Source organism: Mycobacterium sp. NPDC004974 (genome assembly GCF_053600815.1).
Genome location: NZ_JBSGAQ010000014.1, coordinates 57672 through 171137, shown reverse-complemented (window position 1 = coordinate 171137; position 113466 = coordinate 57672). Strand labels below are relative to the sequence as shown.

The window sequence follows — 113466 nt, the reverse complement described above, 5'->3', positions numbered from 1 at the left end:
GCGCCGCCGCCGCTGATGGTCAGCCCGCGGTAGCAGGCCACCAGCCCGGCGATCAACCCGAACAGCGCGGCCTTGACACACGAGATGATCACCTCGGGCACCCCGGTCAACAGCGTGATGCCGGCCGCGAAGGCACCGGGGTTCACGTCCTGGATGAACACCGAGAACACGTAGCCGCCCAGGATGCCGATGATCACCACCAGACTGTTCAGCAGCAACGCCACCAAACCCGACGCCAGCATTCGCGGAGTCACCAGGCGCTGGATCGGGTTGATGCCCAGCACCTCCATCGCGTCGATCTCCTCACGGATCGTGCGCGAACCCAGATCCGCACACATCGCCGTCGCCCCGGCCCCGGCCACGATCAGCACCGTCACCATCGGCCCCAGCTGGGTCACCGCACCGAACGCCGCACCCGCCCCCGACAGATCAGCCGCACCCAGCTCGCGAAGGAGGATGTTGAGGGTGAAGCTCACCAGAACGGTGAACGGGATCGCCACCAACAACGTCGGCGCCATCGACACCCGCGCCACGAACCAGCACTGCTCCAGAAACTCCCGGCCTTGAAACGGCCGCTTGAAGATGAACCGGAAGGCGTCCAACGACATCGCGAACAACGCACCGACAGCCTGCATCGGACCCGAGAGATTACGTAGCGATACGCCCGTCGACCATTTATCCGCCATGCGTACTCCTGTCCCGGCTGATGGCTGCGGACACCGCAGTCGGTGCGCCGATGTTAGGTGCTGCACCGCGCCGGTGCCCGATTAGCTCTACTACGTACGGTGCGGCCTGCGGCCCCAGCGGGGTCATGCCGCAACCTCGGACCCGGCGCATGCCAACCGGCCGGTCGGGAGCCTGGTCTTAATCGAATCCGCCTGAGGAACAAAGCCTTTCATGCGCGGATCCATGCACGAGCCGTCCGGCTCGACATTGGCCGGCAAATGCGCGGTGCGCTCGTACATTTGACGCACCTCCTGGTTCCCGCGGATCTTGTTGACTTCACCGGACCTACCGGTGAAGCCGGACAGATCCGTCCCCACGACCGCTCCCCGAGTGCCTGATGCTATCGGACCCGTTATCTGCCGCGAGGGCAAATAACGTAGAACTTGCTCCGGTAGTTGACAATTGGGGCGGTGGTCGACGAGCGGTTGCACAACACGGCCGTCGTTGTCGTGGGCCGCTATGGCGGCCGCCCACGACAGACGGATTGCGATGGTGGCGATCAAGGGCATTCCGACAGCGGCCTAGGTAACGGCGCCGGCGGTCTTGAGTTCGATGATGCGATCCCAGTCCAGACCGAGTTCGCCCAGGATGTCATCGGTCTGTTCGGCGAATCCCGGCGCCGGCCCGGTGCTCGGCGCCGTGACGTCGAATTGCACTGGGTTGGCCACCAACTCGAGCTCGCCCGCCTGCACGAGGTACTCGTTGGCCCGGATCTGGGCGTCCTTGGCGGCCTGCAGGGTGTCCTGCACGGGAGCCCACGGACCGGCCAGCGTGGCGAATCGCTCGCTCCACTCTGGCAAAGTCCGCTTCTTCATCGCCTCGGTGAGGATCTCGACCGCGTCGGGCGTGTTCTCCGCGAACGATTCGGCAGTGGCGAACCTCGGGTCGTCGATGTAGCCCTCCAGGTCCATGTGCCGGCAGACGTCGGCCCAGAACTTGGTCGGCTGCATCATCACGAACGAGATGTAACGGTCGTCCGCTGTGCCGTACAGCCCGACGAGTGGGTTGATGGGCGACCCGTGCACGCCCGGTGGCGGCGTCACCATCAGTTGGTTCAAGTGCTGGGTGAGCGCCACGGTGTGGCCCATCGACCACAGTCCGCTGCCCAGGAGCGATACGTCCACTACTGACGGCTCACCGGTGCGCTCCCGCTTGAACAACGCTGCGGCGATGCCGCCGGCCAGGTTGGTGCCCGAGATGGTGTCACCGTAGGCAGGCCCGGGTGGCGCGATCATGCCCGCCATCCCGGCCGGCGTGATCGTGGCGGCGGTGCCGGCCCGGCACCAGAACGCGGTCATGTCGTAGCCGCCCTTGACCGCCTCCTCGCCGCGAGGGCCGAGAGCGCTACCTCGGGCGTAGATGATCTTCGGGTTGACCGCACGGATGTCGTCGACGTCGATGCCGAACTTCTGCCGGTGCCCGGGCAGGAAGCTGGTGAGGAACACATCGGCCCTCTTCGCCAGCTCGAGCAGAATCTCGCGCCCTTCCGGCACCGACATGTCCAGCCCGATGCTGCGCTTGCCGCGGTTGGCGTGCTCGATGTTCGGGTTGGGGTCGCCCTCGACGCGCAGCGGCCCGGTCTGACGCAGACCGCGCTGCGGGTCGCCGGTGACGGCGTGCTCGACCTTGATGACGTCGGCACCCCACTCCCCCAGCACAGCGCCGGCTGAGGGGACGAAGCCGTACATCGCGACCTCGAGAACCCGGACTCCCTGCAGGGGCCCGCTCATGACAGCACCCGGGCGAACGTCTTGGCTTCCATGAACTCCTCGAGGCCTGCGGTCCCCATCTCCCGGCCGATGCCCGACTGCTTGTACCCGCCGAACGGGCTGTCGGGACTGAAGTAGTTGCCGCCGTTGATGGAGAAGGTGCCGGTGCGGATCCGCCGGGCCACGCCGAGCGCGCGGTCCTCGCTGCCGAACACGGCTCCGGACAGCCCGTAGATCGAGTTGTTGGCGATGCGCACCGCGTCGTCGTCATCTTCGTAGGCGATGACGGCCAGCACCGGCCCGAACACCTCCTCCTGGGCGATCTCGCTGTCCGGGTCGACATCGGCCAGCAGCGTGGGCGTGTAGAAGAAGCCGGGGTCTACCTTCTCGCCGCCGGTGACCAGGGTTGCGCCGGCCTCGACGGCCCGCTTGACCATGCCGTCGACCTTGTCGCGCTGCTTCTCGCTGATCAGCGGACCCATGTAGGTCTTGGGGTCGGCCGGATCTCCGTAGCGCACCAGGCCGAAGTTGTTCTTGATCAGTTCGACGATCTCGTCCTTGTGCTTGGCCGGCACCAGCAGCCGCGAGGTCAGCGCGCAACCCTGACCGGCGTGGGTGACCATACTGAACGCCGAGAACAGTGCGGCGGTGTTGAAGTCGGCATCGTCGAGGACGATCGCGGCGGACTTGCCGCCGAGTTCGAGGAACACCTTCTTCAAGGTCTCACTGGCCGCGGCCATGATGCGCCGGCCGGTGGGCGTGGAACCCGTGAAGGTGACCATGTCGACGTCGGGGCTCGTGGTGAGCACGGCGCCCACCTCGGGGTCCGCGCCTGACAGGACGTTGACGACGCCGGCCGGGATGTCGGTGTGGTTGGCGATCAGCTCGCCGAGCGCCAGCGTGATCAGCGGGGTGTCCGGGGCCGACTTGAGCACCACGGTGCAGCCCGCGGCCAGCGCGGGTGCGAGCTTGGCCAGGGCCAGCTGGTTCGGGTAGTTGTAGGCGATGATCGCGGCGACGACACCGCCCGCTTCCTTCTCTACCCACCGGTGGTGCTGCATGCCGCGGCTCTCGATGTTTCCGAGATCTTCGGTCAGCGGGTAGGTCTTGAGCAGCTCGCCGTAGTACCGCACGATGTCGATCGGCTGGTCGAGCTGCGCACCGGCGCACAGCGCCGCAGTGGCGCCCACCTCGGTGGTGGTCAGTGCGGCCAGCTCGTCACGATGGTCGGTCAGGGCCTGGTGCAATTGTTCCAGACAACGGATCCGCAGTTCGGTGTTGGTGGACCAGTCGGTGTTGTCGAATGCCTGCCTGGCAGCGGCGACCGCAGCCTCGGCATCGGCGACCGTGGCGTCGGGCGCGTAGCCGAACACCTCGCCGGTAGCTGGATTGACCGAAGGAAACGTCCGCGGCGTCTCGCGCAGCTCTCCGCCGATCAACAACTTCCGGTCAGCCCGCTGTTCTTGCGCGACGGTCGGCGCTTCCTGCTGCATCATCCTCCTCAGGCGATTCCCTACTGTGATGGAAACTGCATTCTCATCACCGGCGAATCATACATTCGCTCGATGAGAACTCAAGTGAAAGCTAGATCAGCTAGTCATGCCCTATTCGCTGCCGATCCGCCATCCGCGCAGGCGGCGCGCGGGTTCCGCTCAGATCTTGCGGTGCACACTGCTCCGAGAGTACGGTTCTCATAATCGGAAGGATGATTCTTGACCCCTGAGAAAGCCCGGCTTCGCCCGGCGGCCGGAGAACTGTCATGAAGAATGCCGTTGTCACCGGAGGAGGTTCGGGCATCGGGGCGGCCATCGTCGCCCGGTTGCGCGCCGACGGCCTCAACGTCGCGATACTCGACCTACAGCCATCGGACGACGATTTCGCGCATGTCGCGGACGTGACCGACCGCGCCGCCGTCGACACCGCACTCAATGCGGTTCGCGCCCAACTCGGCCCGATCTCGGTGCTGGTCAACGCCGCCGGCCTGGACTGCTTCAAGCGCTTCAGCGATGTCTCGTTCGAGAAGTGGCAGCAGATCATCGACGTCAACCTGAACGGCGTATTCCACTGCATCCAGGCAGTACTGCCCGACATGCTCGAGGCCGGCTGGGGTCGCATCGTCAACATCTCGTCGTCGAGCACGCATTCGGGCCAGCCCTTCATGTCGCCCTATGTCGCGGCGAAGTCCGCGGTGAACGGCCTGACCAAGAGCTTGGCGCTGGAACTCGGCCCGAACGGCATCACGGTCAATGCCGTGCCGCCGGGATTCATCGACACTCCCATGCTGCGCAAGGCCGAAGGCAAGGGCTTCCTCGGGGACACCGACAAGCAGATCGAGCAGACCCCGGTGCGGCGAATGGGCAAGCCGGAAGACATCGCCGCCGCCTGCGCCTTCTTCGTCTCCGAAGAGGCGAGCTACATCACCGGCCAGATCCTCGGCGTCAACGGCGGCCGCAACACCTGACGCGCATGTCGCGCACCCGAAACATCATCAGCGAAAGGACAATTGTGGGAAACAGCGCAGAAGGCAGGGTTGCCGGGAAAGTCGCATTCATCACCGGCGCGGCACGCGGCCAGGGCCGCAGCCACGCGATCCGGCTCGCCGAAGAGGGCGCCGACATCATCGCGGTCGACATCTGTAAGAACTACGACACCGTCGGCTATGCGATGGCCACGCCAGAGGACCTCGAAGAGACCAAGAACTACGTCGAGAAGACCGGGCGCCGCATCGTCACCGCTCAGGCCGATGTCCGCAACGAAGCCGAGTTGCGGGGCGCGCTGGAAGCGGGGCTCGCGGAGTTCGGCAGGCTCGACATCGTCGTGGCGCAGGCCGGCATCGCCGCGATGAAGGGCGAGCCCGCGATGCAAGCCTGGACCGATGGCATCAACACCAACTTCGTGGGCACGATAAACGCCATCCAGGTCGCGCTGCCGCACCTCACCCAGGGCGCTTCGATCATCGCGACCGCATCGGCCGCCGCTCTGATGGACGCCCACAGCAAGCCCAACCCGGGCGCCGATCCGGGCGGCATGGGCTACATGATCTCCAAGCGGCTCATCTCCGAATACGTACACGCGCTGGCCACCGAACTGGCGGTGCGCGGCATCCGCGCCAACGTCATCCACCCCACCAACTGCAATACCAACATGCTGCAGAGCGAGCCGATGTACCGCTCGTTCCGACCGGATCTGGAGAACCCGACCCGTGCCGACGCCGAGCCCGTGTTCGGTGTGCAGCAGGCCATGAAGGTCAACTTCATCGAGCCCGAGGACATCAGCAACGCGGTGCTGTGGCTGGCCTCCGACGAATCACGCTTCGTCACCGGCATGCAGCTTCGGGTCGACGCCGGTGGCTACCTCAAGTGGTACGACTACCACGTGTGATTCAGCATCCACAGATTCGAAAGGAATTGGCGTAGTGAAAGTTTCGGTCGATGCCAGTCGCTGCCAGGGCCACACCCTGTGCGCGATGATCGCACCCGACTCGTTCGTCCTCGACGACGTCGACGGCCACTCGTCACCGGTTTCCGATGTGGTGCCCGCTGATCAGGAGGACGCGGTCCGCGAGGCCGCACACTCCTGCCCCGAGCAAGCCATTGTCATCGAAGATTGATGTCGACCCGAATACCAAGGGAGCCAACGCCGTGAGCACCGATGAGCAGCTTGCTCGAAGAGCATCCAGCACTGACGATGTTGCGACTGACGACGACCGCAAGCAGAACAACTATCACTTCGACCGGCACACACCGGAATACCGGTTGCAGTTCGAGAAGATCACCGAGGAGATGCAGTCCCGCTGCCCGATGGCGTGGACCGACGTCTACAACGGGCACTGGGTGGCCGCGGGCAGCAAGGAGGTCTTCGAGCTGGCCCGCTGCCCCGTGGTGTCCAACCACCACGATCTGAGCGGTGAGACGCCGTATCAAGGCATCACCATCCCCAAGGCGCAGCGAGCCACCGTCGTTCGCGGCGGCATCCTGGAGATGGACGAACCGGAGCACAGCCTCTACCGCGGGGCGCTGAATCCGTACCTGTCCCCCGCCGCGATCAAACGCTGGAAACCGTTCGTCGACGAGATCGTCCGGGCCGCCCTCGACGAGAAGATCGAAAGCGGTCGTATCGATTTCGTCGATGACCTGGCCAACATCGTGCCGGCCGTGCTGACCCTGGCGATGATGGGCATCAAGCTCGACAAATGGATGATCTACAGCGAGCCGGCCCACCTGTCGGTATCCACGCCGGAACACTCACCCGACGCCGCACGCGTCGCGGAGATGAACCGGCAGATGGGCATCGACATGATCAACACGATGATGGAGGTCCGGGAGAACCCGCGGCCGGGTCTGGTCAACGCCCTGCTGCAGCTGCGGATCGACGGTGAACCCGCTCCGGATCTGGAGATCCTGGGCAATCTCGGGTTGATCATCGGCGGCGGCTTCGACACCACCACGGCCCTCACCGCGCACTCACTGGAATGGCTCTCGCAGAACCCGGCGGAGCGCGAACGCCTCAGCACGGAGCGCGATGCCCTGCTCGACGCTGCCACCGAGGAATTCCTGCGCTTCTACACGCCGGCACCCGGTGACGGACGCACCTTCTCCGGCGACACCGAGTTCGAGGGCACCCAGTTCAAGGAGGGCGAGCGGCTCTGGATCTCCTGGGCAATGGCCAATCGCGATCCGTCGGTGTTCGAGCAGCCCAACGAGCTCATCATGGACCGCAAGGGCAATCGGCACTTCAGCTTCGGCATCGGCGTCCACCGGTGCGTGGGCTCCAACGTGGCACGAACGGTTTTCAAGTCGATGCTCACCGCTGTGCTGGACCGGATGCCGGACTACCGCTGTGACCCCGAGGGCACTGAACACTACGAGACCATCGGTGTCATCCAGGGTATGAAGCATTTACCTGCAACGTTCACCCCGGGCAAGAGACTGGGACCGGGTCTGGACGAGACCCTGGAGAAGCTGCAACGCATCTGCGACGAACAGCTTCCGGCCCGGCCGATCACCGAGCATAAGGACGCCGTCGTCATCGACTAGCGCAACCGGCACCGCATTTCCGAGGACGCCTTGTACGTCTGCCGCCTGTTAACCTCGAATGAGGCCGGGTCCGGCAAACGTGCAAGGCGTCGCCTTTTTGGGCGAACAACATGGGGGTTCCAACAGGTGATCAAGTCTTCTTTCAAGTACATCGCGGCCGCTCTCGGCGGACTGGCGCTGTCCGTTCCGCTGTCAGCGGGGCTGGCGTCCGCCCAACCCGATTTCAGCGGCGTCGTCAACACGACATGTAGCTACGAGCAGGTGATGGCGGCGCTCAACGCTCAGCGTCCCGACCTCGCCCAGCAGTTCAACGCTTCTCCGTTCGCCCAGGGTGCGTTGCGTAACTTCCTGGCCTCGGGACCGGTCGAGCGCCAGCAGACAGTGGCCCAACTGCAGGGCAGCCCGGCAGCCGCGCAGTACTTCGGGCCGATCAACTCGATCGCGGGCAGCTGCAACAACTACTGACCTGCCCCGCTGATCGTTCATGCATTGTCACGCTGGAGTGGCTCCGAATCGCTACCGCCACTCCGGCGTGACGACTGCACGCCGGGACGGGCCGGCTATTTCGGCTGATTCGGCACCCCGGGGAACAACTGCTCGGTCGGTCCCACGGTCACCCACCCACCCAGTTTGGTGACCAGGTGCGGCGCGAAGACCGAGGCGTAGACCGCGTGCCCGACCACGATGACGGCGATCACCGACAGCACCGCTGACTGCAGCCGCGTCGTGGAGACCTTGTCGGCCCACATCTCGATGACGTTGCGGCCCTCGGCATCGGTTCGGCCGAGCAGGTAGGTGAACACCATCATCTGGACACCCATCGCGATGGCGTCGTAGATCGGGTACTGGTGTTTGGTCCCCTCCCAGAGGCCCAGTCCCTCGATCACGTAGCCGTAGTAGAACAGGCCGAGCCGCGCGCCGATGATCGCGTTGAAGAACAAGGCCCAGCAGAACCCGACCGCGAAGCCCACCAGCAACAGCGTCTGCGGCCGACGCCAGTTCCACTTCCCGGCCGCCCAACGCCCCAGCGCCGCACCGATGATGGCCGGCAACACGAAGTACCCCATGTAGCCGACGGGTACCGCCGAGGGAAGCCCGCCCCAGGTCATGTTGAGCGGCCACCACGACGGCATCCGCGGCAGCGCTGGCGGAAACTGCGCGTACATCGCCCAGTCGTAGGGCGCCTCGATCCAAGAGAACGACAGCGCCGAGATACAGAGCAACAGCAACGGATGCAGGCGCCCGCGCCGGTAACTCAGGTAGATCCCGACGGCCAGGAAACCCAGACCGGTGATGTACGCGAATGCCACCCCGGCCTTGATCAGGAAGTCGACGCTCACGGCTCGACCTCCCGATCGGGGCGGCGCCGCGCCTCAGGGTCGAAGTACAGCACCAGGCCGACGATGAGGGCAATCAGGACGAACAGGCTGCCGAGCATGATGAGGGCGCCCACTACCACCTCCTTCTGATGCGATGCCCGGTGTTAACGGCCAGGTCCGTTGGGCCACTTGAGCAATGAGCCGCCATCGACGCGGATCTGCTGTCCGGTGATGTAGCGGCTGTCGTCGCTGGCCAGGAACACACCGAGGTTGGCCATGTCCTCGGGTTCGATGTACGGGATCGGCATCGCCTGGAAGATCGTGAACAACGGCTCGGCATCCTCACGGGTGGCCTTCTTGCCCTCGGCGGTCAGATCGGGCCGGAACATCGAGTACATGCCGTCGTTCTGCAGCAGGTGGGTATTGCAGTTGGTGGGGTGAATGGCGTTGACCCGGATCATCTTCGGAGCCAGGTGCAGACTCATCTCCTCGACGTACTCGATGACGACGCGCTTGCTCCATCCGTAGCCCGCCCCGCCGGGGCCCATGTTGGGGTTGTCAGTGGTGCCCCGGATCATGCCGGCGGTCGATCCGGTGACGATGATCGACGAACCGTCGGGCAGGTGCGGGACGGTGACCGCGACGGTGTTCATCACCCCGACCAGGTCGACGTCGGAGGCGTCGACGAACTGCATGGGATCCGGCCTGCCCATCGCCATCGGAAGAATGCCGGCGTTGGCGACCACGATGTCGATCCTCCCGAGATCGGCGATTCCGGCCTCCACCGCGTCGCGCAGCTCGTGGCGCTCTCGGACGTCAGCGACGCGGGCGACGACGCGCCGGCCGAGTTCCTTGACGGCCCTTTCGGTTTCGGCGAGGTCATCGGGCGTGGCCAACGGATAGGGATTGGACGGGATGTCGCGGCAGATGTCGACCGCGATGATGTCGGCACCTTCGGCGGCCATCGCGATCGCATGTGCCCGCCCTTGTCCGCGGGCCGCACCGGTGATGAAAGCGACCTTGCCATCGAGCTTTCCGGTCATCTGGGCTCCTATGTGTGTTGGCCGGTCAGGCGGCCGGTTTGAATTCGATGTGAAGCTCGCTGAGCCCTCGCATGATGAACGTCGGCTCGTAGGTGTATCGGCGGTCCTCGGCGGGGCCATGGTGCTCGGTGGAGATCGTGATGTCGGACATCCGGTCCAGGATCCGGTTCAGCGATATCCGGCCTTCCGCGCGCGCCAGTGGCGCGCCCGGGCAGGAGTGCACTCCCCGGATGAACGCGATCTGTTCGCGCACGTTCGCACGATCCGGCTGGAAGGTGTTGGGATCGGCGAATTTACGTTCGTCACGGTTGCACGCCCCCGGCAGCACCATGACGGTGGTTCCGGCGGGCACCTCGATGTCACCGATACTGGTGGTCTTGCTGGCCATCCGGAAGTGAGATTTGACCGGGCTCTCCAGCCGCAGCGTCTCTTCGAGGAACGACGGGATCCTGGCCCGGTCGTCGCGCAGCATCGTCTCGAATCCCGGGTTGTCCGCGATGAACCGGACCGCCGAGCTGACCAGCTTGGTCGTGGTCTCGGTACCCGCCGCGAACAGGAACGTCGACAGGTTCATGACGTCCTCGATGTCGGGCGTCGATCCGTCCTCGTACTTGGCCTGTGCCAGCCCGGTCAGCACGTCCTCGCGCGGTGCACGCCTGCGGTCCTCGATGTAGGCGTAGAACTTGTCGTTGAGCCACTGCAGGGGGTTGTGCGTTGTCGGCGCCTCCTTACCGAGCTCACCTACCGTCTCCAGCGCGAACGCCGCCTTGAACTCCTCGTGGTCCTCGCCGGGGACGCCCAGGAGATCGGCAATGACCAAGAGCGAGAACGGCTTGGCGTAGTCGGCCAGGAACTCTGCCGATCCACGGTCGACGAATGTGTCGAGTTGCTGATCGGCCAGCCGCCACATGAAGTCCTCGTTCTCCTTGAGGCGCTTGGGAGTGATCAGCTTGTTCATCAGACCGCGGGTCCGGGTGTGCAGCGGGGGATCCTGCGAGGTGATGTGCTCGCCCATCGGCACCGCGAGCCGGTGCTGCTCGATCAACTCCGAGACGTCGTCGCTCTCCCCCGGCCCGAACGGCAGACCGGAGAACGGCCCCGCCACCGACACGCACGACGAGAACGCCGGATCCTTGTAGACGGCCAGCGCCTCGTCATAGCCGGTGACGGCCAGCACGTCGAACGGAGTCGCATGGGCGACAGGACACTTGGACCGCAGGTGGTCGAAGTAGGGGTAAGGATCCGGTACCAGTGATGCGTCGGTGAAGAAATCCACTTCTTCGAATTCGGAACGGATTTCGGTCATTGTTTCGCCTCCTGTACGGGTCGGCCGGCAACTACTTCCAAGACCTGACTGGTGCTGAGATCCATGATCTTGCTGAGGTTTTCCGCGATGTCCTCCGCCGTCAACGGGGTCTGGTTGATGCCCTGCGAGGCCACCACGGCGATCCTGGCGACTCCTCCGAGCCCGACCCGCAGGATCTCCCCGGACAGCCGGCAGGAGTCGTGTGCCAGGAATGCCGCAGCGGGTGCGCACAGGTCAGGCGGCATCGCGGCGTTGATCTGATCCATGAGTTCTGTCGAGATGCCGTGGTTGGCGGCGATCTTGTCGGATTGCGCAGCCGACATCCTGGTGAACGCGCGCGGCGCGATCGCGTTCACCAGGATTCCGTGTTCCAGGCCCTCGCCGGCCAGGGTGCGGGTCAACCCGAAGACCGCGCCCTTGGCGCCGCCGTAGCTGGTGTGTTCGGGTATCCCGCCCAGCATGGCCTCGGACACGGTGTTCACGACCCTGCCGTAGCCGGCTTGAACCAGATGTGGCCAGGCGGCCCTGGTCACGAAAAGTGTTCCGAAATAATGGACGTCGAGCATCGAACGGAACTGATCGGTGCTGAGGTCGAGTAGTTTGCCCGCGACGTGGATACCCGCGTTGTTGATCACGGCGTCGAGGCGTCCGTAGGTCCGCAGGGCGGTGTCGACGATCGCGGCGGCACCGGCCTCGTCGGCCACCGACGCGACGCAGGGCACCGCCTCGCCGCCTGCCGCCTTGATCTCCGCGACCACTTCGGTGGCCGGTTCGGCTGAACAGCCGTCACCGTCGATGCCCACGCCGTAGTCGGCGACGACGACGCGCGCGCCCTTCGAGGCGAGCAGCAGGGCGTGACTACGTCCGACGCCCCTGCCCCCGCCTGTCACGATCGCCACCCGATCGTCGTAACGAAGTTCGGTCATCGGGCGCCGGCCGCGTCGAAGAGAACCGGCAGGGATGTCGGCGACCGGAAGACCTGACCACGGATATGGGGGTCGTCTCCGTCCGGGTCCAGCCGCAGGTCGGGCAGTCGGTCCAGCAGAAGGTTGATGGCAGTGCGCATTTCGAGCCGGGCAAGGTGCATGCCCAGACACACATGGACCCCGTGCCCCCAGCCGAGATTTCCCTTGGGCGTACGGAAGATGTCGAACTCGTCCGGGTCGGCCCACCGATCTTCCTGCCGATTCGCCGAACCGAGCATCGGCATCACCGAACACCCTTCCGGAATGTGAACCCCTCCGAGTTCGGTGTCACAGGTTGTGGTGCGCGTGATGGTCAGCAGCGGCGGGTTCCAGCGCACCGCTTCCTCGATGGCCTGCGGCAGCAACGACCGGTCGGCACGGACTGCATCCAGCTGCGTTGTGTCCGAGAGCAACCCGAACAGCAGGTTGCCCAGTGACCGATAGGTGGTCTCCACGCCTGCGGGCAGCAGCAGTCGCAGGAACGAGAAGATCTCTTCGTCGGTGAGCTTCTCGCCGTCGATCTCGGCCTCGGCGAGAAGACTGATCATGTCTTCCTTCGGCGCGGTGCGACGGGCCTGCAGGATCGGGGCGAAGTACTCGCACAGCGCGGCCGACGCCGCCAGCCCGCGCTCCGGGTTCATGATCCAACTCAGTAGTGAGATGGACCAACGCTGGAATTGCGGATAGTCCTCTTCCGGCAGTCCCAACAAACCCGCGATGATCCGGCTCGGGTAGTCGAACGTGAATGCCTTCACCAGGTCGACCTTGCCGTCGGCCGCGAACTTGTCGATGAGCTCGTTCGCGACCCGACCGACCAGCTCGTCTTCCCAACGCGCCAAGGCCTTTTGCGAGAACGCCTTCGACACCAGCGAGCGCAGCCGACCGTGCACCGGTTCGTCCATACCCAGCATCACGCGCTCACCGAGAACCGGGCCGAACGCTGCGATGACGCCGGACGACGAGAACGTCAGATTGTCGCGCAGCATCTGCTGGGCATCCTCGTAGCGGTACACGATGAAGACAGGCTTGCCCTGCTCCCCCGGCATCGCGGACATGTCGATCCGCTGGATCGGTTCCTCGCGCCGTAGCCTGGCAAGCTCCGGGTAGGGGTCGCGAACGTCACCCGAGACGGCATCGTCGAAGGAGCCGAAGTCCTCGAGGTCGTCAAAAAGCTGTTCCACTACTACTCCTTCAGGCTGCCAGCGCTATTGAGCCGGGTAGGCGACGGACTTGATCTCGGTGTACTGCTCGAATCCGGCTATGCCGTTCTGGCGCCCGACGCCGCTGTTCTTGTAGCCGCCGAACGGTGTGTCCGCGCCATAACCCGCGGTCCCGTTGAGGCCGATGAACCCGGCGCGCAGCCGGCGCGCGACGGCAAGTGAACGATCCAGAGAGCTCGACATGACGTTGCCGGCGAGTCCGTACGGGCTGTCGTTTGCTATCCGGACGGCGTCGTCTTCGTCCTCGTAGGGAATGACGACGAGAACCGGTCCGAAGATCTCTTCCTGGGCGATGGTCATCGAGTTGTCCACGTCGGTGAACAGTGTTGGGCTGACCCAGAATCCCCTGTCGAACTGATTCGGTGGCTCGGCGCTGCCGACGAGCATGGTGGCGCCTTCGTCGACGCCTTTGCGGATGTAGCCGAGGATGCGCGACTGCTGCTTGGCCGAGATGACCGGCCCGCAGAGGGTTGCGGGGTCCTGTGGGTCACCGGGGACGACGTTTTCGTAGATGGCTTTCAGGATCGCAACGCCCTCGTCGTAGCGGGAACGCGGCAACAGCATCCGGGTGGGAGCGGCGCAGCCCTGCCCGGCATGCAACAAGGGACCGATGCCGATCAGGCAGGCGGTGTTGAAATCGGCATCTTCCAAGACGATCGTGGCCGATTTGCCGCCGAGTTCGAGAAAGAGCCGCTTCATCGTCGCGGCCCCTTTTTCCATGATCCGCTTGCCCACGGCCGTAGAGCCGGTGAACGAGATCATGTCGACCTTGGGCGACAGGGTCAGTTCTTCGCCGACGAGATGGTCCGATGCCGTCACGACATTGACCACGCCCGCGGGAATGTCGGTGTGCTCGGCGACGAGCCGGCCGAGCCGTGTGGCGTTGAACGGCGTGTCCGGGGCCGGCTTGAGCACCATGGTGTTGCCCGCGGCCAGCGCCTGGCCCAGCTTATTGATGGCGACCTCGAACGGAAAGTTCCACGGCACGATGGCGCCGACCACTCCGACCGGTTCATGCCACACCTTGCGCGTGGTGTTCACGCCGGTGACCGATACCACGGTGTCGCCGAGATCGGTTTCCCACGGGAAGGTTTCGATGAGCCTGGCCGGGTACCTGAGTCCATCGGCGAGCGGGGCATCGAGCTGCGGTCCGTGTGTCACGGCTCGCGGAGCACCGACCTCCGAGATGAGTTCTTCGCGCAACTCCTCCAACTCGCCCTCGATCGCCTCGTGCAGCTGTTCGAGACATCGCTTGCGGAGTTGGTGGTTGGTCGACCAGTCGGTCTCGTCGAATGATCGGCGGGCCGCGTCGATGGCCCGGTTCATGTCGGCCTTCGAGGCGTCCGAGACCTCTCCGAGTATCTCTTCATTTGCCGGGTTGACGTTGGTGAACGTGCCTGCCTCACCGTCGACGAGCTTGCCGTCGATCAGCATCCTCGATTCGAAGGTCACTTTCGAGCGCTCAGCCATGGCGGGAGCCTTCCCCTCGGAGTGCGCCGAACCGCGGGATGCCCATCATCAGCCGGGTCATCTGGTGCAATCCCGCCGCGGGGATCAAACGGTTGGCGATCAACAACATTCGTGCATCTGGACCGACCGCGGTCCTGACGAACGGCTTCGAGCTGTCGAGCGCTTTCGCCAGGCCTTCGGCGAACTTCTCGGGTGATCTGGCCGCGCGCTTCATCATGGCCCGCCCGCGTTTGTCCATCGTGCGGTGATGGCGAGCGTAGGGTCCGTCCAGATCGCGGTCGTCCGTGGTCCCCGCGTCGGTGATGATCTCGGTGTCGTAGGTCCCGGTAACCAGGATCGTGACGCCGATCCCGAACGGTGCGACCTCCCCGGCCATCGATTCACCCCACCGCTCCAGCGCACCCTTGACCGCCGAATACGGTGCGGTTGCGGGCATCCCACGCACGCCCGCAGCGCTCGAGATCAGCACGATGCGGCCGCGGCCGGCTTCTCGCATGGTCGGTAGAAGCGCCCTGGTGAGCGCCACCGGGCCGAAGATGTTCGTCGCGAACATGCGCTCCCACAGATCGGGTGATGTCTCCTCGACCATCCCCGCTGCCGAGATACCGGCGTTGTGCACCAACGCATACGGTGCGCCGACCGCTTCGGTGATGCTCTTGGCTGCGGCCGCAATCGACGCTCCGTCCGTGAGGTCGAGCTGAATACCGATCAGCCTGTCGTCGTCGTCCTCGCCGGCTCCCGTCGCCTCACGCAGCGCAGCCATCCCCTTCTCCGGGCTGCGCATCGCAGCCACCACGCGCCACCCCTCGCGATAAAGGCGCGTGGCCGATGCGAAGCCGAGTCCCCGGGACGCCCCGGTGATGACGACAGTCCGACCTTCAGCCATCCTGGCCGCCCGTCGCGCAACGGTTGCTCTTCGACCCCAACTCGACGTCGGGGTTGCGGGCCGGCCCCTGCTGCCAGGTGGACCACTTGCCTACCGAGTACGGCCCCTCGGCTCCGTTCGCCCGGTAAAACCCCTGCGGGTCATAAATCTTGGCCTCGGGGAAGGGCCACGGGCAGGCGACGGAGGTCGCCGCGCCGCTGGCCTTGATGACCCAGAACCAGCCACCGTAGGCGAAGTACGACACGTTGATGATCGCGAACATCACCAGGAACGTGCCGAGTACGGGCTTGCTCGGGAAGAGCTTCGCCTTCGCGGCGAGCTTCTCCGCCACCGACTTTCCGGTGTCGTCGCGGTAGACCAGGATCGCCGCCGGGACCATCACGAAGGTCACCGAGAGCGATTCCCAGATCAACGGGAACTGGAAGGTGCTGCCCGGGAACAACGTGCCGAACGGAATGGCCTGCGAGTAGATGTACAGCCCGGTGCGGACCAGGCTGACCTCCAGGATGGCATCGAAGATGAAGCCGATGACCAAAACCAATGCGCCCAAACTGATCAGGGGGTGTCGGGTGACGAACGCCTCGGGACCGCGCTTGGCCTGCAGCTTGCGCAGGATCCAGATCCCCGGGAAGTACGGGCCGAAGTAGAACAGTACGTAACCGAACACGATGAACGGTTCCACCGTCGGCGACATCATGATCAGGTACCAGTTCTCCGGCCAGTGCAGCAGCATCGGGTTGTACACCGCATACGGCGACCAGTTCATGATCGGGTCCTGCCAGACGATCAACGTCGTCACCAGGACCATGAGCAGCACCGGGCTGCCGGGGTTCTTCCGCCAGCCGACGATGAACAGGACGGTGAACACCACGACGATGATCACGGCGCCCACCTGCGGGATGATCTGCCAGTGATCGAACGCGGTCAGGAACGCGACGGGACGGGGCCGGCCCTCGACGTTCGGGTTGGCCACCCGCGGGTCGACGTCCGTGCGACCGACCGCGGCGAACAGGCCGAGAAAGCCGAGCCAAGCGAGCAGGGCGATCACGCGACCCCAGTTCGGACCCTTGCGCGGCGGCGGTTTGACCTGGGTATCAGGCGGTAGGGATTCTCTGGTAGTCATGTCATTCCTCCCCGAACCGGTCGACCAGGTGCGAGTTGATACCGTCCGCATCGAGGGTGCGGGCGACCAGATAGCCCGACCCCATCCACGCGCGTCGTGTCCACTTCCCCAGGGACACCCGGGTTCCGGGTGCGCCGGAAGCCGCGGGCATCATCTTCACGCGCTCGAGCGCCTCTTTGACGCCGCGCGGGCTCAACGGATGTGCATCGGTGAAGGCGCGCACCAGCGTGGCGGCCACGTCGTGGTTGACCACCGAGACGCAGTACTCGGGACGACTTCCGTTGTACCGATTGGCATATCTGTCGAGCCAGGCCTGCCCGACCGTGTTCCCCTCGTCGTACTGATCAACCCCGATCCAGCCAAGAAACGCGTTCCACATGATCGGGTTGACCCAGGCGTTCTGGAATGCGGTGGTCGTGAAGCGCGGAGGATCCCAGTTGACGGCCTCGAGCGCCGGGTTGATGAAGACGATGCCGAAACCGAACCCGAGATGGACGATCGCCTCGGCCTTCGCTTCGTGCAGCGTGCTCACGGCGGCATTGATGTCCTGCGCCGTTTGCGCGATCACAGCTTCGGCGACAATCCGAATACCCTTGCGGGCGCACGCCGTTCGCAGATTCTTCAGATAGCTGTCACCGATGAGGTTCTGCTCGACCAGTACGCCGATCTCCGTCAGTCCCCGCTTCGCCACCAGGTCCGCCAGAAAGATGGGTTCGTCCGTCATCGATCCCTGGGGAAAGGCGAACGTCCACTCGCCGAGCCAGTCGTCGGTTCCCGTGACGCTGATGGCCGGCACTTTGAAGCGCTCCTCGATCGCTTCCCGTAGCGGCACACAGTTGTCCGTGATGTTCGGCCCGAACACCACCAGACAGCCCTCGTCCACGAGTTCGCCGTACGCGTCGATGACCGCTTTCACCGAACCCTTGGGCAGCCCTTCCACCTCGCGGTAGATCATCCGCACCGGCCGATCCATCAGCCCTTGCTCGACGGCCTCTTCGAACACCAGGTCAAAAGTCTGGGTGAACGAAGCCAGCAGTTCGTCCGGGAACCCCGGCGGCAAGGTGAAGTCCATCAGGTAGCCGACCTTGATGGGCTCCGCGGTGCTCTCGTATGACATCTGACCTCCATGGTGCGGGCGTTCGTCGCAGGAACACCGGGGTCGACCTAATATTTGTTCTGAACGTAACGGGGGCAGTGCACCGCGTCAATCACCAGATCCCGATCCGCCCAGGTAGACGTCGATCAACTCGTGCAGACCACGACTTACCGCGACGTCGTCGGTCAACGGTCCCGCGACCGCCACCCTGGCCGCCACGGCCATGGGCAGCCCCTCGGCGACCAAGCGCCCGGCCGCGATCAGCACGCGGGTCGACGCGACTTCGCGCAGACCACCGGTCTCCAGGCGCCGGATGGCCTGCCCGAAGCGCACCAACTCGGCAGCGGTGGGGCGATCTACTCCCGCCTCGTGGGCGATGATGCCCTCTTCGACCTCAGGGTCCGGAAATCCGAACTCGATGGCCACCATCCGCTGACGCGTCGAGTCCTTGAGGTCTTTGAGAACGCTTTGGTAGCCGGGGTTATAGGACATCACCAGACCGAATCCCGGCGCCGCGTCCAGCGTGATGCCGAGGCGCTCGATCGGCAGCTGACGGCGGTAGTCAGCGAGGGGGTGCAACACCACGGTGGTGTCCTGCCGGGCTTCGACCACCTCGTCCAGGTAACAGATCGCGCCCTCGCGCACCGCGCGGGTCAGCGGGCCGTCCACCCAGACCGTCTCATCGCCCCGCAACAGGTACCGGCCGACAAGATCCGCGGTGGTGAGGTCGTCGTGGCAGGCGACGGTGAGCAGCGGCCGGCCGAGGTCGTGAGCCATCGCCTCGACGAAGCGCGTCTTGCCGCACCCGGTCGGACCCTTCAGAACCAGTGAAAGACCCTGGCGGTAGGCCGCCTTGAACACCGTCTCCTCGTTGCCGACCGGCCGGTAATAGGGACGCGTGCTCAGGGTCTGCGAATTGGCACCGTTCTGATGAGCGAGTCCTGACTCGTTGGCCATCAACACACCTTTCGTCGTATCCGCGACACTGCGGTACAGAAGCGAGCCTAACGCGGAACAGATGTTTGTTTCAAGCACTGGTTGCTTGCCGATGCACGGGCGTCGATGATTCCAATGACATTCTGGGACTTGGCATCACCGCAACAGGTGTACCTTCAGGACACCCTGCGACGAACCTCGCCGGAGCGAATCGCCGAGCGGAACAGCGGCCCGATGACACCCGCGAGCTGGTCGGGACCGGCGATGGTGGCGTGTGCGGTGCTACCGAACACCCGGCGCAGAGACTCCACGTCGGTACTGGCACCGATGGTCAGACACACGGCACCGGTACCCCGGCGCCGGGCCTCGGCCAAGGCACGTCTGGCGTCAGCGGCACCGTAGGCCCGCTCATAGCCGTGGTCGTAGGCCAGTCCATCGGACAGGACGACAAGCAGTCGCCGCGACGTGCCGCCGCGCTTCTCGAGGACCGAGGACCCATGCCGGATCGCCGCTCCGAGTCGCGAATACGCGCCGGGCTCAAGGCTGTTCAGCCTTCGGATCACCTGCGCGTCCAGGTGATCGTTGAACCGTTTCACCGGGACCATGGTCACCGCCGACCGCCCCTGGGAGTAATAGGCGTACAGCGACACCCGGTCGCCCAGGTCATGGAGCGCGACCATCAGATGCGCTACCGCCGTGCGCTGCTGCTGGTGCACGGTGCGCCCGACGGTGCCCGGCTCCGCCGTCGAGCCGGACACATCCAACAGCAACAGCACCGACAAGTCCCGCCGCCTTCGCAGACTGTCGAGATAGACGGCCTCGTCGGGTACCGACCCGGCCCGGACCTCCACGCGCGCCTCGAGCGCGGCATCGATGTCGATGTCGTCGCCCTGGGGCTGGCGGTGACGCCGATGCAAACCCATCCCGAGGCGCGCCAGCGGGCGCCGCACGCTGATCGCATCCTCGATCCGCTGGGTGGCATGCGCCTTGATCTGCGGGTCAGCCTCGCGGACCGTGCACCAGTCAGGCCGATAGACCCCGCGTTCGGCGTTCCATTCCGGGTACTTCACGCCCTCGGTCTTGATGTCGACGACTTCCTCCGACGACACCGTCGCCAGCGACGTGACCGCATGCACCCCGCGTTTCGTCGAGTTGGTGCGATGTGTCGGTGAGTCGGCACCGGGCGGTCCCCCACCGTTGCCACCCGTCTTGCGCGACGAGGACAGCAGTTTCTTGAGCCATTTTCCGATGGCCCCGCCCCCGCCGACCGGGCTGGAGAACAGATCGGGATCATCAGAATCATCGACGTCACCTTCATCGAGTTCCTCAAGCTCCCGTTTGCCCTGCCGCCGCGGCACATGTCCCACCGACTGTTCGTCGGCCGGCTTGACCGTCGCACACGCGGCCAGGACCTTCTTGACCTGAATCACCCCGAATCCCGCAGGCGGGTCGTCGAGCGCATCCCGCCCCCGCGCGATCGCCAGGGACGATGCCGCCGACTCACTGCGCTCGCCGATACTTCGATCCGCCAAGGAGCCAAGGGAATTCGGCAGGAGTGCGTGATTGGCCAACAGCGCTCGGTGCCCCTCGACGGCCAGATAACGCCTGGCCAACCGCCGATGACGGACCAGGGCACCGACCACATCAGGGTCGAGGCTGCCTGCCGCGATGAGCGACGCCTGAACGGCCACCGATTCGAGCTGCCTGCGCGCGGGCGCCGACGGGTCGACGAACACGGTCTTGCCGTCGGTCCACGGTCCGCTTCCCGGGTCGGCTGCCGCCACCGCGACCGGACGAGCTGCCAGCGCGGATGCCAGCATGCCCAGCCCGGAGAATCGGGCGCCGTCACCACCACCGTCAGACAACCGATACCTCCGCACTGCACCGTCGCGTTGACCAAATATCTGTTCCACCGTAGAGTTCGGCACCACCCGGAGTCAATGGACCGAGCCGGAACATCAACTAGCAAGGGCTACAAAGTGATCGACTTCAACGACCAGGTCGCTGTGGTGACCGGAGCCGGCCGCGGCCTGGGCCGGGTGTACGCGCTCGAACTGGCCCGGCGTGGGGCCGCTGTCGTGGTCAACGACCTCGGCGGCACGATGGCGGGCCAGGGCTCGGACGCCGCGGTCGCCGATCAGGTCGTCGAGGAGATCACGGCTGCCGGTGGCACCGCGGTGGCCTCCTACGACTCGGTCGACAGCCCCGAGGGCGGTGCGGCGATCGTGCGCACGGCGGTCGAATGCTTCGGCCGGCTCGACGCCGTTGTCAGCAACGCCGGCATCTTCAACAGCATCCCTTTCGATGAGCTGTCCCCCGAGGACTGGCGGCGCATGTTGAGCGTCCACCTCGACGGCGGCTTCTATCTCGCCCAGCCCGCCTACCGGGTGATGAAGAGTCAGGGTTACGGCCGGTTCGTCTTCATCGCATCGTCGGCGGGGATGTTCGGTCAGCATCTGGAAGCGCACTACGCCGCAGCCAAGGCCGGGCTGGTCGGGTTGACCAACGTGATCGCGCTCGAGGGAGCACCGCACGGGATCCTTGCCAACACCGTCCTTCCGTTCGGTATCTCACGAATGGTCACCGAGACCCTGGGCGACCCGAAAGTCCTTGAAGACAACGGCTTCTTCAAAGCGATCCGGCCGGAACTCGTCGCACCGTTGGTGGTGTACCTGGCCAGCCGCGACTGCGGGATGAGCCACCAGAACTTCTCGGCCTGCGCGGGGCGTTTCGCCCGCGTGTTCGTCGGTTTAGGCGAGGGCTGGATGGCGCCGCCGGACAGTAACCCCAGCGCTGACGACATCGGCGCGCACCTTTCGGAAGTCGCTGCGACAGAGCCGTTCACGATTCCGGGATCGATCTACGACGAAGTGTTCGGGGTGACCGAACGGCTCGGCGTCACCGCGTGAACCGGGCCGCGACGTTGCGGGCGGCGCGTCCGGCGCAACCTCCCGGAGCCCGGGCGCGGGTGATCTACCGGCGCCTTCGGCTGCACGGGATCCCCAGCGCACCAGCACTGTTCTGGTAGCCTCTAACCAAATATTGGGTCAGCCACCCAAATCGTATGACGGGAGCCAGCAATCATCGTGGAGCCGCTGTGGGCCGTCCCCAGGTAACGCCTGGGGAGCGCAAGACGCTCAAGCGCACCCCAGGTCGCGCAACCGACGCCGGCTCCGCAGCTGAGGATCGCACGCGCCGGACCGAGATTCTCGAGACCGCTGCCACGTTGATCGCCACGTCGGGCCTTCGCACGTCGCTGCAGGAGATCGCGGATGCGGCCGGCATTCTGCCGGGCAGCCTGTACCACCATTTCGAATCCAAGGAAGCGATCCTCGTCGAGCTGCTCGAGCGGTATCACGAGGACCTCGACCGCATCGCCGAGCACGCCCAGAGCCGGTTGGACGGTCCCGATCCGGCGTCGCCGTTCGACCGTATCGCCGCACTCGGCTCGGATATCGCGCGGTGCGCCGTCGCGCACCGGGCCGCGCTCCAGATGTCGTTCTACGAGAGCCCGAGCTCCAACCCCGACCTCGTCGCCCTGGCCCAGCGCCGCCCGACGGCCACGCTGGACGCCATGCAGCAGACCCTGCGGGCCGCGCGATGGGCCGGCTACCTGCGGTCGGACGTCGACCTGGCCGTACTGGCCGACCGGATCTGCCAGTCCATGCTGCAGGTCGGACTCGACGTCATGCGCCACAATGCCGCACCGGAGAAGGTCGCCACCCTGCTGTGCCGCATTCTCCTGGAAGGCTTGTCCACCGGCCAGCCCACCGACGCCGAACTCGACAAGTCCGTCCCGTTCATCGCGGCCGACGACGTGGTCCGGAGCTGGATCGAGGAGGCCGAGTCCGAGGCCGATGACAAGACCACCCATATCCGGGCGGTGGCGCGGGCCGAGTTCGGTCGGCGCGGCTACGAGGGTACGACCGTGCGCGATATCGCCTCGGCGGCAGGCATGGGCACCGGCACGGTGTACCGGCTCATCGGGTCGAAGGACGAACTGCTGGCTGCGATCATGCAGTCCTTCGGTGAGAAGATCGCGGTGGGCTGGACGGAGGTCCTCGGGTCCGAGGGCACGACGATCGAAAAGCTCGACGCGCTGAGCTGGATCCACACCAACGCGCTGGATCAGTTCGGAGATGAGTTCCGGATCCAGCTGGCGTGGATGCGCCAGTCGCCGCCGGACACCCCCAACCCCGGCTGGTTGTTCATGCAGCGCGTCAAGCAGGTCAAGGCGCTTCTCGCCGCAGGGATCAAGGCGGGTGAGATCAGTATCGACAGCCCCTCGAACGAGATTCTGGCCCGGTCGGTCATCGGCGTGGGGTGGATCCCGGAGAACATCCTCCGGCAGTTGGGCACCCGCGCATCGCAGATCCACGTCCGGGACACCAGCCTGCGCGGTGTGATCGTCCGCTGATCGTGGACTGGCCGAAAACGTTCCGTGGCAACGTGTTCACCCGACGATACCCGGCGTTCCGCGGTCCTCGCCCCATCGATCTCTGGCGCTAGAAGGCATAGTGGAGCACTACGTTTCCCCTCCGGGACACCGCAGTGCTCGGCGCGGTTAGTCGGTTCATCAGGCGAAGGCCCACCGGGAACCTGGCGACCTCGGGCTCTCGGGTGCAGAGAATCTCTTTGACCAACTTCAATTTGGGGTGCCAGCGTTCGGGGTATCGGGGATCGTCGAAGCCGGGAAATCTGGTGACAGCCTTGATGGATTCGGCACCGGCAAAACGCTTCTGGGCCCAGACGGCGAACTTGCTGTAGCCGTTGAATGCGATTTCCCCGCTGGGGAAATGGTCGATGATGCGGCATACCATCGTCCGCATTTCGTCTTCGGAGAGAAACGCGATCAGCCCGTCGGCCACAATCACGGCAGGCCGGTCGGTGGGCACGGTGTCGAGCCACGTCGAGTCGGTGAGGTCAACGCCTATGGGGTGCGGGTTGGCGTCGTGAGGCAATAATTGCGGCCGGGCGCCAACGACCTCCGGGAAGTCGACGTCGTACCAGTCGACGGTGGACGGCGGGGCGATCCGCAGCGCCCGGCTGTCAAGGCCGGCGCCGAGGTCCAGGCCAACCGCGTTGGGGTGACGGGCGATGAACTGCTGGGCGATCTCGTCAAGCTTCTTGGCCCGATGCGCGATGTAAACCGCACTGCTCGTGGGGATGTGGAGCTTTTTGTAATCGAAGTCGACCTTCCGCACGACCTCGTCGGCCATGTTGTCTCCCAGAATCGGCCGCGACAATCGGTTGTCGAGCGCTCTGCCACAGAGCGTCAGCCACAGGCTCGCCTGCACCGCGTTGAAGGTCGGAACGGTCATAGCCATCGGGTCATCCCCTTCTCATAACGCCCTGGAACTCATCTGCCGTGCGGAAGTTCGCCGAACACCGCGTCGCGGGCTGAGCGGCCGGCGGCCGCACCGACTGAACGCATGTTCAGTACATTAAACGCTCGTTCAGTGCGGGTCAAGAGTTTGCCTCCAACTAGTCGCCTTCATGGCACGCCCGGTCGTGTCCAAGCCCGCAGCACGCCGAACCGCACAACCTGACGGCGCCTGCATAGCAAAGTCGGGTTGTAGCGGCTGGTTCTCGAATGCGCTTGCGGGGGAATTTGATCTGCCGCACACCGCGCGTCCGAATAGCCACAATTCAAACCCGTTGGCCCCCTTCATCCAGGAGGGGGCCAACTGCCGTCCGGACAGGTGCCGTGAGCTGGGACCGCACTGCACTGATCAGTCGAAGGCGTACCGCGGCAACGTATTCGGGATGTCCAGCGAGCTCAACAAGCCAGCGGGCGCGTCGACGACGTAGGGAATCGCGTTGACCACCCGCATCGCGGTGGCAGCCATCGCCGCCTGTCCGGCACCGTACCCCTCGGACTCCCCCAGGTTCATCGCGCAGTGGATGTCGGGATCACCCTCGATGTCCACCCGGTAGGTGGCGTCGAATTCCGACGCGGGCCACTCTGGTGCGACGTCGCGTGACATCCGGATGATGTGCTCGACGACGATGGCCTCACGTCCGTTCACCACACCGGCCGCGCGTGTGCACACCGCACCACAGGTACCGGCAGCGATGGTCCCGAACGCCACTGTGATGTCGCGGTCGGTGATCCTGCGATCGAGAGAACCCCGGATCTCGGACACTTCGACCCCGAGCGCATCGGCGATCATGTGAATCGGTGCTTTCCAAGCCATCTCGATGAACCCCGGGGCCTCGATCATCGGCTCGAAATCCAGCGGGCGCCCGAAACCCATCCCGTCCATCATCACGTCGGCCACCGGATAGTGGTCGTTGAGGGAAACCTCGGTGACCGTGAGGCGGTCGATCTTCTTGGACTGTGTTGCCAGCATCAGCGCCAGTTGATCCGAGCCGAATCCGGGAAAGACCCCCGACGCGTAGAACGAACAATTGCCGACCTTGGCTGCCGCCTCCAGCTGGTCGCGCCATTCCGCCGAATAGTAGGCCGGCGGGTACACCAGGCCGGTCGATGTCGTCGACACCACGTTGATTCCGGCGTTCAGCAGTCGCAGGTAGTCCGGCACCGCGCCGGCGTCGCGGTCTGGTCCACTCGCCGCGTACACCACGCAGTCGGGGACCAACGCGATCAGCGCATCGGCGTCGTCGGTGGCCGACACACTGAGCGGCGCACGCCCGGCCAGCACACCCGCATCGTGCCCGACCTTCGCCGGCGAATGGACCCACACGCCGGCCAGTTCGAGGTCCGGGCGCCGGGCGATCGCGTCGATCGCGATCGATCCGACACCACCCGTCGACCAGACGACAGTCCGCAGGGGTCGCAAAGGTCTTGTCACGCTTGACTCCTCATTCAATACTCCGGTCATGCGCGTTCGGACGCCATGACGGCCTGTTCGAGGTAGAACCACGCGATGTCGGGCGACAACCCTCCGCACAGCGGTAGCAAGGGCAACGGCCTGCCCGCACGGATGTAGCCGACGGCCTCGTCGACGGTCACGATCCGATAGGGGCCGCCGGCCTGTCGCAGTTCCGCCACGGTGTGGGCGAGCGAGATGCTGGCGACTGCGTTGTCACCGTGGCGGTACGCAGCAGCAGTGAGGGCATCGTGAAGAAGGAAGGGGCCCAACTCATGCCATGCCCGGTCCACGTCGCCGGCCACGAACACAGCGGTAGGTGTGTGCGGTGCGGGGAACTGCACCACGCCGGGCTCGTGGCCGTTGGCCCGGCATTCGGCTTCGTAGAACTCCTTGAGTCCCGGCGTCGCGGTCTGCGAGATGAACCCGAGGCCGTGGCGGGCGGCACGTCGCGCGGCGGCCCGGCTACCACCCGCGATGAGCAGAGACGGTCCCGACGGACTCGCGCATCCGGGTGTCACCGTGATCCGCCGGCCGTCGTGGTCGACGGTCTCCCCCGCCAACAGACGAAGCAACAGCGCCACCTTCGCGTCGGCGAGCTTGCCGCGCGCGCTCATCTCCACACCGAAGTGGTCGTACTCCTCGGCGCGATGCCCGATGCCGAAGGCATACGAGACCCGGCCTCGGCTGATGATGTCCAGTGCACAGATCTCCTCGGCGAGGCGGACCGGATCCCAGAACGGAATCGGCACTGCGGCAAGCAGAATCGCCAACCGGTTGGTCCGGGCAGCAATCGCCGAGGCCAGGATGGTCGGCGCGGCGAGGTGACCGTCAACGGTGCCGTGGTGCTCTGACAACACCGCCATCACGGCTCCGCGCGTCTCGGCCCATGCGCACATGTCGATGGCGGCGCCGTAGAGCTCGGCCGTCGGGGTATGCGGCGCACGCATGTCGAATCGCAGCGTGAACATCACGCCGACAGTAACCTAAGTTTTGTTCCGCGTCACCACCTAGCGCGAGCAGACGCGTATGTACCCGAAATCCCGCGTTCCTGGGTGCATTTGCGTCTGCTCGCCGAGAGAAACTCGCCGGGAGAAGGTCAGCGGCGGGGCAACCCCAGCACCTGGGTGGCGATGATGTTGCGCTGGATCTCGGAGGTGCCACCGGCGATGGTGCCACCGAAGCTTCGCGCATAGCGCTCGAACCAGCTCGCGAAGTAGTGGTCGAGGTTCATGTGCTCGTAAGGCCCCGAGGTGGTCGGGTGGATCAACCCGTCGGGACCGGCCGCGGTCAGCGCGTTCTCGAATGCGTTGCGCTCGGCTTCGGATCCGAACAGCTTGAGCACCGACACCGACGCGGTGTCCGCTTCGCCGCGTGAGGCCTTGGCCAGCGCCGCGGATCCCATGGCGCGCAAGGCCTGGTAATCCATGATCGTGGTGGCGTACTGATCGCGCTCCAGCTCGGTCTTGGGTTGGAAGTCGGCCAGCATGTTGTCGATCCGGTCGGCGAAGCCGAGCCACATCATCGTGCGCTCGTGACCGAGTGATCCGTTGGCCACACCCCAGCCCCCGTTGAGCGGACCGACCAGGTTCTCGGCGGGCACCCGGGCATCGGTGAAGAACACCTCGTTGAAGTCGAGGTTCTCCTCGCCGGTCATGTCGGCGAACGGCCGGCACACCACGCCCGGGGTGTCGGTCGGGATGATCAGCACGCTGATTCCCTTGTGCTTCGGCGCATCCGGGTCGGTGCGGACGAAGGTCAGCAGAAAGTCGGCGTCATGGGCGCCCGAGGTCCACACCTTCTGGCCGTTGACGACGAAATGGTCTCCGTCCAGTACTGCGCGGGTGCGCAGGGACGCGAGGTCCGAGCCCGCGCTCGGCTCGCTCATACCCAGTGAGGCGGTCTTTTCACCGCGCAGCACCGGTACCGCCCAGCGATGCTTCTGTTCCTCGGATCCGAACGTAAGCAGCGACGCCGCAATGATATTGACGCCCTGCGGGTTGAAGCTGTGATAGATCCGGCGGCGGCACAGTTCGTCGAGGTGGACAAAGGTCTGCACCACCGACGCGTTGCGTCCGCCGAACTCGGGCGGTTGAGCCGGAAGCAGCCAGCCGTTGTCGAACAGCAGTCGCTGCCAGTCGCGGGCCCACTGCGGCATGTGCGACACCGACCGGGGCCGCTCCAGCGTCTGCGTCTCCGAGGGCAGGTTGGCATCGAGGAATGCGGAGAACTCGGCGCGGAACTCCTCGACATCGGAATCGAATGTCAGCTGCATTTACAGGCCCCTGTAGGTCGTGCGGTACTCGGCGGCGATCAACGCGCGGTGCTCGGCGGCGCCGCCCAACAGCAGCTCCCCCGCCTTGGCTCGCTTGAGCGCGAACTGCACGTCGTTCTCCCAGGTGAAGCCCATCGCCCCGAACAGCTGCAGGCCATGACGGAACACCACCGCCTGACACTCTCCGGCGGCAGCCTTGGCCATCGCCGACGCCAGCCGCCGGCGCGGGTCATCGGCGGCGATGGTCAGCGCGGCGAAGTACGAGAGTGCCCGTGCTCTTTCGATGGCGACGTGCATGTCGACGGCCTTGTGCTGCACGGCCTGAAACGACCCGATCGGCACACCGAACTGCTGCCGTTGCTTGACGTGTTCGAGGGCCAGATCGAGAACCCGCTGACAGGCACCGACCATCGTGATGGCCATGCCGGTCAGGGCCAGGTGACGCGCCTTCTCGGTGTCCACGTGAATGCGGTCGGTGTCATCGACGTGCACGTTGTCGAACGACACCTCGGCAACGTGCAGCACCGGATCGAAGACCGCGCTGCGCTTGACGGAAACCTCGGCCGCGCCGACCAGGAACACACCACCGTCGGTCACCACGGCAAGGTTCTGCGCGCGGTCACCGTCCAGGACGTGGCGGGCGGTTCCGGTCAGCACCCAACCGGTCGCGTCCCGGTTGGCCGTCACACCGCTGTACACCGCGGTACCGGCCTTGGCCGCATCGAACCGGTCCCCCGCCAGCGGCGCATATTGCGTCATGGTCGCCAGGTAGGGCGTCAGGTCGGTGGCCCGGCCGAGCTCCTCCAGGACGATGGCCAGTTCCACCGCGTTCTCCGAGTCGGTGAGCTCGGTCCAGCCCTGGTCGATATAGCTCTGCCACAGCGGTGTCGGATCGACACCCTGCTCAGCCACTTCACGGACCAGCGTGGCCGGGCACTGCTTGGTCACCGCGTCGCGCACGGTTTCCTGCCATAGCCGCTGATCGGCATCGAATTCGAGTAGCAACCGCCGCCTCCTGCCGCACTGTCACGTTCGAATGGAGAATAGCATTCTCTTTCTATGGTGTGACCTTCTCCTCTAGCAAGTGCCGGTTCTCCCCTGTAGTCCGCTGTGCGGGTGACCAGCACCAGTGATTACCTGCGACAAAGCGTCGCGACGCTCTGAGAACTATGTTCTTGCCATAGAAGAATATGGATCTAGACTGGCTGTAAGATCCGGCGCGAGAGGCACGTCGTCAACAGCGCGTGCGCAGCTCGTTTCCGGAGGGACATCGGAGGACAGTCTTGGCAATTGAGCAAGCTGACGGGACGCGAGTGCCCGTCATTGACGCGAGCGTGCACGTCTTCTTCGGTTCGAACAAAGACTTGCGGCAGAACTTCCTGAAGGAACCGTTCGCCAGCCGCGGCTTCCCCGATTACGAGATGAACTGGTACGGCGCGCCCGGTGGCGAGTACGCGAAGGGCACCAAGGGCCCCGATCGGCAGTACCCCGGCTCCGATCCCGACATCGCCGCGCAGCATCTGTTCACCGACCGCGGCGTCGACATCGCGATCCTGCACCCGATGACCCGCGGGATCATGCCGGACCGTCACCTCGGAACCGCCCTGGCCGCCGCGCACAACGAAATGATGGTGACCCGCTGGCTCGAACATTACGAGCACGGTGAGCGATTCCGCGGCACCATCCGGGTCAACCCGGACGACATCGCCGGCGCTCTTCGCGAGATCGCCAAGTACAAGGACCACCCGCGCGTGGTGCAGATCGGCATCCCGATGCAATCGCGCGAACTTTATGGCAAACCGCAGTTCTGGCCGTTGTGGGATGCGGCTGCCGAGGCGGGCCTGCCGGTGGCCGTACACATCGAGGGTGGGGCCGGGATCCAGTTCGCACCGACGCCGTCCGGTAAAGCCCGGACCTACGAGCAGTACCTCGGGTTCATGGCGCTGAACTACATCTATCACCTGATGAACATGATCGCCGAGGGAGTGTTCGAGCGGACCCCGACACTCAAGTTCGTCTGGGCCGACGGCGCCGCGGATCTGTTGACCCCGTTCATCTGGCGAATGGACTGCTTCGGCCGCCCGCACCTGGAACAGACTCCGTGGGCACCGAAGATGCCCAGCGACTACCTGCCCGGCCACGTGTACTTCGTACAGGGCGCGCTCGACGGCCCCGGCGATACCGAATTCGCCGGCGAGTGGTTGAGCTTCACCGGCAAGGAAGACATGGTGATGTTCGGTTCAAGCTACCCGCACTGGCAGCTGAACGAACCGGCGATTCCCAGCGCGTTCAGCACTGAACAACGCGACAAGCTGTTGTGGCGCAATGCCGCCAAGCTGTACGGGCTGGAAAACGAGTTCGCAAATCGGAGTTCATCGTCCGCGGTTGCGGCACAGTAGGCATCTGAGGGAGACCTTCATGTCCATCACGACAAACCCACGGGTTCCGGCCGCCGAGCGGATTGCGGTTCGGTGCGTCGACTCCGACGTCCACCCCATGCCCAAGCGCGGTCAGTTACTGGAATACATCCCGGAGCCGTGGCGCAGCAAGTTCTTCATGAGCCATCCGGTCGGCGACCAGATCTACTACGACGCACCCGATTACGCGCACTCCTACGCGATGCGGGTCGATGCCTTCCCGCCAGATGGCGAGTTCGCCTGCAGTGACCCCGATATGGCGCTGCGCCAGCTCATCATGGAAGCCGGCTCGGACATCGCGATCCTGGAGCCGACGCACGGCGAGAGCCGGTTGGGTGAGGCCACCGCGGCCTACTGCACCGCCACCAACTCCTGGCTCGCCGACAACTGGCTGGACCCGCACAACAACTGGCATGAGCGCTGGCGCGGCTCGATCTGCGTGGCGATCGAGGAACCGCAACTGGCGGTGGCCGAGATCGAGAAGTGGGCCGAGCACCCCTACATGGCGCAGGTTCTGATCAAGGCCGAGCCGCGCCCGTCCTGGGGCGACCCGAAGTACGACCCGGTGTGGGCCGCGGCCACCAAGCACGACATCACCGTGAGCTGCCACCTGTCCCGCGGCGAGTTCGAGAACCTGCCCCTGCCCCCGGTGGGTCTGCCCAGCTACAACCACGACTTCATGGTCAGTTACTCCCTTTTGGCCGCGAACCAGGTGATGAGCCTGATCTTCGACGGGGTCTTCGACCGCTTCCCGACGCTGCGCATCGTGTTCATCGAGCACGCGTTCACCTGGATCCTGCCGCTGATGTGGCGCATGGACGCGATCTACGAAGCGCGCAAATCCTGGATGGACATCAAGCGCAAACCGTCCGAATACGTCAAGGACCACATCAAGTTCTCGACTCAGCCGCTGGACTACCCCGAGGACAAGACCGAGCTGTCCCGGGCCTTCGAGTGGATGGAGTGCGACAAGATCCTGCTGTACTCCAGCGACTATCCGCACTGGACCTTTGATGATCCCCGTTGGCTGGTCAAGCACCTGCCCGAGCACGCGCGTGAGGCCATCATGTTCCGCAACGGCATCGAGACCTACAAGCTGCCCGAGACCGTCCCCGTCCTCGAGGGACAGGTCCGGGTGTTCTGAGATGAGCGAACCGGACAAGCGCCCCCGGCTCGCGCAGGGTCGCGAGCACGTCGTCGCCACCGTGGAGGAGATCCCGCCCGGCACACACAAACTGGTGCCGATCGGCCGCCACGGTGTCGGTGTGTACAACGTCAACGGCACGTTCTACGCCATCGCCAACTACTGCCCGCACGAGGGAGGTCCGCTGTGCTCGGGCCGTGCCCGGGGGCGCACGGTGGTCGACGACGAGGTGCCGGGCGACGCGGTGATGGTGCGCGACAAGGAGTTCATCTACTGCCCCTGGCACCAATGGGGTTTCGAGCTGGCAACCGGCACCACCGCGGTGAAGCCGGAATGGAGTATCCGTACCTACCCGGTCCGTGTGGTTGGAGATGATGTGTTGGTGATGGCATGAGCGAGCTTGCGAGCGAATCATCGATGTCGAGCGAGATTCAGGTACCCCTCGGAACCCCGGAGCTCAAGCGGGGCGAGAAGACCATCGAGATCAACGGCGGCAACGTCGTCTACGAGATCCTCGGCAAAGAAGGCGATTTCATCGCATTGACGCCCGGCGGTCGGTTCAGCAAGGACATTCCGGGACTGCGCCCGCTGGCCCAGGCCCTGGTCAAGGGCGGTTACCGGGTGCTGCTGTGGGACCGGCCCAATTGTGGCCGCTCGGACATCCAGTTCTACGGTCAGAGCGAATCGCACATGCGCGCCGAGACACTCGCGGCGCTGATCACCAAGCTGGGTATCGGTCCGTGCATCCTGGCCGGCGGTTCCGGCGGGGCCCGCGATTCGATGCTGACCGCGATGCTCTACCCCGAGGTCGTCACCAAACTCGTGGTCTGGAACATCGTCGGCGGCGTGTACGGGTCGTTCGTCCTCGGCTCCTATTACATCGTGCCGAGCATCCTGGCCGTGCGCGGAGCGGGAATGAAAGCCGTTGCCGCCATTGATGAGTGGAAGGAACGCGCCGGCGAAAATCCGGCGAATCGCGATCGCATCCTGGCCCAGGACCCCGATGAGTTCCTCAAGCTGATGCTGCGCTGGCTCAACGCGTTCGTGCCGAAGCCCGGTCAGACCATTCCCGGTGTCGAGGACGAGATGTTCGACAACATCACCGTGCCGACGCTCATCATCCGTGGCGGCGAGAACGATCTGGACCACCCCAAGCGCACGTCCCTTGAGGTCAGCTGCCTGATCAAGGGTTCCAAGCTGATCGACCCACCCTGGCCCGAGGACGCCTGGGAACGCGCCGGGGAGGACCGGGCCTCAGGGAAGGTCAAGCGGTTCAACATGTTCGACACCTGGGTGCAGGCCGCCCCGGCGATCATCGAGTTTCTGGGGTCTACCTCCTCGGAGCCCAGGTGAGCGCAGTGCCGTCGCCCTCACACCGCCCGGATGTGCACCTCGCAGTTCAGCGAAGCCTCCAGGGCGGTGTGGACGCGGCTTTCCGGGATACGGGTCAGGTCGGCCTTGTCCAGGGTCACCGTCACCACATCCCAGCCTTCGTCATTGACGGATCGAACGATGTCACCCGACAGACCGAACCCGGCCAGCACACCGCGGGCGTCCTCGTCAGTACCGCGGCTGACGAAGGTGACCACCCCAGCCGTGGGCTCCGTACCAAACGCCTTGGCACACAGTTCCATCGCGATGGTCTGCAGCTCTCGTGCGTCGTCGCCGGCGATCAGCACCTCGACCTCGCGGCGATGCGCGGGCAGTCCGGCGAGCTGGTTGTCCAGCACTTCGGCCCCACGTTCGCCCAGCAACCCACGAAGCGTTGCCATGCCGTCGGATAGCTCCCGCGCCCCGAGCTCACCGGCCGGGTCGACGCCGACGCGCACCACCGCAGTTCTCATGCCGGTAAGCCTAACCGGGGACGGGATGTGACCATGACAGTCGAACTGACAGTCGCGGCATGGCCGGGCATCACCCCGCGCCTGCTGCGCGACGGGCCCGAAAGCCTGACCGACTATCAACAGGCCGGGGGCTATGGCGCCCTTACCGATCCGGACCAGTTACTGGACGAGGTGCAGGCCAGTGGATTGCTCGGCCGGGGCGGCGCGGCCTTCCCGATGGCGGTGAAGCTGCGCACGGTGCGCGACAACGGGCAGCAGGGCGCCCGCGCCGGGATCGGCACCGTGGTAATCGCCAACGGCGAAGAGGGCGAGCCGGCCTCGATCAAGGACCGCTGGTTGCTGCGCAACCGCCCGCATGCGGTGCTGGACGGCCTGCGACTGGCCGCCGGGATCGTCGGTGCCGACCGCACCGTGGTGTACGTGTCGGATCCATCGGCCGCCGAGAGCGTCGAGCGTGCACTCGCCGAGCTCCCTGGCGAGCTTACTGGTGTGGCGATCGAATTACTCACCGTCGCTCCGGGTTACGTCGCGGGCGAGGAGACCGCCGCCGTGCACGTCGTCAATGGCGGGCCGGCCAAGCCGACCGACAAGCCTCCGCGCCCGTTCGAGGAGGGGGTGGCCGGCAAACCGACGCTGATCAGCAATGTCGAGACGCTGGCCCACCTGGCCTACCTACACCAGCGCGGTGCGCAGGCGTTCCGCGAGCTGGGTACCGAGTCCTCCCCCGGCACCTTCCTGGCCACGATCACCGGGGCCGGGCGCGCCCCCGCGCTGTACGAACTTCCACACGGCATCGCCTTCGCCGACCTGCTGACCCTGCACGGGGTGTCCGCCGACAACGTCCGAGGGGTGCTGATGGGTGGCTACTTCGCCGGACTGGTCAACCACGACATCGTCGGGGCAACAATGGATCACGAGTCCGTACGAGCTCTGGGTAGCGGTTTGGGCTGCGGTGCGATCGGCATCCTCACCGATGACTGCCCGGTGGCAGTCGCGGCGTCGGTGCTGGCGTACTTCGACCGCGAGAACGCCGGCCAGTGCGGTTCGTGCTTCAACGGAACGGCCGCGATGGCGGCCGTGGCCACGGGCCTGCGCGACGGACTGGCCACGCAGGAAGACCTGGACCGCCTCAAGCGGTGGTCGGTGGTGTTACGCGGCCGCGGTGCCTGCGCCACGCTCGACGGCGCGGCCAATGTCGCGGCGAGCCTGCTGTCGCAGTTCCCCGACCTGGTGCAGCGCCACCTCGAAACAGGCTGTCAGACATGCCGTTCCGGTGCATTCACTGCCGATCGGCCGTATGAGGTGGAGTCCGTGGAAGCGGTGGTGGCGGTATGAAGGTCAAGCTCGATCGCACGTTGTGCGATGGCTTCGGGTTGTGCGCCAAGCACGCGCCGGAGTACTTCCCGCTCGACGACTGGGGGTACGCCTCGCTTCAGGGTGACGGCAATATCCCCGAGGCCGACGAGGACGCGGTCCGACGTGCACTGTTGGACTGTCCCGTGCACGCGATCATCGAGTTGACGGACACCCGCGCGCAGCGGGATGCCGGCTGAATGAAGACGGCTGGATCACCGATCCCGGAAACTGGTAACGTGATTCTCCACACAGAATAACCCGCTTACCACCGGAGTCGAGTTGTCACAGATACCGGGGCGTCCGCTCCCGACGGTCACCGCGCTCAACGAGTACTTCTGGACCGCGGGCGCCGACGGGGTGCTGCGAATCCAGGAGTGCCAGGACTGCAGCGCCCTCATCCATCCGCCACAGCCGGTCTGTCGCTACTGCCGCAGCCGCAACATGGGTGTGCGCGACGTGTCCGGCCGTGCCTCGCTGGCGGGGTTCACGGTCAATCACCGGTTCGGTTTCCCCGATCTGCCCCCGCCGTACGTGGTGGCCGAGGTGGCCATCGCCGAGGACCCCCGAGTCCGGCTGACGACCAACATCGTCGAGTGCGATTTCGACGACCTCAAGCTCGGGATGCCGGTGGAGGTCGACTTCCAGCACATCGAGGATGTCTGGCTGCCGGTGTTCAAGCCGTCGGCCGACACCACCGCAACCCCGCCGGTCGCCGAACCCGTCGCGCCCCAGGACGTCGCCAAATACGTCCGGCCGATGCTGACCAAGGAGAAGTTCGAGGACCACTCGGCCATCACCGGGATCGGGATGTCCAAGATCGGTCGTCGCCAGATGGTGCCGCCGCTGTCACTGACCATCGATGCCGCCGAAAAAGCGGTCGCCGATGCCGGATTGACGTTCGACGACATCGACGGCCTGTCGACTTACCCGGGGTTGGCAATCGCGGGCATGGGCGAAGGCGGCGTGACCGCGCTGGAGGGCGCACTCGGGCTCCGGCCGACCTGGATCAACGGCGGCATGGATACCTTCGGCCCCGGCGGCTCGGTGATCGCGGCCATGATGGCGGTCGCCACCGGAATGGCCAAGCACGTCTTGTGCTTCCGCACGCTGTGGGAGGCCACCTTCGGTCAGCTGGTCAAGGAGGGCAAGATGTCCCCTCCGATGGGTGGCCGCAGCGACAATTGGCAGCATCCGTTCGGGTCGACCTCGGCCGCACACACCTTGGCGCAGAACGCCGGTCGTCACTTCGACCGGTACGGCACGACGCGGGAGACCCTCGGCTGGATCGCACTCAACCAGCGCGCCAACGCCGCACTGAACCCGACCGCCATCTACCGCGATCCCCTGACCATGGACGACTACCTGTCGGCCCGCATGATCACCACGCCGTTCGGCCTCTACGACTGCGACGTACCGTGCGACGGCGCAGTGGCGGTGATCGTCTCGGCCGTCGATGCCGCGCGCGATCTGGCCAAGCCGCCGATCCTGTTCGAGGCGGTGGGCACCCAGATCATCGAGCGGCTCGACTGGGACCAGACCACGCTGACCCACGAACCGCAGGTACTCGGCCAGAGCGCGCACATGTGGTCGCGAACCTCGTTGCGCCCCAGCGATGTCGATGTCGCCGAGCTCTATGACGGATTCAGCTTCAACTGTCTTTCCTGGCTGGAAGGGCTGGGCTTCTGCGGCATCGGAGAGGCCAAGGACTTCCTCGACGGCGGCCACAATATCGCCCGCGACGGCCTCATCCCACTCAACACCCACGGCGGGCAGCTCTCGCACGGCCGCACCCACGGGATGGGCCTGATCCACGAGGCCGTCACCCAACTGCGCGGCGAGGCGGGCGAGCGTCAGGTCGCCGATGCCCGTGTCGCGGTGGCCAGCAGCGGCGGCCTGACCCCGAGTGGTGTGCTGCTGATGCGCAGGGACGACTAGGCCGTGACACCGACGGCGAGCAAGGCCGATCCGCACCCCCGGGTGGTGATGGTCGACGGCGTCCCGATGTCAGCTCTGGTCGCCGAGTCCCCCGACCCGCGCGCCGTCGTCGTCGCATTGCACGGCGGGGCCACCACGTCGGCCTACTTCGACTGCCCCGGGCATCCGGAGCTGTCGCTGGTGCGCATCGCTGTCGACCGGGGCTACACGGTCATCGCCCTGGACCGCCCGGGCTATGGCGCATCGGCGGCCTATCCCGACGCCATGGCGCGGCCTGAACAGCGGGTCGCGCTGGCGTTCGGCGCAATCCAGCGCATCGCCGGTGCGGCGGGCCTGTTCGTACTGGGCCATTCGATGGGCTGCGAGCTGGCCCTGTACCTCGCGGTGCAACGGCCCGAGGTGCTCGGAGTGTCACTGGCCGGCACCGGCCGCCGGTATCACCCGGGTGCACAAGAGCTGCTGAAGGACGCCTCACCAGTGAACCGGCCGCGCGGTCTGCGTGAGCTGCTGTGGGAGCCGGCCCGGCTCTACCCGTCGAACGTGATCGGCGCCGGGTTGTCCGCGGGCGGCACCGCGTACGAGGGTGATGTCATCAAAAGCTGGGCGCGGCAGGACTTTCCGGCGCTGGCCGGACAGACGACAGTGCCGGTGCAGTTCCTTGCCGGCGAGTACGAGAACGTGTGGGAGTCCGATGCCGAGGCACTGGCCGGGATCGGTGCGATGTTCACCGCCTCGCCCCGGGTCCAGACCGGTGAGCTCGCCGACAGCGGGCACAACCTCAGTGTGGGGCTGACCGCCGCGAGTTATCACGGCAAGGTGTTGTCGTTCGCCGATGAGTGCGTCGCCGACAGCGCGCGCACCGAAGTGGAAGTGGAGGCAGGTTGATGCGAGTCGGATTTATCGGGCTGGGCAGCCAGGGCGCGCCGATGGCCCGGCGGATCGTCGAAGGCGGCTTCGAGACCACCCTGTGGGCCCGGCGCCCGGCGTCCCTCGAACCGTTCGCCGACACCGGGGCCAAGACCGCGGGCTCCCCCGCCGAACTGGCCGCCGCCAGCGATCTGGTCTGCCTGTGTGTGGTCGGCGACGACGACGTCCGCCAGGTACTAGACGGCGAGAACGGTGTGCTGGCCGGACTGGCTTCGGGCGGCGTTATCGCCATCCACTCCACGGTGCACCCCGACACCTGCCGCGAGATCGCAGAAAAGGCTGCCGCCCAGGGCATTTCCGTCGTCGACGCCCCGGTGAGCGGCGGCGAGCCCGCCGCCTCGGCCGGCACCCTGCTGGTGATGGTCGGCGGCGACGAGGAGGTTGTCGAGCGAGTGCGGCCGGTGTTCGCCACCTATGCCGACCCGATCGTGCACCTCGGCGGGATCGGTGCCGGCCAGGTCGCCAAGATCCTGAACAACCTGCTGTTCAGCGCCAACCTGGGTGCCGCCATGAGTGCGCTGGAACTCGGTGAGGCGCTGGGGGTTCCGCGCCAGGCGTTGTGCGAGGTGATCTCGCGCGGCTCGGCCACCAGTAAGGCGCTCAACAGCATCGCCATGTTCGGCGGGACGCTGGACAACCTGGCGCCGATCGCCGGGGCGCTGCTGCAGAAGGACTGCAGGCACGCCGCCAGCCTGGCCGACGATGCCTCGGCCCCGCAGGGGGCAGTCTTCGACGCGGCGGACAATGCCCTCGCCATCATGAACCATCCCCGCTGATGCGCGTCGGTTTCATCGGCGCCGGCCGGATGGGCGCTCCGATGGTGCGCCGCCTGACCGACGCCGGACACCGCGTGCGGGCCTTGGGCCGCGACGACGAAAAGCGCGCTGCGGTAGCCGAACTCGGCGCCGAGCCGGCGGCCACGCCGAACGAGGCGGTCGCCGACGCCGACGTCACGATCGTCTGTGTGTTCACCGATGAACAGGTCCGGCAACTCTGCCCGGATCTGATCGACGAGATGCCGCCAGGTTCGGTGCTCGTGCTGCACACCACCGGCAGCCCCCGCACTGCCGAGATCCTCGCGGAGCGCGGGGCCGCCCGCGGCATCGCTGTCGTCGACGCCCCGGTCAGCGGCGGACCGCACGACATCGCGGCCGGGACTGTCACGGTGTTCGCCGGCGGTGACGAGGAGGCAGTGGCGCGGGCCCGCGAGGTGCTGACGTCCTACGCCGATCCGGTACTGCACGTCGGCCCGGTCGGCGCCGGACAGCGGGTGAAGCTGGTGAACAACGCGTTGTTCGCCGCGCAGATCGGCGCCGTGGCCGAGGGCGTGCGCCTGGGCGATCGCCTGGGCATCGACGAGGCGACACTGCTGACCGCGCTCACCCACGGCAGCGCGGCAAGCCGCGCGCTGGGCGGTATCGCCGCCACCGGCTCGGCGGACGCCTTCATCGCGCGGGTCGGCGAGTTCATCGGCAAAGACGTGGCCGTGGTGCGCAAAACCGCGTCTGAACTGGACAGCGACCTGGGCCGGCTCGAGGGCCTGCTCGACGCCGCACTCAAGTGACCCCAGCCTGCCGTCACGACCTGATCAGCAGCCATTTTGCGCTTTTCAAACACCACCAAAAGGATTACTGTTAGCGTTACAGTTCAACAGTTTCCCGTAACGTTTCACGACACTTCCGGCCCAGCCCGCCGCGAAGGAGGAGCCAGCCAATGACCAAGGCCCAGGTGATCTTCGATCCGTTCTCCGAGGAGTTCTTCAACAACCCGTTCGACATGTACCGGCGGATGCGCCAGGACGCGCCGCTGTACTACAACGAGGACTCCGACTTCTATGCCCTGACCCGGCATGAGGACGTGTCGGCGGCATTGAAGGATCACGAGGCGTTCTCCTCCTCGCGTGGCTGCGATCTGGCCATGGTGCAAAGCGACGAGCCGCCGCAGAAATCGATCATCTTCATGGATCCGCCCGATCACCGGCACATGCGCAGCCTGCTGAACAAGGCATTCACCCCACGCATGATCCAGTCCCAGCGCGACACGGTGGTGGAACAGATCGACTACCACCTCGGATTGATCGATTCCGACGAATTCGATGTGGTCCAGGATTTCTCGGGTCCGTTCCCGGTCGAGGTCATCACCCGGATGGCCGGCGTCGACCCGGAGTACCGCCAGCAGGTCCGGCACTGGATCGACACCAGTCTGTCCCGCGAACCCGGCCAGATCGGTTACTCGGAGGCCGGCATGCAGGCCAACATCGACACCGGCATCTACTACTACGGGCTGGTGCAGAAGCGCCGCGAGGACCCGCAGGACGACATGATCAGCCGGCTGATCGCCGCGGAGATCCCCGGCGAGGACGGTCAGATGCGCCGCCTCGACGACATCGAGATCACCGGGTTCGCCACCCTTCTCGGTGGTGCCGGCGCTGAGACCGTCACCAAGCTCGTCGGTACCGCGATGGTGCTGTTCGCCCGCAACCCCGAGCAGTGGCAGAAACTGCTCGACGACCGCGAGAAGGTCCCGGCGGCGGTCGAGGAGTTGCTCCGCTACGAGGGTCCTGTGCAGTACAACGTCCGCTACACCCTCAAGGAAGCCCACGTGCCCAGCGGCACCATCCCGGCGGGCAAGGCGGTGTTCCTGATCAGTGCCGCGGCCAACCGCGATCCCGACGCGTTCACCGATGCCGACACCTTCGACATCGAGCGCGACCGCACCGAGGCCCAGAACTTGGGGCTGGGCTACGGCATCCACAGCTGTCTGGGGGCCGCGCTGGCCCGCATGGAGAGCGCCGTCGCGCTGGAGAAGCTGCTCGACTTCATGCCCCGCTACGAAGTGAAATGGGATCAGCTGCAGCGGGTTCACATGCAGAATGTGGCGGGCTACTCGCATGTGCCGGTCAAGGTTCTGCGATGACCAAGAAAGTTCACGTCGACTTCGAGATCTGCGAGAGCAACGCAGTCTGCATGGGGATCATCCCCGAAGTGTTCGAGCTCGACGATCAGGACTACCTCCACATCCTTCAGGAGGATGTAACGCCCGAGAACGAGGCGCTGATCCGCGAAGCGGTACGGCAGTGTCCCCGACAGGCCATCTCGATCAAGGACGAGTAGGCGTGCGGTTCGTCTTCGTACACGGCGGTTTTCATGCGGCCTGGTGCTGGGAGCGGACCGTCGCCGAGTTGCAGAGCCTGGGACACGACGGCGTCGCGGTGGACCTGCCCGGCCACGGCGCCCGGGTAGCCGAGGAATCAACCCTGGCCAACCGCCGCGCCGCGATCGTCGAGGTGATGCAGCCCGGGGATGTGCTGGTCGGACATTCCGGCGGCGGGTTCGACGCCACCCTGGCCGCCGATGCGGCCCCGGAACTGGTGGGCCACATCGTGTATCTGGCCGCGGCACTGCCCAGAGAGGGCCGGACGTATCCCGAGGCCATGGCCATGCGTTCGGCTGAGGACGAATTGGGTGGCGAGTTCGACGGTGATGTCGGCGAGATGCTGGGTTACCTGCATTTCGACGAGGAAGGCGCGATGCACTTCGCCGACTTCGACGGGGCGTGGCGTTACTTCTACCACGACTGCGACGAGGCAACGGCCCGTTGGGCTTTCGATCGCCTCGGGCCCGAGCGATTCGGTGACACCACGGTCACGCCGGTGTCGGTGCCGCAGTTCTGGGCGGCCGATCTGCCTCGCAGCTTCATCCGTTGCCTGCAGGACCGCTCGATGCCGCAATGGCTGGCCGACACCGTCACCCAACGTCTCGGTGTCGAACAGCTGACCATCGACGCATCGCACTCGCCGTTCTTGAGCCGTCCGCGCGAGCTGGCCGAGCTGCTGGTGCACGCCACGACGACCACGCCGATCGCCGCGCTGACACCGGCCTGATTCGCCGGCCTGATTCCCTGCCTCACCGCGCCGTTTTCGACGCCCGGGTCGTTTCGAACGATGAAGCACGACCCGGGTGTGGAAATCGGTGGCGCAGGCTAAGCGGCGATAACCGTCTTCCCGAATTTCTCGGCGGCCTCCAGCGCATGCGCCAGACTGTCACCGGGCAGGGTGACGTGCAGCCAGGTCACCCCCAGTGCGGCGAGCTTGTCCACGCCGGCCAGGTAGACCTCGGCGTCGAAGTCGTCATCGCCGGGGCTTCCGCCCTCAAAGTTGTTGAACACGATGTCGATTCCGTCCGGATCGCGACCTGCCGCGGCCAACCGCGCCCGCAGATCCTCGATGCCTGCGGCCAGGGCTTCCAGTGAATCGATCGCCGCCGTCCCCGCGGTCTTGGCGAGACCCGCCGGCGCGGCAAACGGGCACCAGCCGTCGCCGTGCCTGGCCACGCGTGCGCGTGCGGCAGACGTATTGCCGCCGATCCAGATCGGCGGATGCGGGCGCGCCGCCGGCCGCGGGTGCGCGGTGATACCGCGGGCACTGAAGTTCTTGCCCTCGAAGATGTAATCGTCAGTGGTCCAGATGCCGCGGATCACTTCGAGCGCCTCGTCGAACAGTGCAGCGCGCTCGTCATAGGAAACCCCGAGCGCGGCGAATTCCCGCTTGAGGTAACCGACTCCGACGGCCAGGGTGAACCGGCCGCCGGACAGCAGGTCCAGGGTGGCGCCGGATTTGGCCACCACGAACGGGTTTCGATACGGCAGCACCACGATGTTCGGCACCAGGCGCAGCGTGGTGGTGTGTGCCGCGGCGAAGGCCATGGCCACGAACGGGTCCACCGCATCGTGACCGCCGGCGTCGAGCCAGCGTTGTGACGGAGCGGGATGGTCGGTGAACCCGAAGCCATCGAAACCCGCCGCTTCGGCCGCAGCCGCCATCGCCGCAACTCCGCTGCCGCTCACCAGGTCCGGGTGGTAGGGGTGAGTGTGCATCGGGTAGGTGATGCTGTATCGCACTGCGGCCGCCGATCAGGCAGGGAAGCCGGAGAGGATGACGCCGTTGCACTCCGCCGCACGTGCGCGAACCTTGGCTGCCGCCTGGTAGGCGTCGGAGTAGTACCACTCGCGTGCGGCGTCGACCGACTCGAACTCCAGCACGACGGTCTGGGTGCCGTGCCAGGCACCCTCGATGACTTCCGGTTTCTGGTCGACGGCCACGATCGTGGCACCGCCCATCGCCTTCGACGCCAGCTTCGCGTACTCCCCCATCCCGGCCAGGTCCTTGATGTCCTCGGTGATGATGACGTATCCCTTGGCAGCTGCCATGTCGAAACTCCCTCTCTAGTCTTTTATTTCGCTGATCGCCCGCTCCGGGCAGTTCTCTATCGCCTCACGCGCCGCACCCTCAACGCCGGCGGGAACTTCTTCCGGGTCGGCCACCGCCCAACCATCGTCCGACATCTCGAAGACCTCGGGACACAGCGTCAGGCACATGCCGTGGCCGGCACAACGGTCCTCGTCAACCTGGACCCGCATCAGGTGTCGAACTCCAGGTGCAGCTCGGTCAGCCCGCGCAGGATGAAGGTGGGGATGTAGTTGTAGCGCCGGTCGCCGTCCGAACCGTGTTCGGCCTCGGAGATCCGGATGTCGGTGGTCCGGTCGAGCAACCGCTCGATACCGACACGGGTCTCCGCGCGCGCCAGCGGGGCACCGGGGCAGCTGTGGATACCGCGGCCGAAAGCCAGGTGCTGGCGGGCATTCTTGCGCGCCGGGTCGAAGGTGTCGGGATCCTCGAAGCGCCGCGGATCGCGGTTGGCCGCACCGTTGAGCACCATCAGCGTGGTGCCGGCATTCAAGTCGGTGTCACCGATCGTCACCGGGCAGCGCGACAGCCGGAAGTCACCCTTGACCGGGCTCTCGATCCGCAGCGCCTCCTCGATGAAGTTCGGGATCAGACTGCGGTCGGCCCGAAGCCGCTGCTGGATCTCCGGTTGTTCACCCAAGACCTTCAGCGCGGTGCTGAGCAGGCGCACCGTGGTCTCCTGCCCGGCCGAGAAGACATTGGTCGCCACCCGAGCGACATCGCCGACGTCGGGGATGCTGCCGTCCGGGAACGTGGCCTCGGCGAGGCCGGTGAGGACGTCGTCGCGGGGGTTGGCCCGGCGATCCGACACGTAGTCGGAGAACTGTCCGTAGAGGAACTCCAGCGGGCTGTGAGACAGCGATTCCTTGCTGGTGCTGCCGATTCCGCCGCCGGAGTTCTGCTTGATGCCGTTGACGAAGCCTTCGCGATCCTCCGGCGGGATACCGAGCAGGTCGGCGATCACCAGGAGCGTGAACGGGCCGGCGAAGCCCTTGATGAACTCGCCCCCACCCGGCGCCAGGTAGCTGTCGAGCACTTCATCGGCCAACTGCCACATGGCGTCCTCGTTCTCCTTGAGGCGCTTGGGCGTGATCAACCGCATCAACAGCGAGCGGTGATCGGTGTGGGTGGGCGGATCGAGCGTCGGCAGCTGATCGCTGAACGGCAGATCGTTGCGGTGCTTGTCGATGAGCGCGGTCACCTCTTCGGCGCTGCGCCCCTCCAGCGGGACCGGGAACCCCGGGAACGGCCCGGTGACCGAAAGGCAGGACGAGAAGGTCTCCTCGTCGTTGTAGACCTGTACGGCTTCGTCCCAGCCGGTCACCATCGTCACGTTGTAGTGGTCTTCACGGGTTACCGGGCACTTGTTCCGCAGCGCCTCGAAGAACGGGTACGGGTTGTCGACCAATCGTTCATCGCGAAAAAAATCGATACCGGTTGGGTCGATCGCCATCAGCTGCTCCCGTTCCAGCCACACGTATGAGAATGTGGCTCTCATCTATGAATAGATAGATTTCCACAGCACCGGTGAAGCGTCAACGACGCACCCCGACCTATCAGCGACAAGCAGCAAGAATAGTATTCTCTACTAGCCACCGCGCATCCTCAGTCTGCCGTCGGCGGCGATCAACTGGCCCGGTGATGAAGCCCGCTCCGTCGCTGGCCAGGAACACCAGAACCGGCCCGAGGTCGCGGGCCGGATCCCCCAGCGCGCCACCCAGCGGGATCGTCATCTTCATCTGCTGATCTACGACTTTCGCCATCTCGGCCCGAGGAATTCCGATACCCGAGGAGCCGCCGGTGACCAGAATCCGACGGCCGTCCAGGGGTTGGTTCATAGGGAGATAGTTAGACAAACGTCAACTATTTTCAAGAGCTGAATCCGTTGCTAAAGTGCCGTATATGCCCAAGGCAACCACAACCGATGTTGCTGACAGCAGTCAACGTCGCGCGTCTTTCCAACGGGCCCGCTCGCACCGGACCAAGCGCGATCTGGTGCAGGCCGCGATGGCACTCTGGCGCACCAACGGCTACGCGAAGACCACGGTCGCCGACATCTGCCGGGCCGCAGGGGTGTCCCGGGCCCTGTTCTACTTCTATTTCCCGGCCAAAGAGGATGTGCTGTTCGAGGTGGGCCTGACCTCCACCCGGCTGGCGCAGAAGCGGGTGAAATCGCTGCTTGTCGGCGACTACGACATGACAGCTGTCATCACCGAGGCACTGCGCAGCCTCGAGCGGTCGATGGCGCGTAATCCACCCGAGCTGATCGTCGAGACGATCCTGGAGGGGTACCGGCACGAGCACCGGATCCTGGCCGGCGACGTCGATCCGGATACCCAGGACGCCGACATGTTCGGCGAGTTGTTCAGCCGGGCCCAGGCCGACGGCAAGCTCGGCGCCCACGTCGACGTGTCCCACCTGTCCCGGCTGGCCCAGATCCTGGTCAGCGAGGGCGTCCGGCACTGGGCCGGCGGGGGTTTCGGCCACCGCTCGTTCACCGACGTCGTCGCGCGTGACATCAACGCGATGATCACCGGCTTCAACACCACCAACAACTAGATCGGAGGACCCCGATGGCGTGGGATTTCGAGACCGACCCGCAGTATCAGGAACTACTGGACTGGGCCGACGAATTCGTCACCGAGCAGGTCGAGCCGCTCGATCTGGCCTGGCCGCACCTGCAGTTCACGCAGCTGGAGGGCAAGCGTCGCGAGGCGATCGATCCTCTCAAGGCCCAGGTGCGCGAAAAGGGGCTTTGGGCAACGCATCTCGGTCCGGACCTCGGCGGGCAGGGCTACGGACAGCTCAAGCTGGCACTGCTGAACGAGATCCTCGGCCGTTCGCAGTGGGCTCCGATCGTGTTCGGTTGTCAGGCCCCCGATACCGGAAACGCCGAGATCATCGCGCACTACGGGACCGAGGAGCAGAAGAAGCAGTACCTGCATCCGCTGCTCGAGGGTGAGTTGTTCTCCTGCTATTCGATGACCGAACCGCACGCCGGTGCCGACCCGACACTGTTCACCACCAGCGCGGTACGCGACGGGGACGACTGGGTGATCAACGGGTGGAAGTTCTTCTCCTCCAACGCCGCAACGGCCTCGTTCCTGATCGTCATGGTGGTCACCAATCCTGAGGTCAGCGCCTACCAGGGCATGTCGATGTTCCTCGTGCCCACCGACACCCCCGGCGTCGAGATCGTCCGCAACGTCGGGCTGTACGGCGAACCCGACAACGCCGGCAGCCATGCGTTGATCCACTATGACAATGTCCGGGTACCTGCCGAGGCACTCCTGGGCGGCGAAGGGCAAGCGTTCGTGATCGCCCAGACCCGGTTGGGCGGAGGCCGGATTCACCACGCGATGCGCACGATCGGCCTGGCTCAGAAGGCGCTCGACATGATGTGCGAACGCGCCCTCAGCCGTGAGACGCAGGGCAGCCGTCTGTCCGACAAGCAGTTCGTCCAGGGCTACATCGCCGACTCCTATGCCCAGTTGCTGCAGTTCCGGCTGATGGTGCTCTACACCGCGTGGGAGATCGACAAGTACAACGACTACAAGAAGGTCCGCAAGGACATCGCCGCGGTCAAGGTGGCGATGCCCACCGTTCTGCACGACATCGCCTGGCGGGCAATGCAGATCCACGGCGCGCTCGGCGTCACCAACGAAATGCCGTTCCTGGGCATGGTCACCGGCGCCGCGGTGATGGGGTTGGCCGACGGCCCGACCGAGGTGCACAAGACCACGGTTGCCCGGCAGGTTTTGCGCGACTATCAGCCGACCACCGATACCTGGCCTACCGAGTGGATACCCCGCAAGCGCGAAGCCGCGAAGGCGAAGTACGCCGAATTCCTGGAGGCTGAGGTGGGCAATCTGTGAGCGAGATTGACACCGCGCGCCTTGCCGACTGGATGGACAACGCCGGGCTGGCGGGCAAGGGCGAGCCGCTGGAGGCCCGCTTCCTGTCCGGCGGAACCCAGAATGTCATCTACGAGATCCGCCGCGGCGAGCACACCTGCGTCCTGCGCATGCCGCCGGCCGGGGCCCCGCCGGACCGGGACAAGGGCATCCTTCGGGAGTGGCGCATCATCGAGGCGCTCGACGGCACAGACGTCCCACACACGACCGCGGTCGGGGTGTGTGCCGATCCAGAGGTACTGGGCCGGCCGTTCTATCTGATGGGATTCGTCGACGGGTGGTCCCCGATGGACACCCACGGGAGCTGGCCCGAACCGTTCAACTCGGATCCGAGTACCCGGCCCGGACTGAGTTATCAGCTGGCCGAAGGCATCGCGCTGCTGTCCAAGGTCGACTGGCAGGCCAGAGATCTGGGTGATCTCGGTCGGCCCGACGGCTTCCATGAACGCCAGGTCTCCCGCTGGATCGGGTTCCTCGACCGGATCAAGAACCGCGAGTTGCCCGGGCTTGAGGTGGCCACGGACTGGCTACGGGCCCACAAGCCCCTCGATTTCGTCCCGGGCCTGATGCACGGGGACTATCAATTCGCCAACGTGATGTACCGCCACGGCGCCCCGGCCACCATGGCCGCCATCGTGGACTGGGAGATGGGCACCGTGGGTGATCCGAAGCTGGACCTGGCTTGGATGGTGCAGTCGTGGCCTTCCGATCCCGACAATCCCGAGCCGTCCGAGATGGGCTACGTGGACATGCGCGGGATGCCCTCTCGTGACGACGTCGTCGCGCACTACGCGAAGGTGTCCGGACGTCAGGTCGACGACCTCGACTACTACCTGGTGCTGGCCAAGTGGAAGCTGGCGATCGTGTTGGAGCAGGGTTTTCAGCGGGCCGGCAACGACGAGAAGCTGCTGGCCTTCGGGCCGGTGGTAACCGACTTGATGGCATCGGCCGCCGAACTCGCCGAGTCCAGCGACTACCGGTGAAGGCCGCGGTCTGCCCCGAGTACGGGCCACCGGATGTGGTCCGCATCGAGGAACTCCCCTCTCCCCCGATCGCGTCCGGCCAGGTACGCGTCCAGGTCGGTGCAGCCGCGGTGAACTTTCCCGACGTGCTGCTTGTCGCCGATCAGTACCAGATCACGGTGCCCGTACCGTTCATCCCGGGTAGCGAGTTCGCCGGGGTGGTGACCGAAGTAGCCGGTGACACTGACGGTTTCACCGTCGGCGACCACGTGACCGGCACCGGGTTGTTCGGTGCGTTCGCCGAACAGGTGTGTGTCCCGACTGCCGGACTGGCCCGGATCCCCGACGGCGTGGACGACCGCACCGCGGCAGCCTTCGGAGTCGCCCACCGCACCGCCTATCACACGCTCCGATCCGTGGCCCGGACCCGACCGGGCGACGACGTGATCGTGCTGGGAGCCGGCGGTGGTGTGGGCCTGGCTGCCGTGCAGCTCGCGACGGCGCTCGGCGCTCGGGTCACCGCGGTGGCATCATCGGACGAAAAACTCTCCATTGCAGAACAATACGGCGCGGTCTCGCTCGTCAACCACACCCGGGGCGACCTGCGCACCGCACTACGAGAGGCACTCCCCGACGGCGCCCACGCGGTGCTCGACCCGGTCGGCGGCGACCTGTCCGAGCCGGCGCTGCGGGCGTTGCACCGCGGCGGCCGGTTCGTGACGATCGGCTACGCCTCGGGTGTCATCCCCCGGATTCCACTCAATCTGGTTCTGGTCAAGGGGATTCAGGTCCTCGGCTTCCAGTTCCAGGACATCGCCCCGGACGAGTTCACCCGCAACGAAGCGGAGCTAGGGGAACTGTTGGCCACCGGGACCGTACGCCCGCACATCGGTGCGGTGTATCCGCTGGCCGAGACCGCCGCGGCGCTTCGTGAAGTAGCCTCCGGGAAAGCGGTCGGCAAGGTCGTGATCGAGCTCAGGAGTCCTTCGGCGGATAGAAGTACTCCCGCCAGGCCGTGATCTTCTCGCCCTGTACCTCATAGGCGCCCATCACCGGCCAGCTCATCTGCTTGCCGTCCACGATCCAGTGATCGCGCCGTTCCATCAACACGACGTCCCCGGCTACGGCGAGGTGCAGGATCTCGAGGTCTACACACTTCCCGCCGGCGAAGAACCCCTTCATCATTTCGTGGATCGCATCGCGCCCCGCGAGCTTGGGCCAGTCGGGCCCGATGTCGAATGTGGCGCCGTCGGCGAAGTGACTCATGACTTCGTCGACGTCGTTGCGCCCCCATGCGGCGATCTCGGCGCGCACGATCTCCTCAGCGGTCATCAGTCCCCCGTCGGCCGTTGTGACAGATATTTACACTAGCCCGGCGGAGTGTAATTCCGATAGACATCGTTTCGTAGCCATATCGGCACTTCAATCCGCAACAGCCAGTAGCGAATTCGATCCATGGCCACCCGCGAACGGCCGAATCCTTGACCGGGCTACCCTCAGCCTGCTAAGCAGGTGCACAGCCCATTCAATCTGGTCAGGAGATCAGCCGTGCCCACGTCGACCGAAGCCGATCTGTACTACGACCCGTACAACATCGAACTCAACATGAACCCCTACCCGGTGTTCGCCCGGATCAGGGAGGAAGCCCCGCTCTACTACAACGAGCAGCACGACTTCTATGCATTGAGCCGCTTCGATGATGTCAACAAGGGCGTCATCGACCACGAGACGTTCATCTCCGGTCGCGGTGCGCTGCTCGAGATCATCAAGTCCGGCATGGAGATCCCGCCAGGAACATTGATCTTCGAGGATCCACCGATCCACAACATCCACCGCAACCTGCTGTCGCGGGTGTTCACCCCGCGCAAGGTGCTGGCACTGGAACCGCAGATCCGCGAATTCACCGCACGCTGCCTCGATCCGCTGGTCGGGACGGACAAGTTCGACTTCGTCAACGATCTCGGCGAGCAGATGCCGATGCGGGTCATCGGCATGCTGCTGGGCATCCCCGAAGACCGGCAGCGGGCCATCACCGACCACGGTGAAGCAAGCCTGCAGGGCACGACGGTTGACGCGCTGGCCACCGGCGAAGTGTTCGCGGAGTTCATCGACTGGCGGACCGAACACCCGTCCGACGACATCATGACCGACCTGCTCAACGCCGAGTTCACCGATGAGACCGGCACCGTGCGCACGCTACGCCGCGACGAGTTGCTGCTCTACCTGACCGTGATCGCCACCGCCGGCTCCGAGACCACCACCCGGCTGATCGGCTGGGCCGGCAAGACACTGGCCGAGTATCCCGATCAGCGTCGCGATCTGGTGAACAACCCGGACCTGATTCCGCAGGCGATCGAGGAGATCCTGCGATGGGAGCCGCCGGCCCTACAGATCGCGCGCTACGTCTCCCGCGACGTCGAGTACTACGGCCAGACCGTGCCGGAGGGTTCGGCGATACTGATGCTCGTCGGCGCGGCCAATCGCGATCATCGCCGGTTCGCGCCCGACGGTGACGTGTTCGACATCCACCGGGAACATCACTCGCACATGACGTTCGGTGCGGGTACGCATTTCTGCATGGGTAACGCGCTTGCCCGGCTGGAAGGCCGCATCGCCTTGGAGGAGATCCTCAAGCGCTTCCCGGAATGGGAAGTCGACTGGGCCAACGCCAAACCGTCGGAGACTGCGGCGGTGCGGGGCTGGGCCGCGATGCCCACGTTCGTCTAGTGCTCGTTTGACATCGAGTCTGCGCACAGATCGCGAATTTGGCGGTTTTCGCGATCTGTGCGCAGTGTCGACGATCTGTGCGCAGGGTCGAACTCCGCTGCGCAGAAAGTGATCTGCGGTCGGCAGAAAAGCTCCGTCAGCTGGCCGGAATCAGGTCAGCGGGCACCGAGCGGCTGATCATCGTGCCGCACCGGAATGCCTCGGTGGTCCCGACGACCTTGGCCTCCGGATCGTTGACAGCCGCGAGTGCCTGGGCCTTGAAAGCACGTGCGGCAGCGGATAGTTCGTGACGTACGGGATCGACGCTCAGGTCCGCCGGACACTCGTCGCCCCACAATGTCACTTCGGTGTGACCCTGCTCCAGCGCGCCCAGGACACCGCGCCGCACGCGCTCATCGGTATTGAACAGATCGGCGGCCACCGCGACGGTCTGCGGATGCGGGCGGTCTTCCCAGGACTCCAGCACAGACTCCAGGGGCATCGTCTCCACCCCGAGAATCGCCAGCGGACGGACATCCTCGTCGGCACCGATCAGCACGGTGACATCCCACCCTGCCATCACCCGGTCGACCAGCCAGCCACCGGCGAACCGGACCGCGTCGACCACGCAGGGGGCAACCACATCAAGCCGATACCGCATGTCGTCCTCCAATCTCACTGGACGGCCGCCCCGTTGCGGCCGGCCGGCTGCTCGATATCCCGCCCCAGCATCTCCGCGTAGCTCTTGAACACGTCCGTCAACGGGAGCGAGGGATCGAGTAGCCATGAGGTCTCCATTCCATTGATGAATGCCAGGATTTCCACGGCCTTGGTGGCCGCGTCGAAGTCGGAGCGATAGCGGCCGCTGAGCTGGCCGCGGATGATGATGTCGGCGACGATGTCGCGGGCCGCCTGCTGTCGTTCCAGCAAACGATCGTGCAGTGGGGCGTCGGGTTGGATGTTCTCCACCAGCAGGACCGTGAACGTGCCGACCAACTCGGGCGCCCGGACGAAACGCTCGGCCACCCGCTTGATCTCCTGAGCGAGATCACCGGAGCGGTCGGCGTGGATGTCGTCGTCGTGGTCGCGCGCATCGAGTACCGCGTTGAGCAGTTGCTCCTTGGACTCGAAATGGTGCAACAGGCCGGCCGGGGTGACGCCGACCTCCCTGGCGATCTGGGCCAGCGAGGTGTTGCGCCAACCGTTGCGCGCCAGCAGCTTCTCGGCTGCGGAAAGTATCCGCTGCCTGCGGTCTTCCCCCTTGGCCAGGAGCGTCTCGTAGGGCCTCGCGCCCTCGGACTGCCCCTGTAAACCCGAAACCGAAGCCACCGGACTCCTTCGTCGAACCAACCTAGTGAACACACAGTAAGTTGGTTTGGCCGCTGTGACAAGCATCTCAGGGAAAGAACTTCCCTGCGGCCGTCACAACCGACGGATAGGCGCGTTCAGAGCCCCAGCGACTTCGCGATGATCACCTTCATGACCTCGCTGGTCCCGGCGTAGATGCGGGCCACCCGGGCATCCGTGTACAGCCGCGCGATGGGGTACTCCATCATGTAGCCGTACCCGCCGAAGAGCTGCAGGCAACGATCGATCACCCGCGCCTGCATCTCGGTGCAGAACAGTTTCACCCGGGCCGCATCGGCACCGGACAGCTCGCCGTCGACGTGCAGGGCCACCGCCCGGTCGAGCATCGTCTGGGCCGCTTCGACCTCTGTCGAGCACGCCGCCAGTTCGAACTTGGTGTTTTGGAAGGACGCGACCGGCTGGCCGAACGCTTTGCGGTCTTTGGTGTAGCCGATCGCCGCGGCGATGGCCGAGCGGGCCTGGGCCACTGAACCCACGGCCACGGTCAGGCGCTCCTGGGCCAGGTTGTGGCCGAGGTAGCTGAACGCCTCGCCCTCCTCCCCCAACACGTTGGCCACCGGCACCCGCACATCCGTGAACGACAGCTCCGCGGTGTCCTGCACCTTGCAGCCCATCTTCTCCAGCTCGCGGCCCCGCTCGAAGCCCGCCATGCCGTCCTCGACGACCAGCAGCGTCAACCCCTTGCGCCGGTTCTCCGGGTCGGTGGACGTCCGGGCCACCACGACCACCAGATCGGCCTGGATACCGCCGGTGATGAACGTCTTTGCGCCGTTGAGCACGTACTCGTCACCGTCGCGAACCGCGGTGGTGCGCATGCCGGCCAGATCCGACCCGGTCCCCGGCTCGGTCATCGCTACCGCGGTCAGCAGCGTGCCCGCCGCCAGCCCGGGGAACCAGCGCTGCCGCTGTTCTTCATTCGCGTAGTGCAGGAAGTACGGCAGGATCACCTCGAGCTGCGTGCGCACGGTCGACAACGTCACCATGGCGCCGGCGGCCTCCTCCTGGAGCACCACGTTGTACCGGTAGTCGTCGATGCCCGCGCCGCCGTACTCCTCGGGGATCGCCATGCCGAGCATGCCGAGTTCACCCATGTGCTTGAAGACGTCGCGGGGCATCCGGCCGCCCTTCTCCCACTCGGGATAGGCAGGGACGACTTCCTTTTCGATGAAATCGCGTGCGAGCTCGCGGAATGCCTCGTGGTCCTCGGTGAACAGATTACGTTGCACTACTTCTCCCTCGCGTCAGTCGATGAGCTCGACCAGCGTGGCGTTGGCGGTGCCGCCGCCCTCACACATGGTCTGCAAGCCGTAATGAATTCCGTTGTCGCGCATGTGATTGATCATCCGGGTCATCAGCACCGCACCCGACGCTCCGAGCGGGTGCCCCAGCGCGATGGCGCCGCCGAGCGGGTTCAGTTTGGCCTCGTCGGCGCCCGTCTCGGCGAGCCAGGCCAGGGGCACCGGGGCAAAGGCCTCGTTCACCTCGAACACACCGACTTCGTCGAGGCGTACGCCGGCCTTGTGGAGCACCTTCTCGGTGGCCGGGATCGGCCCGGTCAGCATCAACACCGGATCAGCGCCTGTCACCGCACCCGCGCGGTACCGCGCGATCGGCGAAAGACCCATCGTCACAGCACGTTCCTCGGTCATCACCAGCAGCGCCGCGGCACCGTCGGAGATCTGCGAGGAGTTGCCCGCGTGGATCACCCCGTCCTCGGCGAATGCGGGCTTGAGCCCGGCCAGTTTCTCCACCGTGGTGCCCCGACGCACGCCTTCGTCGGCGACCACAGGGTCCAGCTGATCGGCCGGATCGGGAAACACGGTGATCATCTGGTCCTCGAAGGCACCGCGGTCCTGGGCCGCCGCGGCCCGCTCGTGCGAGGCAACGGAGTATTCGTCCAGCTGGGTCCGGCTGAAGCCCCACTTCTGCGCGATCATCTCGGCCGAGATGCCCTGGTTGAACCCGAAATCCCGGTACCGCTCGAACACTTTCGGCCCGTACGGAGTGCCGGTGGCCCGGGCCGCCCCCAGCGGGACGCGGCTCATCACCTCCACCCCGCCGGCGACCACCACGTCCTGCTGGCCCGACATCACGGCCTGGACCGCGAAATCCAGTGCCTGCTGGCTCGATCCGCACGCCCGGTTCACCGTGGTGCCCGGGATGTGCTCGGGCCACCCGGCGGCCAGCACCGAGTAACGGCCGATATTGCTGGATTGATCGCCGACCTGCGAGACGCAGCCCCAGACCACGTCGTCGATGATGTCGGGGCTGATGCCCGCCCGCTCCACCAACGCATTGAGCACCAGCGCCGACAGGTCGGCGGCGTGGAATCCGGACAGTCCGCCGTTGCGCTTGCCGACCGGGGTGCGGACGGCCTCGACGATGACGGTTTCACGCATGGGGTTCTCCTCTACAACTAAGACTGGTAGGCCGGGCCGATTGCGCCCTGCTCCCGCAGGGAGGCGATCTGCTCGGCACTCAGGCCGATCCCGCCCAGGATGGCATCGGTGTGCTCGCCGAGCCCCGGCACCGCACCCATACCCAACTCCATGCCGCTGATCACCGGCGGCGGGAGCAGGGCCGAAATCTCCCCGTTGGGGGTGCCGACCTGACGCCACCGGTCGCGCGCTTTCAGGTGCGGATGCGTGATGACCTCACTGGGCAGGTTGTATCGCGAATTGCCGATCCCGGCGTCATCGGCGGTCTGCTGAATGTCATCGAGATCATGCTGGGCACACCAGGATTCAATGGCCTTGTTCAGCTCATCCCGATGCGCACAGCGGTCGGAGTTGGTAGCGAAGCGCGGGTCGTCGGCCAGATCGGGCCGCTCGATGATCTCTCGGGCCAGCCGCTGCCATTCCCGGTCGTTGGTGGTTCCCAGCACCACCGTCTGCCCGTCGCGGGTATCGAACGCGCCGTAGGGCGCCACCGCCGGCGAACTCATCCCCAGCGGAATCTGGTCGATCCCGGAATGCTGGGTGTAGGCCAGTTGGTATCCCATGATGTCGGTCATGGTGTCGAACAGGCTGACCGCCACGGCGGGTGCGGCACCGGTGTCGCCCGTGCGCGCCCGGCCGAGCAACAGCGCCATGATGGACAGCGCCGAATACAGCCCCGTGGTGATATCCGCCACCGCCGCACCGGGTTTGGCCGGCATCCCGGCATAGCCGGTCGACGCGCACGAACCGGACTCGGCCTGCACCAGCAGGTCGTAGGCGCGCTTGTGCGACAAGGGCCCACCGGGTCCGTAGCCGTCGATCTCCACCGGGATCACCTGAGGATGACGCACCTTGAGGTCCTCGGGCCCGAGCCCCAGGCGCGCGGTGGCGCCGGGGGCGAGGTTGGACACGAAGGCGTCGGCACCGTCGAGCAGCCGGTGCAGCACCTCCAAGCCCTCCGGCGACTTCAGATTGAGGGCGATCGATTCCTTACCCCGGTTGGCCCACACGAAATGGGCCGCCTGGCCTAGCACGACATCGTCGTAGTCGCGGGCGAAGTCGCCGCCCTTGGGGTTCTCGATCTTGATCACCCTGGCGCCGAGGTCGGCCAGCACCCGGGTGCACATCGGCGCGGAGACCGCCTGCTCCATCGCGATGACGGTGATACCGGCCAACGGTAGGGAGGAGCAGTCCGTCATCGGTGGTTCGCTCGTAAACTCGCTCACAACGTCACATAACCATGCCGCCATCGACCGGGAGCACCTGCCCGGTGATGTACGACGCGGCATCGGAGGCCAGGAAGACGAACGCGCCCGCGACCTCGTCGGCCTCGGCCCACCGCTTGAGCGGGATGCGGTTCATCATGTTGGCCGCGAACTTCTCGTTGGTCCGGATGGTCTCCGTCATCGGCGTGGCCGCCAGCGGCGCCAGCGCGTTGACCATGATGTTCTTGGTCGCCAGCTCACGTGCCAACGACTTGGTGAACCCGATCAGGCCGGCCTTGGCCGCCGAGTAGTTGACCTGCCCCAGGGTGCCGGTGATCCCGGCCGACGAGGTGACGTTGATGACGCGACCGGTTCCGTCGGTCGGCATGTGCGGCAGTGCGGCCTGCGTGACATGGAAGGTGCCCATCACGTGGATGTCGAAGGTGACCCGGAATGTCTCGTCAGTCAGCTTCGGAAACATCGCCGGGGAGGTGACGCCGGCGTTGTTGACGACGATGTGCAGATTGCCCTCGCCGAGGGCTGCGGCCTGCGCGGCGGCGGCCACCGCGGCATCACGGTCACTGACGTCCAGCGCCGCGCTGTCGGCTTTGCCTCCCGCGGTGTTGATCCGGTCCGCGACCGCGGCCGCGGCATCCCCGCTGATGTCGGTGACGAGCACCGCGGCGCCGGCTCCGGCCAGCGCCTCGGAAACCGCGGCGCCGATCCCGGCGCCGGCCCCGGTCACCAGCGCCGAACGTCCGGCCAGGTCGAAATAGGTTCTCATCGAACGGGTCTCCTCAGTAGCTCTTGGGCAGGCCGAGAACGTTGGCGGCGAGGAAGTTCAGGATCATCTCCTGACTCACCGGTGCGATCTTCATCAGCCGGGACTCGCGGAAGAACCGGGAGATGTTGTATTCCTCGGAGTAACCCATCCCGCCGTGGGTCTGCAGCGCACGGTCGGCCGCGGAAAACCCAGCATCCGCACACAGATATTTGGCCATGTTGGCCTCACGTCCACATGGCTTGCCGTTGTCGTAGAGCCAGGTGGCCTTGCGCAGGATCAACTCGGCGGCGTCGAGCCGGGCCAGCGAATCGGCCAGCGGGAACTGGATGCCCTGGTTCATGCCGATCGGCCGGTCGAACACCACCCGCTCGTTGGCGTACTTGACCGCACGGTCCAGCGCTACCCGGCCGATGCCGAGGGCCTCGGCCGCGATCAGCATCCGCTCCGGGTTGAGCCCGTGCAGGATGTACTTGAACCCCTTGCCTTCCTCGCCGATGCGGTGCTCGGCAGGCACCCGCAGATCGTCGATGAACAGCTCGTTGGAGCTCACCGCATTCCGGCCCATCTTGTTGATCGGACGGATCTCGACATGATCGCGGTCGAGGTCGGTCAGGAACAAGGTCAGACCCTCGGTCGGCTTCCCCCCGCGCTTCTGGACGTCCTCACGGGACTCGGTTCGGGTGAGCAGCAGGATCTTCTCGGACTCAAGCGCTTTGGAGATCCACACCTTGCGGCCGTTGACCACATAACTGTCGCCATCGCGCTTGGCGAACGTGGTGATGCGCGAGGTATCCAGGCCGGCACCGGGTTCGGTGACGCCGAAGCACACATGCAGATCGCCGTTGACGATGCGCGGCAGGGTGGCCGCCTTCATCTCCTCGGAGCCGAATACGACCACCGGCTGCATCCCGAAGATCGACATGTGAATCGCGCTGGCGGCGTTCATGGCTCCGCCCGACCGGGCCACCTCCTCAGCCAGGATGGTGGCCTCGGTGATGCCGAGGCCGTGCCCGCCGTACTCCTCGGGGATGGTCATCCCGAGCCATCCCCCGCCGGCGATGGCGTCGTAGAACTCCTGCGGGAACTCGTGGGCCTGGTCCTTGGTCATCCAATAGTGATCGTCGAACTTGCCCGCCAGCTCCGCAACGGATTTGCGGATCAGCTGCTGGTCCTCGGTCAGCTCGAAGTTCATACCGCCCGACACTGTGTGCTCTCCTATTTTCTCGGCCGAGAAGTCTCGGCGTTCAGTCTCGTGCGCCGGCAACGGCTTTGGCGTTCGCCTGGAAGTCGGCGAAGGTGGTGCCGGTCTTCTCCTTGTGACTCAACGCGCGGATGGACACATCGTGGCCTTCGGCCTGCTTGCGCAGTGCACCGACAGTCGCCTGCTCCTTGGGAACGTGGGCGAAGGGGTCGAAGTGGTAGAGCCGCATGGCGTTCTCATGGGTGATCTTGTTGATCTCGTCGTCGGGAACCTCGTAGGTGTCGAACACCGCGCTCAATTCCTCGGGGGCCCCGGGCCACATCGAGTCGCTGTGCGGGTAGTCCATCTCCCAGCAGATGTTGTCCACGCCGATCTCGTGGCGGTTCTTCACCCCGACAGGGTCGGAGATGAAGCAGGTCATGAAGTGCTCCCGGAACACCTCCGACGGCAACTTGCCGCCGAAGTCCTGATGCGTCCACGTCGAGTGCATGTCATAGGTGCGGTCCACCCGGTCCAGGAAGTACGGAATCCACCCGGTGCCGCCTTCGGACAACGCGATCTTCAGACCCGGATAGGCCTTGATCGGCGCTGACCACAACAGATCGGCTGCGGCCTGCACGATGTTCATCGGTTGCAACGTGATCATCACGTCCATCGGGGCGTCCGGCGCCGTGATCGCCAACTTGCCCGACGATCCGATGTGCACGTTCATCACGGTGTCGGTGTCAACCAGGGCCTCCCACAACGGCTTCCAGTACTCCAGGTCGTGGAAGGACGGGTAGCCCAGTGTGGACGGGTTCTCGGTGAAGGTCAGCGAGTGCACGCCCTTCTTCGATACCCGGCGCACCTCGTCGGCGCACAGCTGCGGATCCCAGATCGCCGGAATGGCCATCGGGATGAACCGTCCGGGGTTGGATCCGCACCACTCGTCGATGTGCCAGTCGTTGTAGGCCCGGACCAGCGCCAGCGAGAAGTCGTCATCGTCGGTGGCGAACAATCGCGCGGCGAAACCGGGGAACGAGGGGAAGTTCATGGTGGCCAGCACGCCGCCGGCGTTCATGTCCTTGACCCGCTCATTGGGGTCGTAGCAGCCCTTGCGGATCTCATCGAGCCCCTGGGGCTCCAGTCCGTACTCCTCCTTCGGCCGGCCCGCCACCGCGTTCAGCGCCACGTTCGGGATCACCGTGTCGCGGAACTGCCAGGTGTCGCTGCCGTCGGGGTTGTGCACCAGCCGTGGCGCCTCGTCGCGGTACTTCTCCGGAAGGTGGTTCTTGAACATGTTCGGCGGTTCGATGATGTGGTCGTCGACGCTGATCAGGATCATGTCGTCTTTGTTCACTGCCTCGCTCCGTCCCATTGGCCGTCACATTGGTTCTCTATGAGAGAAAACTAGCTTCTCATCTAGAGAGAATCAATGTCTGAGCCTGCTGACGAGGAGATTTAGCCAGGTCACCTCGCAACCCGACGGGTTCTTGTTGACCATCGCCACAAAAGATGGAAACCTCTTAGTCGGAAATGAGAACCTGATTCTCATCACCGAGAGTCAGCGATGGGTCATCGAGAGGAGAACCGCCCCGTGCGCTTGGCCCCCTTACCCGCCGAGGAGTGGGACGACGACGTGCGACGAGCACTGTCGGTAATGCTTCCCGAGGAGCGGCTCAATCCCGAGGGAGCGGGAACCGCGCTGTCGACGCTGGCCCGCCACCCCGCGCTGACCAAGGCGTTCCTGCGGTTCAGCAATCATCTGCTGTTCCGCTCGACGCTGGACCCGCAGATGCGAGAGCTTGCCATCCTGCGGATCGCCCATCGCAAGAAATGCGAGTACGAGTGGGCCCACCACGCATTCATCGGCAAGTCCGAGGGACTCACCGATGAGCAGATCGCGAGCAGCACCAGCGGCGAAGGCTCCACCCCCCTCGACCAGCTGGTGCTCGATTCGGTCGACGAACTCGACGGGCAATCGGAGATCTCGGACGGCACCTGGGCCGCCCTGAGCGAGCACCTCACGGAGCGCCAGCGCATGGACCTGGTCTTCACAATCGGCGGCTATGGCCTGATGGCCATGGCTTACAACACCTTTGGAATTGCGCCGGAATCCGGCCACTAACTCCAGAACGAGAAAGTAGGTAGACAATGGCGCACTTCCCCAAGCCAGCTGTCGGCAGCTGGACCGAGAATTGGCCTGAACTGGGCACCGGCCCGGTCAACTACGAGGATTCGATCGATCCCGAGCACTGGAAACTGGAGCAGCAGGCCATCTTCCGCAAGACCTGGCTGCAGATGGGCCGTGTGGAGCTGATTCCCAAGAAGGGCCGGTACATCACCCGCGAGCTGCCGTCGGTCGGCCCCGGCACCTCGATCATCATCGTCAACGACGGCGAGCAGATCCGCGCCTTCTACAACCTGTGCCGCCACCGCGGCAACAAGCTGGTCTGGAACGACTACCCGGGCGAAGAGGTCTCCGGCAGCTGCCGTCAGTTCGTCTGCAAGTACCACGCCTGGCGTTACGACCTCAAGGGCGACCTGACGTTCATCCAGCAGGAGCAGGAGTTCTTCGACGTCGACAAGGCCGACTACCCGCTCAAGCCCGTGCGCTGCGAGGTGTGGGAAGGCTTCATCTTCGTCAACTTCGACGACGACGCGGTGTCGCTTGAGGAGTACCTGGGCGAGTTCGCCGAGGGCCTCAAGGGTTATCCGTTCCACGAGATGACCGAGCACTACAGCTACCGTTCCGAGGTCAAGGCCAACTGGAAGCTGTTCATCGACGCGTTCGTCGAGTTCTACCACGCGCCGATCCTGCACATGAAGCAGGCGGAGAAGGAGGAAGCCGAGAAGCTCGCCAAGTTCGGCTTCGAGGCGTTGCACTACGACATCAAGGGCGATCATTCGATGATCTCGTCCTGGGGTGGCATGAGCCCACCGAAGGACCTGAAGATGGTCAAGCCCATCGAGCGCATCCTGCACAGTGGCCTGTTCGGGCCGTGGGATCGCCCCGACATCAAGGGCATCCTGCCCGACGAGCTGCCGCCGGCGATCAACCCCGGCCGGCATTCGACGTGGGGCCAGGACTCGTTCGAGTTCTTCCCGAACTTCACCCTGCTCTTCTGGGCGCCGGGCTGGTATCTGACCTACAACTACTGGCCAACCGGTGTGGACAGCCACATCTTCGAGGCCGACCTGTACTTCGTGCCGCCGAAGAACCTGCGCGAACGACTGTCCCAGGAACTGGCCGCGGTGACGTTCAAGGAGTACGCGTTCCAGGACGCCAACACGCTGGAAGCCACCCAGACGCAGATCGGCACCCGCGCCGTACTCGACTTCCCGCTGTGCGACCAGGAAATCCTGCTGCGCCACCTGCACCACACCGCTCACAATTACGTCGACCGGTACAACGAGGCCAAGGCCAACGGGAATGGTTCAACGAACGGCAATCACGCCGCCCCGAGTGAGAAGGCCGCAGAAAAGGATGCCGCAAATGTCTAAGTTGCCTGAAGAATTCGCCGACCTGGAGCGGTTCAGCGACTGGTGCCTGCCCACCGAGGAGGAGCGCTATCAGAAGCGTCTCAACTCCTCGATGGACGAGATGCAGGAACTCTACGACGCCGGTATGGCGCGCCTCGAGGACATCATGGTCTACGTCGATGCCCGCTTCCCGCTGGCGAGCATGCCGGACGACGCCAAGGCGCTGGTGCATCTCGGTCAATCCGTCGTCATGGTGAGCTTCCCGATCGAGGTGTGGAAGCAACCGCGGGTGCTCGACAGCGGTGCGGCCTACATCAATCTCATCAAGGAGCCGGTGGTTTAGTCGTGTTGACCCTCAAAGCTGCGGGTCTTGTCGACGTCGATGCCGGGACGATCATTCGTCCCGGCATTGTCCGTGTCGACGGGGACCGAATCGTCGCCGTCGGAGACGGCAAAACAGACCCAGTTATAGGTCCTGATGACGAGATCATCGATCTCGGCGACTCCATCCTGCTGCCCGGCCTGATGGACATGGAAGTCAACCTGTTGATGGGCGGCCGCGGTGAGAACCCGGGCCTGTCCCAGGTACAGGACGATCCGCCGACCCGCGTGCTGCGGGCCGTGGGAAATGCCCGCCGCACCCTGCGCGCCGGGTTCACCACCGTGCGCAATCTCGGACTGTTCGTCAAGACCGGCGGATACCTGCTCGACGTCGCGCTGGGCAAGGCCATCGACGCGGGGTGGATCGACGGGCCGCGGATCATCCCCGCCGGCCACGCCATCACCCCCACCGGCGGACACCTCGATCCGACGATGTTCGCGGCGTTCATGCCGGGCGTGCTGGAGCTGACCATCGAGGAGGGCATCGCCAACGGGGTCGATGAGATCCGCAAGGCGGTGCGCTACCAGATCAAGCACGGAGCTCAGCTGATCAAGGTGTGCTGCTCGGGCGGCGTCATGTCTCTCACCGGCGAAGCTGGGGCACAACACTATTCGGACGAGGAACTCCGCGCCATCGTCGACGAGGCGCACCGGCGCGGGCTGCGCGTCGCGGCCCACACCCACGGCGCCGAGGCCGTCAAACATGCCGTGGACTGCGGCATCGACTGCATCGAGCACGGATTCCTGATGGACGACGAGGCCATCCAGAAGCTGGTCGACAACGATCGGTTCCTGGTCACCACCCGCCGGCTGGCCCAGGCTATGGACGTCTCGAAGGCGCCGAAGGTGTTGCAGGACAAGGCTGCCGAGATGTTCCCGAAGGCCGAGACATCGATCAAGGCGGCGTATGAGGCCGGAGTGAAGATCGCCGTCGGCACCGACGCACCGGCGATCCCGCACGGCAAGAACGCCGACGAGCTCGTCACGCTGGTGGAATGGGGTATGCCCCCGGCAGCGGTGCTGCGCTCGGCCACCACGATCGCCGCGGATCTGATCAATGTCACCGACCGGGGCCGGCTGGCCGAGGGCCTTCTCGCCGACATCATCGCGGTGCCGGGTAACCCACTCGAGGACATCAGCGTTACACAACGTGTGAATTTTGTAATGAAAGGCGGTAAGGTCTTCCGCAATGAGCACATCAACTGACTCCCCGACGCGGACCGAGGATCTGATCGAGATCCAGCAGGTGCTCGCCAAATACGCGGTGACCATCACCCAGGGCGACATCGACGGTCTGATCAGCGTTTTCACCCCCGACGGCACGTACAGCGCATTCGGCGAGACCTACACGCTCAATCGCTTCCCGGTACTGGTGGACGCCGCCCCCAAGGGCCTGTTCATGACCGGCACCGCCCTGATCGACCTGGTCGAAGGGGCCGATACGGCGTCAGGCACCCAGCCGCTGTGTTTCATCGAGCACTCCAAGCACGACATGCGCATCGGCTACTACCGCGACACCTACGAGCGGACCGCCGAGGGCTGGCGGCTGAAGACCCGCGCGATGACCTTCATCCGGCGCAGTGGCGATCACGACCACGGTCGGCCGCACGCGATCGGCAGGCCGGAAGCCGGATGAGCGACTTGTTCGAACCCGCGACATTCCGTACGGCGCTGCAGAGTTGGCTCGCCGACAACGATCTGACACCGCCTGATGACCATTCGTTGGAAGGTCACATGCGCCAGTTCGCCCGGGTGCAGAAGGCGCTGTACGACGGTGGCTGGAGCCGTTACGGCTGGCCCGAGCACGCCGGTGGGCTGGGCGGCCCGGAGATGCTGCGCGCCATCGTCGGCGAGGAAGTGGTGGGCCGCAGGCTGGCCGAACCCGGTCCTTATTCGATGCTCGAAGTGCTGGCGCCGACGATGATCGACTACGCGCCCAAGGAACTGGCCGCCGAGATGGTGCCGAAACTGCTGTCCGGCGAAGAACAGTGGTGCCAGGGGTTCTCCGAACCCGGGTCAGGAAGTGACCTGGCATCCCTGACCACCCGTGCGGTCCAGCGCGGCGACAAGTGGGTCATCAACGGTCAGAAGGTCTGGACCAGCTTCGCGCAGTACTCGCACCGGTGCATCCTGCTGACCCGGACCGGCGACGCGGACACTCCCAATCACCAGGCCATCACGGCGTTCTTCGTCGACACCGACGCACCGGGCATCACGGTGCGCCCGTTACGCACCATGCACGATGTCGACGAGTTCTGTGAGGTGTACTTCGACAATGTCGAGGTCGACGCCAACCGGATGCTCGGTAAGCCCGGCGACGGCTGGCAACTGGCGATGGACCTGCTGCCCTATGAGCGCTCGACCTGCTTCTGGCAGCGCATCGCCTACCTGTACTCACGGTTCGACGCGCTCGTCGAAGCGGTGAAACGGCAAGGGCAGGTGGTGGATCCGGACCTCGGAGAGGTCTACCTGGCCCTGCACACGCTGCGCTGCCGGTCAGCGGCCACGCAGCACCGGCTGGCCGAGGGCCACAAACTCGGACCGGACACCTCGATCGACAAGGTTCTGCTGGCGAGCGCCGAACAGCTGCTCTACGACACCGCCCGCAATCTGATGCCCGGCGTCATCGAGCTCGAAGACTCCGAATGGCGCACCGAGTACCTGTACTCGCGCGCCGCGACCATCTACGGCGGCACCGCTGAAGTGCAGCGCAACATCATCGCGCGGCGACTGCTAGACCTCGGGAAGGAGTGAGGCATGGATTCCACGACTGAACCGGGCATGGATGCCCAATCACTCGGCTTGCTCGAAGACACCCTGCGCAGGACCATGCTGTCGGCCTCGGGCCCGGAGCTGGACGCCGCGCTCGCCGAACTGGGCTGGGCGGAGATGCTGTCCGACATGCCCGAAGTCGCCATGCCGCTGGTTTTCCGGCTGTTGGGCGAAACCGGTTCGCATGCTTCGGTTCTCAACGATGTGCTGCTGGAGACCATCGGCGGTCTGCCCGGCGGTACTCCGCCGATGCCCTACGCCGGCGGCACCTGGGTGGTGTGGGAACGCCAGAACAACGAAGGCAACATCACCCTCGGCGGGCTGCCGCTGCGTCAGGTGCCTGATGGGCAGCTGCTGCGGGTGTCCGAAGCCCGACGGGCACTGGGCTGGTGGCTGATCGGTTCGGCCCGGGCGATGCTGACCCTGGCACGCCAGCATGCACTGGACCGGGTCCAGTTCGGAAAGCCGATCTCGTCGTTCCAGGCGGTGCGGCACCGGTTGGCCGAGACACTGGTGGCCATCGAAGGCGCCGAGGCGACGCTGAGCCTGCCCGGCGCGGACAACGTCGACCTGAACTCACTGCTGGCCAAGGCCGCCGCGGGCAAGGCCGCGCTGACCGCGGCCAAGCATTGCCAGCAGGTGCTCGGCGGCATCGGCTTCACCGAAGAGCACGAGTTGCACCAGCACATCAAGCGGGTCCTGGTGCTCGACGGATTGCTGGGCAGTTCAAGGGAACTCACCCGCAAGGCCGGCGCCGGGCTACGGGCCCGCGGGACCGTGCCACGCCTGGCCCAGCTGTAGCGTTTCTCTGCCGAGCAGACATAAAACTGCCCCTTTTCGATCGAAAAGGGGCAGTTTTTTGTCTGCTCGCGCTAGGGGGTGAGGGGTTCGGCGAAGACCGTGGCCGTCGAACGGCCACGCAGCACCGTCGAACCACGCACCACCCAGTGCTCACCTTCGTCGGCATCGGCATGGGCCAGCGCGCTTCCTGAGCACAACACCGTCGACTCGCGATCCTTGGCATGGTCGGCCAGCCGCGCCGCCTCGTTGACCGCGTCTCCGATCACCGTGTACTCGTAGCGGTTCTCGGCACCGATGTTGCCTGCGAACACCGATCCGCACGAAATGCCGACGCCGAACTCCACATCCGGCAGCTTGTGCAGCCGTGGCACCAACGCCCGCGCGGTGGCGAGCGCCGACGAGGCCGGATTGTCCAGCCGTAGCGGCGCGCCGAAGACAGCCAGTACGGCGTCACCCTCGAACTTGTTGATCAGGCCGTGATGCCGCTCGACCGTATCCACCACGATCTTGAAGAACCCGTTGAGCAACTGCGCCACCTCCTGCGGCGGGCGGGAGGCACCCAACGCGGTCGAGCCGACCAGGTCGACATAGAGAACCGCGGCATCACGGACGTCGCCGGTGACCGCCCCGCCCTGCTGCAGCGCATGTCGGGCCACGTCGACCCCGACGTAGCGCCCGAACAGGTCGCGCAACCGGTTCCGCTCGGCCAGGCCGGCCAGCATCCGGTTGAATCCGAATTGGAGCCGGCCGATCTCGGACGACTCGTAGACCCTCACCGAGACACCGGACCAACCGCGTTCGACCGCTTTCATGGCGAGCACGACCTCCCCGACGGGGTCCGATACCGAACGCGCCACCAGGACCATCGACCGAAGTCCGAAGACCAGCGAGATGATGGCCACCACCAACACCGCCGCCTCGACGGGCGCCGTCTTCTGGACGAACCAGCCGTTGGAGCGTGCCAACACGATCAATGCGATGCCTGCCAGGGGCAGGCCGCTGAACAGCGTCCAGATGGTGATCAGCCTGGCCAGCACGCCGGGCATGCGAACTATCGTGGCCGAGGACGCGGTCAGCGACGCCGCGACGATCGGCCGCAACATCCGTTGGGTGACCAGGAATCCCATGCAGGCGGCCGCGACGCCGCCGAAGAGGATCGCACCGCCCATGACATACGCGACACCTCCCCCGGCATCGAGATTCAGGAGCGTGTACACGAGCGCGCTCACCGCCCACGTGGTGAACTGGATGATGGTCTGACGCGGCGCGATACGCATTGCGGCGCGTTGCTGTTGCGGCGTCGGATTCTCGCCCGCGGCAAACCATTTGAACGTCGGGTGGACGTTGACCCAACCGACCACGGTATCGACGATCGCCGCCGCGACCATCAGTGCGATCAGAGCAACGAGATTCGCCTGGGTCAACAGCTCCCGCGCATCACCGACGGTGTTGCGGCTGAGCGCCAGCACCACGAACGTCACTGCCGCCGCCGCGGTGGTCTGTGCGTAGATCTGCCTGGCCGCGTAACTCACGCTGAGCCGGATGGCCCCCATATTCAGAGGCCCAGGCCTACTTGATGTTCTGCTTCATCCCGTCGATATCCATCAGCACCGGCCATCCGCTGACGCTAAGCGCATTGCCGTGTCCGGTCTGGTGAATGTCGAACACCGATTGGATCGCGGCGTAGAAACCCTGTACGTCGAGGGTCTGATTGACGGCCCGCTTCGCTTGGCGCAGGGCGAATGCCGGCATCTGGGCGATCTGCGCGGCCAGCTCGGCAGTCTGGGCGTCCAATTCGGCGCGCGGCACCACCCGGTTGACCATGCCCGTGCGCTCGGCCTCCTCTGCGGTCAATGCCCGGCCGGTGAACAGGATCTCCTTGGCCTTGCGGGCACCGAGTTCCCAGGTGTGTCCGTGGTACTCGACACCGCCGATGCCCATCAGTGCCACCGGATCGGAGAACAGCGCATCGTCGGCGGCCAGGATCAGGTCACACGGCCAGCAGAGCAGAAGACCGCCGGAGATGCAGCGCCCCTGCACCGCCGCGATCGACGGCTTGGGCACGTTGCGCCACCGCAGCGTGTACTCCAGATAGCGCCGCGACTCGTGCTCGATGAGAAATTCCAGCGTGATCTTGTCGGGCGCCGACCCACCGCCACGTAGGTCATGCCCCGCGGAGAAGTGCTTGCCGTTGGCCCGCAGGACGATCACCTTCACATCTCGGTCATCGGCAGCCCTGGTCCACGCGGCGTCGAGCTCGTCGAGCAGTTCGGGGTTCTGGGCATTGGCCGCTTCGGGCCGGTTGAGCGTGATCGTGGCGATCGAATCGGCGACGTCGTAGTCGATGTACACGTGTTTCCTTCTGTTCACAGCTGCCACGCGACAGCCGCCCTCGCGACCGCGGCAGCTACCCGCAAACAGCGCCCCGGCGGCGGCAAAATTGATGCGAAACCCTTCTTCTCAAAGGACTTCTATAATTCCCGTCATGAGAATACTATTCTCGCAGTACGAAAGTTACAATCTCCGACACGTTGGCCGCGAGGGGGTCTGGCACCACAATGGCAAGGCGTTCTCCGGTACAGTCAGTTCATGTTCTCCCCACTCGACAAGCGTCCGAGCAGCCAGTGACCACCGCTGGCGAAGAACCCGCATGGAAGCAACGAGCTGTCGAGCGGTCAATCAAAACCGCCAAATTGCGCGCCGCCCAGCGCGTGCAACGGTTCCTGGACGCGGCCCAGGCGATCATCATCGAAAAAGGCAGCACCGACTTCACGGTGCAAGAGGTCGTCGACCGCTCCCGCCAGTCGCTACGCAGCTTCTACCTGCAATTCGACGGTAAGCACGAGCTCCTGCTGGCGCTGTTCGAGGACGCTTTGAGCCGCTCGGCAGACCAGATCCGGGCCGCCACCTCGACACAGGGCGAGCCGATCGAGCGACTCAAGGTCGCCATTCAGCTGCTGTTCGAATCGTCCCGGCCCGATCCGGCCGCCAAGCGCCCGCTGTTCACCGACTTCGCGCCCCGCTTGCTGGTTTCACATCCGTCCGAGGTCAAGGTCGCGCACGCACCGCTGCTGGCCCTGCTCACCGAGCTCATGGAGGAGGCCTCCGAGGCCGGCCAGCTGCGCTCCGGGATCAACCCACGACGGATGGCTGCGATGACGATGCAGACGGTGATGTTCGTCGCCCAATCCAGCGGCGGCACCGATGACGCCTCGATCCATCCGATCACCGCCGACGAGGTCTGGGACTTCGTCGCCAACGGATTCGCCGCCAGCTAGCTGAGAATTTCGTTCTCCTAGGGACAGAACTGTCCTTACACTCAGGCGTGCGCCCGATCTCCGGACTCACCGCCGTCGCGTCGTCCAACGGGCGACCGGCACCATCGGAACCCACGCACCGCGCTCGATTATCGAGCATCCACACGTGGAACTGAGCGGTGTTCACGTCTTCGAGGCCGACAAGGTCGGCACCGACGCCGGCGATCTGCGCGGTCTACACCGCACCCCTGGACATCGACCGGCGGATGCCGATTCCGCTCGATCGGATGACTGCGCCATCCCCGGGCCGTACCGCGAACCCCGCGGTCAACGCCGCGCCCTTCGTCTGCGCCGCCGCACCCAGGACCGTCGCCGCGATGGGGACTTGAGAACTTCGTTCTTCTAAGCGGAGAGTACATATTGCCCGAAACGTATCTGTCGTTGACACAGCAGGCGGCCCGGTGACAGAGTTGCTGAGCAGGTGCACAGAATTTCACCGAGTATGCGGCAGACACGAAAACAGAACTGGGGTAATCAATGACTGGACGGGTGGAAGGCAAGGTCGCGTTCGTCACCGGCGCGGCCCGCGGCCAGGGACGTAGCCACGCGGTGCGGCTGGCGCAAGAGGGCGCCGACATCATCGCGATCGACATCTGTGGACCGATCCGGCCCGGCGTGGAGACCGCCATCCCGGCCTCCACCCCCGATGACCTGGCCGAGACCGCCAGCCTCATCAAGGGACTCAACCGCCGCCTCGTCACCGCCGAGGTCGACGTGCGCGACGCCGATGCGATCAAGGCCGCGGTGGACAGCGGTGTCGAGCAGCTCGGCCGCCTCGACATCATCGTGGCCAACGCCGGTATCGGCAACGGCGGCGATGTCCTGCACGAGACGAGCCAGCTCGACTGGGACGAGATGATCGACATCAACCTGTCGGGTGTCTGGAAGTCGGTCAAGGCCGGTGTGCCGCACCTGATCGAAGGCGGCCGCGGTGGCTCGATCATCCTCACCAGCTCGGTCGGCGGGCTCAAGGCGTACCCGCACTGCGGCAACTACGTCGCTGCCAAGCACGGTGTCGTCGGTCTCATGCGCGGCTTCGCCGTCGAGCTGGGCCAGCACAACATCCGCTGCAACAGCGTGCATCCCACGCATGTGGCGACCCCGATGCTGCACAACGACGGCACATTCAAGATGTTCCGGCCCGACCTGGAGAACCCGGGCCCCGACGACATGGCGCCGATCTGCCAGCTGTTCCACACCCTGCCCATCCCGTGGGTCGAGGCGGTGGACATCAGTAACGCCGTGCTGTTCCTGGCCTCCGACGAGGCCCGCTACGTCACCGGCGTGACGCTGCCGGTCGACGCTGGAAGCTGCCTCAAGTAGGTCGGGACCCCTAGCCCGGACCGAGTGTTGCGGCACCGGTCTGCGGGTGGCGGTACCAGCCACCCGCAGCCCGTGTGCCACCGTCGACGTGAATCGTCTGCCCGGTGATATAGCCCGACATGCCGGACGCCAGAAAGACTGCTGCCCCGGCGATTTCGTCGACATACCCGGCCCGGCCCAGGGGAATGGCGTCAGTGATCCCCGACGGCGGACCGCCCGGTGACAGCGCCAGCAGTCCCTCGGTGATGGTCAGGTCGGGCGCGATCGCGTTGATCCGGATGTCGTGCGGCGCAAGTTCGAACGACGCGGTCTGGGTGTAGTTGATGACGCCGGCCTTCGCGGCCGCGTACGCGGCATAGCCGGGTGCCGCACGCACTCCCTCGATCGACGTGAGATTGATGATGCTGCCCGGCAATTCATCGGCGACCAATCGGCGCGCCACCCGCTGGGTACACAACAGCACGTGGCGCAGATTGCTCCTGTACAGCGCGTCCCAGCCGTTCTCGCTGGTTTCCAGCAGCGGCGAGGCGAATACGCCGCCGGCATTGTTGACCAGGATTCGCACCGGCCCCAACTCAGAAGCGGTCTGCGACAACGCGGCATCCACCTGCTCGGCGTCGCGCACATCGGTGACGATCCCGAGGGTTCCGCACAGCTGTCCTATTGCGCGGCTTGCGACCGAGGCACCGAAGGCCGCGAGGCCGGCAGCGATACCCCGGCCGATACCGGTGCCGCCGCCGGTGACAACCGCCACCTGACCGGTGAGCAGGATGTCAGAAGGATTGATAGCCATGGTTATTCAGGCTAGCGGCTACACCTCTCTCAGCGCGCCGCCTTGCGGCGTCCGCCGACCCCGGGTTCGGTGCCGATCACGCCATCGGAGGCCAGTGTGGCGATCTCGTCATCGGACAGCCCCAGTTCGGCCAGCAGTTCGTGATTGTGCTCGCCGAGCAGCGGTGCGGCCTGCCGATGCAGCGCCCGTGGCCCATTTGCCAGTGAGACGGGCAGGGTGCTGTGCGGTGCGGCGTTGTTCACCGGATGCCCGACGTGTTCGAAGAACCGCCGGAACCGCACTTGGTCGAGGTCCAGCTGCCGGTGCGGCTGCATCACCTTGGCCACCGGAATGCCCACCGGCCACAGGGTTTCGACGATCTCGTCGCCGCTGCGCGGTAGACACCAGGCGGCCAGCTTCTCGTCGATCAGATCGTGGTGCGCCCGCCGCCCGTCGGCCGAGTCCAATGCCGGATCCATGGCCCAACCCGGCTGCCCGATCGCCGTGCGCAGTGCGACCCACTGGGCATCGGTGCTGACTGCGATCGCCACCCAACTGTCTTCGCGACCGAACTCGTCGATCTCGGCGCTCCGGTAGATGTTCTGCGGCGCCGCGGCCGGCCCACGGTTGCCGTCGCGCTGCAGCAGCGCACCGTAGGCCGAGTACTCGATGACCTGTTCGGCGGCGACGTTGAGTGCCGCATCGACCATCGCGGCCTCGACGAGCGCTCCCCGTCCGGTATTGCGCCGGTGCTCGAGTGCGAGCATCAACCCCGACAATGCGTGCACCCCGGCATTGGGGTCCCCGATCGAATACGGTTCGAACGGAGTGCGATCCGGGTAGCCCGTGAGCCAGCTCAACCCAGAAGCGTCCTCGATGATGTACGCGAACGCCGGGTTGTCCCGCCACGGCCCGTCCAGCCCGAAGCCGGGCATGCGCACCATGATGATGTCCTCGCGCAACTCCCGCAGCGAGTCGAAGTCGAGCCCGATCTGCTCGATCACCCTCGGGGTGAAGTTCTCCACCACCACGTCGCAGGTGGCGATCAGCCGGCGCAACAGATCCCGGCCCTGCTCGGTCTGGAAATCCAGCGTCAGGCTCTTCTTGTTCGTGTTGAGCGCACTGAAGATCGGCGAGCGTTCCCACCACTGCTCGACGGTGGCCGGGATACCCGCGATCAACCGGGTGCCGTCCGGGCGCGGGGTCGACTCCAGATGGATGACCTCGGCACCGAGCATGCCCAGCGGATGGGTGCACGACGGCCCGGCCCAGAACGTGGTCATATCGAGCACACGCAACCCGCTGAACGGCAGCCGATCCCCGCCGGGTACACCGACCGGCACATCGCGCGGGGTCAGCTCCGTAGCCCGGATCTCTTCGGTGTGCTCCCCCAGACGGGGAGCCGGCGCCGCCTCACGCAACGCAGCACCTGACAGCCGGTACGGTGCGGCGGGCTGGGTGAACCCGCGCTGCGGATTCCGGATGAACGCCTGCCGCTGCACGAAATGGTCCATGGCGGTGACGTTCTCACCGTTGCCGACCGGTGAGTTGGGGATCCGGAACGCCGCGGCAAGTTCACGGAGGTCGTCCGCTCGCTGCTCACGCACCCACGCGTACAGCTCCTCGCCATGCAGGTTGGCCTGCTCGGTGATCGTGAGCTCCGAGGTCTCGTCGATCCATTCGTCGTGACCCGACATCGCACACAGGTCCCACCACTGCTGGGCGGTGCCGCACCCGAGTGCGACCAGACCGTCGGCCGCCTCGGCGATCCCCGGAACCGTGGGCTTTCGCTCGCTGCGCCACGGGCGGCCCAGCATTTCGAAGTAGGTGACCGGGTAATACGTCAGCCCCAGGATCTGGGCCTCCAGCGCCGACAGATCCACCAGCTCGCCGTGGCCGTCACGAATCGCCCGCGCTCGGAATGCCAGCGTCATCGCCGCCGCGTACGCACCGGCCAGCCACTCGCCCACCTGCCCGCCGATCGATACCGGCGCCCGGTCCTGCACGCCCCGCCCGATCCCGATCGCGCCACCTGACCAAGCCTGCAGAGTGAACTCGGTGGCGGCCCGGCCACTCCACGGCCCGTCCAACCCGAACGGTGTGATCGTCGTGACGATCAGATGGGGATGCCGCCGAAAGAGATCCTCGGGTGCCATCGACTGGGCGACGGACGATTCCGGAGACCAGATCACGGCGTCGGCGGCTGCCACCAGCCGGTCCAGCAGTTGCGGGTCGTCGGGAGGGACGACCACACTGCGTTTCCCGCCGGCCAGGAAGGCGAACAGGGCGCCGTCCTCATCCGGGCCGATGTGTGCACCCGAGGCCGACCAGCGGCGCAACGGGTCACCTTCGGGGGCCTCGACTTTGATCACATCTGCGCCGCCGTCGGCGAGGATCTTCGTGGCGTACGCGCCGGCGATCCCGCTGGACAGGTCGATGACGATGTACCCGTCAAGTGGTGCTGTCATGTCCGCTCTCCCGCCGAAACCGCATTCCAGCAGGCGGCCACTCGCACTTTCACTGCTGGAATACCGTTTCGGCGCACTGAGTCATTCGGGTTTCGCCCTGTTCTTCTTGGACAGCCGGAAATCGGGCGGGAACTTGCTGTCGTTGTCATTGACCGCGGCCGACAGCCCCGAATCGATCGACTCGAACATGTCCAGGTCGTCATCGCTGTCGTTGGCCACCCCGTTGCCCATCGACTCGAAGAACGCGCTCAGCAGACTGCCCATGTATTCGCCCTGCTGCTGTTTGAAGATCTCGAAGAACATCTTCTGCTGAAAGACGGTGTCCACCGGCCTGTTCCGGGTACAGGCCAGCGCGTACTTCTGCACTTCGGCTTCCAGCTGATCGCGGGCTACCACCTTGTTCAGGAAGTTGCAGTCGTACATCTCCGCGGCGGTGAACGGCCTTCCGGTGAAGACCATCTCCTGGAACTTCCGCAGGCCCATCATCTGGACCCACGTCCACATACGTGGCCCCCAACCGTGATACCGGAACGACGGATGCCCGAACAGGGCGTCATCGGACGAGATCACCAAGTCGGCGTCCGCGCACTGGTAGAAGTGCCAGCCGTAGCAGTAGCCCTTGGCCTCGACGATGCTGATCTTCTTGAAGTCCTGCAACGCGCGGTTGCCGGCCTGGGAGTTCGCGTACCACGAACTGATCGTGGCGCCGTTGCGGAAGGTGCCCTTTGGCGGGTACGTCACCTCCCCGACTCCGTCGTCCTCCAGGCGCAGCTCGGCCAGGCGGACCGACGGATTATCGTTACCCTCCATGAACTCCGGAAGGTCTGCCCCGCTGCCCAGGTTGTCCCCGACGCCGCGAATGATCACCACCTTGACGTCGTTGTCGGCATTGGCCGCTCGCAGCACGTCGGCATAACGCAGCCGGGCCATCGAGGTCGGCGCGTTGAGGAACTCCGGCCGGTTGAACGTGATGGTGGCGATCTTGGTCTTGGGGTCCTTCTCATAGAGGATGATCTCCTCCGGGGTGGGTCGCTCAGGCATGTGCCGCCTCACTGTCTGATGGGGCCTGGGTTAGTACCTCGGGACCGTCGGCGCCGATGACGACGGCATCCCGGGTGAACACCGCGCCGATGCCCCGCTCCCAGACGTAGCCCGTAACGGCGAGGACCATGCCTTCCTCGAGGATGTCGGCCTCGGCGGTCGCCCGCAGGTTCGGGGACACCACCGGCGGGTCGAATCCCAACCCGAGCCCGTGCGCCACCGGCATCGCCGGTAGCGGTTCGCCGGCCTGCTCGTACGCATCCAGCAACGCGCTGGTCGGCTTACCGGCACGGCAGGCATCGATCAGCCTGTCCCACAGGTCATCCCGACGTCGGTACAGCGATCGAACCGCATCCGTCGGTTCACCCACCGATACCGTGCGCGCGACCTCCGCGACGTAACCGTCGGCGAGCACACCCGCTGACAGGGCCACCAGGTCGCCCTCGCTCACGCGGCCATCGCGTTCGGCACGGCGCCACGGATGGTCTTTCGAGGTGACCCACGCAGCGTCCTGCGTCGCCGGGGTGCTCACCCCGCCGGCCGCCTCGGCCTCCAATATCGCACCGGCAAGGCGCTTCTCGGTGGTTCCCGGAACCAGTTCGGCAACGCCTTTGGCCAGTCCTTCCTCGGCGACGGCCAGTGCCCGCCGCAGCGCCAGGATCTCCTCGGGGGTCTTCACTCGGCGCGCAGCCCTCATCGCCTGCTCGCCGTCGACCAGCTCCGCGTTCGGGAAGGCCATCGGCAACAGCTTGGCGAACGTCGGTGTCAGGGCATCGGTTCCGATGCGCCACGCCGAATCGGAACCCTTGATGCCGCGCAGCACATCGACCAGAGTCATCGGGTTCCACGCGAATCCGTAAAGATTCTCGTGTGGGATCTCCTCGGGGATGCCCTCGTCCCACGTGCTGTTCAGGTGGATCTCACCCGTGGCGCGGACGAACGTGCAGATCGGCCCGAAGGGCCTGGTACCCACCACCCACAGTTGCGGGGCGCCGGAGATGTACCGCACGTTGGCCTGCCTGCCGAGTACCAGCGCGTCGAGGTCATGGGCCTCCATCTGGGCAATGGCGCGCTCCCGTCGGCTGACGCGCAGTGCCCGGCCGTCGGCCTCGATTTCAGTTCCCACGGGACACCTCATAGGGGTCGTACGGATATGCGGTCAGCGGCGTCCAGCCGCCCTCGGTTACCACCACGATCTCCTCGCCGCGATAACCGCCGGTGCCGTCCTCCCAGACCACCGGCTCGAATACGAGCAGCATGCCTTCGGGGAAGACGAAGTTGTCGTCCCACTCCTGGCCGAGATCCGTTCCAATCATCGGCATTTCAGCTGCGCTGGTACCGATGCCGTGGCCCAGGTAAAAGTGCGGCAGCCACGGCTTCTGTCCGCCGCCGGCTTCCGTCGCCGCCCGGCCGAGGTCGCCACAGGTGGCACCGGCCTTGGTGACCGCGAGCACCGCATCTACGATGCGACTCCACTTGTCGAACTGCTTCTGCTGAGCGGCCGTCGGGTCCTGCCCGACGATCCATGTCCGCCCGTGGTCGGAGCAGTAGCCGTGGTAGGCGATGGACACGTCGGTCCACAGCACATCGCCCCGCTGCAACTCTCGCTCGGTGGTCAACAGCGGCAGCGCAAGATCACCGGTGGTGGTCCAGGTACCTTCCGCCTTAGACGCGGGCATGGCCTGCCAGATCGAGTCGAACATGTTGGTCGTGGCGCCCAGTTCGAAAGTGCGGCGCACGAATTCGGCAGACAGATCGATCTGGCGCACGCCGGGCGCCAGCGACTTGTGGATCTCGGCAACGGCCTGTTCGGTGATCTGACAGGCCCGGCGGACACAGGCGATCTGGTCGATCGTCTTGACGAGTTTCGCCGCACCGACCACCGGGGCGGCATCCACCGGTGCGCTGGGGAACAGTGCACTGCCGGCCAGCCGCATCGCCCCGGTCAGCTCATCGGTGGCGATCGTCGCGCCGGCGGGCACCAGCCCGGCCAGGACCTTCGCGAATTGAGCGACACCCTCGTCGAATTCGAGATAGACCGGTCCGTGCAGGTGATCATCGGGCAACCCGGTTTCCATCGCCGCGCCCTCGCGGAACGGCAGGAACAGGTGCGGGTGTTCGTCGTCGGCCAGCACGACCGCGATCGGCCGCTCGACATGCGACAGTCCCGCGTCGGCCAGCGGCCAGGCAATGCCGGTGGCGTACATGACATTGCCGTTGCCGAGCAGCACGAGCGCGTCCACACCCTGGTCCGCCATCGCGGCGTGCAGGCGCGCACCGACCTCTCGACGCATCCGGGCGAGGTCAGGCTCGTCGGGTATGTCGAGCGGGGTGAACCCGGTACGGGCGATCTGGGTGACGCCCGTTTGAGTGAGAGCGCTCATAGAAGCCCCAGGAACTTCTGAATGTTGGTGGACACGATCTTGACCGCGTTCTCCGGTCCGACCGCCTCCACAACGGTCGCCAGTGACTTCTCCGAGTAGCCGAAGGTGCTCTCGTTGTGCGGATAGTCGCTGGACCACATCACGTTGTCGACACCGATCTCGTCGATCAGCCGCAGCCCCAAGGGGTCCACCATGAACGACGCGGTCATGTGCTTGCCCCAGTAGTGCCGGACGTCGTGCTGCAACTCGTGGTTGAACATGTGCCGGTAAGAGGCCAGCATGTGCTCAGCGTCCTGCAAAGCCGTTGGTACCCAGGCAATCCCGCCCTCGAACCAGCCGATCTTGAGATTCGGATGCCGATCGAGGATTCCGGAGAAGACGTACTTGGCGAACTGCTCACGGAACGAGTCGACGTTGACCATCATGCCGACCACGACGCTGTTGTTCTCGCACGGCGTCTTGGGCGGCGTCTCGCCGATGTGGTGGCTGACCGGGATACCCGAGGCCTCGATCTCGTCCCAGACCGCGTCCATCGAGGTGCTGCCGTAGTCGTAGATGTTGCCCTCGTCGTCCTTGCCCGGATTCAGTGGCAGCAGGAACGTCTTGAGCCCGAGCGACTTCAGCTCCTCGAGGGTGCTCCGGGTGCCCTTGGGGTCCCACCAGTTGATCAGGCCGACACCGTAGAAGTGTCCGTTCGACTGCTCCTGCAACGCGGCGATGTGCTCGTTGTAGATCCGGAACACCCGCTCGCGCAGCGACTTGTCCGGGTAGTGGAACAGAGCCAGCACCGCATTGGGGAAGGCCAGCTCCTTGTCGATGCCGTCCTCTTTGAGCTCGCGGATGCGCGCCGGGATGTTGTTCGACGCGGCTCCGGCCAGGTCGTCGTACTGCATCAGGACGCGGCCGAAATCGCCCCCGGTCCAGGCCTTGCCCTTCATCCCGACCATGTAGGCGCCATCCTCGTACCAGATCCGCGGCGCGGCGCCCTTGAGCTCCTCGGGGAAGCGCTCGAAGAAAATATCGTCGGCCACCGAGATGTGGTTGTCGGCCGAGAAGATCTCCGTGCCGCTAGGAAGCCCCGTGAGGCCGCCTTCTGTCGCATGGCCCCGGCGATTCTTCGGTGCACCAAAGCCTTCCGGCGGATAGAGGGTCGTTGAAGCAGTCATCTGTGGTACTCCATTCGGGCTGTAGGGGCTGAAGGCCGGCGTACCGGCAATTACCACGTCACGGGAAGCTCGTAGACGCCATAGGCGAGACGGTCGTGCTTGAACGGCACCTCGTCGAGCGGAACGGCCAGGCGCAGGGTCGGGATCCGGCGCAGCAGGGTGTGGAAGACGATCTGCAGTTCGGCGCGGGCGAGCTGCTGACCGACGCACTGGTGGCGGCCGTAGCCGAAGCCCAGCTGCTGGCCGGCGTCGCGGCTGAGGTCGAGCTTCTCGGGCTCCGGGTAGGCCTTCGCGTCCCAGTTGGCCGGGGACAGATCGATGATGACGCCGTCACCGGCGCGGATGGTCTCGCCGCCGATCTCGATGTCCTCCAGCGCCACCCGGCGCTGGCCGGTCTGGATGATGGACAGATAACGCATCAGTTCCTCGACCGCATTGGCGATGACCTTGGGGTCCTCGGCATTACGCAGGAAGTCGGCCTGCTCGGGGTTCTCCAGGAGCGCCAGGATGCCGATGCCGATCATGTTGGCGGTGGTCTCGTGCCCGGCGATCAGCAGACCGGTGCCCAGCTGCGCGGCCTCCTTGACGCTGATCTCCCCCGCAGTCACCCGCTCGGCCAGATCGGACACCGCGTCCTCGGACGGGTTCGCCTGCTTCTCCTCGACCAGATTGATCAGGTACTGGTGCAGGCTCATCGCGCCCTTCTGCATGGCGTCCGCTGCGGCGTAGCGGGCCAGGCCGGCGTTGGCGTGCTCCTGGAAGAACTCGTGGTCTTCGTAAGGAACACCGAGCATCTCGCTGATCACCACGGTGGGTACCGGCAAGGCCAATTCGGCCACGGCATCGGCTGGTTTCGGGCCGGCCAGGATCTTGTCGATGCACTCGTCGGTGACCTTCTGAATCGCCGGCCGCAGACCCTCGACGCGCTTGAAGGTGAACGGCTTGGACAGCATCCGACGGAACCGGGTGTGCTCCTCGGCATCCGAGGTGAACACCGACCGCGGCCGCTTGTCCACGGTGGAGAGCATGTGCTCGTTCCAGTGCGGGAAACCATCGATCCGGTCGTCCACACTGATCCGGGAGTCTGCGAAGAGGGTCCGGGCCTCTTCGTGACCGGAGATCAGCCACGGGGTGCTGCCGTTCCAGATCTTCACGCGGAACAGGCCTTTGGGGTTGCCCAGCATGGGCGGCGGCGGCGCGAAGGGGCATCGCACGTCGCGCTCCATCGGGTATTCGGGGATGTCTACTTCGGTAACGGTTTCGGACACGTCATTCCTCAGGTCAGTCTTGGATCTCGATGGCTAGGGCTGGGCAGGCCGCTGCGGCGCGGCGGGCGTTGTCGGTCTGGTCCGGACCGGGTGCGGGTTCGAGCAGGACGACGACACCGTCTTCGTCACGCTGGTCGAACACCTCACTGGCGTTGAGTACGCACTGCCCCGACGAAACGCACTTGTCCTGGTCGACAGTGACTTTCATATGAGGTCGCTTTCTTGAGTAACCGGCGCCATCCACAGGCCGACGATGGCGTCGATCAATCCCGAAGCCGCGCCCTGCCAGGACGCCCGCGGCACGTTGCCGCCCTGGGCCATCGCGCGCTCCCGATCGGCGCAGCTGTGCATCAACAGATTGCGCGCCATGATGTTGCGTTCGGCGCGCACCTCGGCGGGCAGTTCAGGTAGGCAGTTGTTCATCCCCTCGATGACCTGCACCAGCGACTGCGAACTCAACGCGTCGCGGACCACGATGTTGTGGTAGGCCGGATCGGTCATCACCTGGGCGGCGAACCTGGCGTACCAGGTCGGGTTACCCAGCGCCGCAAGGTGATCGGTGAGCGGCTGCACCAAGCAGGAGACCCAGTCCCGGAGCTCGGCCGAATCGCCGGTGTCGGCAACCATCTGCTCGCGCAGGTACTCGATCGGCCCGCGGTGCTTGTGCTCGATCGCGCGGACCAGATCCGTCTTGGTGCCGAAGTGGTAACCGACCGCCGCGTTGTTGCCCTGCCCGGCCGCTTCGCTCACCTGGCGGTTGGACACCGCGAACACGCCGTGCTCGGCATACAGCCGTTCGGCCGCCTTGAGGATCGCCTCCTGGGTACTGCTCGCCCGATCGGCGCGGGCGGTCCGGTTGGCTGCTGTCACCGTTACAGTCAACGCCCCTCCTGTAATTAAGTCAAGCAGTTGATTTAAATTGATCGCAGGCAAGTCGAAGCCACCGGATTGCGCCTGGCACTCGGTCCAGACCGGCGTTGAGATTGCGGCCATGGTCGCGGTTCGCCGCAGATCAGGACCCTGAACGCAATCTCAATCGGTCAGGCGGGCCTACTTGGACTTCCGGACGATGACCTTGCCCGCGACGGTGCCGCCGTCGATCGGCAGCACGGTTCCCGTCACGTACCGCGACCGGTCTGTCGCGAAGTAGACCGCCGCCTCGGCAACGTCCTCGACCGTGCCCTCCCGTTTGAGCGGGCGGTCGTTGCGCATCTGGGCCCGGATCCCCGCCTCGAACTCTTCGATGCGCTCACGCTCGTCGGGCGCGGCCGACTTGGCCACGATCGCCGTACGGATGTTGCCCGGAGCGATGGCATTGACCCGTATCTCGTAGTGGGCCAATTCGATCGCCGCGGACTTGGTGAACTGGATGACCGCGGCCTTCGACGCGCGGTACGTCATCACCCCGCCGCCGGCCTGAATGCCGCCGATCGAGGTGAGGTTCAGGATCGAACCGCCCCCGTGCTCGGACATGTACCGCGCGGCATCACGGGTACCGGCCATCACCGCCCGGACGTTGATTCGCATCACAGAATCGAAGTCGGCGAGATCGTCGTCGAGAAACCGGCGGTGCATCCGGCCCGAGACCCCGGCGTTGTTGACCATGACGTCCAGACCGCCGAAGGTCTCCACCGCGGTCGACACGAGCCGACCCACCTGATCGACGTCGCCGACGTCGGTGAACAGGAACCGGGTGTTCTCGCCCAGCTCGGCGGCCAATGCCTTGCCGCGGTCCTCGTCGACGTCGCCGATCATCACCTGGGCGCCCTCGGCGGCGAACCGGCGCACCAATCCTTCGCCGAGACCCGACGCACCGCCGGTGACGATCGCGACTTTTCCGGCCAACTCATTGCCTGTCATGACACCTCTTTCAGGAATTCCAGCAGCACCGTGATGAGCGCGGCGGGCTGTTCGATCTGCGGGCAGTGCCCGGCACCGGGAATCACCGCACTGCGGGCACCGGCGATCTGGCCGGCGATTTCGGCGGCCCAGCCGGGCGGCAGCAGCTTGTCACGATCCCCCTCGATGATCATGGTCGGCACACCGATGCGGTCATATGCCCGTTGCGCCGACGGCATCGCCGGTGCCTCCAGGCCGGGCCGCCGAAATCGGGCCGCGGCCAAGGTTTCCCAGGCCCCCGGCGCGATGCTCGACTCGTACCGCCGCTGCACGTAGGCCTCATCGGCCGGATAGGCCGGATCGGCGAACAGTGCGGTGACGATGCGTCGCATCCCGTCCAGCGTGGCGTCATAGTCGTACAACGCCGCCGAATGTTCGTTGCGCTGGATCTCCCCTCCCCCGCAGATCGCGGTGAGCGACCGCGCAGGGAGCCGCGGCGCATCCGAGGTGGCATCGACCAGCAGGTTGATCGCGCCCATCGAATTGCCGACGAAATGGGCTTCATGGACGCCGAGTTCGGCGCAGAACCGGGCGATGTGCCGGATCCGCATGCCCCGGCCGTCGTTGAAATCGATAACTTTGGCACTCCCACCGAACCCCAACATGTCGGGGGCGAGCACCCGGTAGTTCTCGGCGAGCGCGTCGATGGCGCGCTCCCAACCCAATTCGGCACCGGCGCCGAACTCGCCGCCGTGCAACAGGACGACCGGGTCACCCTGACCGGCGTCGAGGTACCCGGTGGTCAGGCCATCGACGTCGATGGTCTTGCGTGCGAACTCCACGGCCACACGATACTGATGTTTTCTCAATTGGAGAACATCATTCTCAGAAGTATCGGATGACCACAGTGCTTAATCTCGCGTACGACGCTCGGCCGACTTCGCTGTGAGCCGATGAGCTGGGAGATCAATGACGCCGTCGGTGACGAACGGAAGCTGTGCACAACCAGGCTTCATGCGTAGCCTGATTGACGATGCTGGAGAAGTCCGAGATCCGGTTCCTTCCCCTCGGCGCCCGTCGAGTGGCCTACGAAATTCGTGGGGACGGTCCACCGCTCGTTGCTCCGGCATGGTGGGTGAGCCACCTCGAACTCGACTGGCAGAGCGCGAGCTTCCGGCGATTCTGGGAAGGGGTCTCGGACGGATACACACTGATCCGCTATGACCGCCTCGGCGTCGGCATGTCGGATCGTGCTCTGCGAGATTCGGATCTGAACCTCGATGAGGAGGTTGCGACACTGCGCGCGCTTCTCGACGAGCTCGGGCTCGAGCGCGTGTCGCTCATCGGCGGCTCGTCGGGAAGTTGCACCGCCATCGCATTTGCCGCGGCGTATCCGCAGCGCGTCGAGCACTTGGTGCTGTACGGGTCGTACCCCACCGGTGCGGCACTGACGGCACCGGGTGTGGGTGACGCGATTCTGACTGCGGTACGCGCACATTGGGGATTGGGCTCTCGTCTGCTCAGTGACATCTTCCTCGGCACCGCGGACGCTGCTGAGCACGAGCGCTTTGCCCGGTTTCAACGGGAAGCGGCGACCGCCGAGACCGCCGCCGCCTTGCTGGATCTCGCCTATCGCCTCGATGTGCGCGAACACCTACCCCTCGTTCGCCAGCCTGCGCTGGTCGTGCATCGTCGTAACGACCGCGCAGTGCCGTCCCGGCTCGGCCGTGAGGTCGCGGCCTCGATATCGGGCGCGACGTTCATCCCGTTGCAGGGAAGCGCACACTTCCCTTGGCACGGTGACACCGATTCCGTGGTCCGCGCATGCCGCCAAGCCCTGTCACCGGCGCAGCCGTCGCGGCCCCCTGCCGGCGGGCCGGAATCGGTCCTACTGTCCCGTCGTGAGCGTGAAATCCTCGCCTGCGTTGCGCGCGGTCTCGGTGATCGCGAGATCGCCGAGCAGCTGGTGCTGAGCCCACATACCGTTCACCGACACGTGGCGAATATCCGCCGCAAGCTGGGTCGCACCTCGCGAACGGCGGCTGTCGCGGAGGCCGCGCGTCTCGGACTCCTGTGAGATGGCCGGAATGGGCCATCCGCCGAAGATGGCCGCGTTGAGCGATGCGCGTACGACACGGGTGTTCGTACGTTCGTGGCATGACCGACATTGTGAGTACTGAACTTCAGCCGAGACCGTCATCGCCGACGTGGCTTCGGATCATGGCGCGGGTGTACGACCCGTTTCTCTGGATGGGTGAGATCGCAGGAATGCGCCACCGGCGGCATACTCTGCTGGCCGGCGCCCGCGGTCACGTCGTCGAGATCGGCGCCGGTACAGGCCTGAACATCGCGCACTACCCGAATGGGATCGCGGAGCTTGTGCTCACCGAACCCGAGCCGGGCATGCGCCGGAAGCTCGCGCACCGTTTGCCGCGGTACGAGGGCGTCGCGCGGGTCGTCGACGCGCGTGCGGAGCGACTGCCGCTGGCCGATGCCTCCGTGGACACGGTTGTTTCGACCCTCGCCCTGTGCACCGTCGACGATCCCGGAGGTGCGCTGCGCGAGATCGCCCGTGTGCTCCGCCCTGACGGGCAGTTGCTGTTCATCGAACATGTCCGTGCGAGCTCACGGCTTCTCGCGGCGTGCCAGGATGCCCTGTTCCGACCGTGGCGCAGCTTTGGTGGCGGCTGCCACTGCAATCGTCAGACAGTGGAACTGATGCGGGCGTGCGGGTTCGCCGTCGCAGCCGATGACGGCATATGGCGGGGCATGCCGGCGATCGTCCGTCCGCTCGTCGTCGGCCGGGCCACATTGTGATCCGAAGCTATCGCGCCGCTCCGTTGGACCGGCCGAAGGTGAGCAGCTGGGTGGCCAGCATCTCGAGCTGACCGCGCACGGTTCCGTCGGCCAGTTCGCCAGTCTCAGACCAGATCTTGTCCGCGGAGTTGATCGCCACCCCCAGCGGGGTGGGCCAGGCCCGCAACGCATGACCGATGGAGCGCAACTGCCCCAGCGTTCCCACCGCGGCCTGCCACCCGTAGGCGCAACTGATGCAGCCCCACGGGGTGTTGTCCAGGTAGACCCGCGGGTCCTCCCGCAGGTCCTCGATGTAGTCGAGCGCGTTCTTGACCAGACCGGAGATCGCACCGTGATAGCCCGGCGAGCCCACCACCACAGCGTCAGCGTCACGCAGCGCGGAGACGAACTCCAGAGCCGCGGGCGTGCGCTCCAACGAATGCGGCGCATACATCGGCAACTCCAGATCCGGCCCGGCGAACATCCGGGTCCGGCCTCCCTGCCGTTCCACCGACTCCAGGCAGTACCGCACGGCCCGCTCGGTCGAGGAGTCCGCGCGTAGGGTGCCGCCGAGCCCGACCACGAACGGCACCTTTTCAGCTGACGTCATGTTTCCTCACTTGATCGCAATGGGATTCACCGGCGAACCGACGGCACCGGTGACCCGCAGCGGCGGGGCGATGAGCTGGAACTCGTAGACACCGTCGGCCGCGCAGTCGGCCGCCAGCGCACCCAGGTCCCAGTACTCGCCGAGCATCAGGCCCATGTCCCGCAGGCACAGCATGTGCATCGGCAGGAAAGTGCCCTCGACACCGTTGGCCGGGTCGGGGTCCTCGACCATCAGATTGTCTGCTGCCACAGCCGCCACCTGGTGGTCGTGCAGCCACGAGGCGCAACGCCAATCCAGTCCCGACCCGGGTTCGGCCCCATCGCCGGTGGCCAAAAACCTTGTCCACCAGCCAGTGTGCACCACCACGATGTCACCGGGTGTGACGGCTACTCCCTGCGCCCTGGCCACGTCATCGAGCTCGGCCGGCGTGATCGGATTGCCCGGTTCCAGGAACTGCTCGGCGCCGCGGTGCCGGACCACATCCAGCAGCACCCCGCGAGAGGTGATGCCCTTGCCGTCGACCTTGTCGATACCGCAGCGGAACGCGCCGAAGCTGGTGACCGAATCGGCCGGGAATCCGTTGTAGAGCTTGTCCTCGTAGTAGACGTGCGACAGGGCATCCCATTGCGTGGCGGCCTGCAGCGGCATGACGATCATGTCGTCGTTGAAGCGGAACGGATTGTCCACGAAGAACCCGCTGACCTCGTGGGCCACCGAATTGCGCAGCCACTGTGGGCCGTACTGCGCCAGCGTGTTGGCGTCGCCGCCGTCCACCGTCATCACATGGGTCGGGTTCTGCCGGAACTGGAACGCTCCCTGCGGGCCGGCCGACGAGAAGTCGCCGCCGAGTGCGAACACCTTGCCGTGGGTGACCAGCGACGCACCCTCGGCAACCTTGGCGGGGGTGATCAGGTTCAGTGTGCCCAGCTCATCGTCGGAACCCCAGCGACCCCAGTTGCGCACATCGTCGGCGACCTTGCGAAAGTCGCTCATCGTCCCGGCCAATCTCAGCTCCTCTGGTCAGCGTCTTCTACAGCATCGACCAGGGCGGCCTCCCGCTGGGCGAGAATGCCGCCATCGGCCCAGATCACCTGACCAGTCACGTAACTGGCGGCCGGGCTGCCCAGGAACGCCAGCAGCGCGGCCTGTTCGGCGGCCCCGGATTTGCGGCCGAGCGGGGTGGTGAACGTATCGAGGAACGCCGAGTTCAACTGGTCGAGGATCGGCGTCTGAGTCACCCCCGGTGCGGTGCAGTTGATCCGGATCCCGCGGGCACCGAGTTCCGAAACCCGGCACATCCCATAGAGAATCATCGCCTCCTTGGACAAGCGGTAGCCACCGTCGGCCAGAGCCTCGGGATGGTCGGCGCACCACCGCAACCCCTCGTCGACCGATCGTGTCCGGATCAACCCCGCTGTGGTGGCCCGGTTCTCGCGGTACCCCGATGCCGCCAGCGAGGACACCGAGGTGATCGATCCGCCGGCCGGAATGCGGCCCTCCACCGCTTCGGTGAACTGTCGCGTTCCCAGGAAGTTGATGCGCACCACGAGCAGTGGATTGCCGATCCCCGAGGACACGCCGGCCACATTGAACAGGGCGTCCACCTGCCCGTCGACCGCACCGGCGGCACGGTCGACGGACTGCGGGGCGGCCAGATCGAGTTCGATGAACTCATCGGGCAGGTGATCGGGTGGCCGGATGTCCAGGCCCGTCACCCGGGCGCCGAGCTCACCCAAGGCACGGGTGAGCGCGGCGCCGATGCCCGAGCCGCAGCCGGTGACCACGACGTGTTTGCGGTCGTAGCGCACCAACTCGCTTAGTAGGGTCACGGTCATCCGGAGGTTTCCCGAGCTGCCTTCTCGGCCTGAGCGGCCTTGACCCGGCCTTCGTTGATCTCGGCCATCGCCTCGGGGATCTCACCGGCGGTGAACTTGTCACGGCCGGTGGGCAGCCCACCGAAGGCGTAGGTCTCGTCGAACAACGGGGCGTCCGACGGACGGCAACGCGACTCGACCTTCTCGATCACCGGCTCGAGGCGCTTGGCCTTGTCCGCCACCGCCTTTGCATCCCGCTCGATGAACTCGGGCAGGATCTCCTTGCCCATGATCTCGATGGACTCCATGGTGCCCTCGTGGCTGCGCGGGTTGAGCAGCAGGATGATCTCGTCGACCCCGCTCGCCTCATAGGCGCGCAGGAATTCGCGCACGGTGTCGGGCGACCCGATGGCGCCGCGGCCGGGACCGTACGCCAGCGTCGGATCTTCCTTGACCGCCTCCTGATACCGCTCCCACACCTTGGTACGGCCGGGGGTGTGCATACCGGTCAGGTAGTAGTGCATGATCCCGAACGAGAAGAAGCCACCGCCGATGCCGAGGCGCTTGAGTGCCTCGTCGTCGGAGCGGGCCACCATCATCGAGAGGTCACCGCCGATGGCCAGGATGTTGGGGTTGATCGCCGGGGTGATGGGGGCACCCTGCTCTTCGAATTCCTTGTAGTACCCGTCGACCCGCTCCTTGAGCGCCTCGGGACCGGTGTAGGCGAAGCTCAGCGCACCGATGGCCTTCTGGGCGGCCATCTGCACCGACGACGGGCGGGTACAGGCCACCCAGACCGGCGGGTGCGGCTTCTGCAGCGGCTTGGGGATCACGTTGCGGGCCGGCATCTCGACGTGCTCGCCCTTGAATCCGGTGAACGGCGCCTCGGTCATACAGCGGATCGAAACCTCAAGGGCTTCTTCCCACATCGTGCGCTTGTCGGCCGGGTCGATGTCGAAACCGCCCAGCTCGGCCACCGAGGAGCCCTCACCGGTGCCGAACTCCACCCGCCCGTTGGACAGGTGGTCCAGGGTGGCGACGCGCTCGGCGATGCGGGCCGGATGGTTGATCGGCGGGGGCAGGTGCATGACACCGAAACCCAGCCGGATGTCCTTGGTGCGCTGGCTGGCCGCGGCCAGGAACATCTCCGGTGCGGTGGAGTGGCAGTACTCCTCCAGGAAGTGGTGCTCGGTGAGCCAGACGGTGGAGAAGCCGGCCTTGTCGGCGGCCTCCACCTCGGTCAGACCGTGCTGGAACAGCTGATGTTCGTCATCCTCCGACCACGGCCGGGGCAGTGGGAACTCGTAGAACAGCGAAATCTTCATCGGTTTCCTCCTGAGGGGTTGCTGACGGTGTCCTGGATTTGTTGGTTGGCTGCTTGTGAAACTGGTTGTGCGACAGACTGTTGGGCGTTCCGGTCAGCGATATGTCTGGCTGCCACGTAGCCGAACGTCATTGCAGGCCCGATGGTCGCGCCCGCACCGGCATAGCTGCGGCCCATGACGGCCGCCGAGACATTGCCCACGGCGTAGAGCCCGTCCACCGTGGACTCGTCGGCACGCAGCACACGGGCGTACTCGTCGGTGCGCAGTCCGCCCGAGGTGCCCAGGTCGCCGAGAATGATCTGGAACGCGTAGTACGGCGGCTTGCCGAGCGGGCCCAGATTCGGGTTCGGCAGGGTCGGGTCGCCGTAGTAGTTGTCGTACGCGCTGTCACCGCGGTTGAAGTCGTCGTCGTGCCCGCCGTGTGCCAGCTGGTTGAACCGCTCGGCTGTGGCCCGCAGGTTCTGCGCGGGCACACCGATCTTGCCGGCCAGCTCCTCCCAGCTGTGTGCCTCGACCACGACGCCCGAATCCAGCCAGGCCCGTGGCACCTTGCGTCCGGTGGGCACCGGTGCGAACGGGATCTTCGGGATGGGCAGGTGCCCGGCCACCACGTACCGGTGGAACGAGTCGATGTCGGTGACCAGCCAGCACGGGATGTGGCCGATGCCGGACTGCTGCCCCTCGATCATGGCGTGGGCGAAGTCCATGTAGGGAGCGGCCTCGTTGATGAACCGCTTACCCTCGCCGTTGACGACGAACTGCGACGGCATCATCCGCTCGTTCAGCATGAATTGCAGCCGGCCGTCGGGCCAGCAGATCGCCGGGAACCACCACGCCTCGTCCAGCAGTTCCGTGGTGCCGCCGGCCTTCTCCCCGGCCCGGATGCCGTCGCCGGTGGCAGCCGGATTGCCGAAGCTCCAGTCCTTTTCGAGCACCGGCAGGTGCTCCTTGCGCCACGCCATGTCATGGTCGAACCCACCCGAGGCCAGGATGACGCCCCCTGTGGCCCGGATCCGCAGCGGCTTGCCGTCACGCTCGACGACGGCGCCGAGTACCGCGCCGTCCGCACCGGTGATCAACGAGGTCATCGGCGCATCCAGCCACAGCGGGATGTCGTGCTGCTTGAGCGCCAACCGCATCCGGGCGGCCAGCGACTGGCCGATGGCGGCCATCCGGTCACCGAACACCCGGGCCCGCACCATCCGCCAGATCAGTTTGAGCAGCACGGCCTTGCCGCGCCAGTTCTGCCGAACCTGGTAGAAGAGCCGAAGATCCTTGGGGGCGAACCAGATTCCCTTGGGCGCCAGGGCCAGCGGGGCGAGCAGTTCCTGCTCGTGCTCGCCGAGCTTGCGCAGGTCGATGGCCGGGACGTTGATGGTGCTTCCCTGTGCCGAGCCGCCGGGCAGTTCCGGGTAGTAGTCGGCGTAGCCGGGCTTCCAGACGAACTCGAACCAATCACTGTTGTGCTCCAGGAAGTCCATCATCTCCGGTGCGGCCTCGACGTACTTGCGCAGCCGGGCGTCGATGACCGTGCCTTCGGTGATCTGCTTGAGGTAGTCGAAAACCCCGTCCGGTGAGGGCACATATCCGGCCCGGCGCTGCGACGGCGCCCCGGGTACCCAGATCCCGCCGCCCGAGAGCGCGGTGGAACCGCCGAAGTGGGAGGACTTTTCGATCACGAGGGTATCGAGACCGGCTGCGTCGGCGGCCAACGCAGCGGTCATGCCGCCGCCGCCGGATCCGACGATGAGAACGTCGACCGCTTTGTCAAACGTCTGCTCGGCGGTCTGTGCACTGGTGTCTGAGGTCATGCTGCGATTCCTACCGCCGTCCTGATTGCGAATCCTGCGATCAATTCCGGTGCCGCCCGGTAGAAGTGGTTCCCGGTCCGGTATGGCCCGTTGGCTTCGAGCGCCGCGAATGCGGCCACCCAGGTGCGGATCTCGTGTGCCGAATTGCCCCCTTCGGTGGCGATGAAGGTGTTGGACCAGCTGTCCAGTTCCGTCAGCCTGCCCTCGTCGAAGATCTCCAGCAGGCTGTGGTCCCATTCGGGATTCAGCGGCCGAAGCGCACTCTCACCGTGGGCGAAGTCGTGAGCAGCCTGGCTCACCGCGGTCTGCCGGGCCGTGCGCTGTTCGGCGGTCATCGGGACCCCGTGCACGATCCGGTCCAACGCAGCCGGCGGGGCGGTGGCCAGCGTCGGCACCGGAGGATCATGGGACAACCCACCGGAACCCAACACCAGCACCCGCTTGTCGAGGGTTGCCAGGTAGGCGCCCACGGCAGCCCCCAGAGCACGAGACCGCGACAGCGGACCCAACGGGGTGGCAACGGAATTGATGAAGATCGGCACGATCGGCCGCGCGGTCGCCACACCGAACAACTCCTGCAGCGGCTGCACGGTGCCATGGTCGACGTCCATGCTCGTCGAGATGGCGACGTCCACCCCGGACTCCCACACCGCCTCCGCGCACTGCCGGGCGATGTCACCGGCAACGTTCAGCGCACCCTGGTACGTCCCGTAATCCCCCACTCCCGCCGCGGCGGTACCGATGCAGAACGGAGGCATCAGCCGGTAGAAGAACCCGTTGTAGTGGTCGGGCGAGAAGGTGACGACCAGTTCGGGGTCGTAGTCGGCAACAAACTCGCGAGCGCTGCCGACCGCCGCCCCGATCTCGTCGAGGAGGTCAGCCGACGGTCCCGGAAGATTCAGCAGTGGGCTGTGGGACATACAGCACAGGGCTACTGGCACCGTTCGCACCTCCCTCCAGCACATGCAGTACGTCGAACAGGGCGTTGCTCAGTTCCGGGGCGCGCTGGGCGATGTCGGCACCGGCGATGCAGCGGTCCGGGCGCAGCACCAGCACCGATTCCGCGTGTACGTCGAACCAGGCTTTGAGCGCACCCGAGCGGTCACCGACGATCACCACAGAGCCGTCGTCGCTGTCCGCATCGTGGCCGGTCCAGAACAGCTGGGTCTGCGGGCGGGCCGCGATGAACCTCGCGCCCAGCGCTTTCCAGCGCTGGTAGGCCTGCTCGCCGAGCAACGCGCGCGGATTGTTGTTCCAGCACAGCACCGCGAAGTTCAGCCCGATCACATCGTCGAGCAACACGTCCGACTGCTCGCGGGTGTCCACCCGCGGCTGGATGAACAGCGTGCCGGCAGGCGCTTCGGGCGTCGGCGGCTTCGGGTGGTAGACCGCGCCCTGGTCGTACCGCGGCATCGGCTTGAACCGCATCTCCAGCACGTAGCGCTTGAGCGCCGGAACCACCGATGCACCGCGAATCAGCCTGTCCCGCACCACCGCGACCTTGCGGTTGGTGGGCGAGATAACCCGTCCCACCAACGTCGACAGGTCGATCATGGCCCGGGCGTGCTTGCGGCGCTCGGTGTCGTAGCTGTCCAGGAGTCCGTCGCCGGCCTGACCGTTGACCACCGCGGCCAGCTTCCAGCCGAGGTTGGCCGCGTCCCGGATGCCACTGTTGTACCCCTGGCCCTGCCACACCGGCATCAGATGCGCGGCATCGCCGGCCAGCAGAAACCGGCCCTTCCGGAAGTTCCCGGCGATCCGGGAATGGTGGGTGTAGACCCGGCGACGGATCACGTCGACCTTGTCGGGATACGGCACGAACGGAGCGAGCAGCCGTGCAACGAATTCGGGATCCTCGGCCTGCTCGTCGGTTTCGTCGGCATGGATCATGAACTCGAACCGGCGGATGCCGTGCGCGATCGAGATCGAGGCGTACGGCCGATCCGGGTCGGCACCGACCTCGCTGTTCGGATGTCCCAGCGGATCGTTGGCGAGATCGACCACCACCCAGCGGGTCGGTGAAGTGGTGCCGTCGAACGACACCCCCATCAGGCGGCGGGTGGCGCTGCGGCCGCCATCGCACCCCACCACATAGCGCGCCCGCACCGCGGGCACGTCCGGGCCGAACTCGACCGTGACTCCGTCAGCTGTCTCGATCGCCGATTCCATCCGGCGCCCCCAGGCCACCTGCACGTGCTCGAACCGGTCCAGCCCGACCAGCAACTGCGCGTCGACCAAAGGCTGTACGAAGCCGTTGCGCTTGGGCCAGCCGAATCGTGCGTCCGGAGGAGCCATTTCGGCCAGCAGCCGGCGGTGACCGTCGTAGAACCGCAGGATCTGGTTGGGCACCGTATGCGGCAGGATCGCCTCGACCAGGCCGATGGACTGGAAGGTACGCAGCGATTCATCGTCGAGTCCGACTCCCCGGGGGTAGTCGATGAGGGTGTCGCGTTCCTCCACCACGAGCGTTCGGACACCCTGGATGCCAAGAACATTTGCCAAGGTCAGGCCTACCGGCCCGGCCCCGACGATGATGACGTCGACCTCTTGGTCGGTCACGCCGGCTTTCCCAGCAGGAAGTCCAGATGCAACCGGTTGAACGTGTCAGGGTCTTCGTATTGCGGCCAGTGCCCGCAGTCCGGCATCACCTCGAACCGGGCACCGGGGATCATCGACGCGATACGCCGGCCCTCACTGACGTCGGCGGTCGGGTCATCGCTGGTCCACAACACCAGAGTCGGCGCAGTGATCGATCCGTATTCCTTCTCCCCCAGCAGGTTCCGCGCGCGGATCTCCGGATCCTGCAGTGCCATGATGTCGCTCATCGCGGCGACGAAACCGGGCTGCCGGTACACCGCCTGACGACTCGCCACGATGTCGTCGTAATCCTTCGACTTATCGGCCATCAGCCACTTGATCCGGGCCTGCACGGTCTCCCAGCTCGGGTTCTCCGCGGCCGCCATGGACAGCGTGATGATCCGCTTCATCACCTCGGGGTCGGCCTGTGAACCACCGGCGGTGTTGAGCACCAACCGATCGACGCGGTCCGGGTGATCGGCGGCGGCCCGCGCGGCCACCCAGCCGCCCAGCGATTCACCCGAGATGTGAGCGCGCTGCGCACCGATCGTGTCGAGGAAGGCGATCAGATGGTCGACATAGTGCGCGACCTCCAGCGGATGGCCGGGCTTGTCGGTGTAGCCGTGCCCGAGCATGTCGATCGACCAGGTCGAGAAGTGCTCGGCATGGGATTCCAGATTGCGCACATAGGCCTCGGCATGCCCGCCCGACCCGTGCAGCAGAACCAGCACGGGCAGCTTCGGGTCACCGGCATGCAGGTAGCGGGTGCGGATGCCGCCCACATCGAGGTAACCCTGCGAGAACGCGACGCCCTGCAGGTCAGACCAGACGCTCTCATGCTCGCTGGCCGAAACGGAACCGGATGCCGGCCCGGCGGCAGTGCTTGTCATGTTCCCCTCTCCGACGGTAAAGAGAATGATATTCTCCAAATTTGTAAGCACTTTGCTCACATAGCGCACATCAGCGTGCATTATTATCAGAGCATCACTCTCGCGGTTCTATCTGTCAAGGAGGGGCGCGATGCCGGCCAAGGCAACCCAGCCGCAGGCACAAACGAAGACCGACAGCACCCCCAACGGGGTGCCGGGTTCACAGACGCTGGCGCGCGGATTGAGCGCGCTCGCGGCCATCGCCGCAGCCCCGACCGGGCTCACCGTGCAACAGGTCGCCGACCAGGTCGGCGCCCATCGCACGATCGCCTACCGGCTGCTGGCCACCCTCAGCCAGTTCCGGTACGTGACAAAGGGTGAGGACGGCCGCTACCGGCCGGGCGCCGGCCTAGCCGCACTCGGTGCGTCCTTCGACAACAACATGCGCCAGCTCAGCGTCCCGACCCTGCGCGCCCTTGCCGACGAGCTCGGCAGCACGGTGTCGTTGCTGGTGGCCGAGGGCGATCAGCAGGTGGCGGTCGCGGTGATCGTCCCGACGCAGGTGTTCTACCAACTGTCCTTCCACGAGGGCAGCCGCCATCCGCTGGAGCGCGGCGCCGCCGGAGTGGCACTGCTGGCGAGCATGCCGCCGCGTCCCGGCGAACGCGAACTGGTGCGCGAGACCCGCGAACAGGGTTGGGTGATCACCCACGGCGAGATCGAACCGGACACCTATGGCCTTGCGGTGCCCGTGCGCCGGCGTCTGCCGTCGCCGCCCACCTGCATCAATCTCATCTCGCACCGCGAAGACGTCGTGCTGGGCGGCAAGGACGCGGTGGTCCGGGCAGCAAACGAACTATCGGCGATTCTGTACTGAAAGGCGATGCGCACATGACTGATTGGGACAACGAGGTCGACGTCGTCGTACTGGGCAGTGGTGGCGCAGGGCTCACCGCCGCACTGACCGCGTCGGTCAGCGGCGCGTCGGTCGCGATCTACGAGAAGGCGCCCACGGTCGGCGGCACGACCGCGGTCTCCGGCGGCATCGTCTGGATCCCGGCCCATGACCGCAGCGCTGACGGGCCGCTGCCGGTCGCCGACGCGATCGACTACCTGCAGGCCCAATCGCTCGGCTACATGGATGCCGATCTGGTCGACACCCTCGTGCGGACCGGCCCGGCGATGCTCGACTTCGTCGAGGAGCACAGCGAGCTGCGTTTCGCCGTCGCCGAGGGCTTTCCCGATTACAAGCCCGAGCTGCCCGGCGGCCGCCCGGGCGGCGGCCGCTCGCTGAGCGCCGGCCCGGTGGATCAGGGCAAGCTCGGCGTCTGGCGGCACCGGATCACCTCATTCCCGGCGGATTTCAGCAACGTCGGCATCGACGCGGAAACTCGCGCCCGCATTCACGCCGTCCACGACTATCCCGACGCCGACCTCTGTGTCGCCGGCACCGCACTGATCGCCGGTCTGCTGCGCGGCCTGCTCGATCGCGACATCCAGCCGGTCACCGAGGCCCGCGCGATCGAACTGGTCGGTGACGCCGACGGCATCGCCGGGGCGCGGATCAGCGTCGACGGTGCCGACGTCCGTGTCCGCGCCCGCAGCGGCGTGGTGCTGGCCACCGGCGGATTCGAGTGGGACGCAAAGCTGGTCGAGGCCTACCTGCGCGGGCCGATGCGCGGCGCGGTGTCCCCACCGAACAACACCGGCGACGGGCTGCGGATGGCGATGGCGCTCGGTGCCGACCTGGCCAACATGGGTGAGGCGTGGTGGGTGCCGATCGTGCAGATTCCCGGCGACACCATCGACGGTCATCCGCGTAGCCGCAGTGTGCGGCTGGAACGCACCCGGCCACGCAGCGTCATCGTCAACCGGGCGGGCAAGCGCTTCCTCAACGAGGCGGGCGAGTACAACTCGATGGCGGGCGCCTTCCAGTACCTCGACCCCAAGGTCGGCTATGCCAACGACCCGGCCTGGATCGTGTTCGACTCCGTGCACCTGCAGCGTTATGGCTTCCTCGGCGTCGAACCAGGTGATGTGGTGCCGGACTGGTTCTGCGAATCGGCCACCCTCGCCGAACTCGGCGCCAAGACCGGTATCGACGCCGAGGGACTGGCCGAGACCTTGAACCGCTGGAATGACAACGTCTCCCGCGAGGTCGACCCCGACTTCGGCCGCGGATCCAGCGCCTATGACGGGTACTGGGGCGACAACTCGGCCGCCACCCCGGCCGGCCAGACGCTCGGGCCACTCGACACCGCGCCGTTCTACGCGGTTCCCGTCAAGATCGGCGCGATGGGCACCAAGGGCGGACCGCGCACCGACCGCGACGGCCGTGTCCTGCACGTCAACGGCGCCCCGATCCCCGGCCTGTTCGCCGCGGGCAACGCCATGGGCGGGGTGACGGGCAAGGCCTACGGCGGGGCAGGCGGCACGCTCGGTCCCGCAATGGTGTTCGGTTACCGCAGTGGCTATGCCGCCGCTACCGGCAAGTCGGTGAGCTGATCAGTTACGGTCGAGTGGTGCTCGGGAACCCGCGCAGCGCAGCCCAGACCCGCATCCTCGATGCGGCGCTTGAGCTGATCGCAGAGCACGGGGTCAGCGGGACGTCGTTGCAGATGATCGCCGACGCGCTCGGTGTCACGAAAGCCGCTGTCTACCACCAGTTCAAGACCAAGGAAGCCATTGTCATCGCGCTCACCGAGCGTGAACTCGGCCAGCTCGAGGATGCGCTCGAGGCGGCCGAGGCCGAGGGCTCGCCCACCCGGGCTCGGGAAGTCCTGCTCACCCGGGTGATCGACATGGCCGTATCGCGTCGACGTGCCGCCAGCACACTGCAGTTCGATCCGGTCGTGGTGCGCCTGCTCGCCGAACACGAACCGTTCCAGCTGTTCATCGACCGGCTCTATGCGGCCATGCTCGGCGATCAGTCCGGCGATGGCGCGCGGGTCCATGCGGCAGTGTTGTCCGGCGTGATCAGCGTCGCGGTGATGCACCCACTGGTGACCGATCTCGACGATGACACGCTGCGCACCGAGCTGCTGCGGACGATGCGACGCGTACTGGCCCTACCCGGCTGAATCCGCGATCAATTGTGCCGCAGCGCTGTACGGGTCAGTGGTGCCGTCGGCCACCGCGGCGGCCAGCCCGTCCAGCTCACCGTGATTGCGCAACAAGGTCTGGGCCAGCGATAGGATCTGGGCCCTGGCCCGCGCGGCGCGGCGCGCCGCGGTGTCGGATCGATGGTGAGCATCGATGGCCTCGACCAGCTCGGCCAGCCCCTCCCCTTGGGCCGCAACGAGTTTGAGAACCGGGACAGTCGCCTCGGCCCGAAGGTCACGCGCGGTCTGATCGGCACCCTCGCGGTCGGCCTTGTTCACCACCACCAGATCCGCGACCTCCAGCAGCCCGGCCTTGGCGGCCTGCACGGCGTCACCCGCGCCGGGATTGAGGATCACCACGGTCGGATCCGCGATGGCGGCGATCTCGATCTCGGACTGCCCCACGCCCACCGTCTCCAGCACGATCAAGTCGTAGGACAGCGCGGCAAGCAGCCGAATGGCCGCGGGTACCGCGGCGGCCAGCCCGCCCAGATGCCCACGGGTCGCCACCGAGCGGATCAGCACATCGGGATCATTGATGTGGGCGGCCATCCGGATCCGGTCCCCGAGCAGTGCACCGCCGCTGTACGGCGACGACGGATCCACCGCAAGCACCGCGACCCGCAGACCGCGGTCCCGGTACGCGCCGACGAGCGCGCCGACCGTCGTCGACTTTCCGGCCCCAGGTGGCCCGGTAACCCCGATGACGCGCGGAGATGCCGCGCTGAGCACCGCGAGAACCTCGTCGCGACGGTCGCTTTCGACCAGGCTCAGCAATCGCCCGACGGCACGTTGGGATCCGCCGCGGGCCGCGGTGATGAGTTCTTCGATATCTGGCATCAGTGATGACACTACGACGCAGGCACCTCGATGACCGTCGCCGAACCCATACCGCCACCCGCACACATGGCGGCCACGCCGATACCGCCACCGCGCCGGCGCAACTCATGGACCATCGTGGCCAGCATGCGCGCCCCGGTGGCGGCCACCGGATGGCCCAGTGAGCACCCGCTGCCGCTCACGTTGACGATCTCCGGGTCGATGTCGAGCAGCTTGATGGTGGCGACGCACATCGACGCAAAGGCCTCGTTGATCTCGAACAGGTCCACGTCCGACAGCGAAAGACCGGCCCGGCGAAGGGCTTTGGTGATGGCCTCGACGGGAGCCAGCCCGGTGGAGGCCGGGTCGACGCCCACCGAGGCCCAGGACTTGATGGTGGCCAGGGCCGGCAGCCCGAGTTTGTCGCTGGCGATGGTCAGCAGCGCGGCCGCATCGTTGGCACCGCACGCATTGCCGGCGGTGATGGAGAACCCGTCGATCTCGGGATGCAGCGGCTTGAGCGCGGCCAGTTTCTCCAGTGTGGTGTCGCGACGCGGATGCTCATCGGTGTCGAACAACCCATGCGGAGTTTCGATGGGAACGATCTCCTCTTTGAACCGCCCCTCGTCGATCGCCGCGACGGCCTTGAGGTGCGATCCCAATGCCCACTGGTCCATCTCCTCGCGGCTCACCCCGGCCTTCACCGCGGCGTTCCACCCCACTGTGATCGACATGTCCATATTGGGTGCGTCCGGCCGGTCGGGATGGGTGGGCGGGAACCAGTTGACCCACTCGGCGTCCTTGGCGCTGCTTGTCGCGCGGACGAACCGCGGTGAGGTTGAGGCGGAGTTCACCCCGCCGGCCAGGATCAGCCGGTCCATCCCGGCGCGGATGCTGGCGGCCGCACTCTGCACGGCGGCCTGACCGGCCGCGCAGTGCCGATTGATCGACGCTCCGGGGACCGTTGTCAGGCCGGCGGTGATGGCGGCGTGGCGGGCGATGACGCCGCCACCGTAGAGTCCTTCGCCCAGGATCACGTCGTCGATTGATGCGGCCAGGTCGGCAGGAATGTTCTCCAATGCGGCGCGCACCACATGGTCGGCCAGCGCGTAGGCGTCCGTATCGCGCAACGTGCCCTTCTTCGCCGTGCCGATAGGAGTTCGCAGCGCGGACACGATGACAGCTTCAGGCATTGATCTGCTCCCTGGTTCACCCGGTAAGAGAATGCTATTCTCGCAGCCAGAGAGTCTCAGTTGCAAGAAGGGGAACCGTATGCAAATCGCCGGTAGTTCCGCGATCGTCGTCGGCGGTGCGGGTGGCCTGGGTGAGGCGACCGTCCGCCGCCTGCAGGCAGCGGGAGCCAAGGTGGTCGTCGCGGACCTGGCCGACGAGAAGGGCGCCAGCCTGGAGAAAGAGCTGGGTGTGCGCTATGTGAGCACCGACGCCACCTCCGAGGAGTCGGTGCTCGCCGCCATCGCCGAGGCCGAAGCCCTTGCCCCGCTCCGCATCTCGGTGGACACCCATGGCGGGCCCGCCGCCGGCGGCCGATTGGTCGGCAAGGACGGGTCCCCGCTGGACCTCGACGGGTTCAAGAAGACCATCGAGTTCTATCTGACCGCGGTGTTCAACGTGATGCGCCTGTCGGCCGCGGCGATCGCCAAGACCGAACCGCTGGAGGAAGGCGGCCGCGGCGTCATCGTCAACACGGCCTCGATCGCCGGGTTCGAGGGCCAGATCGGCCAGCTGCCGTACTCGGCTGCCAAGGGCGGCGTGCTGGGGATGACGCTCGTCGCCGCACGCGACCTGTCGCCCCTGGGCATCCGGGTCTGCACCATCGCCCCCGGCACCATCAACACCCCTGCCTACGGCAAGGCCGCCGATCAGCTCGAGCAGTACTGGGGTCCGCAGGTGCCGTTCCCGAAGCGCATGGGCCGCTCGGTCGAGTACGCCCAGCTGGCTCAGAGCATCATCGAAAACGACTACCTCAACGGCGAAATCATCCGCCTCGATGGGGCATTGCGCTTCCCTCCCAAGTAATAGTCTGACGCGATGGACCTGACCGGAAAGGTCGCCTTTGTCGCCGGCGCCAGCCGCGGCATCGGCGCGACGATCGCTGCCGCACTGGCCGCCGAGGGTGCCGCGGTGGCCGTGGCCGCCCGCTCCGAACAACCGGGCAAGCTGCCCGGCACGATCGGCTCGGTGGCCGCGGACATCAACGATGCTGGCGGGCGCGCAATGCCGGTCGCCTGTGACGTCACCGACGAGGATTCAGTCAACAAGGCTGTCGCCGAGGCGGTTTCGGAGTTCGGCGGCATCGACATCCTGGTTGCCAACGCCGGTGTGCTGTGGCTCGGCCCGGTCGAGTCCACACCGCTCAAACGTTGGCAGCTGTGCCTGGACGTCAACCTCACCGGGGTTTTCCTGGTGACCAAGGCCGTCATCCCGCATGTTCGCGAGCGCGGCGGCGGGTCACTCATCGCGATCACCACCACCGGGGTCGACATGGTCGAGCACGGTGCCAATGCCTACTGGGTGTCCAAGGCCGCGGCCGAACGGCTCTATCTCGGCCTGGCTGCTGACCTGCGCGGTGACAACATCGCGGTCAACTGCCTCAGCCCGTCACGCGTGGTCCTGACCGAGGGCTGGCAGGCCGGCGGCAGCGGGCTGCAGATCCCTCCGGAGATGGTCGAGCCGCCCGAGGCGATGGGACTCGCGGCGGTACGCCTGGCCGGTCAAGATGCCGGCGGCGTCACCGGAACCGTCCAACGCTCCGAGGCGCTCACCTTCTAGTTGCCAGCTGCCCGTCGCGCGTAACGCCATGGCGGAAAAATCGCAGAATCACCGCCACTGCGTTACGCACGCGTGTGCCGGAACAGCTTGCGCCCCGCCATATCCCGCGAGCGTGCACAGACACGCACGCTCGCGGTACAGCGGTGATCAGTTCTTCGCGATCAAGCCGTCCACGATCCGATTGAAATCAGCCGTTCCGAACGACACGTACTCGGCGAGGTTTGCGTAATCCAGCGACGCCATCACCTGCTGCTCCAACTGGATGTTCATCAACCGCTTGGTGGCCTCGACCGCCTGCTTGGGCAGGTCGATCAGCTTCTTCGCGCACGCGATCGCCTCGGCCAGCGGGTCCTCGACCACATGATTGGCCAGGCCCAGTTCAACTGCCCGCTGAGCCTTGATCCGCACGCCCGTGAGTGCAAACTCCTTGGCCTGCAACAACGAAATCTGCGAACCCCACACCAGCGGACCACCGTCGGCGGCCACCAGCCCGATCTGTACGTGCGGATCGGCGAAGTGTGCGTTCTCGGCCATGTAGACGACGTCCGACAGCGCGGCCAGGCTGCAGCCCAGCCCGACGGCCGGGCCGTTCACCGCGGCGACGACCGGGATGCGGCAGCGCACCATGCCGATGACGAGGTCGCGTCCGTGCTTGATCGTCTTCTGCCGCAAGGCTTCATCACGCCGCAACTCATCGAGGTAATTGAAGTCACCGCCCGCGGAGAACGCCCGGCCCGCACCGGTGATCACCGCGGCGCGGGCGTCCGCGTCCTCGTTGAGCGCTTCCCACAACCGCGCGAGGCCGACGTGCAAGTTGTCGTTGACCGCATTGAGCGCATCGGGGCGGTTCAGCGTGATGATGCGCAGCGCGCCGTCGGCCTGCACATCGATTTCGTCTGGCATTCCGTACATGTATCTAGACTCCCAGCCCGAGGATTCGTGACGCGATGATGTTCTTCTGGATCTGCGATGTGCCACCCATGACGCTCTGGGCGCGGCTGTAGAGATACGCGCTCAGCAGTTCGGGATCGCTGGTGCCGGTGACCGCCAGCGCGGCATGCCCGACGGACTGCTCGACCCAGGTCATGAGCAGCTTGTCCAGCGAGCCCTCCGGGCCGTGCTTGAGCCCGTCGAGTTGTTCGGACAACCGCCGTCGCACATGTAGCCGCAGCATCTCGGCCTGTACCCCGGCCCAGGCGAGGTCTTCGGGCACTTTCCCATCGACCCGAGAGGCCATCTCGCGCACCAGCTTTCCGTAGCGCGCCGAATAACCGAGGGTCGACGGTTCACGCTCATGGCTGACCACCGTCATGGCCAGCCGCCACCCGTCGCCCGGCTCACCCACCATGTTCGAGGCCGGCACCACCGCACCGTCGAACGCCACTTGACCGAACTCCGTGGTGACACCGTTGATCATCTGCAGCGGCCGCTGCTCGATACCGTCCTGGTGCATCGACACGATGAACGCCGAGATCCCCTTGTGCCTGGCCACAGTCTTGTCGGTGCGGGCCAGCACCAGGCACCAGTCGGCGACATCGGAGTAGCTGGTCCAGATCTTGTGCCCGTTGATGATGTAGTTGTCGCCGTCGCGCGTCGCCGTCGTGGTCAGCGAGGCGAGATCCGAACCGGCGCCGGGTTCCGAAAAGCCCTGGCACCAACGCTCGGTGCCGTTGATCATCCCTGGCAGGAACCGCTGCTGCAGTTCCTTGCTGCCGTGATGACCCAGGCCGACCACCAGGTAGCCGAGGCTGGGCCGCGGCGGCGCACCGGCCCGGGCCAGCTCCTCGTCGACGATGACGTCGTAGACCGGCGGCAGGTCCTGGCCGCCGAACTCCTCGGGCCACGAGGTGCCGAAAAACCCTGCGGCATAGAGGGCCTGATGCCACTCCCCCATCCGGGCCCAGTAGTCGTCACCGGATGCCTTGAAGGACGCGGCGTTGTCGGCCAGCCAGGTCCTCAGGCGGTCCCGGAAGGCAGCTTCCTCAGGTGAATCACGAAAGTCCAAGATCAGTGACCTCCAAGTCCTCCAGCTTGACTGGCCACAACTCGGTGGCCACCAGAACCCGGCGCAGGTACACATGCGCCAGGCATTCCCAGGTGTTTCCGATCCCGCCGTGCACCTGGATCGCGGTCTCGCAGACGGTGCGCGCGGCGCGGGCGCAGTAGACCTTGGCGATCTTTCCGGCCCGGACGGCTTCCTCGGCCGGCAGTTCGTCGACGGCCCATGCCGCGTGACGCAGCACGCTGATCGATCCCTCGATCAGCGCGAGTCCTTCGGCCAGCAGGTGTGCGACCGCCTGGTACGACCCGATCGTCGAGCCGTACTGCTCACGGACTTTCGCGTAGTCGACGGCCAGCGCGTGCACGCCGCGCGCGGCACCGACCAGGTCGGCGCTGGTGGCAGCGAGCGCCAGCGCCTGCCAGCGCAAAGCGTCCTCGCTCGACAGCTCGGCGAGCTCGGCGGGCGACTCGACCGCACCTACGGTGCTTCGCGTCAGATCCACACCGGCGGTGGCGGCTTCCTCCGTGCCGACCTTCACCTCACGATCGAGCCGCCGCGCCAGATCGTCGGCGAGCACCGGACCGAGGAACGGCACGTCGACCAGACCGCGTCCGAACTCCTCGGCGATGATCGCCACTTCCACGCCGGAGGCGCCGTCGGAACGCAGTGTGCGCCACTCGGTTGCGGCGACCGTGCTCTCCAACCGGGCGATCCGGCCCTCATCCGACAGCTCTCCGACCGCATCCGGTCCGAGGTCGTCGGCCAGTTTCGCTGCGGCCTCTCGCAGCTGCTGCTGTTCAGACGTCAGACGAACGTCCATGCCGCTCCTTCAGCACTCGTCGCAATACCTTTCCGGAAGGTAACCGGGGTATCTCGGTTACGAACTCCACGCGGCGGGGCCGCTTGTACGAGGCCAGCCGCTCACCGACAAGGTCGATGAGTTCCTCGGCTGACACCGCAGAATGTGTCGTCACCGCGGCCACGATGGCCTCGCCATCGGCCGCGTCGGTCACGCCGAACACCGCGCAGTCGGTGACCGCCGGGTGGCCGTGCAGCACCGCCTCGACCTCGGCCGGTGCCACCTGGAAGCCGCGGACCTTGACCATCTCCTTGGCGCGGTCGGTGATGTGCAGGTATCCGTCGTCATCGAGGTAGCCGATGTCGCCGGTGCGATACCAGCCGTCACAGAATGCCCCGGCGGTGGCGTCCTTCGGCAGATAACCGGCCATCACCGAGTCGGACCGCACCTGGATCTCACCGTCCTCGCCGATGCGGACGTCGACCCCGCGCACCGGGGTGCCCACGGTGTCGATGTGGGTGGCATCCAGCGGATTACACGCGATCACCGGGAGTTCAGTGGTGCCGTAGGCGGTCAGCCACCGGATCCCGGCACGTTCGGTGGCGGCATCGGCGACACTGCGGGTCACCGGGGTGGCACACCACATCACGTAGCGCAGCGACGACAGATCGTAGCGACCCAGATCGGGGTGCGCGGCCAGCGCCAAAGCAATTGGTGCCACCGCCATTTCGATCGTGATGCGGTCGGATTCGATGTGGCGCAGCATCGTGTCGACGTCGAAGCGGCGGTGCAGGCGCATCCAGGCGCCGGTGTCGAGCACCATGGCGATGTTGAGCAACCCCAGGATGTGCGACGGCGGCGTCATGATCTGCATACGGTCGGCGCTGGTGAACCCCAGTGCGTCACGCCAATGGTCGATGGCCGTCGCGAACCCGCGATGGGTGTGGCGCACCGCCTTCGGCAGGCCGGTGGTCCCCGAGCTGAAGACGAACAGCGCGTCGCTGTCCGGGTCGGGCGGGTCGAACCGCCGGAGGCCAGGGGTGACCGGCTCATCGAGATGCAACATCGGCATGTGTGACGCCAGCACCTCGTGATCGCCCACCGCATGGCTGGGCGCTGTCAGCGCGAGGGCGTGGGCAACCTCGCGTTCTTTCCAGGCCGGGCTGATCAGCACGGCCACCGCGCCCAGGCCCCAGATCGCGCGCAGGGCGACGACGAACTCGGGGCGGTTGGAGGACATCATCGCGACGCGGTCACCCGGCCTGACGCCGCGGCGTTCCAGCTCGGTGACCATCCCGCTGGTCAGCGCGTCGAGTTCGGCCAGGGTGTAGTCACGGTCATCGAAGGCGAGCACGACCGGGGTGCGCACCCAAGGAACAGTTGCGATCCCAGTCAAGATTCACCGCCCCTTTCCCATGCTCCGCTGGCCGTCGAGCACACCGAGAAGATACTATCAGTTAGCGAGAATGGTATTCTCTTCATATCAGAACGTACGTGCACAGGGGAGTCACATGACGGCAGATCCGACGGTCGGTAGCGAAGCGGACGGCAAGGTCACGATCGTCTTCGATCGTGAGCAGTTGTCCGTACCCCGCCGGCAGGGCGAAACGCTGCTGGAGAGCGCGCGCCGCGCCGGTATGACGCCTCCGTTCTCCTGCGAGGCCGGCAACTGCGGCACCTGCATGGCCAAGCTCCTCGAGGGGACCGCCACCATGCGCGTCAACGACGCGCTCGACGACGACGAGGTGGCCGAGGGCTGGGTGCTGACCTGCCAGGCCATCCCGGACTGCGATTCAGTGACCGTCTCCTACGACGAGGATTGACCTCAAGCGCCATGAGCGAGCGCCATGTGCGCCGCCGGTTTCTACAGCAGGGTCGCACAAATCAAGCAGTCACGACTCTGGTGCAGAAACCGGTGACCGCTGGCTGTACTCATCGAACGCCGGCGCTGGCCGGTAGTCCGGCGTGTACCCGGCGACCTGCACCGGGCTGCCCACGAGCCGGAAATCCCCAGCGGTGACGACCATCTCGGGTGTCGCATCCAGCGCCTGCGGCAAGGTACGCACGGCAGCCGCCGGAATCCCCAGCGGCTTGAGCCGTGACTCCCAACCCGCCGCGGTATCGGTGGCCAGGACCGCCGTCACCACGTCGAGCACTTCCTCGCGGCGGGCGGCGCGCTCAGCCATGGTCTCGAAACCGTCGATCCCGGCCTCAGCCGCGAACGACTTCCAGAACCCGTCATGGGTGATGAACAACGCCAGATACCCATCGGCGGTCGGGAACAGCTGCGCGGGCACGTAATACGAATGCGCGCCGAACGGATGGCGGCGCGGCTCGGCACCGTCGTTGAGATAGGCCGAGGCGCGGTAGTTGAGCTGCGAGAGCATGACATCGCGCAGCGAGACGTCCACCTGCCCACCATTGCCCGAGACGATCATCGCCAGCAGGCCCAGCGCAGCAGTCAGCCCGGTCGAGTTGTCCGCCGAGGAGTAGCCGGGCAACGTGGGCGGGCCGTCGGGATCACCGGTCATCGCGGCCACCCCGGTGGCGGCCTGGATGACGTAGTCGAACGCCGGGTCGTCTCCCCCGTCCAATCCGAATCCTGTCATCGCGACACAGACGATCTTCTCGTTGAAGCGCCGCAGGTTCTCATAGGTGAGGCCCAACCTGCGGATCACCGAAGGCTTCATGTTCACCAGGAGCGCGTGCGAATCAGCTACCAGCTCAGCAAGTTTCGCTTGTCCAGCCTCGGAAGCGAGGTCGATGCAGATGCTGCGCTTGCCCCGGTTGAGGCTGGCGAAATAGCTGTCACTGACCTGACGGGAGATCTCCCCGCCGGGCGGTTCGACCTTGATCACCTCAGCGCCCAGGTCGGCCAGCATCATGGTGGCGTACGGGCCGGCCAGCATGACACCGACCTCGATGATGCGGATGCCCGCCAGCGGCGCGGTCATCGCAGACGCTTGGCGAGTTCGGCGATCACCTCACGCGTCCGGTACTTCGACGCGATCAGCTCGTCGCGGGTCTCCCCGATCGGCAGCAGGCGAACCGACAGGTCCGTCACCCCGGCGTCGGCGAACTGCTTGAACCGCTTGAGGATTGACTCCTCGTCACCCGCGGCGAGCAGATCGCCGACGTTACGGGCCTCGCCGCGGTCCAGCAGCCGCTGGTAGTTGGGCGAGGTCTCGGCTTCGGCGAGGACGCGGTTGGCGCGGTCCTTGGCTTCCTCGATCTCGGAGTTGGCGCACAGCGTGACCGGGATGCCGGCGACGATGCGCGGCGCGGGCTTACCGGCCTCCGCGGCGGCCTTGTTGATCTTCGGAGCGATGTGCTCGCCGATCGCCTTCTCGTCGGCCATCCACAGCGATGTGCCGTCGGCGTGCTCACCGGCGATCTGCAGCATCACCGGGCCCAGCGCGGACACCAGCACCGGCATCGGGGTGTCTGCGCCCAGCACCGTCGGGTTGTGCACGGTGAAGGAATCGTTCTCCACGTCAACGTCTCCGGGCCCGGAGATGGCAGCGTTGAGCACCTGCAGGTAGTCCCGGGTGTAGGCGGCGGGCTTGTCATAGGGCAGGCCCAGCATGTCGCGGACGATCCAGTGGTGCGACGGCCCGACACCCAGGACCAGCCGGCCACCCGAGATGGCGTGCACCGACAGCGCCTGCCGCGCCAGTGCGATCGGGTGCTGCGCCTGCAGCGGCACCACCGCGGTGCCGAGTTCGATGCGCGTGGTGTTCGACGCCATCAACGCCACCATGGTGAGCAGGTCGAAGTCGTTGGGCACCTGGGGCATCCACGCACTGTCCAGTCCGGCCGACTCGGCCCACTGGATGTCGGAGACCAGCTTGGAGACCTTGCGGGCCATGTCGCCACGCTCGGCCCCGATCATCACGCCCAGCCTCATGATTCCGAAACCTTTTCTGTCAGCGCACGAACGTCGGTCACCAGGGTGTCGAGCGACGTCCCCGTCGGGAACACCGCTGCCGCACCGGCGTCCAGCAGCTTCTGGACATCGGACTGCGGGATGGTGCCGCCGACGACGACGGCGATGTCACCGGCATCGGCCGCCCGCAGCGCCTCGACAGTGCGGGTGGTCAATGCGACGTGCGCACCCGAGAGGATCGAAAGGCCCACCAGGGCAACGTCTTCCTGCAATGCGATCGACACGATGTCCTCGATGCGCTGCCGGATACCGGTGTAGATGACCTCGAATCCGGCGTCCCGCAGCGTCCGCGCGACGATCTTTGCGCCCCGGTCGTGACCGTCGAGCCCTGGTTTCGCAACGAGTACACGAGTCGCCATCTAGAACACCACCGGCTGCTGGAACTCGCCCCACACCGACTTCAAGGTCGACACCATCTCTCCCACTGTGCAATACGCATTGGCGCAATCGATCAACCGGTGCATCAGGTTGTCGTCGCCTTCGGCACCTCTGGCCAGGGCGGCCAGAGTCTCCTTGACCGCAACGTCGTCGCGCTCGGCCTTGACCTTGGACAGTCGCTTGAGCTGCAGATCGCGCCCCTCGGCATCGAGCTCGTAGGTGTCGATGTCGGGCGCAGGCTCGTCGGTGACGAACTTGTTGACCCCGACCACCGGGCGTTCCCCCGACTCGACCTGCTGGTGGATCTTGAAAGCCTCGTCGGCGATCAGGCCCTGCAGGTAGCCGTCCTCGATGCAGCGAACCATGCCGCCGTGCTTCTCCAGGTCGTCCATGATCTCGACGATCTTGGCCTCGGTGGCGTCGGTGAGCGCCTCGACGAAGTACGAACCGCCCAGCGGGTCGGCGACTTTGGTGACACCGGTTTCGTAGGCCAGGATCTGCTGGGTCCGCAGTGCCAGCGTCGCCGATTCCTCACTGGGCAGGGCGAACGGTTCGTCCCACGCCGCGGTGAACATCGACTGCACACCGCCCAGCACCGCCGCCAGCGACTCGTAGGCCACCCGCACCAGGTTGTTCTGAGCCTGCGGCGCGTACAGAGAGGCCCCGCCCGCCACACAACCGAACCGGAACATCGAGGCCTTGTCGGTGGTCGCGCCGTAGCGCTCCCGCACGATCGTGGCCCAACGACGCCGGCCGGCACGATATTTGGCGATCTCCTCGAAGAAGTCACCGTGGGTGTAGAAGAAGAACGAGATTTGCGGGGCGAACTTGTCGATGGTCATGCGGCCGCGCTCGACCACGGTGTCGCAGTAGGTGACGCCATCGGCGAGCGTGAACGACATCTCCTGCACCGCGTTGGCGCCCGCATCGCGGAAGTGCGCACCCGCCACCGAGATCGCGTTGAACCGGGGCACCTCGGCGGCACAGAACTCGATGGTGTCGGCGATCAGCCGCAGCGACGGCTCGGGCGGCCAGATCCAGGTCCCGCGCGACGCGTATTCCTTGAGGATGTCGTTCTGGATGGTTCCGGTCAGCTTCTCGCGCGGGACGCCCTTCTTCTCCGCGGCGGCAACGTAGAAGGCCAGCAGGATGGCCGCGGTGCCGTTGATGGTGAAGCTGGTGCTGATCTTGTCCAGCGGGATGCCGTCGAACAGGATCTCGGCGTCGGCCAGGGTGTCCACCGCAACACCGACACGACCGACCTCCTCGCCGTACTCCTCGTCATCGGAGTCGTAGCCGCACTGGGTGGGCAGGTCCAGCGCCACCGACAGGCCCGTCCCACCCTGATCGAGGAGATAGCGGTACCGGCGGTTGGATTCCTCGGCGGTGCCGAAACCCGAGTACTGCCGGAAGGTCCAGGTCTTCCCGCGGTAGCCGGACGCGAAGTTGCCGCGCGTGAAGGGATAGGTCCCTGGGGCAGGCGGCTCGACCGCGCGGTCGCTCGGTCCGTAGACGGGCGCCAGCGGGATGCCAGATGGTGTCTCTACTGGAGGGACGACTTGCTCGCTCATCAGTGGATAACGTACTTGCTAAAAATGAGAATGCCAATACCGCAGGGTGGAAATGTGGCGCCTGTACTGGCCGGGAGTGCTCCGACCTGCACACAGAGCGGCTCCGGCGACACGGCCGAACAAGTCTGATCGACGCCGATTCTTCGGGCGCCTCAGCCGACGATTACGCCACTTGCTAAAAATGAGAATGCCAATACCATTTGGGTACGGTTGATAACGGCGCACAGCAGACGCTGCGCTCGACGAGGAGGACCATGTCCAGCCAGCAGGAGTCATTCACCGATCGCACGCTGGTCGTATCCGGCGGCAGCCGCGGGATCGGACTGGCGATTGCGCTCGGCGCCGCCCGCCGCGGGGCGAACGTGGTGCTGCTGGCCAAGACCGCCGAACCGCATCCCAGGCTTCCCGGCACCGTGCACACCGCCGTCGCCGAGGTGGAGGCCGCCGGCGGCAAGGGCGTCGCGGTCGTCGGTGACGTACGCAAGGAAGAGGACGTGGCCCGCGCGGTCGAGGCCGCGGTCGAACACTTCGGCGGCGTCGACATCGTGATCAACAACGCCAGCGCCATCTCCACCGACCCCACCGAGGCGCTATCGGCCAAGAAGTTCGACCTGATGATGGACATCAACGTCCGCGGCACGTTCCTGCTCACCAAAGCCGCGCTGCCGCACCTGCGCAAGTCTGCCAACCCTCAGGTGCTGACGCTGGCCCCGCCGATGAACATGAACCCCTACTGGCTGGGCGTGCACCCCTCCTACACCCTGTCCAAGTACGGAATGACGTTGCTGTCGCTGGGCTGGGCCGCTGAATACGCGGATGCCGGAATCGGTTTCAGCTGCCTGTGGCCCGAGACCTACATCGCCACCGCCGCGGTGACGAACCTCGCCGACGGCGACAAGATGGCCTCTCAGTCCCGCAACCCCGAGATCATGGCGGACGCGGCCGTGGAGATCCTGTCCCGACCGGCCGGCGAGGTGAACGGTCAGACCTTCATCGACTCGGAGGTGCTCACCGCTTCCGGCGTCACCGACCTGTCACGCTACGGCGGCGGGGATAATCCGATCATCGACATCTTCATCGACGCACCGGGACAAGGCCTATGAGCATCTCGCTACTGCTGGAGATGGCGGTCTCGGGCGGACCCGACCGCACCGCAGTGGTGTCCGACGATCTCCGCCTGACCACCGAGGAACTCAGCACCCTGGCCGACGGGGGCGCCGGCGTGATCGCCGCCTCCGGGGCCGCCCACGTGGCATATGTCGGTACCGGCGGCGGGATGCTGCCATTGCTGTTGTTCGCCTCCGCCCGTGCCGCCGTGCCGTTCACCCCGCTGAACTACCGGCTCAGCAAGGACGGACTGCACGAACTGATCGAGCGGCTGCCCGAGGCGCTGGTGGTCACCGACGCCGAATACGCCGATGTCGTCGCCGGAGCGGGCAGGCAGATCATCACCTCCGAGGAGTTCCTGGCGGCGGCGCGCACCGCCGAACCCGCGGCCGAGTTCGCCGACCCCGACGCGGTCGCGGTCGTGCTGTTCACCTCAGGCACGACCTCACGCCCCAAGGCCGTCGAGCTCACCCACAACAACCTCACCAGCTACATCACCGGGACAGTCGAATTCGCCTCGGCGGCAGAGGAAGACGCCGCCCTGATCTGCGTCCCGCCGTATCACATCGCCGGGGTCAGCGCGGCGATGTCGAATCTGTACGCCGGTCGGAAGATGGTGTACCTGCGACACTTCGACGCCGACACATGGGTCGATCTGGTCCGCACCGAAGGCGTCACGTCGGCCACCGTGGTGCCGACCATGCTGGACCGCATCGTCACCGCCCTCGAAGCCGCCGGCCTCCAACTGCCCACCCTGCGCAACCTCGCCTACGGTGGCTCGAAGGTCGCGCTGCCGCTGGTGCGCAAGGCACTTCAGCTACTGCCCAACGTCGGGTTCGTCAACGCGTACGGATTGACCGAAACCAGTTCCACCATCGCGGTTCTGGGCCCCGACGATCACCGCGAGGCACTGGCCGCAGAGGACGCGACCGCCGCCCGTCGGCTCGGTTCGGTCGGCCAGGTGGTCCCCGGCATCGAGGTCCAGATCCGCGCCGAGGACGGCACCGTGCTGGGCGCCGGTGAGACCGGAGAACTGTTCGTACGGGGTGAACAGGTGTCCGGCCGCTACACCGACATCGGGTCGGTGCTCGACGCCGAAGGCTGGTTCCCCACAAAGGATGTCGCCATGCTCGACGAGGGCGGCTACCTGTTCATCGGCGGACGGTCCGACGACACCATCATCCGCGGCGGGGAGAACATCGCCCCGGCCGAGATCGAGGACGTGCTCGTCGAGCATCCCGAAGTCCGCGACGTGGCCGTCGTCGGCCCCGAGGACCCGCAATGGGGACAGATCATCGTGGCCGTCGTGGTGCCCGTCGAGGGCACCTCGCCCGACCCGGATGCGTTGCGCGATCATGTGCGCAAGCAGTTGCGCGGTTCACGCACCCCTGACCGGGTGGTATTCCGCGACGAACTGCCCACCAACCCGACCGGCAAGGTCCTGCGCCGCCAGCTGGTCGACGAACTCGCACCCGTCTCAGAGCACACCCCGTAAGGAGTCAGCATGATCAAGAACGGCACCCGCCTGCAGAGCCAGGTGTGCGACACCCAGGTCATCGTGGTGCGCAGCGCCGACAGCCTCGACGACCTCCGGGCCGGCGGCGTCGCGATGGTCGCACTTGACGCCGAAAAGGACTCGGCCGCAACGATCGACGCGGCGTTCTCCGACGGCAACCTGATGGGCAAGCGCTACGTCGACGAAGGCGGGGCCGAGGTGCTGGTCACCAAGGCCGGTACCGGCACGCTCTCGGTCGGGACCACCGCCCTCAGCCTCAAAGAGGCCAAGCCCCTTCCGGCCAGCGACTAGTGGGGCGTCAGTCGGCGCCGGCTTCGCTCGGGCGCCGGCCTCGGGTGATCCGCGCCCAGACGTAGCCGCCGAGGCCGACCAGCGGCAACGGAGCTACCAGTGCCCAGTTGACCCAGTCGGTGCGGCCCGTGAGCAGATCGAGATTGGTCAGCATGAGGTAGAGGCCGACGATCAACCCGGCCGCACCGAGCGCGGGCGCCACCCAGACCCGGAATGCCGTGTTGCCGCGGCGATCCCGTGCGAAGAACCGGATGACCGCTGCCATGCAGAGGACCTGCAACACCACGATTCCGACGATGCCCACGGTGTTCGTCCACAGCAGGAGGTGCAGATACGGATCGCCGTGCAGCCCCACAGTGACGGCGATCAGCAGGACCGATCCGAGTGTTGTCACCACGCTGGCCCGGCTGGGAGATCCGAACCGCGGGTGCGCCTGTCCCAGCCGCGCGGGCAGGATCCGGTCCCGGCCGAGGGCGAACATGTACCGCGAGGTCGCGTTGTGGAACGCGATCGTGGCCGCGAGGATGCTCGTCACGATCAGTAGGTCCATGGTGGTCTTCGCCCAGCCACCGAGGTAGGTGTCGGCGAGGCCGAAGTACAGGCTCTGGAAGTCGTCTGCCTGGGTCATGGCAAGCAGCTTGTCCACGCCGAATGCGTCGACCGCGATCCAGGTGGTGAATCCGTAGAACAGGGCGAGGAACGCCACCGCGGCGTACGTTGCCCGGGGCACGGACCGCTCCGGGTTCCGGGCCTCCTCGGCATAGATCGCCGTGCTCTCGAAGCCGATGAAGGCGCCCAGCGCGAGAACGAACATTCCTCCCGCACCGGAGTTGAAGACGTTGGCCGGCTCGAAGGGTTGCGACGACAGATTGGCTGAGCCGTTCTTGATGAGAATGGTGATGGACAGCACCGCGAGGATCAGAACCTCGAGGGTCATCAGCACTCCCAGAACCCGTGCGCCGATGTCGATCTGCCGGTAACCGAGTACTGCCACGAAAGCAGCACCTGCGAGGGAGTAGACGAACCAGTGCAGGTCGATACCCACGAGATCATGGACAGCCGTCTTCGCATACGAGCCGAAGAAGCCATAGAAGCCGAAGCAGACGAGCCCGTACGACAACAGCGCGAGGAGCGCCGACCCGACTCCGGCGGGTCGCCCGAGTCCGCGTCCGATGAAGGCGTAGAACGCGCCCGCGTTGCGCACGTGCTGCGCGAAGGCCGTCAGGCCGGCCGCGCACAGGATGTACACCAAACCACAGAAGACGTAGGCGCCCGGAGTACCCAACCCGCCCAGCCTGAACGCGAGCGGTGCGGACCCCGCAACCACCGCCAGCGGTGCCGCCGCGGCGATGACGAAGAAGACGATGTCGAAGGTCCCGAGCCGTCCGGACGCCAAGCCTCCGCCGGATACCCGCCGATCGGCGGCGGGTTGGACGGACGTCACCGTGCCAACTGGATGGGCAGGTCCGGCCACCATCCGGGATCAGTCCACAGCGCCAGTTCGTGCTCGAGCGCGGCGCCGACCCGGAACACCGTTGCGTCGTCGTAGGTGCGACCCACGATCTGAACCCCGGTGGGCACGCCGTTGGGCGCCCTGCCGGACGGGACTGCCAGTACCGGAACCCGTCCGATCACGTTGAACGGCAACGTCATCATGGTCTTGAAGACCTGCTGGGTGTCCAGACATGCGGCTTCGGCGTCGAGTCCGGTGACGGCCATGGTCGGACACACCAGCGCGTCGAAGCCCTCCATCAGCTCCCCGAACGGGCGGTAGAAGTCGGCCTCCGCGGACAGGCCCGCGACGTAATCGGATGACCCGGCAGCCGACGCTGCAAATGCCCGCGTGTAGGGCATCAGGGCCTGGAGCATCTCCGGGTCGCCCTCGGCGACCTGCTCGATGAACGGCCCCATCACGGCGCCGAAATGGGCCCACGCAGTGTCGAGTACCTGCTGGGTCTGCCACGGCAGGGTGACTTCCTGTACGTCGGCGCCTGCGGCCCGGAGCGCGGCGGCGACAGTCCGTGTGTTCTCCGCGATCACCGGGTCGACCGCGTAGTCGCCCAACGTGAGGCAGAGTGCGATCCGGGTGCCGCGCAGCGAGGTCACATCGGCGGAGACCGGTGCCGACTGCCGCAGGGACGCCTGATCCCCAGACCAAGGGCCCGCGATCACATTCTGGAGCAGCGCGACGTCGGCGACGCTGCGGCCCATGGGCCCATCGGCGCAGTACGTGTCGGAGTTGAACGGAGGGAGACCGGGGACCCGTCCGAACGGCGGCTTGTATCCGACGACTCCGCAGAACGACGACGGGATCCGGATCGAGCCGCCGATGTCGGAGCCGGTGGCCAGCACCGTCGACCCCGCGGCCAGCACGGCACCGGCTCCGCCGGACGAACCGCCCGGAGTGAGCGTGAGGTTCCACGGGTTGCGGGTCACGCCCCACAGGTCGGAGTGGGTGACCGGCGCGCAGCAGAACTCCGGTGTGGTGGTCCTGCCATGGATGACGGCCCCCGCCGCGCGGATTCGATCCACGATGGGATGGGTGATGTCGGCGATCCGGCCCTTCTCCAGCATGGACCCGTCCTCACAGAGGCGCCCCGCGACCGGCTGCTCGTCTTTGAGCATCAGCGGGATTCCCTCCAGCGGCGCGACCTCCTCACCGCGTACGAAACGTTGCTCCGACCGTCGGGCGTCTTCGCGGGCTTCGTCGAGCCATTGCTCGGTCACGGCGTTGACCGCGGGTTCGGTGGCGGCCGTCCTGGCAACGACCGCCTCGAGCAGTTCGCCGGGGGAAAGATCCCGGCTGCGAAACAGCGCCGTCGCCTCGACGGCGGACAAGTGATGCAGTTCCAACGGAAGCTCCTTAGTGACGTACATCGCACCGTACGACGTACGCCGATATTGTGAGATCCATGGGAAGAAGTCAAGCGGTACAGACAAAGTCGCGTCCCAAGTTGAATC

General features: G+C 65.9%; 113 protein-coding genes and 1 pseudogene (2 of these 114 running past the window's edge). 46 read left to right on the top strand and 68 right to left on the bottom strand.

The window, feature by feature from the left end:
• The 4 genes from ACWEFV_RS26245 to ACWEFV_RS26230 form a co-directional block, all read right to left on the bottom strand.
• Nucleotides 1–686, bottom strand: partial view of an MlaE family ABC transporter permease gene (locus ACWEFV_RS26245; protein ID WP_075921044.1) — the 5' portion only. The gene continues 109 nt to the left of window position 1, outside the view; the window shows 686 of its 795 coding nt (coding positions 1–686); the start codon lies at nucleotides 684–686; its stop codon lies beyond the left edge, outside the window.
• A gap of 123 nt (nucleotides 687–809) precedes the next feature.
• Nucleotides 810–1043 (bottom strand): hypothetical protein, encoded by a 234-nt coding sequence (locus ACWEFV_RS26240; RefSeq protein ID WP_450072303.1) that lies wholly within the window; start codon nucleotides 1041–1043, stop codon nucleotides 810–812.
• 204 nt (nucleotides 1044–1247) lie between these two features.
• Complete coding sequence (locus ACWEFV_RS26235; protein WP_450072302.1) at nucleotides 1248–2456, bottom strand: CaiB/BaiF CoA transferase family protein; 1209 nt, start codon at nucleotides 2454–2456, stop codon at nucleotides 1248–1250.
• A complete protein-coding gene (locus ACWEFV_RS26230; RefSeq protein WP_450072301.1) occupies nucleotides 2453–3931 on the bottom strand; it encodes an aldehyde dehydrogenase family protein in 1479 nt (492 codons plus the stop codon). Before ACWEFV_RS26230 ends, ACWEFV_RS26235 begins: the two co-directional genes overlap by 4 nt.
• Nucleotides 3932–4194: 263 nt before the next feature.
• Between ACWEFV_RS26230 and ACWEFV_RS26225 the strand changes: the two genes are divergently transcribed.
• From ACWEFV_RS26225 to ACWEFV_RS26205, 5 genes are all read left to right on the top strand, one after another.
• The gene (locus ACWEFV_RS26225; protein ID WP_135456705.1) at nucleotides 4195–4896 is read left to right on the top strand and encodes an SDR family NAD(P)-dependent oxidoreductase; all 702 of its coding nucleotides are present in this window, start codon (nucleotides 4195–4197) and stop codon (nucleotides 4894–4896) included.
• A gap of 44 nt (nucleotides 4897–4940) precedes the next feature.
• Nucleotides 4941–5816 carry a mycofactocin-coupled SDR family oxidoreductase gene (locus ACWEFV_RS26220; RefSeq protein WP_286175086.1) on the top strand — a complete coding sequence of 292 codons (876 nt, stop codon included), beginning with the start codon at nucleotides 4941–4943 and terminating at the stop codon, nucleotides 5814–5816.
• A 34-nt stretch (nucleotides 5817–5850) separates the two neighbouring features.
• Nucleotides 5851–6045 carry a ferredoxin gene (locus ACWEFV_RS26215; RefSeq protein WP_135456709.1) on the top strand — a complete coding sequence of 65 codons (195 nt, stop codon included), beginning with the start codon at nucleotides 5851–5853 and terminating at the stop codon, nucleotides 6043–6045.
• A gap of 31 nt (nucleotides 6046–6076) precedes the next feature.
• Nucleotides 6077–7471, top strand: a complete 1395-nt coding sequence (locus ACWEFV_RS26210; protein WP_450072300.1) for a cytochrome P450 — start codon at nucleotides 6077–6079, stop codon at nucleotides 7469–7471.
• Between the two features lie 126 nt (nucleotides 7472–7597).
• A complete protein-coding gene (locus ACWEFV_RS26205) occupies nucleotides 7598–7936 on the top strand; it encodes a hemophore-related protein (protein ID WP_135456712.1) in 339 nt (112 codons plus the stop codon).
• A 95-nt stretch (nucleotides 7937–8031) separates the two neighbouring features.
• Here the strand turns inward: ACWEFV_RS26205 and ACWEFV_RS26200 are convergent, their stop codons facing one another.
• The 11 genes from ACWEFV_RS26200 to ACWEFV_RS26150 all read right to left on the bottom strand — a co-directional run bounded on the left by ACWEFV_RS26200 (nucleotide 8032) and on the right by ACWEFV_RS26150 (nucleotide 20655).
• The gene (locus ACWEFV_RS26200; RefSeq protein ID WP_450072299.1) at nucleotides 8032–8811 is read right to left on the bottom strand and encodes a spirocyclase AveC family protein; all 780 of its coding nucleotides are present in this window, start codon (nucleotides 8809–8811) and stop codon (nucleotides 8032–8034) included.
• A gap of 143 nt (nucleotides 8812–8954) precedes the next feature.
• Nucleotides 8955–9833: a mycofactocin-coupled SDR family oxidoreductase gene (locus ACWEFV_RS26195; protein WP_135456716.1), complete on the bottom strand. Its 879-nt coding sequence runs from the start codon at nucleotides 9831–9833 to the stop codon at nucleotides 8955–8957.
• A 25-nt stretch (nucleotides 9834–9858) separates the two neighbouring features.
• Nucleotides 9859–11139 carry a cytochrome P450 gene (locus tag ACWEFV_RS26190; protein ID WP_450072298.1) on the bottom strand — a complete coding sequence of 427 codons (1281 nt, stop codon included), beginning with the start codon at nucleotides 11137–11139 and terminating at the stop codon, nucleotides 9859–9861.
• On the bottom strand, nucleotides 11136–12065 hold the full coding sequence (locus tag ACWEFV_RS26185) for an SDR family NAD(P)-dependent oxidoreductase (RefSeq protein ID WP_450072297.1): 930 nt from the start codon (nucleotides 12063–12065) through the stop codon (nucleotides 11136–11138). The genes ACWEFV_RS26190 and ACWEFV_RS26185 overlap by 4 nt, the downstream gene beginning before the upstream one ends.
• Entirely contained in the window at nucleotides 12062–13285 is a 1224-nt protein-coding gene (locus ACWEFV_RS26180) for a cytochrome P450 (protein ID WP_450072296.1), read from the bottom strand. The genes ACWEFV_RS26185 and ACWEFV_RS26180 overlap by 4 nt, the downstream gene beginning before the upstream one ends.
• A 24-nt stretch (nucleotides 13286–13309) precedes the next feature.
• Nucleotides 13310–14794 carry an aldehyde dehydrogenase family protein gene (locus ACWEFV_RS26175; RefSeq protein WP_450072295.1) on the bottom strand — a complete coding sequence of 495 codons (1485 nt, stop codon included), beginning with the start codon at nucleotides 14792–14794 and terminating at the stop codon, nucleotides 13310–13312.
• The gene (locus ACWEFV_RS26170) at nucleotides 14787–15680 is read right to left on the bottom strand and encodes an SDR family oxidoreductase (protein ID WP_450072294.1); all 894 of its coding nucleotides are present in this window, start codon (nucleotides 15678–15680) and stop codon (nucleotides 14787–14789) included. The genes ACWEFV_RS26175 and ACWEFV_RS26170 overlap by 8 nt, the downstream gene beginning before the upstream one ends.
• Entirely contained in the window at nucleotides 15673–16803 is a 1131-nt protein-coding gene (locus ACWEFV_RS26165; RefSeq protein WP_135456729.1) for a spirocyclase AveC family protein, read from the bottom strand. The genes ACWEFV_RS26170 and ACWEFV_RS26165 overlap by 8 nt, the downstream gene beginning before the upstream one ends.
• A gap of 1 nt (nucleotide 16804) precedes the next feature.
• Nucleotides 16805–17920, bottom strand: a complete 1116-nt coding sequence (locus ACWEFV_RS26160; protein WP_450072293.1) for an ABC transporter substrate-binding protein — start codon at nucleotides 17918–17920, stop codon at nucleotides 16805–16807.
• 87 nt (nucleotides 17921–18007) lie between these two features.
• Nucleotides 18008–18856, bottom strand: a complete 849-nt coding sequence (locus ACWEFV_RS26155) for an AAA family ATPase (RefSeq protein WP_450072292.1) — start codon at nucleotides 18854–18856, stop codon at nucleotides 18008–18010.
• 155 nt (nucleotides 18857–19011) lie between these two features.
• On the bottom strand, nucleotides 19012–20655 hold the full coding sequence (locus tag ACWEFV_RS26150; RefSeq protein WP_450072320.1) for a VWA domain-containing protein: 1644 nt from the start codon (nucleotides 20653–20655) through the stop codon (nucleotides 19012–19014).
• A 159-nt stretch (nucleotides 20656–20814) separates the two neighbouring features.
• On the opposite strand from ACWEFV_RS26150, the gene ACWEFV_RS26145 reads away from it, so the two are divergent.
• Entirely contained in the window at nucleotides 20815–21744 is a 930-nt protein-coding gene (locus tag ACWEFV_RS26145; protein ID WP_450072291.1) for an SDR family NAD(P)-dependent oxidoreductase, read from the top strand.
• 188 nt (nucleotides 21745–21932) lie between these two features.
• Nucleotides 21933–23252: a TetR/AcrR family transcriptional regulator gene (locus tag ACWEFV_RS26140; RefSeq protein ID WP_135456739.1), complete on the top strand. Its 1320-nt coding sequence runs from the start codon at nucleotides 21933–21935 to the stop codon at nucleotides 23250–23252.
• Between the two features lie 88 nt (nucleotides 23253–23340).
• Here ACWEFV_RS26140 and ACWEFV_RS26135 read toward each other — a convergent pair whose 3' ends face one another.
• The 5 genes from ACWEFV_RS26135 to ACWEFV_RS26115 form a co-directional block, all read right to left on the bottom strand.
• The gene (locus tag ACWEFV_RS26135) at nucleotides 23341–24162 is read right to left on the bottom strand and encodes a class I SAM-dependent methyltransferase (RefSeq protein ID WP_450072290.1); all 822 of its coding nucleotides are present in this window, start codon (nucleotides 24160–24162) and stop codon (nucleotides 23341–23343) included.
• A 405-nt stretch (nucleotides 24163–24567) separates the two neighbouring features.
• Nucleotides 24568–25650, bottom strand: coding sequence for an NAD(P)H-dependent amine dehydrogenase family protein (locus ACWEFV_RS26130; RefSeq protein ID WP_450072289.1), 1083 nt, complete (start codon nucleotides 25648–25650; stop codon nucleotides 24568–24570).
• Nucleotides 25651–25676: 26 nt separating this feature from the next.
• On the bottom strand, nucleotides 25677–26639 hold the full coding sequence (locus ACWEFV_RS26125; RefSeq protein WP_450072288.1) for an LLM class flavin-dependent oxidoreductase: 963 nt from the start codon (nucleotides 26637–26639) through the stop codon (nucleotides 25677–25679).
• A 128-nt stretch (nucleotides 26640–26767) separates the two neighbouring features.
• Nucleotides 26768–27943, bottom strand: coding sequence for an acyl-CoA dehydrogenase family protein (locus ACWEFV_RS26120; RefSeq protein WP_135456747.1), 1176 nt, complete (start codon nucleotides 27941–27943; stop codon nucleotides 26768–26770).
• On the bottom strand, nucleotides 27944–28948 hold the full coding sequence (locus tag ACWEFV_RS26115; protein WP_450072287.1) for an acyl-CoA dehydrogenase family protein: 1005 nt from the start codon (nucleotides 28946–28948) through the stop codon (nucleotides 27944–27946).
• Between the two features lie 278 nt (nucleotides 28949–29226).
• Between ACWEFV_RS26115 and ACWEFV_RS26110 the strand changes: the two genes are divergently transcribed.
• Genes ACWEFV_RS26110 through ACWEFV_RS26095 form a run of 4 tightly spaced genes read left to right on the top strand, consistent with a single transcriptional unit; the run spans nucleotide 29227 to nucleotide 32857 of the window.
• Nucleotides 29227–30342, top strand: coding sequence for an amidohydrolase family protein (locus ACWEFV_RS26110; protein ID WP_450072286.1), 1116 nt, complete (start codon nucleotides 29227–29229; stop codon nucleotides 30340–30342).
• A gap of 19 nt (nucleotides 30343–30361) precedes the next feature.
• Nucleotides 30362–31504, top strand: coding sequence for an amidohydrolase family protein (locus tag ACWEFV_RS26105; RefSeq protein ID WP_450072285.1), 1143 nt, complete (start codon nucleotides 30362–30364; stop codon nucleotides 31502–31504).
• A gap of 1 nt (nucleotide 31505) precedes the next feature.
• Nucleotides 31506–31898 carry a Rieske (2Fe-2S) protein gene (locus ACWEFV_RS26100; RefSeq protein ID WP_450072284.1) on the top strand — a complete coding sequence of 131 codons (393 nt, stop codon included), beginning with the start codon at nucleotides 31506–31508 and terminating at the stop codon, nucleotides 31896–31898.
• A 23-nt stretch (nucleotides 31899–31921) separates the two neighbouring features.
• Complete coding sequence (locus ACWEFV_RS26095; protein WP_450072319.1) at nucleotides 31922–32857, top strand: alpha/beta fold hydrolase; 936 nt, start codon at nucleotides 31922–31924, stop codon at nucleotides 32855–32857.
• A gap of 17 nt (nucleotides 32858–32874) precedes the next feature.
• Here ACWEFV_RS26095 and ACWEFV_RS26090 read toward each other — a convergent pair whose 3' ends face one another.
• Entirely contained in the window at nucleotides 32875–33348 is a 474-nt protein-coding gene (locus tag ACWEFV_RS26090) for a hypothetical protein (protein ID WP_450072283.1), read from the bottom strand.
• A gap of 33 nt (nucleotides 33349–33381) precedes the next feature.
• Here ACWEFV_RS26090 and ACWEFV_RS26085 point away from each other — a divergent pair, with 33 nt between their 5' ends.
• The 9 genes from ACWEFV_RS26085 to ACWEFV_RS26045 all read left to right on the top strand — a co-directional run bounded on the left by ACWEFV_RS26085 (nucleotide 33382) and on the right by ACWEFV_RS26045 (nucleotide 41449).
• The gene (locus ACWEFV_RS26085) at nucleotides 33382–34683 is read left to right on the top strand and encodes an NADH-ubiquinone oxidoreductase-F iron-sulfur binding region domain-containing protein (RefSeq protein WP_450072282.1); all 1302 of its coding nucleotides are present in this window, start codon (nucleotides 33382–33384) and stop codon (nucleotides 34681–34683) included.
• Nucleotides 34680–34901: a ferredoxin gene (locus ACWEFV_RS26080; protein ID WP_135456756.1), complete on the top strand. Its 222-nt coding sequence runs from the start codon at nucleotides 34680–34682 to the stop codon at nucleotides 34899–34901. The genes ACWEFV_RS26085 and ACWEFV_RS26080 overlap by 4 nt, the downstream gene beginning before the upstream one ends.
• Before the next feature lie 82 nt (nucleotides 34902–34983).
• Nucleotides 34984–36639, top strand: a complete 1656-nt coding sequence (locus ACWEFV_RS26075) for a thiolase C-terminal domain-containing protein (RefSeq protein ID WP_450072281.1) — start codon at nucleotides 34984–34986, stop codon at nucleotides 36637–36639.
• 48 nt (nucleotides 36640–36687) lie between these two features.
• On the top strand, nucleotides 36688–37524 hold the full coding sequence (locus ACWEFV_RS26070; RefSeq protein ID WP_450072318.1) for an alpha/beta fold hydrolase: 837 nt from the start codon (nucleotides 36688–36690) through the stop codon (nucleotides 37522–37524).
• Complete coding sequence (locus tag ACWEFV_RS26065; protein WP_450072280.1) at nucleotides 37524–38342, top strand: NAD(P)-dependent oxidoreductase; 819 nt, start codon at nucleotides 37524–37526, stop codon at nucleotides 38340–38342. Before ACWEFV_RS26070 ends, ACWEFV_RS26065 begins: the two co-directional genes overlap by 1 nt.
• Nucleotides 38342–39130: an NAD(P)-dependent oxidoreductase gene (locus ACWEFV_RS26060; RefSeq protein ID WP_450072279.1), complete on the top strand. Its 789-nt coding sequence runs from the start codon at nucleotides 38342–38344 to the stop codon at nucleotides 39128–39130. The genes ACWEFV_RS26065 and ACWEFV_RS26060 overlap by 1 nt, the downstream gene beginning before the upstream one ends.
• Before the next feature lie 149 nt (nucleotides 39131–39279).
• Nucleotides 39280–40482 (top strand): cytochrome P450, encoded by a 1203-nt coding sequence (locus ACWEFV_RS26055; protein ID WP_450072278.1) that lies wholly within the window; start codon nucleotides 39280–39282, stop codon nucleotides 40480–40482.
• On the top strand, nucleotides 40479–40679 hold the full coding sequence (locus ACWEFV_RS26050) for a ferredoxin (protein WP_135456767.1): 201 nt from the start codon (nucleotides 40479–40481) through the stop codon (nucleotides 40677–40679). The genes ACWEFV_RS26055 and ACWEFV_RS26050 overlap by 4 nt, the downstream gene beginning before the upstream one ends.
• A gap of 2 nt (nucleotides 40680–40681) precedes the next feature.
• Entirely contained in the window at nucleotides 40682–41449 is a 768-nt protein-coding gene (locus ACWEFV_RS26045; RefSeq protein ID WP_135456768.1) for an alpha/beta fold hydrolase, read from the top strand.
• A 98-nt stretch (nucleotides 41450–41547) separates the two neighbouring features.
• On the opposite strand, the gene ACWEFV_RS26040 is transcribed toward ACWEFV_RS26045, so the two are convergent.
• From ACWEFV_RS26040 to ACWEFV_RS26020, 5 genes and pseudogenes are all read right to left on the bottom strand, one after another.
• A complete protein-coding gene (locus ACWEFV_RS26040) occupies nucleotides 41548–42465 on the bottom strand; it encodes an LLM class F420-dependent oxidoreductase (RefSeq protein ID WP_135456770.1) in 918 nt (305 codons plus the stop codon).
• Between the two features lie 12 nt (nucleotides 42466–42477).
• Complete coding sequence (locus ACWEFV_RS26035) at nucleotides 42478–42774, bottom strand: DUF1330 domain-containing protein (protein WP_135456772.1); 297 nt, start codon at nucleotides 42772–42774, stop codon at nucleotides 42478–42480.
• A gap of 15 nt (nucleotides 42775–42789) precedes the next feature.
• Entirely contained in the window at nucleotides 42790–42984 is a 195-nt protein-coding gene (locus tag ACWEFV_RS26030) for a ferredoxin (RefSeq protein ID WP_135456774.1), read from the bottom strand.
• Nucleotides 42984–44264 (bottom strand): cytochrome P450, encoded by a 1281-nt coding sequence (locus tag ACWEFV_RS26025; RefSeq protein ID WP_135460182.1) that lies wholly within the window; start codon nucleotides 44262–44264, stop codon nucleotides 42984–42986. The genes ACWEFV_RS26030 and ACWEFV_RS26025 overlap by 1 nt, the downstream gene beginning before the upstream one ends.
• 135 nt (nucleotides 44265–44399) lie before the next feature.
• Nucleotides 44400–44615: pseudogene (locus ACWEFV_RS26020) on the bottom strand (short-chain dehydrogenase); the annotation flags it as partial.
• Nucleotides 44616–44713: 98 nt separating this feature from the next.
• Between ACWEFV_RS26020 and ACWEFV_RS26015 the strand changes: the two are divergent.
• From ACWEFV_RS26015 to ACWEFV_RS26000, 4 genes are read left to right on the top strand one after another with little or no spacing between them, the layout of a single operon-like run.
• On the top strand, nucleotides 44714–45370 hold the full coding sequence (locus ACWEFV_RS26015; protein WP_210115552.1) for a TetR/AcrR family transcriptional regulator: 657 nt from the start codon (nucleotides 44714–44716) through the stop codon (nucleotides 45368–45370).
• Nucleotides 45371–45384: 14 nt separating this feature from the next.
• Nucleotides 45385–46686, top strand: a complete 1302-nt coding sequence (locus ACWEFV_RS26010; protein ID WP_135456776.1) for an acyl-CoA dehydrogenase family protein — start codon at nucleotides 45385–45387, stop codon at nucleotides 46684–46686.
• A 32-nt stretch (nucleotides 46687–46718) separates the two neighbouring features.
• A complete protein-coding gene (locus ACWEFV_RS26005; protein ID WP_135460184.1) occupies nucleotides 46719–47708 on the top strand; it encodes a phosphotransferase family protein in 990 nt (329 codons plus the stop codon).
• Nucleotides 47705–48706, top strand: a complete 1002-nt coding sequence (locus ACWEFV_RS26000) for an NADPH:quinone oxidoreductase family protein (protein WP_135456778.1) — start codon at nucleotides 47705–47707, stop codon at nucleotides 48704–48706. The genes ACWEFV_RS26005 and ACWEFV_RS26000 overlap by 4 nt, the downstream gene beginning before the upstream one ends.
• On the opposite strand, the gene ACWEFV_RS25995 is transcribed toward ACWEFV_RS26000, so the two are convergent.
• Nucleotides 48663–49019, bottom strand: coding sequence for a limonene-1,2-epoxide hydrolase family protein (locus ACWEFV_RS25995; RefSeq protein WP_135456780.1), 357 nt, complete (start codon nucleotides 49017–49019; stop codon nucleotides 48663–48665). The genes ACWEFV_RS26000 and ACWEFV_RS25995 overlap by 44 nt on opposite strands.
• A gap of 273 nt (nucleotides 49020–49292) precedes the next feature.
• On the opposite strand from ACWEFV_RS25995, the gene ACWEFV_RS25990 reads away from it, so the two are divergent.
• Nucleotides 49293–50414, top strand: coding sequence for a cytochrome P450 (locus ACWEFV_RS25990; protein WP_286175318.1), 1122 nt, complete (start codon nucleotides 49293–49295; stop codon nucleotides 50412–50414).
• A gap of 136 nt (nucleotides 50415–50550) precedes the next feature.
• Here ACWEFV_RS25990 and ACWEFV_RS25985 read toward each other — a convergent pair whose 3' ends face one another.
• From ACWEFV_RS25985 to ACWEFV_RS25950, 8 genes are all read right to left on the bottom strand, one after another.
• Nucleotides 50551–51054, bottom strand: a complete 504-nt coding sequence (locus tag ACWEFV_RS25985) for a hypothetical protein (protein ID WP_044524118.1) — start codon at nucleotides 51052–51054, stop codon at nucleotides 50551–50553.
• 14 nt (nucleotides 51055–51068) lie between these two features.
• Complete coding sequence (locus tag ACWEFV_RS25980) at nucleotides 51069–51722, bottom strand: TetR/AcrR family transcriptional regulator (RefSeq protein ID WP_135456784.1); 654 nt, start codon at nucleotides 51720–51722, stop codon at nucleotides 51069–51071.
• A 116-nt stretch (nucleotides 51723–51838) separates the two neighbouring features.
• Entirely contained in the window at nucleotides 51839–52987 is a 1149-nt protein-coding gene (locus ACWEFV_RS25975) for an acyl-CoA dehydrogenase family protein (protein ID WP_450072277.1), read from the bottom strand.
• 15 nt (nucleotides 52988–53002) lie between these two features.
• Entirely contained in the window at nucleotides 53003–54160 is a 1158-nt protein-coding gene (locus tag ACWEFV_RS25970) for a thiolase family protein (protein WP_450072276.1), read from the bottom strand.
• A 17-nt stretch (nucleotides 54161–54177) separates the two neighbouring features.
• A complete protein-coding gene (locus ACWEFV_RS25965; protein ID WP_450072275.1) occupies nucleotides 54178–55398 on the bottom strand; it encodes a CaiB/BaiF CoA transferase family protein in 1221 nt (406 codons plus the stop codon).
• A gap of 31 nt (nucleotides 55399–55429) precedes the next feature.
• Complete coding sequence (locus ACWEFV_RS25960; RefSeq protein ID WP_450072274.1) at nucleotides 55430–56188, bottom strand: SDR family oxidoreductase; 759 nt, start codon at nucleotides 56186–56188, stop codon at nucleotides 55430–55432.
• A 13-nt stretch (nucleotides 56189–56201) separates the two neighbouring features.
• On the bottom strand, nucleotides 56202–57380 hold the full coding sequence (locus ACWEFV_RS25955) for an acyl-CoA dehydrogenase family protein (protein ID WP_450072273.1): 1179 nt from the start codon (nucleotides 57378–57380) through the stop codon (nucleotides 56202–56204).
• A gap of 52 nt (nucleotides 57381–57432) precedes the next feature.
• Nucleotides 57433–58728, bottom strand: a complete 1296-nt coding sequence (locus ACWEFV_RS25950) for an amidohydrolase family protein (protein WP_135456798.1) — start codon at nucleotides 58726–58728, stop codon at nucleotides 57433–57435.
• 237 nt (nucleotides 58729–58965) lie between these two features.
• Between ACWEFV_RS25950 and ACWEFV_RS25945 the strand changes: the two genes are divergently transcribed.
• From ACWEFV_RS25945 to ACWEFV_RS25915, 7 genes are read left to right on the top strand one after another with little or no spacing between them, the layout of a single operon-like run.
• Nucleotides 58966–59496, top strand: coding sequence for a carboxymuconolactone decarboxylase family protein (locus tag ACWEFV_RS25945; RefSeq protein ID WP_135456801.1), 531 nt, complete (start codon nucleotides 58966–58968; stop codon nucleotides 59494–59496).
• Between the two features lie 26 nt (nucleotides 59497–59522).
• The gene (locus tag ACWEFV_RS25940; RefSeq protein ID WP_135456803.1) at nucleotides 59523–60872 is read left to right on the top strand and encodes an aromatic ring-hydroxylating oxygenase subunit alpha; all 1350 of its coding nucleotides are present in this window, start codon (nucleotides 59523–59525) and stop codon (nucleotides 60870–60872) included.
• Nucleotides 60865–61194: a hypothetical protein gene (locus ACWEFV_RS25935; RefSeq protein ID WP_090435114.1), complete on the top strand. Its 330-nt coding sequence runs from the start codon at nucleotides 60865–60867 to the stop codon at nucleotides 61192–61194. The genes ACWEFV_RS25940 and ACWEFV_RS25935 overlap by 8 nt, the downstream gene beginning before the upstream one ends.
• 2 nt (nucleotides 61195–61196) lie before the next feature.
• Nucleotides 61197–62438, top strand: a complete 1242-nt coding sequence (locus tag ACWEFV_RS25930) for a metal-dependent hydrolase family protein (RefSeq protein WP_135456805.1) — start codon at nucleotides 61197–61199, stop codon at nucleotides 62436–62438.
• Entirely contained in the window at nucleotides 62422–62868 is a 447-nt protein-coding gene (locus tag ACWEFV_RS25925; protein WP_019344217.1) for a nuclear transport factor 2 family protein, read from the top strand. The genes ACWEFV_RS25930 and ACWEFV_RS25925 overlap by 17 nt, the downstream gene beginning before the upstream one ends.
• A complete protein-coding gene (locus ACWEFV_RS25920) occupies nucleotides 62865–63986 on the top strand; it encodes an acyl-CoA dehydrogenase family protein (protein WP_450072272.1) in 1122 nt (373 codons plus the stop codon). The genes ACWEFV_RS25925 and ACWEFV_RS25920 overlap by 4 nt, the downstream gene beginning before the upstream one ends.
• A 27-nt stretch (nucleotides 63987–64013) precedes the next feature.
• Nucleotides 64014–64805: an acyl-CoA dehydrogenase family protein gene (locus tag ACWEFV_RS25915; protein WP_135460185.1), complete on the top strand. Its 792-nt coding sequence runs from the start codon at nucleotides 64014–64016 to the stop codon at nucleotides 64803–64805.
• 71 nt (nucleotides 64806–64876) lie between these two features.
• Here the strand turns inward: ACWEFV_RS25915 and ACWEFV_RS25910 are convergent, their stop codons facing one another.
• Nucleotides 64877–66358 (bottom strand): adenylate/guanylate cyclase domain-containing protein, encoded by a 1482-nt coding sequence (locus ACWEFV_RS25910; protein WP_450072271.1) that lies wholly within the window; start codon nucleotides 66356–66358, stop codon nucleotides 64877–64879.
• Nucleotides 66359–66374: 16 nt separating this feature from the next.
• Nucleotides 66375–67157, bottom strand: coding sequence for an enoyl-CoA hydratase (locus tag ACWEFV_RS25905; RefSeq protein ID WP_450072317.1), 783 nt, complete (start codon nucleotides 67155–67157; stop codon nucleotides 66375–66377).
• 206 nt (nucleotides 67158–67363) lie between these two features.
• Here ACWEFV_RS25905 and ACWEFV_RS25900 point away from each other — a divergent pair, with 206 nt between their 5' ends.
• Together ACWEFV_RS25900 and ACWEFV_RS25895 are read left to right on the top strand one after the other, a co-directional pair.
• Nucleotides 67364–68083, top strand: coding sequence for a TetR/AcrR family transcriptional regulator (locus ACWEFV_RS25900; protein ID WP_167857925.1), 720 nt, complete (start codon nucleotides 67364–67366; stop codon nucleotides 68081–68083).
• 516 nt (nucleotides 68084–68599) lie between these two features.
• Entirely contained in the window at nucleotides 68600–69445 is an 846-nt protein-coding gene (locus ACWEFV_RS25895) for a mycofactocin-coupled SDR family oxidoreductase (RefSeq protein WP_450072270.1), read from the top strand.
• 10 nt (nucleotides 69446–69455) lie between these two features.
• On the opposite strand, the gene ACWEFV_RS25890 is transcribed toward ACWEFV_RS25895, so the two are convergent.
• From ACWEFV_RS25890 to ACWEFV_RS25840, 11 genes are all read right to left on the bottom strand, one after another.
• On the bottom strand, nucleotides 69456–70238 hold the full coding sequence (locus tag ACWEFV_RS25890; protein ID WP_450072269.1) for an SDR family NAD(P)-dependent oxidoreductase: 783 nt from the start codon (nucleotides 70236–70238) through the stop codon (nucleotides 69456–69458).
• A gap of 29 nt (nucleotides 70239–70267) precedes the next feature.
• Entirely contained in the window at nucleotides 70268–72685 is a 2418-nt protein-coding gene (locus ACWEFV_RS25885; protein ID WP_450072268.1) for a CaiB/BaiF CoA transferase family protein, read from the bottom strand.
• 81 nt (nucleotides 72686–72766) lie between these two features.
• On the bottom strand, nucleotides 72767–73726 hold the full coding sequence (locus ACWEFV_RS25880; RefSeq protein ID WP_135456818.1) for an enoyl-CoA hydratase/isomerase family protein: 960 nt from the start codon (nucleotides 73724–73726) through the stop codon (nucleotides 72767–72769).
• Complete coding sequence (locus ACWEFV_RS25875; protein WP_135456820.1) at nucleotides 73719–74852, bottom strand: M24 family metallopeptidase; 1134 nt, start codon at nucleotides 74850–74852, stop codon at nucleotides 73719–73721. Before ACWEFV_RS25875 ends, ACWEFV_RS25880 begins: the two co-directional genes overlap by 8 nt.
• The gene (locus tag ACWEFV_RS25870; RefSeq protein ID WP_450072267.1) at nucleotides 74842–76110 is read right to left on the bottom strand and encodes a M24 family metallopeptidase; all 1269 of its coding nucleotides are present in this window, start codon (nucleotides 76108–76110) and stop codon (nucleotides 74842–74844) included. Before ACWEFV_RS25870 ends, ACWEFV_RS25875 begins: the two co-directional genes overlap by 11 nt.
• A complete protein-coding gene (locus ACWEFV_RS25865) occupies nucleotides 76107–77276 on the bottom strand; it encodes an amidohydrolase family protein (protein ID WP_135456824.1) in 1170 nt (389 codons plus the stop codon). Before ACWEFV_RS25865 ends, ACWEFV_RS25870 begins: the two co-directional genes overlap by 4 nt.
• A gap of 50 nt (nucleotides 77277–77326) precedes the next feature.
• Nucleotides 77327–78502 (bottom strand): cytochrome P450, encoded by a 1176-nt coding sequence (locus ACWEFV_RS25860; RefSeq protein WP_450072316.1) that lies wholly within the window; start codon nucleotides 78500–78502, stop codon nucleotides 77327–77329.
• A gap of 55 nt (nucleotides 78503–78557) precedes the next feature.
• Nucleotides 78558–78752: a ferredoxin gene (locus ACWEFV_RS25855; protein ID WP_135456828.1), complete on the bottom strand. Its 195-nt coding sequence runs from the start codon at nucleotides 78750–78752 to the stop codon at nucleotides 78558–78560.
• A complete protein-coding gene (locus ACWEFV_RS25850) occupies nucleotides 78749–79468 on the bottom strand; it encodes a TetR/AcrR family transcriptional regulator (RefSeq protein WP_450072315.1) in 720 nt (239 codons plus the stop codon). The genes ACWEFV_RS25855 and ACWEFV_RS25850 overlap by 4 nt, the downstream gene beginning before the upstream one ends.
• Before the next feature lie 126 nt (nucleotides 79469–79594).
• Entirely contained in the window at nucleotides 79595–80404 is an 810-nt protein-coding gene (locus ACWEFV_RS25845) for an SDR family NAD(P)-dependent oxidoreductase (protein WP_135456830.1), read from the bottom strand.
• Entirely contained in the window at nucleotides 80401–81225 is an 825-nt protein-coding gene (locus tag ACWEFV_RS25840; protein ID WP_135456832.1) for an alpha/beta fold hydrolase, read from the bottom strand. The genes ACWEFV_RS25845 and ACWEFV_RS25840 overlap by 4 nt, the downstream gene beginning before the upstream one ends.
• Nucleotides 81226–81416: 191 nt before the next feature.
• On the opposite strand from ACWEFV_RS25840, the gene ACWEFV_RS25835 reads away from it, so the two are divergent.
• Both ACWEFV_RS25835 and ACWEFV_RS25830 read left to right on the top strand, forming a co-directional pair.
• A complete protein-coding gene (locus ACWEFV_RS25835) occupies nucleotides 81417–82460 on the top strand; it encodes an alpha/beta fold hydrolase (protein ID WP_135456834.1) in 1044 nt (347 codons plus the stop codon).
• An 80-nt stretch (nucleotides 82461–82540) separates the two neighbouring features.
• Nucleotides 82541–83200, top strand: coding sequence for a class I SAM-dependent methyltransferase (locus ACWEFV_RS25830; protein WP_286175091.1), 660 nt, complete (start codon nucleotides 82541–82543; stop codon nucleotides 83198–83200).
• A 7-nt stretch (nucleotides 83201–83207) separates the two neighbouring features.
• On the opposite strand, the gene ACWEFV_RS25825 is transcribed toward ACWEFV_RS25830, so the two are convergent.
• From ACWEFV_RS25825 to ACWEFV_RS25790, 8 genes are read right to left on the bottom strand one after another with little or no spacing between them, the layout of a single operon-like run.
• Nucleotides 83208–83789, bottom strand: coding sequence for an NADPH-dependent FMN reductase (locus tag ACWEFV_RS25825; protein WP_135456838.1), 582 nt, complete (start codon nucleotides 83787–83789; stop codon nucleotides 83208–83210).
• Between the two features lie 6 nt (nucleotides 83790–83795).
• Nucleotides 83796–84782, bottom strand: coding sequence for a cyclase family protein (locus ACWEFV_RS25820; RefSeq protein ID WP_135456840.1), 987 nt, complete (start codon nucleotides 84780–84782; stop codon nucleotides 83796–83798).
• Between the two features lie 14 nt (nucleotides 84783–84796).
• A complete protein-coding gene (locus tag ACWEFV_RS25815; RefSeq protein WP_167857928.1) occupies nucleotides 84797–85618 on the bottom strand; it encodes a coniferyl-alcohol dehydrogenase in 822 nt (273 codons plus the stop codon).
• 2 nt (nucleotides 85619–85620) lie between these two features.
• Nucleotides 85621–86928 (bottom strand): LLM class flavin-dependent oxidoreductase, encoded by a 1308-nt coding sequence (locus tag ACWEFV_RS25810; RefSeq protein ID WP_450072266.1) that lies wholly within the window; start codon nucleotides 86926–86928, stop codon nucleotides 85621–85623.
• On the bottom strand, nucleotides 86925–88739 hold the full coding sequence (locus ACWEFV_RS25805) for an FAD-binding protein (RefSeq protein ID WP_450072265.1): 1815 nt from the start codon (nucleotides 88737–88739) through the stop codon (nucleotides 86925–86927). The genes ACWEFV_RS25810 and ACWEFV_RS25805 overlap by 4 nt, the downstream gene beginning before the upstream one ends.
• Nucleotides 88736–89659, bottom strand: a complete 924-nt coding sequence (locus ACWEFV_RS25800) for a 3-carboxyethylcatechol 2,3-dioxygenase (protein WP_450072264.1) — start codon at nucleotides 89657–89659, stop codon at nucleotides 88736–88738. The genes ACWEFV_RS25805 and ACWEFV_RS25800 overlap by 4 nt, the downstream gene beginning before the upstream one ends.
• A complete protein-coding gene (locus ACWEFV_RS25795; RefSeq protein ID WP_450072263.1) occupies nucleotides 89616–91298 on the bottom strand; it encodes a bifunctional 3-(3-hydroxy-phenyl)propionate/3-hydroxycinnamic acid hydroxylase in 1683 nt (560 codons plus the stop codon). The genes ACWEFV_RS25800 and ACWEFV_RS25795 overlap by 44 nt, the downstream gene beginning before the upstream one ends.
• Nucleotides 91295–92206, bottom strand: coding sequence for an alpha/beta fold hydrolase (locus ACWEFV_RS25790; protein WP_450072262.1), 912 nt, complete (start codon nucleotides 92204–92206; stop codon nucleotides 91295–91297). Before ACWEFV_RS25790 ends, ACWEFV_RS25795 begins: the two co-directional genes overlap by 4 nt.
• Nucleotides 92207–92336: 130 nt before the next feature.
• Between ACWEFV_RS25790 and ACWEFV_RS25785 the strand changes: the two genes are divergently transcribed.
• The 3 genes from ACWEFV_RS25785 to ACWEFV_RS25775 are packed head-to-tail and all read left to right on the top strand — an operon-like array spanning nucleotide 92337 to nucleotide 95265.
• Nucleotides 92337–93062: an IclR family transcriptional regulator gene (locus ACWEFV_RS25785; protein WP_450072261.1), complete on the top strand. Its 726-nt coding sequence runs from the start codon at nucleotides 92337–92339 to the stop codon at nucleotides 93060–93062.
• 14 nt (nucleotides 93063–93076) lie between these two features.
• Entirely contained in the window at nucleotides 93077–94690 is a 1614-nt protein-coding gene (locus ACWEFV_RS25780; protein WP_450072260.1) for an FAD-dependent oxidoreductase, read from the top strand.
• Nucleotides 94691–94707: 17 nt separating this feature from the next.
• Nucleotides 94708–95265 (top strand): TetR/AcrR family transcriptional regulator, encoded by a 558-nt coding sequence (locus ACWEFV_RS25775; protein ID WP_450072259.1) that lies wholly within the window; start codon nucleotides 94708–94710, stop codon nucleotides 95263–95265.
• Here ACWEFV_RS25775 and meaB read toward each other — a convergent pair.
• Together meaB and ACWEFV_RS25765 are read right to left on the bottom strand one after the other, a co-directional pair.
• Complete coding sequence (meaB, locus tag ACWEFV_RS25770; protein ID WP_450072258.1) at nucleotides 95254–96126, bottom strand: methylmalonyl Co-A mutase-associated GTPase MeaB; 873 nt, start codon at nucleotides 96124–96126, stop codon at nucleotides 95254–95256. The genes ACWEFV_RS25775 and meaB overlap by 12 nt on opposite strands.
• An 11-nt stretch (nucleotides 96127–96137) precedes the next feature.
• Nucleotides 96138–97298 (bottom strand): thiolase family protein, encoded by a 1161-nt coding sequence (locus ACWEFV_RS25765; RefSeq protein WP_450072257.1) that lies wholly within the window; start codon nucleotides 97296–97298, stop codon nucleotides 96138–96140.
• A gap of 79 nt (nucleotides 97299–97377) precedes the next feature.
• Between ACWEFV_RS25765 and ACWEFV_RS25760 the strand changes: the two genes are divergently transcribed.
• Entirely contained in the window at nucleotides 97378–98142 is a 765-nt protein-coding gene (locus ACWEFV_RS25760; protein WP_090435031.1) for an SDR family NAD(P)-dependent oxidoreductase, read from the top strand.
• A gap of 12 nt (nucleotides 98143–98154) precedes the next feature.
• The gene (locus tag ACWEFV_RS25755; protein WP_450072256.1) at nucleotides 98155–98895 is read left to right on the top strand and encodes an SDR family NAD(P)-dependent oxidoreductase; all 741 of its coding nucleotides are present in this window, start codon (nucleotides 98155–98157) and stop codon (nucleotides 98893–98895) included.
• Between the two features lie 147 nt (nucleotides 98896–99042).
• Here ACWEFV_RS25755 and ACWEFV_RS25750 read toward each other — a convergent pair whose 3' ends face one another.
• From ACWEFV_RS25750 to ACWEFV_RS25735, 4 genes are read right to left on the bottom strand one after another with little or no spacing between them, the layout of a single operon-like run.
• Nucleotides 99043–99807 (bottom strand): enoyl-CoA hydratase/isomerase family protein, encoded by a 765-nt coding sequence (locus tag ACWEFV_RS25750; RefSeq protein WP_211155285.1) that lies wholly within the window; start codon nucleotides 99805–99807, stop codon nucleotides 99043–99045.
• A gap of 4 nt (nucleotides 99808–99811) precedes the next feature.
• Nucleotides 99812–100900, bottom strand: coding sequence for an acyl-CoA dehydrogenase family protein (locus tag ACWEFV_RS25745; RefSeq protein WP_205264225.1), 1089 nt, complete (start codon nucleotides 100898–100900; stop codon nucleotides 99812–99814).
• Complete coding sequence (locus tag ACWEFV_RS25740) at nucleotides 100887–101717, bottom strand: acyl-CoA dehydrogenase family protein (protein WP_450072255.1); 831 nt, start codon at nucleotides 101715–101717, stop codon at nucleotides 100887–100889. The genes ACWEFV_RS25745 and ACWEFV_RS25740 overlap by 14 nt, the downstream gene beginning before the upstream one ends.
• Nucleotides 101695–102990, bottom strand: coding sequence for a class I adenylate-forming enzyme family protein (locus tag ACWEFV_RS25735; protein ID WP_450072314.1), 1296 nt, complete (start codon nucleotides 102988–102990; stop codon nucleotides 101695–101697). Before ACWEFV_RS25735 ends, ACWEFV_RS25740 begins: the two co-directional genes overlap by 23 nt.
• Nucleotides 102991–103207: 217 nt before the next feature.
• On the opposite strand from ACWEFV_RS25735, the gene ACWEFV_RS25730 reads away from it, so the two are divergent.
• Entirely contained in the window at nucleotides 103208–103519 is a 312-nt protein-coding gene (locus ACWEFV_RS25730) for a 2Fe-2S iron-sulfur cluster-binding protein (protein WP_167857929.1), read from the top strand.
• Between the two features lie 69 nt (nucleotides 103520–103588).
• Here ACWEFV_RS25730 and ACWEFV_RS25725 read toward each other — a convergent pair whose 3' ends face one another.
• Genes ACWEFV_RS25725 through ACWEFV_RS25710 form a run of 4 tightly spaced genes read right to left on the bottom strand, consistent with a single transcriptional unit; the run spans nucleotide 103589 to nucleotide 107591 of the window.
• Nucleotides 103589–104650, bottom strand: a complete 1062-nt coding sequence (locus tag ACWEFV_RS25725; RefSeq protein ID WP_450072254.1) for a CaiB/BaiF CoA transferase family protein — start codon at nucleotides 104648–104650, stop codon at nucleotides 103589–103591.
• Nucleotides 104647–105603 (bottom strand): LLM class F420-dependent oxidoreductase, encoded by a 957-nt coding sequence (locus ACWEFV_RS25720; RefSeq protein WP_450072253.1) that lies wholly within the window; start codon nucleotides 105601–105603, stop codon nucleotides 104647–104649. Before ACWEFV_RS25720 ends, ACWEFV_RS25725 begins: the two co-directional genes overlap by 4 nt.
• Nucleotides 105600–106001, bottom strand: a complete 402-nt coding sequence (locus ACWEFV_RS25715; protein WP_044522188.1) for a cobalamin B12-binding domain-containing protein — start codon at nucleotides 105999–106001, stop codon at nucleotides 105600–105602. Before ACWEFV_RS25715 ends, ACWEFV_RS25720 begins: the two co-directional genes overlap by 4 nt.
• Complete coding sequence (locus ACWEFV_RS25710; protein ID WP_450072252.1) at nucleotides 106002–107591, bottom strand: methylmalonyl-CoA mutase family protein; 1590 nt, start codon at nucleotides 107589–107591, stop codon at nucleotides 106002–106004. It abuts the gene before it with no gap.
• Between the two features lie 254 nt (nucleotides 107592–107845).
• Between ACWEFV_RS25710 and ACWEFV_RS25705 the strand changes: the two genes are divergently transcribed.
• The 3 genes from ACWEFV_RS25705 to ACWEFV_RS25695 are packed head-to-tail and all read left to right on the top strand — an operon-like array spanning nucleotide 107846 to nucleotide 110505.
• Complete coding sequence (locus ACWEFV_RS25705; protein ID WP_450072251.1) at nucleotides 107846–108694, top strand: SDR family oxidoreductase; 849 nt, start codon at nucleotides 107846–107848, stop codon at nucleotides 108692–108694.
• Nucleotides 108691–110193, top strand: coding sequence for a class I adenylate-forming enzyme family protein (locus ACWEFV_RS25700; protein WP_450072250.1), 1503 nt, complete (start codon nucleotides 108691–108693; stop codon nucleotides 110191–110193). Before ACWEFV_RS25705 ends, ACWEFV_RS25700 begins: the two co-directional genes overlap by 4 nt.
• Nucleotides 110194–110202: 9 nt before the next feature.
• Entirely contained in the window at nucleotides 110203–110505 is a 303-nt protein-coding gene (locus tag ACWEFV_RS25695) for a hypothetical protein (RefSeq protein ID WP_450072249.1), read from the top strand.
• 7 nt (nucleotides 110506–110512) lie between these two features.
• On the opposite strand, the gene ACWEFV_RS25690 is transcribed toward ACWEFV_RS25695, so the two are convergent.
• Complete coding sequence (locus ACWEFV_RS25690) at nucleotides 110513–111949, bottom strand: APC family permease (RefSeq protein WP_450072248.1); 1437 nt, start codon at nucleotides 111947–111949, stop codon at nucleotides 110513–110515.
• Nucleotides 111946–113358 (bottom strand): amidase, encoded by a 1413-nt coding sequence (locus tag ACWEFV_RS25685; RefSeq protein WP_450072247.1) that lies wholly within the window; start codon nucleotides 113356–113358, stop codon nucleotides 111946–111948. The genes ACWEFV_RS25690 and ACWEFV_RS25685 overlap by 4 nt, the downstream gene beginning before the upstream one ends.
• A 59-nt stretch (nucleotides 113359–113417) precedes the next feature.
• Here ACWEFV_RS25685 and ACWEFV_RS25680 point away from each other — a divergent pair, with 59 nt between their 5' ends.
• Nucleotides 113418–113466, top strand: the start of a protein-coding gene (locus ACWEFV_RS25680) for a TetR/AcrR family transcriptional regulator (protein WP_450072246.1). 572 nt of this gene lie beyond the right edge of the window; 49 of the gene's 621 nt are visible here — the first part of the coding sequence; its start codon is at nucleotides 113418–113420; its stop codon lies off the right edge, out of view.

Bases quoted from the DNA above. Each gene is read 5' to 3' on its own strand.
- ACWEFV_RS26235 (WP_450072302.1), bottom strand. From the start codon at position 2,456: ATGAGCGGGCCCCTGCAGGGAGTCCGGGTTCTCGAGGTCGCGATGTAC.
- ACWEFV_RS26230 (WP_450072301.1), bottom strand. From the start codon at position 3,931: ATGATGCAGCAGGAAGCGCCGACCGTCGCGCAAGAACAGCGGGCTGAC.
- ACWEFV_RS26225 (WP_135456705.1), top strand. From the start codon at position 4,195: ATGAAGAATGCCGTTGTCACCGGAGGAGGTTCGGGCATCGGGGCGGCC.
- ACWEFV_RS26195 (WP_135456716.1), bottom strand. From the start codon at position 9,833: ATGACCGGAAAGCTCGATGGCAAGGTCGCTTTCATCACCGGTGCGGCC.
- ACWEFV_RS26190 (WP_450072298.1), bottom strand. From the start codon at position 11,139: ATGACCGAAATCCGTTCCGAATTCGAAGAAGTGGATTTCTTCACCGAC.
- ACWEFV_RS26185 (WP_450072297.1), bottom strand. From the start codon at position 12,065: ATGACCGAACTTCGTTACGACGATCGGGTGGCGATCGTGACAGGCGGG.
- ACWEFV_RS26175 (WP_450072295.1), bottom strand. From the start codon at position 14,794: ATGGCTGAGCGCTCGAAAGTGACCTTCGAATCGAGGATGCTGATCGAC.
- ACWEFV_RS26170 (WP_450072294.1), bottom strand. From the start codon at position 15,680: ATGGCTGAAGGTCGGACTGTCGTCATCACCGGGGCGTCCCGGGGACTC.
- ACWEFV_RS26165 (WP_135456729.1), bottom strand. From the start codon at position 16,803: ATGACTACCAGAGAATCCCTACCGCCTGATACCCAGGTCAAACCGCCG.
- ACWEFV_RS26160 (WP_450072293.1), bottom strand. From the start codon at position 17,920: ATGTCATACGAGAGCACCGCGGAGCCCATCAAGGTCGGCTACCTGATG.
- ACWEFV_RS26155 (WP_450072292.1), bottom strand. From the start codon at position 18,856: ATGGCCAACGAGTCAGGACTCGCTCATCAGAACGGTGCCAATTCGCAG.
- ACWEFV_RS26150 (WP_450072320.1), bottom strand. From the start codon at position 20,655: ATGCTGGCATCCGCGCTGGCAGCTCGTCCGGTCGCGGTGGCGGCAGCC.
- ACWEFV_RS26135 (WP_450072290.1), bottom strand. From the start codon at position 24,162: ATGGCTATGACCGTTCCGACCTTCAACGCGGTGCAGGCGAGCCTGTGG.
- ACWEFV_RS26125 (WP_450072288.1), bottom strand. From the start codon at position 26,639: ATGTTCACGCTGCGATTCGACATGCGTGCGCCGCATACCCCGACGGCC.
- ACWEFV_RS26120 (WP_135456747.1), bottom strand. From the start codon at position 27,943: ATGCAGCTGACATTCGATTCCGATGTCGAGGAGTTCCGCGCCGAGTTC.
- ACWEFV_RS26105 (WP_450072285.1), top strand. From the start codon at position 30,362: ATGTCCATCACGACAAACCCACGGGTTCCGGCCGCCGAGCGGATTGCG.
- ACWEFV_RS26100 (WP_450072284.1), top strand. From the start codon at position 31,506: ATGAGCGAACCGGACAAGCGCCCCCGGCTCGCGCAGGGTCGCGAGCAC.
- ACWEFV_RS26095 (WP_450072319.1), top strand. From the start codon at position 31,922: ATGTCGAGCGAGATTCAGGTACCCCTCGGAACCCCGGAGCTCAAGCGG.
- ACWEFV_RS26090 (WP_450072283.1), bottom strand. From the start codon at position 33,348: ATGAGAACTGCGGTGGTGCGCGTCGGCGTCGACCCGGCCGGTGAGCTC.
- ACWEFV_RS26085 (WP_450072282.1), top strand. From the start codon at position 33,382: ATGACAGTCGAACTGACAGTCGCGGCATGGCCGGGCATCACCCCGCGC.
- ACWEFV_RS26080 (WP_135456756.1), top strand. From the start codon at position 34,680: ATGAAGGTCAAGCTCGATCGCACGTTGTGCGATGGCTTCGGGTTGTGC.
- ACWEFV_RS26070 (WP_450072318.1), top strand. From the start codon at position 36,688: ATGGTCGACGGCGTCCCGATGTCAGCTCTGGTCGCCGAGTCCCCCGAC.
- ACWEFV_RS26065 (WP_450072280.1), top strand. From the start codon at position 37,524: ATGCGAGTCGGATTTATCGGGCTGGGCAGCCAGGGCGCGCCGATGGCC.
- ACWEFV_RS26060 (WP_450072279.1), top strand. From the start codon at position 38,342: ATGCGCGTCGGTTTCATCGGCGCCGGCCGGATGGGCGCTCCGATGGTG.
- ACWEFV_RS26055 (WP_450072278.1), top strand. From the start codon at position 39,280: ATGACCAAGGCCCAGGTGATCTTCGATCCGTTCTCCGAGGAGTTCTTC.
- ACWEFV_RS26050 (WP_135456767.1), top strand. From the start codon at position 40,479: ATGACCAAGAAAGTTCACGTCGACTTCGAGATCTGCGAGAGCAACGCA.
- ACWEFV_RS26035 (WP_135456772.1), bottom strand. From the start codon at position 42,774: ATGGCAGCTGCCAAGGGATACGTCATCATCACCGAGGACATCAAGGAC.
- ACWEFV_RS26030 (WP_135456774.1), bottom strand. From the start codon at position 42,984: ATGCGGGTCCAGGTTGACGAGGACCGTTGTGCCGGCCACGGCATGTGC.
- ACWEFV_RS26025 (WP_135460182.1), bottom strand. From the start codon at position 44,264: ATGGCGATCGACCCAACCGGTATCGATTTTTTTCGCGATGAACGATTG.
- ACWEFV_RS26015 (WP_210115552.1), top strand. From the start codon at position 44,714: ATGCCCAAGGCAACCACAACCGATGTTGCTGACAGCAGTCAACGTCGC.
- ACWEFV_RS26010 (WP_135456776.1), top strand. From the start codon at position 45,385: ATGGCGTGGGATTTCGAGACCGACCCGCAGTATCAGGAACTACTGGAC.
- ACWEFV_RS26005 (WP_135460184.1), top strand. From the start codon at position 46,719: ATGGACAACGCCGGGCTGGCGGGCAAGGGCGAGCCGCTGGAGGCCCGC.
- ACWEFV_RS25995 (WP_135456780.1), bottom strand. From the start codon at position 49,019: ATGACCGCTGAGGAGATCGTGCGCGCCGAGATCGCCGCATGGGGGCGC.
- ACWEFV_RS25990 (WP_286175318.1), top strand. From the start codon at position 49,293: ATGAACCCCTACCCGGTGTTCGCCCGGATCAGGGAGGAAGCCCCGCTC.
- ACWEFV_RS25985 (WP_044524118.1), bottom strand. From the start codon at position 51,054: ATGCGGTATCGGCTTGATGTGGTTGCCCCCTGCGTGGTCGACGCGGTC.
- ACWEFV_RS25970 (WP_450072276.1), bottom strand. From the start codon at position 54,160: ATGCGTGAAACCGTCATCGTCGAGGCCGTCCGCACCCCGGTCGGCAAG.
- ACWEFV_RS25965 (WP_450072275.1), bottom strand. From the start codon at position 55,398: ATGACGGACTGCTCCTCCCTACCGTTGGCCGGTATCACCGTCATCGCG.
- ACWEFV_RS25960 (WP_450072274.1), bottom strand. From the start codon at position 56,188: ATGAGAACCTATTTCGACCTGGCCGGACGTTCGGCGCTGGTGACCGGG.
- ACWEFV_RS25955 (WP_450072273.1), bottom strand. From the start codon at position 57,380: ATGAACTTCGAGCTGACCGAGGACCAGCAGCTGATCCGCAAATCCGTT.
- ACWEFV_RS25940 (WP_135456803.1), top strand. From the start codon at position 59,523: ATGGCGCACTTCCCCAAGCCAGCTGTCGGCAGCTGGACCGAGAATTGG.
- ACWEFV_RS25935 (WP_090435114.1), top strand. From the start codon at position 60,865: ATGTCTAAGTTGCCTGAAGAATTCGCCGACCTGGAGCGGTTCAGCGAC.
- ACWEFV_RS25925 (WP_019344217.1), top strand. From the start codon at position 62,422: ATGAGCACATCAACTGACTCCCCGACGCGGACCGAGGATCTGATCGAG.
- ACWEFV_RS25920 (WP_450072272.1), top strand. From the start codon at position 62,865: ATGAGCGACTTGTTCGAACCCGCGACATTCCGTACGGCGCTGCAGAGT.
- ACWEFV_RS25915 (WP_135460185.1), top strand. From the start codon at position 64,014: ATGGATGCCCAATCACTCGGCTTGCTCGAAGACACCCTGCGCAGGACC.
- ACWEFV_RS25910 (WP_450072271.1), bottom strand. From the start codon at position 66,358: ATGGGGGCCATCCGGCTCAGCGTGAGTTACGCGGCCAGGCAGATCTAC.
- ACWEFV_RS25900 (WP_167857925.1), top strand. From the start codon at position 67,364: ATGGCAAGGCGTTCTCCGGTACAGTCAGTTCATGTTCTCCCCACTCGA.
- ACWEFV_RS25895 (WP_450072270.1), top strand. From the start codon at position 68,600: ATGACTGGACGGGTGGAAGGCAAGGTCGCGTTCGTCACCGGCGCGGCC.
- ACWEFV_RS25890 (WP_450072269.1), bottom strand. From the start codon at position 70,238: ATGGCTATCAATCCTTCTGACATCCTGCTCACCGGTCAGGTGGCGGTT.
- ACWEFV_RS25885 (WP_450072268.1), bottom strand. From the start codon at position 72,685: ATGACAGCACCACTTGACGGGTACATCGTCATCGACCTGTCCAGCGGG.
- ACWEFV_RS25880 (WP_135456818.1), bottom strand. From the start codon at position 73,726: ATGCCTGAGCGACCCACCCCGGAGGAGATCATCCTCTATGAGAAGGAC.
- ACWEFV_RS25870 (WP_450072267.1), bottom strand. From the start codon at position 76,110: ATGAGCGCTCTCACTCAAACGGGCGTCACCCAGATCGCCCGTACCGGG.
- ACWEFV_RS25865 (WP_135456824.1), bottom strand. From the start codon at position 77,276: ATGACTGCTTCAACGACCCTCTATCCGCCGGAAGGCTTTGGTGCACCG.
- ACWEFV_RS25860 (WP_450072316.1), bottom strand. From the start codon at position 78,502: ATGGAGCGCGACGTGCGATGCCCCTTCGCGCCGCCGCCGCCCATGCTG.
- ACWEFV_RS25855 (WP_135456828.1), bottom strand. From the start codon at position 78,752: ATGAAAGTCACTGTCGACCAGGACAAGTGCGTTTCGTCGGGGCAGTGC.
- ACWEFV_RS25845 (WP_135456830.1), bottom strand. From the start codon at position 80,404: ATGACAGGCAATGAGTTGGCCGGAAAAGTCGCGATCGTCACCGGCGGT.
- ACWEFV_RS25835 (WP_135456834.1), top strand. From the start codon at position 81,417: ATGCTGGAGAAGTCCGAGATCCGGTTCCTTCCCCTCGGCGCCCGTCGA.
- ACWEFV_RS25830 (WP_286175091.1), top strand. From the start codon at position 82,541: ATGACCGACATTGTGAGTACTGAACTTCAGCCGAGACCGTCATCGCCG.
- ACWEFV_RS25825 (WP_135456838.1), bottom strand. From the start codon at position 83,789: ATGACGTCAGCTGAAAAGGTGCCGTTCGTGGTCGGGCTCGGCGGCACC.
- ACWEFV_RS25820 (WP_135456840.1), bottom strand. From the start codon at position 84,782: ATGAGCGACTTTCGCAAGGTCGCCGACGATGTGCGCAACTGGGGTCGC.
- ACWEFV_RS25810 (WP_450072266.1), bottom strand. From the start codon at position 86,928: ATGAAGATTTCGCTGTTCTACGAGTTCCCACTGCCCCGGCCGTGGTCG.
- ACWEFV_RS25805 (WP_450072265.1), bottom strand. From the start codon at position 88,739: ATGACCTCAGACACCAGTGCACAGACCGCCGAGCAGACGTTTGACAAA.
- ACWEFV_RS25800 (WP_450072264.1), bottom strand. From the start codon at position 89,659: ATGTCCCACAGCCCACTGCTGAATCTTCCGGGACCGTCGGCTGACCTC.
- ACWEFV_RS25790 (WP_450072262.1), bottom strand. From the start codon at position 92,206: ATGACAAGCACTGCCGCCGGGCCGGCATCCGGTTCCGTTTCGGCCAGC.
- ACWEFV_RS25785 (WP_450072261.1), top strand. From the start codon at position 92,337: ATGCCGGCCAAGGCAACCCAGCCGCAGGCACAAACGAAGACCGACAGC.
- ACWEFV_RS25780 (WP_450072260.1), top strand. From the start codon at position 93,077: ATGACTGATTGGGACAACGAGGTCGACGTCGTCGTACTGGGCAGTGGT.
- meaB (WP_450072258.1), bottom strand. From the start codon at position 96,126: ATGCCAGATATCGAAGAACTCATCACCGCGGCCCGCGGCGGATCCCAA.
- ACWEFV_RS25765 (WP_450072257.1), bottom strand. From the start codon at position 97,298: ATGCCTGAAGCTGTCATCGTGTCCGCGCTGCGAACTCCTATCGGCACG.
- ACWEFV_RS25760 (WP_090435031.1), top strand. From the start codon at position 97,378: ATGCAAATCGCCGGTAGTTCCGCGATCGTCGTCGGCGGTGCGGGTGGC.
- ACWEFV_RS25755 (WP_450072256.1), top strand. From the start codon at position 98,155: ATGGACCTGACCGGAAAGGTCGCCTTTGTCGCCGGCGCCAGCCGCGGC.
- ACWEFV_RS25750 (WP_211155285.1), bottom strand. From the start codon at position 99,807: ATGTACGGAATGCCAGACGAAATCGATGTGCAGGCCGACGGCGCGCTG.
- ACWEFV_RS25740 (WP_450072255.1), bottom strand. From the start codon at position 101,717: ATGGACGTTCGTCTGACGTCTGAACAGCAGCAGCTGCGAGAGGCCGCA.
- ACWEFV_RS25735 (WP_450072314.1), bottom strand. From the start codon at position 102,990: ATGGTCACCGAGCTGGAACGCCGCGGCGTCAGGCCGGGTGACCGCGTC.
- ACWEFV_RS25730 (WP_167857929.1), top strand. From the start codon at position 103,208: ATGACGGCAGATCCGACGGTCGGTAGCGAAGCGGACGGCAAGGTCACG.
- ACWEFV_RS25725 (WP_450072254.1), bottom strand. From the start codon at position 104,650: ATGACCGCGCCGCTGGCGGGCATCCGCATCATCGAGGTCGGTGTCATG.
- ACWEFV_RS25720 (WP_450072253.1), bottom strand. From the start codon at position 105,603: ATGAGGCTGGGCGTGATGATCGGGGCCGAGCGTGGCGACATGGCCCGC.
- ACWEFV_RS25715 (WP_044522188.1), bottom strand. From the start codon at position 106,001: ATGGCGACTCGTGTACTCGTTGCGAAACCAGGGCTCGACGGTCACGAC.
- ACWEFV_RS25710 (WP_450072252.1), bottom strand. From the start codon at position 107,591: ATGAGCGAGCAAGTCGTCCCTCCAGTAGAGACACCATCTGGCATCCCG.
- ACWEFV_RS25705 (WP_450072251.1), top strand. From the start codon at position 107,846: ATGTCCAGCCAGCAGGAGTCATTCACCGATCGCACGCTGGTCGTATCC.
- ACWEFV_RS25700 (WP_450072250.1), top strand. From the start codon at position 108,691: ATGAGCATCTCGCTACTGCTGGAGATGGCGGTCTCGGGCGGACCCGAC.
- ACWEFV_RS25695 (WP_450072249.1), top strand. From the start codon at position 110,203: ATGATCAAGAACGGCACCCGCCTGCAGAGCCAGGTGTGCGACACCCAG.